We start from the raw sequence: 110,222 nt of genomic DNA, 5'->3' as shown, positions 1-110,222 counted from the left end.
CTGCTGGCCGCGCGGCGAGGCCGGCTGCGCGGACTGCGCCGGCCGGCCGGGCACGGCGCGCGAGCGGCCGCCGTCGCGGGGCTGGACCGGCATCACGCGGGTCTCCTCCGGCCCCGGCTCACGGCCCTGCTTCTTGCCGTAGAGCCAGCCGTACTCCTGGGACCCGTCCTCGGGACCGCCGTTCCGGGGACGATCTGCCATGGGCGGGACGCTACCGTGCGGCCATGGCCGAGAGTGCGCAGCCGAGCCCGTCCGAGGAGCAGCCGCCGCCGGAGCCGCTGCCGCCGTCGTACACCCGGGTCTCGCTCGGCCAGGTCGTCACCAGCCGCGAGGCGAACCTGCTCGGCAACATCCACGGCGGCGAGATCGTCAAGCTCGCCGACTCCGCGGCGGGCATCGTCGCGCAGCGGCACAGCGGCGGCCCGGCCGTCACGGCGGCGCTCGACGAGGTGACCTTCCTCCAGCCGGTGCACGTCGGCGACATCGTCCGCACCTACGCGCAGGTCAACTGGGCCGGCCGCTCCTCGATGGAGGTCGGCGTCCGCATCGAGGCCCAGCCCTGGGACGACCCGACGGTGAGCTCGGTGCACGTCGCGTCGGCGTACTTCGTCTTCGTCGCGATCACCCCCGAGGGCCGGTCCCGGCCGATCCCGCCGCTGCGGCCCGAGACGCCGGACGAGGTACGCCGCCAGCGCGAGGCAGAGATCCGGCGCGCCCACCGCCTGGCCCGCCGCGAGGAGATCGAGTCCGGCCGCCGCTGACCGGCGTCACACCTGCCGCTGGACGGTCCCGGCGCGTCGCACCCGGCTGTGACGGCTGTGACTGGTGATACTGACGGGGCAGCACTGACCTTCCCCTTCAGTACTCACGGCAGTACCCAGCAGAAAGAGGCACCTCGATGCCACCCGTCTCTTCCCCCGGGTTGCTCGATGGCACGGGCCGCGTGCCGCGCACCCCCGCCGAGGAACGCGCGGCGCGCGTCCGCTTCCGGCGTGCGATCGCGCTCATGGTCATGACCCTGGTCGTCCCCGGCTCCGCGCAGCTGGTCGCCGGCAACCGCCGGATCGGCATCATCGCGCTGCGGATCTGGCTCGGCGTGCTCGCCTCCGGCGCCCTGCTCCTGCTCGTCGGCCTGCTGCACCACCAGACGCTGTTCAAGCTGTTCACCGACACCGGCCTGCTGCTGGTCATCCGCCTGGCGCTCACCGTCGGCGCGATCGGCTGGGCCGCGCTGTTCCTCGACGCGTGGCGGATCGGCCAGCCGCTCAGCCTCGGCCTCGCACACCGTCGCGCCGTGGTCGGCGTCAACGGCGTGCTCTGCCTCTCGGTCATCGGCACCCTGCTCTTCGGCGCGCACCTCGTCGGCGTCGCCCGCGACGGCATCCTCACGATGTTCGCGTCGAGCACCGTCACCGGCGCCCACGACGGCCGCTTCAACGTCCTCCTCCTCGGCGGCGACTCCGGCGAGGGCCGCTGGGGACTGCGCCCGGACTCGTTGACCGTCGCCTCCATCGACGCCGAGACCGGACGCACCGTGCTCATCGGCCTGCCGCGCAACATGTCGTCGTTCCCGTTCCGCGAGGGCTCGCCGATGGCGAAGGAGTTCCCCGAGGGCTTCGACTGCGACGACTGCTACCTCAACGGCGTCAGCACCTGGGCCCAGGACCACACCGAGCTCTTCGGCGACGCTGAGAACCCCGGCATCGACGCCACCGTCTCCGCCGTCGAGGGCATCACCGACCTCGACATCAACTACTGGGCGATGGTCAACCTGCAGGGGTTCAAGGACCTCGTCGATGCCGTCGGCGGCGTGACCCTCAACGTCCGCCAGCCGATCCCGGTCGGCCTGCCGCACGAGAAGACGTTCCACTACATCGACGCCGGTGTGCGGAAGCTCGACGGCCACGACACCCTCTGGTACGCCCGTGCTCGCGAAGGCTCCGACGACTACTCCCGCATGGCCCGCCAGAAGTGCGTCATGAACGCCATGCTCCAGCAGATCAGCCCCCAGGCGGCGGTCCGCAACTTCGAAAAGATCGCCCAGGCCTCCGCCGCGATGATCTCCACCAACCTGCCGGCCTCCGAGCTGGACACGTTCATGGACCTCGCGCTCAAGGCCCGCGGCCAGAAGCTCTCGACGCTCTCCCTCGTCCCGCCGATGATCCAGACCGCCGACCCCGACATCGACCTGGTCCACAGCAAGGTCGAGCAGGCGATCGACCGGGCCGAGGGCAAGGCCCCCGCCAAGACCGGCGGCAAGCCCAAGCCCGCCCCCGACGCCGTCACCGGCGGCTCGCTCGGCTCGCTGTCCGAGGGGTACGCCGCCAACCAGGCCGACGACCTCGGCGCCGCCTGCTGATCCCGCCCTACCGCTGGTCGCGGTGTCCGCCTGCGGTCCGGGGCCGCCCGGCTCCCACTTGCTCCCGAGGGGGGCCTTCCCCCGCTTCGCTCCTCCAGGCCGTCGGGGTCGCCTTGACGTTCGCTGGGGCGTCCCGGCCCTCCGGCGCCCGCTTCCGGCCCCGAACCCGCGCGGCGTACCCGGGCCCGTGGCCCGTCCTCCGGCGCGGCGGCGACCCAGGGGGCGGGACGCTCCTCGGGTCGACCGGCCACGCGCCGTACCTGCTCCTCAGCCAGGACCGGTGCCCGCCGAGATCTCCGCGCTCCCGGCCGTGTACTCCTCAGGCGTTGCAACTCCCGAGAGGAGCGGGTTCCGCCGGCCGGGGAGTCCCGCCGCCCCACACAGACAGCCACACCGGCCACATGACTCCCGCCGACGACGGGACTCCTGCAGCGACCCCCGCCCGCCGACACCAGCCCCCCACGCACGTCATGCGCACGAAGCACCCGCTTGCTCCGTCCGCATGACGTCCGGGCCGGGCGGGCTCGTAGGGTGGCGCCCGTGACCGAACCGGCCGTGACCCCTGCCGAGCAGCCGCGGGTGGTGGCGGTGGTGGTGACGTACGACCGGATCGGGCTGCTCCAGCGGCTGGTCGAGCGACTCGACGAGGTGGGGGCCCGCACCGGGAGCCCCCTGGTCGAGGTGCTGGTGGTCGACAACGCCAGCAGCGACGGCACGGGGGAGTGGCTGGCGGGGCTGACGGACCGGGAGATGCCGGACGAGCACGCGAGCACGCCGGTGCTGGGTCGGACGCTGGCGGAGAACGTCGGCGGGGCCGGCGGTTTCCACGCCGGGCTGGCCTGGGCGGTCGAGCGGGGCGCGGACCTGGTGTGGCTGATGGACGACGACGGGCTGCCGGACGTCGACTGCCTGGACGTGCTGCTGGAGCACCGCGGGGCGCTGGACTTCTGGGGGCCGGTGGTCGTCGACGAGGGCGACCCGGGCCGGCTGGTCTTCCCGATCCGGCTGCCCGGCGGCACGAGGGTCGTGCACCGCATGGCCGACGTGGCCGCGGCGGCGGACGGCGAGGGGCTGATCCGCGACGTGGTGATCCCGTTCAACGGGGTGCTCGTGACGCGGGAGCTCGTGGAGCGGATCGGGCTGCCGCGCGAGGAGTTCTTCATCTGGGGCGACGACCACGAGTACCGCCTCCGCGCCGAGCGCGCGGGCGGCCGGGTCGCGACGGTGGTGGGCGCGCGGGTGCTGCACCCGAGCGTCGGCGAGCTGGGCACCCCGATGCTGGGCGGGCGGACGACGTACAACCACAGCCCCAGCGACCTCAAGCACTACTGCATGGCGCGCAACAACCTCCTCAACCTGCGGGAGTACCGCGGCTGGCCGCACGCGCTGGCATTCGTCGCCAAGACGCTGTGGTTCTACGCCGTGACCCGGCCGCAGCCCCGCCGGCTGGTGCTGAGCGCGCGGGCGTGGGGAGCGGCGCTGCGCGGCGACTTCACCGGCCACCGACGGTTCCTGCGATGAGCGGCGGCACGCCGCGCGAGAGCGTCGCCGTCGTGGTGGTGACCTACAACCGCGCCGACCTGCTCGACCGGATGCTCGACGGGCTGGCCGCACTGACGACCCGGCCCGACGTCGTGCTCGTCGTCGACAACGCCAGCTCGGACCACACCTCGCAGGTGCTCGCTGCGCGCACCGAGCCGTGGCTGCGGGTCACCCGCACCGAGGAGAACCTCGGGGGAGCGGGCGGCTTCGCCCTCGGCGTGCGCCTGGCGTACGACGGCGGGTGGGACCGGATCTGGCTGATGGACGACGACGTGGTGCCGGCGCCGGACTGCCTCGACGTGCTGCTCGCGCAGGACGAGGACTGCCTGATGGCCGTCCGCGAGGACCGCTCCGGCCGGCTGTGCGAGAAGGCCGCGACCCGCTTCGACCTCACCCACCCGTGGGTGATCAAGCCGAAGACCAGGATGGTCGAGACCGACTACGGCACCCGGGCGGCGATGCCCGAGCGGGTCGAGCTGGAGAACGTCGCGTTCGAGGGGTTCATGTGCCGCCGGGGCGTCGTGCAGCGGATCGGGCTGCCCGACCCGTCGTACTTCATCTTCTACGACGACGTCGACTTCGCCGTCCGCGCCCGTCGTGCCGGCTTCCGGATCTGGGCGGTGCGCGACGCGGTGCTGGTGCGCCAGCTCGACTTCGACCAGCAGCACGACCTGGCGGGGTGGAAGGGCTACTACATGTACCGCAACCTCTTCGCCGTCCACTTCCGGTACGGCGAGAACGCGCTCGTGCGGGCCAAGCCGTGGCTGGTCGCGCTGGTCGTCGTGCTGCTCAGCCCGCTGCGGGGCGGGCGGGCCGAGGCGCGCAACGTGATCCGGGCCATCGGCGCGGCGCGTGCGATGCGGACCCTCCCGCCGCTCTCCGTAGACTGACCCACCGTGTCCTCCCCTGACCCGGCTCCCTCGACGCCCTCGTCCGCGCCCGACATCGTCGTCGTCGGCTCGGGCTTCTTCGGCCTGACCGTCGCGGAGCGCTGCGCGAGCGAGCTGGGCCTGAAGGTCCTGGTCCTCGAGCGGCGCCACCACCTCGGGGGCAACGCCTACTCCGAGATCGACCCGGAGACCGGGATCGAGGTGCACGTCTACGGCACCCACCTGTTCCACACCTCCAACACGAAGGTGTGGGAGTACGTCAACCGGTTCACGGCCTTCACGAACTACCAGCACCGGGTCTTCGCGAAGTACCAGGGGCAGGTCTACTCCTTCCCGATGAACCTCGGGCTGATCAACCAGTTCTTCGGGAAGTCGCACACCCCCGACGAGGCTCGCGCGCTCATCGCCGAGCAGGCCAGCGAGATCCGCACCGAGGACGCCACCAACCTCGAGGAGAAGGCGATCTCGCTCATCGGCCGCCCGCTCTACGAGGCGTTCGTCAAGGGCTACACCGCCAAGCAGTGGCAGACCGACCCCACGGAGCTGAGCGCGGACATCATCACGCGCCTCCCGGTCCGCTACACCTTCGACAACCGCTACTTCAACGACACCTACGAGGGCCTCCCGGTCGACGGCTACACCGCCTGGCTGGACCGGATGGCCGACCACCCGAACATCGAGGTGCGCCTCGAGACCGACTTCTTGGCGGTCGCGGACGAGTACAAGGGCAAGGTGCCGGTCGTCTACACCGGCCCCGTCGACGAGTACTTCGGGCACTCCGAGGGGCGGCTGTCGTGGCGCACGATCGACCTGGAGCGCGAGACCGTCGACGTCGACGACTACCAGGGCACCGGCGTGGTCAACGCCAACGACGAGGACGTCCCGTGGACGCGGGTGCTGGAGTTCAAGCACCTGCACCCCGAGCGCACCTACCTCCCCGGCAAGTCGATCGTCGTCCACGAGTACAGCCGCTTCGCCGAGGAGGGCGACGAGCCGTACTACCCGGTCAACACCGCCGCCGACCGCGAGAAGCTGCTGAAGTACCGCGAGCTGGCGAAGCAGGAGCCGATGGTGCTCTTCGGCGGCCGGCTCGGCACCTACAAGTACCTCGACATGCACATGGCGATCGGCTCGGCGCTGTCGATGTTCGAGAACAAGCTGCGTCCGCACTTCTCCGACGGTGCGCCGCTCACCAGCGGAGGAGTCGACGCATGAGCACCCCGACCATCCAGGCCACCGCCTCGGCGACCGGCACCGTGACCCGCCTGCTCCAGCGCCAGATCCTGCCGTTGGACCGCGACTCCGACGTGCTCGCGCTGTACGTCGACCCCGAGGACGCCCGGCTCGACGCCGACAAGTACGAGGTCGGCGGCAACGCGTCGGCCAAGGCGCTCAACAACGCCGCCATCCGGCAGTCGACCTCGACCGGCCGCGCGCTCCACCCCGACCAGATCGAGTCGCGGACCGCGCTGCGCGTGAAGTCCGGCGACCGGCTCTCCTTCGGCACCTACTTCAACGCGTTCCCCGCCAGCTACTGGCGGCGCTGGACGGTCGTCACCTCGGTGGCGCTGACCGTCACGGTGCGGGGGAGCGGCGCGACGGTCATCGTCTACAAGTCGATGGCCCGCGGGAACTCCCAGCGCGTCGACGCCGCCGAGACGACGACGTCGGAGCGCAGCTCCTTCACCTTCGACCTGACGCTCAAGCCGTTCGTCGACGGCGGCTGGTACTGGTACGACGTCGTGGCCGGCGACGAGGACGTCGTCGTCGAGTCCGCCGAGTGGACCGCCGAGGTCCCGGCCGACCGGGCCGACCACGGCACGGTCGACGTCGCGATCACCACGATGAACCGGCCCGACTTCTGCGCCGAGCTGCTCGCGCAGATCGGCGAGGACGAGACGCTCCGGCCCTACCTCGACACCGTGATGGTGATGGAGCAGGGCACCGACAAGGTGAGCGGCTCACCGGTGTTCGCGCGGGCGCAGGAGGCCCTCGGCGAGACGCTGCGGGTCATCGAGCAGGGCAACCTCGGCGGCTCCGGCGGCTACGCCCGGGGCCAGCTCGAGTCGGTGCGCAAGGGCACGGCGACGTACACCCTCATGATGGACGACGACGTCGTCTGCGAGCCCGAGGGCATCGTCCGCGCGGTCACGTTCGGCGACCTCGCGCGGCGGCCCACCATCGTCGGCGGCCACATGTTCAACATCTACTCCCGCTCGCGGCTGCACAGCTTCGGCGAGATCGTCCAGCCGTGGCGCTTCTGGTGGCAGTCGGCTCCGGACACGCACACCGACTGGGACTTCGCCGGCCGCAACCTGCGCTCCGCGCGCTGGCTGCACAAGCGGATCGACGTCGACTTCAACGGCTGGTTCATGTGCCTGGTGCCGCGGGTCGTCCTCGACGAGGTCGGCCTCTCGCTGCCGCTCTTCATCAAGTGGGACGACTCGGAGTTCGGGCTGCGCGCCAAGAAGGCCGGCTTCCCGACGGTGACGTTCCCCGGCGCTGCGGTGTGGCACGTCCCGTGGACCGACAAGAACGACGCCCTGGACTGGCAGGCCTACTTCCACCACCGCAACCGGCTCGTCGCCGCGCTGCTCCACTCGGTCTACCCCAAGGGCGGCCGGATGATCCGGGAGAGCCTCAACCACCAGATCGCCCACCTGGTCTCCATGCAGTACTCCACCGCGGAGCTGCGCCTGCTCGCCATGGAGGACGTCCTCGCCGGCCCGCGCGGGCTGCACGACATGCTGCCGACCCGGCTGGCCGAGGTGAACGCGCTGCGCAAGCAGTTCACCGACGCCCAGCTCCAGGTCGACCCCGACGCGTTCCCGCCGGTGCGGCGCAGCAAGCCGCCGCGCAAGGGCCGCGACACCTCCGAGATCCCCGGCCGGCTCTCGACGCTCGTCAGCGCCGGGCTGCAGCCGCTGCGGCAGCTGAAGAAGCCGCGGCAGCTCGCCGAGGAGCACCCCGAGGCCGAGATCCGCGCGATGGACGCCAAGTGGTACCGCCTCGGCACCCTGGACTCCGCGATCGTCTCGATGAACGACGGCACCTCGGCGGCGTTCTACCGCCGCGACCCGGAGAAGTTCCGCGACCTGGTCAAGCGCACCGTCGAGATCCACGAGCGCTACCGCCGCGAGTGGCCGCGGCTCGCGCAGGAGTACCGCGCCGCGCTGGGCGAGATCACCTCACCCGAGAGCTGGGAGCGGACCTTCGAGCCGTGGACGGACGAGACCACCCCGCAGAGGACCGATGACTGAGGCCGGCCGGCACCGGGTGGTCGACGCGCCGCTCGCGCCGCCGGCGCCCACCGCCGGCCTGCTCGACGTCCTCGGGCGTCGCTACCTGCTCAAGCTGCTGGTGCGCCGCGAGATCAGCGCGCGCTACCAGGGTTCGTTCCTCGGGTTCATCTGGTCCTACATCAACCCGCTGAGCCAGCTGTTCATCTTCTGGTTCGTCTTTGGCTACATCATCGGCCGCGGCACCGTCGACAAGTACGCCGTGCACGTCTTCTGCGGACTCATCGTCGTCCACTTCTTCACCGAGACCTTCAACGCCGGCACCCGCTCGATCGTGCGGAACAAGGCGTTGGTGCGGAAGATGGCGATGCCCAAGGAGATGTTCCCGGTCGCCTCGATGCTGGTCTCGCTCTACCACGTGGGCCCGCAGCTGGTGATCCTCACGGTGGTCTGCCTGTTCTGCGGCTGGACGCCCGACCCGCTCGGCATGCTCGCCTTCGCCCTGGCGCTGGCGATCATCGCGGTCCTCGGCACGGCGCTGGCGCTGATGTTCAGCGCCGCCAACGTGTTCTTCCGCGACTTCGCCAGCGCGGTCACGATCCTCACCAACTTCGTCCGCTTCGGCGTGCCGATGATCTACCCCTACACGCTGGTCGACCAGCGCTTCGGCCGGTTCGCCGAGCTCTACCTGTTCAACCCGATCGCCGACGCGGTCCTGCTCGTCCAGCGCGCGTTCTGGGTGGGCTCCACCGACGACCCCGACGCCACGATCGCCGAGCACATCCCCGACGACCTGTTCGTCTACGGCGTCGGCGCGCTGGTCGGCTCCGTCGTGCTGCTCGGGATCGCCCAGCTGGTCTTCACCCGGCTGGAGAACAAGATCCCGGAGCGGCTGTCGTGACCGACCCCGCGGCGTACGACGCCGACACCTCGATCGTGGTCGACCACGTCAGCAAGGACTTCACGCTGCGCTACCACCGCACCGCGAAGCAGATGGCCGTCGCGATGGTGAAGGGCCGCGACATCAGTGACACCTTCTCCGCGCTCGACGACGTCTCGTTCACCGTCAAGCAGGGGGAGTCGATCGGACTGATGGGGCTCAACGGCTCCGGCAAGTCGACCCTGCTCAAGCTGATCAACGGCGTGATGAAGCCCGACTCCGGCACCGTGCTCACCCGCGGCCGGATCGCCGGCCTCATCGCGACCGGCGCCGGCTTCCACCCGCAGCTCACCGGCCGCGAGAACGTCTACCTCAACGCCGCCATCCTCGGCATGACCGAGCCGGAGACCCAGCGGAAGTTCGACTCCATCGTGGAGTTCGCCGACATCGGGCGCTTCCTCGAGACGCCGGTCGGCAACTACTCCTCCGGCATGTTCGCGCGGCTCGGCTTCGCCGTCGCCATCCACGTCGACTCCGACATCTTCCTCGCCGACGAGGTGCTGGCCGTGGGGGACCGGCCGTTCAAGCGCAAGTGCATGGAGAAGATGCAGGAGATCCGCGAGTCCGGCCGGACGCTCGTCTACGTCAGCCACGCCGCCGGCTCCGTGCGGAAGATGTGCGACCGCGTGATCGTGCTCGAGAAGGGCCGGGTCGGCTTCGACGGCCCCGTCGACGAGGGCATCCGCTACGTGAAGTACGACGAGGACTCCACCAAGCCCGAGGACCAGGAGGACGACGAGCTCGGCTCGGACGTCTGACCGGCACGGCTGGTCGAGGAGGTAGCGCCTGCGGCGGGCTGGGTGTCGGCCCCCGCGTCGCTCTGCGCCCGGTCCGCGAAGTGCGGGTGCGCCGGGTGTGGGTCGGGGCCTGCGGCTCCCGCCTGCGGCCCGGGCCGCCCGGCCCACGTGCTCCCGAGAGGGCCTTCCCCCGGCTTCGCTCCTCCAGGCCGTCGGGGTCGCCTTCACGTTCGCCGGGGCGCCCCGGCCCTCCGGCGTGCGCCTCCGGCCCCGACCCGCGCGGCGTACCCCGGTTTGCGATCGTCCTCCGGCGCGGCGGCGGCCGGGGGAGTGGGGACACGGCTCGGCGTGTCGGCCCCCGGACGTGCCCCGCAGCAGGCATCCTCGGCTTGACAAATCTGAAGAACGTCGGCGTGTCGAGTGGAAATTACAGCGTTGTAGTTACTCACGAACTCTTCCGGCCGGCCTGTGACGCGTGTGAAAGTTGCGCCCTGTGTGAACTTCCCCCGCACGAAGAGCAGGTCGTCATGTCCAGGTCGAAGGACCGTTTCGTCACCGGGTGCCAGCAGGTGCTGGCGCTCGGCACGGTGCTTGCCGTGCTCACCCCGGCAGCCCGCGTCCTGACCCTGGACGTCGTGCACGAGGCGCCCAGCGGCGCGCCGGCGCACGGCCTCGGCCTCGGCGAGAGCAACGGCGTCGAGGTCACCGGGCGCCTGTCGGCGTACGCCGCCGAGCTGGACCGGATGTCGGTGGTGCCGGCGGAGGTCGTGGACCCGGTGGTGACCGAGTACGCGCTGACCGCTCCGGCGAGCGCCCGCGTCGCGAAGGGCGCGCTCCACGCCCGCACGCGGGTGGCCGGTCGGACCGCGGAGGTCGTGGCGGAGCCGCAGCCGGTGAGCGGGTACGGCGCGGTCGGCGTCACCTGGCAGCACGGCGAGGCGATCGCGGACGACGAGATCTCCTTCGAGGTGCGGACCGAGACCGACGGCGCGTGGAGCGGCTGGTCGGAGCTGGCGTACCACGACGAGCACGGCCCGGACCCGGACAGCGCCGAGGCGCGGCGAGCCCGGCCGGGCACCGACGAGCTGCTCGTCGGCGAGGTCGACCGGGTGCAGGTGCGGGTCCGTTCCGAGGCCGGTGTCCCCGACGACCTGCGGCTGGCCGTGGTCGACCCCGGCCACGCCGGTGTCGTCACGCGGGAGAAGGCCGAGCTGCGGGCCACCGCCGGGACGGCCGACGCGACCGAGACGGGTGCCACGGACGCGCCGACGGGGCAGGCCGGCGACGCGCTGGCGCTGCGCGCGGCGGCGTACACGCCTCGGCCGACGGTCTACTCGCGTGCCCAGTGGGGCGCGAACGAGAAGCTCCGCGGGAAGACCGCACCGTCCTACTACGAGGTCCACGCGGGCTTCGTGCACCACACGGTCAACGCCAACGACTACACGCGGGCGCAGGTGCCGGGCATCCTGCGCAGCATCTACGCCTACCACACGCAGTCCCGTGGCTGGTCCGACGTGGGCTACAACTTCCTCGTCGACCGGTTCGGCCGGATCTGGGAGGGCCGCGCCGGCGGCATCGACCGGCCCGTGGTCGGCGCCCACACGCTGGGCTACAACGAGAGCTCGTTCGCGATGTCGGCGATCGGCAACTTCGACGTGGCGCAGCCGAGCAGCGCGATGGTGCAGGCGTACGGCGCGCTCTTCGCCTGGAAGCTCTCCCTGCACGGCGTCGACGCCTCCTCCCCGAGCCAGGTCGTCGGCAGGAAGTCGTTCCGCGCCATCAACGGCCACCGCGACGCCGGGTCGACGGCCTGCCCGGGTCGTCACCTCTACGCCAAGGTGCCGCAGATCCGCACCCTCGCCGCCGACGCCCAGCTCGGCTGGTCCGGCCGTGAGCGCGAGTCGGACCTCGTCGGCACGCCGCACCCGGACCTGCTGGTCCGCAACGCGGCCGACGGCAAGGGCTACATCCTCCCGACGGGCGGGCTGACCGGCTTCCGCGCCGCCCGCCCGGTCGTCTCCGGCTGGAGCGCCGCCGACTCCGCCGCGACCGCGGTCGTCTCGCCGGACCTGACCGGTGACGGCCGTCCCGACCTGGTCGTACGCCGCAGCGACGGCAGCGCGCAGGTGCGGGCCGCCGACGGCTCGGGCGCCTTCGCGGCGACCGGCACGACGACCGCGGCCACCGCGGACCACGACCTGCTCACGGCCGCCGGCGACGTCGACGGCGACGGCCGCAACGACCTGGTGGCCCGGGCCGCCAACGGCCGCCTGGACGTCTACCGCGGCAACGGCTCGGGCGGCTTCGCCCGCCAGGCCGGCACGACCGGCTGGGAGGGCTACGACCTGCTCGTCGGGCCCGGCGACGTCGACGGCGACGGGCGCGCGGACCTGCTGGCCCGCGACGCGGCCGGCAAGCTCTCGCTGCACCGTGCCTCGACCGGTCTCGACCCCGCCGCGCGGGAGGCGCTGGCGGGGAGGTGGAAGCAGTTCGGGTCGATCACCGGTGGCGGCGACTACGACCGCGACGGGCGCCCTGACCTCTTCGTCCATCGCGCCGACAACGGCAACAGCTTCCTGCGGCCCGGGCGCGGCGACGGCACCTTCGGCTCCGCGATCGGCCCGGTCAAGCGCACCGCCGGCCTGGCCGGCGTCACCTCCGGCGGCGACCTGGTCGGCGACGCGACGCCCGACCTGGTGGCCCGCCGCGGCGACGCGCTCGTGGTCGTCGAGAACGCCGGCACCTTCGACACCACCGCCCCGGTGCCGACCGGCGTCAACCTCCGCAACGCCGACGTGCTGCTGAGCGTGGGCGACTGGGACCGCGACGGCTTCGGCGACATGGTCACGCGCAACAAGAAGAACGGCGCCCTGTCGCTGCGCCGCGGCGACGGGACCGGCCGGTTCGCCAAGGCGACCCGGCTCGCCAAGGGCTTCGGCGGCGTCCGGCTGCTCGCGGCCGCCGGCGACCTCACCGGCGACGGCTGGCCGGACCTGGTCGGCCAGCCCGACGGCAGCGCGATGCGGGTCTACCCGGGTCGGGGCCTCGACGGTCTCGCGGCGTCGTACGTCATCCGCTCGAAGGTGACCGCCACCCAGCAGGTCCCGGTCGGCCGTTGGGACGCCGACGGGGCGCCGGACGTCCTCTACCGCGTCGGCGACCGGCTCACGCTCTACCCCGGCAACGGCCCCGGCGGGCTGACCACGCCGCGCGCGCTCGGCACCGACGTGGCGGCGTACGACTGGCTCGTCGGCGTCAGCGACGTCCAGCTCACCGGGCACGCCGACGTCATCGCCCGCAGCAAGGCCGACGGCAAGCTGTGGCTGCTGCCCGGCACGACGTCCGGCTTCGGTGCGCGGCGGCTGATCGCTGAGGGAGCGGGGGTCTACGACCTGGTGGGCTGACGGACGTGGTCCTGGTCGGTCATGCGGGGAAGCGGGCGGTCGCGCGCTCGGCGGCGTACGTCGCCTCGAGCCGCTCCCGTCCGGCGCGGACGACCAGGACCAGCGAGCCGCTCCGCGCGAGCGGCTCGGTGAAGGTGGCGAGGCCTGGTGGGGAAGCCGGGTTCGCCTCCGAGAGGAGCCGGCCGCCGTCGGTGAGGAGACTCCCGGCGGCGGCCGCGCTCCAGAGCTGCGCCTGGGTCGTGCCGCTCGTGTCGCCTTCGGCGCCTCCTCCGGCGTCGTGGACCGCGAGGTCGTCGTCCTGCGGCGGGTCCCACGGGATGAACGAGTCCGGTTGCGACCAGACCTCGACGCCGACGTCGTGGACGCCGGCCGGCAGCGGGTCGGCGAAGCGGACGCCGAGGGGGAGCAGCGAGCAGGCGAGGACGGGTACGTCGCCGGCCAGGTCGGCCCAGCGGTCGACCCCGTCGGGGCCGCACACGACCGCGTCCGGCTCCGCGCCGCTGTCGTCCAGGCTGACCGCGAGGCCGGCGTTCCAGGCCGCGCCGAGGAAGACCGGGCCGAGCCAGTGGGCCGGCAGGTCGATCCGGATCGTGTCGCCGCGCTCGAGGTCGTGCTCCTCGACGAGCAGCGAGGAGGCCTTCGCGACCCAGTTGGCGTACGTCGTCACCGACAGCTCCACGCGCTCGCCGGTCGCGTCGTCGTAGAAGGTCACCAACGGGCGGCCGGGCTCGCGGCGCAGCAGGTCGGCCAGGACGGTGGGGAAGGTCGTCACATCCGTCACCCTAGACACGGGGCCGGACGCAGGCCCGGACGCAGGGGGCCGGCCCTAGGCTTCGGGCCCATGAGCTCCGCTGCCGCCGGCCCGTCCGCTCTCGAGGACTTCTGGGCCGTCATCCCCGCCGGCGGTGCCGGCACCCGGCTCTGGCCGCTCTCGCGCCGGACGTCGCCGAAGTTCTTGCGCGACCTCACCGGCAGCGGGCGCTCGCTGCTGCAGGAGACCCACGACCGGCTCGCGCCGCTGGTCGAGGACCGGTTCCTCGTCGTCACCGGGCGCCCGCACCGCGCGGCCGTCGGCGAGCAGCTGGCCGTGCTCGGTGAGGACGCGATCATCGCCGAGCCGTCGGCGCGCGACTCGATGGCGGCGATCGGGTTGGCCGCCGCGGTGCTGGAGCGGCGCGACCCCGACGCGGTGATGGGCTCGTTCGCCGCCGACCACGTGATCGCCGACCCCGAGGCGTTCCGCGCGTGCGTGCGGACGGCGGTCCGGGTCGCCCGGGAGGGGTGGCTGGTGACGCTGGGCATCGAGCCGACGTTCGCGTCGTCGGCCTTCGGCTACGTGAACCTGGGGGAGGAGCTGCCCGGCCACCCGGGGGTGGCGTCGGTGCGGGAGTTCGTCGAGAAGCCGTCGACGGAGGTGGCGGCGGCGTACCTCGCGACCGGGCGCTACCGCTGGAACGCCGGCATGTTCGTCGTACGACCGACGGTGCTGCTCGACCTGCTCGCCACCTGGCACCCGGAGCTCGCCGCCGCGCTGCGGACCATCGCCGCCGAGCCGGAGCGCCTCGACGAGCTGTGGCCGGACCTGCCGAAGATCGCGCTCGACCACGCTGTCGCCGAGCCCGCCGCCGATGCCGGGCGGGTCGTCACCGTGCCCTCGACCTTCGGGTGGGACGACATCGGCGACTTCGACTCGCTCGCGACGCTGTTGGACGCCCTGCGCGAGGAGTCCGGCTCGGTGACGGTGCTCGGCGACGAGGCCTTGGTCCGTGCAGTGGACTCGACCGGCCTGGTCGTCCCGCGATCCGAGCGCGTGGTCGCCGTGGTGGGCCTCGAGGACGTCGTCGTCGTCGACACACCCGACGCCCTGCTCGTCACCACCCGCGCCCGCGCCCAGGACGTCAAGGCCGTCGTCACCGGCCTCACCGCGGACGGCCGGACCGACCTGACGTGAGTGCCGTTGTCGCCGGGAAGCCACGGGTCGGCCTCGGCAGGCGCATACTGGAAGCAATGTCATCCTCGCACCGGGCGCGGCCACGCCATCTCGCCAGCAGTCCCTTCAAGCCCGACCCGGAGCAGGTGATCGAGGAGTACGTCGTCGACGACCGCGTCTCCCACGACGCCCACGGCCTCGGCCGGGTCATCGCGGTCGACTCGCTCGCCGTCACCGTCGACTTCGGCGACCGCAACCTCCGCGTCCCCTCGCCGTTCTCGAAGATGTCCAAGCTCTGACCTGAGCTGCCCTGACCTCGTAGCCTGCCGGATCCTCGGGCTCCGGCGTGTGGCTCCTGGGGCTCGTGTGACTGGTGGGGTTGCTGAGGTCGGCAGGATCCCAAGTTCACCTGGGATGCTGGAGGTTCCCTGCCATTGCGATGGCCGAGAAGCGCGAACATCCCAAGTGAACCTGGGATGTCGCCACCGACCCGCGACAGGAATCACGAACGGGCCGGCCCCTCCAAGGAGGAGCCGGCCCGTTCGGCGTACGACGGGTAGCGCGGGGAGCGCCGAGGTCACATGGCGTTGGGCTCGGGGGAGTCCATGTAGGGGTACTCGATCATGAAGTCCTCGAGCGCCTCGCCGGAGGGCTCGGCGCAGTACTGCCAGACGCCGACCTGGGTGGAGGTGTCGGAGACGTCGTTGCCGGCGCCGCCGATGGACCAGTGGGTGTAGGCGACGTGCTGGCCCTCGGGGAAGGCCTCGCCGTCCTCCTCGGTCCACGGGACGGCCTTGAACTTCAGGCGGAGGTTCGAGGTGCCCTTGAACTTCGTGGCGATGCCGCGGATGTCGTCCATCATCGCGTCGTCGTTGGCGGCGGTCTCGTCGTACCAGAGGATCGTGTAGCCGTGCTCGAGGTTGTGCACGAGCGCCTCGACCTCGGGCCGGTCCTCGGTGGTGTAGAGCTTGCGCTCCATCGGGTCGGGGGCGACGTTCGCCTCGTTCCAGTGGGCGCCGAAGGCCGGCGGCGAGTCCTCGTAGTCGACGCTGGTGCCGGTCGGGACGTGCTCCTGGTTGCCGGTCGCCTCGCGGGTCTTGATCTTCTGGCACGCCGAGGCCGGCGCGCCGATGGAGGCGATGTCGATGTCGTTGAACTTGCGGAGGTCCCACCAGTCCTTGATCGGCTGGTAGGCGGCCGCGCCGATGAGGAGCAGGGCCACCAGCGAGCAGACACCGACGATCGCGAAGCCCCGGCGCTTGTCGGCACCCTTCTGCTTCTTGCGGATCGAGTCGATGACCGCCTGGCGGTCGTTCTTGGCGGGCTTGGCCACGGTTCGGATTTCCTCGCGGTGGGTACGACGGTCGGGGATGCGCGGCAGAGTCTAGGTCGTGGCCGGGCGCAGCCGTGCCATGACGGCCGATCCCGCGTCGGGCGCCGGGCTCTCCAGCCGCCAGCCGTGCGCGAACGCGAGCGCCGCGACCGCGTCCGGCCGGTCGCTCCGGACGTCGACGACGTCGACCCCGTCGTCCTCGAGCACCACCTCGGTCCCCGGGACGAGCCGCAGCACGGCGGCGAGGTCCTCGGCGGGGACGGCCGTGCCGAACGGCGCCTGGTCGGCAGGCTGCCCGAGCACGGCGCGTACGACGGCCTCGCGGGCGCCGTACCCGAACAGGTCGGCGCCCTCGGCGCGCACCAGCGCCCGCGCGCCCGGCCCGTCCTCGCCGGCCGGGAGCACCAGGTCGGCCCGCCCGCGGACGACCGCGAACGGGCGCGCACCGAGCTTCCCGGAGGCGAGCTCCGCGACGCCGGCGATCTCGTCGGCCACCGCGGGTGCCGTGACCACCAGCGGGTTGCCGTGCGCGTCGACGCGCCCGGCGAAGGTCTCGGCGACCAGCACGCCTGCGGCGCCGACCGCGATGTCGGTCTGCCCCTCCCGCCACGCGCGGCCGGCCGTGTCGGTGACGACGACGCCGACGTTGCGGCCGGTCCGCCCGAGCACGTCGGCCCGCAGCCGCCGCGCGGAGGCATCCGGGTCGACCGGCAGCAGCACGACCGAGCCCGCCTCCACGTTGCTGGCGTCGATGCCGGCCGCGGCCATGGTGAGCCCGTGGCGGGTGCGCACGATGGCGGTCGGCCCGCGGCGGGCGACCACGCGGACGGTCTCGCCGGCGAGCGCCTCCTCACGCGTCGTACCGCTCACGACCCGGCCCTCGGCCTTGCTGACCACCTTGCTCGTCACGACGAGGACGTCGCCGTCGGCGAGCTCGACCAGCGGCAGCACCAGCGCCGCGAGGTCGTCGCCGGCGCGGACCTCGCCGACCCCGTCCGGCGCCCAGACCCTGATCTCGGAGGGGCTCACGTGACGAGGTCGATCGCCGCCGCGGCCATGACGGCGGTGGCGTCGTGGTCGGTCATCATCAGGGGTACGGCGCGGCACGCGACGCCGCCGTCGACCACGCGCGCGACCTGGTCGGCGTCGCCCTCGTCGACCAGCCAGCCGTCGAGGACCCCGCCGGTCGACCGGGCGCCGTAGTGCAGCCCGACCGCCGCCGCGCTCACCTCGACGCCGATCGAGGTCAGCATCTGCTCGGCCATGCCGTGCACGTGGCTGGCGCCCACGATGGGGGAGACGCCGACGACGGGGGCCTTCGTCACGCGCAGCACGTCGCGGACGTCCGGGACGCCGAGGATCGTGCCGACCGAGACGACGGGGTTGGACGGCGGCAGGAGCACCAGGTCGGCGCCGGTGATCGCGTCGAGCACGCCGGGCCCGGGCGTCGCCTGGTCCAGACCGACGAAGACGACCGTCTCGGCGGGGACGGCGGCGCGCAGGCGCACCCAGTACTCCTGGAAGTGCACCACCCGCCGGCCGCTCGGGCTCTCGTCGTCGGCGACCGCGACGTGGGTCTCGACCCGGTCGTCGGTCATCGGCAGGAGGCGGACGCGGTCGCCCCACCGCGGCTCGAGCCAGCGCCGGCACAGCGCCGTCGTCACCTGGGAGAGCGGGTAGCCGGCCTCGAGCATCTGCGTGCGCACGAGGTGCGTCGCCACGTCGCGGTCGCCGAGGCCGAACCACGTCGGCTCCACGCCGTACGCCGCCAGCTCGGTCTTCACGCTCCACGTCTCGTCGCGGCGGCCCCAGCGGCGGACCGGGTCGATGCCGTCGCCGAGGGTGTACATCACCGTGTCGAGGTCGGGGCAGACCTTCAGCCCGTGCACCCAGAGGTCGTCGGCGGTGTTGGCGACGACGGTCACGACCGCGTCGGGGGAGACCCCCGGGAGGGCGCCCGTCTCGATGCCGTGCAGCAGGCCCTGGAGGAACCGGGCCCCGCCGGTGCCACCGGCCAGGACGGTGATGTCCCTGATCATGACGCCATCATCCCCGGCGCCCCGGGCCGGTGCCCACGAGGGGTCCGGAGCACCCATATCAGATCCGGGCTTGACCAAGTGGGTACGACAGGCATGTAATTCCCACAGTGTCGTACGTCGGACACGTACAGCATCACCGGGTCGAAAGGGCGAGTGCCGTGAGAGAACTTTTTCTCCTCGACGGGGACGCCGAGGAAGCGGGTTGGCAGGAGCGCGCGCTGTGCGCTCAGACCGACCCCGAGGCGTTCTTCCCCGAAAAGGGTGGATCGACGAGGGAGGCCAAGAAGGTCTGCCTCACCTGCGAGGTGCGGACCGAGTGTCTGGAGTCCGCACTGATGAACGACGAGCGCTTCGGCATCTGGGGCGGTCTCTCCGAGAGGGAGCGCCGCAAGCTGAAGAAGCGAGCAGTCTGAAGCAGGGCAGTCCGAAACCAGGGCTGCTCAGCGGAGCAGTGAGAAGGGAACCCCGGTCGCCAGCGGCCGGGGTCCTTCTCATTTCGCCGGGCTCGTCGGCTGGGTCACTCGCTGGGTTCGGGGAGCCCGGCCAGGCCCCGTAGGGTCTTCCGACGTGTCCGCCCCCGGTCGTGTCGTCGCGCTGCTGGTCAGCCACGACGGCGCGCGCTGGCTGCCCGCGGTGCTCGACGGGCTCCGCAGCCAGACCCGCCCGGTCGACGCGGTCGTCGCGATCGACACCGGCAGCAAGGACGGCAGCGCCGACCTGGTCGAGTCCGCGCTCGGCGACCTGCTGGTCGGCGGCGTCGAGCGGGTCAGCGGCGCGACGTCGTACCCCGACGCCGTCGCGCTCGGTCTCGAGCGCGCCGCCGCGAACGGCACCGCCACGACCGGCACCGGCACCGGCGCGGACTGGATCTGGCTCCTCCACGACGACAGCAACCCCGACCCACGCGCCCTCGAGGCGCTGCTCGCGGCCGCCGCGGAGCAGCCCGACGTCGCGGTGCTCGGCCCGAAGCTGCGCGAGTGGCCCTCGCTGCGCCGGCTGCTCGAGCTCGGCGTCACGATCTCGGGCACCGGGCGGCGCGAGACGGGGCTGGAGCGCGGGGAGTACGACCAGGGCCAGCACGACGCCGTCCGCACCGTCCTCGCGGTCAACACCGCCGGGATGCTCGTGCGCCGCCACGTGCTCGAAGAGCTCGGCGGGTTCGACCGGCAGCTGCCGATCTTCGGCAACGACGTCGACTTCGGCTGGCGCGCCGCGACGGCCGGCCACCGCGCGATCGTCGTGCCGCAGGCGGTCGTCTTCCACGCCGAGGCGGCCCACCGCGGCGTACGCCGCACGCCGCTGACCGGCCGGCACACCCACTACCAGGAGCGCCGCGCCGCGCTCTACACGCTGCTCGCGAACTCCCGCGCCCGCTCGCTGCCCTTCCAGCTGGTGCGCCTGGCGCTCGGGACGGTGCTGCGGGTCATCGGGTTCCTGCTGCTCCGCTCGGTCGGGCAGGCGCTCGACGAGCTCGCCGCGCTGGTCTCGGTCTACTCCAGCCCGCGCGAGGTCCACGCCGCCCGCCGCGAGCGGCAGCAGCGGCAGGTCCGCGAGCCCGCCGACGTGCGCCGCCTCCTCGCGCCGCCGTGGCTGCCCTACCGCCACGGCCTGGACTTCGTCAGCGACCTCGCGGCCGCCGCCACGAACCAGGCCGCCGACGTCGCCGAGCGCCGCCGCGCCGCCAAGGCCGAGCACGACCCGTCCTCGATGGCCGCGCGCCGCCGCGTGCTCGACGAGGACGAGGAGTACGCCGACACCGGCGCCGTCGCGCGCTTCCTCACCAACCCGGTCGCGGTCGCGCTGGCGCTGCTCGTCGTCGCGCTGCTGGTGGCCGGCCGCGAGGCGTACGGCGCGGTCTCCGGCGGCGGGCTCTCCCCGGTGCCCGAGTCGGTCGCGGACTGGTGGCGGCTGCACGTGGAGCACTGGCACCCGCTCGGCCAGGGCACCGGCGTCCCCGCGCCGCCGTACCTCCTCCCGCTCGCCCTGCTGGGCACCGTCCTCGGCACGACGACCGCGGTCAGCGCGGTGCTCGTGCTGTCCGCGCCGGTCGCGCTGTGGGGCGCCTGGCGGCTGCTGCGCGTGGTCGGCCGGTTCGTCTCGCCGCAGGGCGCGCCGCGCTGGCTGCTGCTGTGGGGCTCGGCGACCTGGTCGCTGGTCGCCCTCACCAGCGGCGCGTGGGGCGACGGCCGGCTCGGCCCCGTGGTCGCCGTCGCGGTGCTGCCGTGGCTCGCCCACGCCGCCCTCGGCTTCGCCGACCCCGAGCCCGACCGTCGCTGGCGCGCCGCCTGGCGCACCGGCCTCCTCCTCGCGCTGACCACCGCGTTCGCGCCCGTGGCCTGGCCGTTCGCCGTCGTGCTCGGGTTGGTCGTGCTCGCCGCGTCGTACGCCGTCGTCCGCTCCGCCCTGCGCGACCGCTCGGTCTGGGCGCCGCCGCTGGTGGCGCTGGCCGTGCCGGTGCTGCTGCTCGCGCCCTGGTGGCTGCCGAGCCTGCTCGAGCGCGCGGCCGAGGGACTGCTGCTCGAGCCGGGCCGGCTGCCCGTGCCGACCGTCGCGCCGCTCGACCTGGTCGCCGGGCGGCTGGGTGACCTCGGTGCGCCGGTGTGGCTCGGGGTGGTCGTGGCCGTGCTGGCCGTCGCGGCGCTCGTGCCGCGGGCGACCCGGATCCCGGTGCTGGTGTGCTGGATCGTCGCGCTGGTGGCCGCTGTCGTCGCTGCGCTGCTCGGGACCGTCACGCTGTCACTGGCGTCGGTCGAGACCGCGCCGGCGCTGGCGTTCCTCGTCGTCGCGCTGCAGGGTGCGTTCGTCGTCGCCGCGGTGCTCGGCGGCCAGGGCGCGCCGCGCCGGGTCGCCGCGGCGCTCACGGTGGTGGCGGCCGTGGTGCCGCTGGGCGGGCTGGCGTGGGCCCTCACCGGGGCCGACGCGTCGCTGGACGAGGACCCGCGGTCCGGCATCCCGGCGTACATGGTCCAGGCCGCCACCCGCGGCGAGGACCACGGCATCCTCGTCGTCCGCGGGTCTGTCGAGGAGGGCCTGAGCTGGGTCGTGCGTCGCGGCGACGGCGTCACGCTCGGTGAGGACGAGGTGCTCGCGCTCGCGCCCGAGGACGACGTGCTCACCCGCGACGTGCAGCGGCTCGCCTCGCGGCCGACGCCGGCGCTGGTGACCGAGCTCGGCAAGCGGGGGATCGAGTACGTCGTGCTCCCGGCCCCCGCCGACGGCGCCGTCGCCGCGATGCTCGACGCGACCGGCGGGCTCGTGCAGGCCAGCGCCGCCGACCCCGCGACGCGGGCCTGGCAGGTCGACCGGCCGATCTCCGCCGACGCGCTCGACGGGCCCCGGTCGTGGCTGCGGGTCGTCCTGCTCGTCCTCCAGGGCGCGGGGCTCCTCTGGGTGCTCGTGCTCTGCGCGCCCACGACCCAGCGCGCCCTCGAGCGGAGGCGCGGATGAGCACCCCCTCGCGCCGGGCCGCCCGGGCCCGCCCCTCGCGCGTCCTCGACGTGACCGTCGTGCTCGCGGTCCTGCTGCCGCTGCTCACCGGCGGCGCGGTGCTCCTCACTCGCACCGAGACGCCGCCGCTGCCCGACCGGTCACCGGTCGAGGCCGCCCTCGGCGCCGCGTCCGTCGTGTGCCCCGGCCTGGCGTCGCCCGTGCTCGTGACCACGACCTCGGGGGAGTCCGGCACCGTCGTCGCGGGAGCCGGGGTCGACGAGTCGGCGGTCGAGGTCGCCCCCGGCCGCCTGGGCGAGGTCCCCGGTCTCGGCGACCGTCCGGTGGTCGTCCGCGCGGAGGACGCGCTCGCGCCGGGCCTGGTCGCCGGGCGGTACGCCGACGGGCCGCTGCGCGTCGCCGAGTGCGCCGCCCCGGCGCCCGAGCAGTGGTTCACCGGCGTGGGCGCCGGCGCCGGCCACTCCTCCGTGCTCGAGCTGGTCAACCCCGACAACGGCGCCGCCGTCGCCGACGTGGTCGTCACCGGCCGCGCCGGGATCGTCGAGGCGCCGGAGCTCCGCGGCGTGGCCGTGCCGGGGCGCAGCAGCGTGCGGCTCGACCTCGCCGAGCTGCTCCCGCGCCGCGACGAGCTGTCGCTGCGCGTGACCACGCAGCGCGGCCGGGTCTTCTCCGCGGTGCTCGACCGGGTCGACGAGCTCGGCGCCGGCGATGCAGCCGAGGACCACCTCCCGCCGCAGGCCGAGCCCGCGACCTCGCTCACCCTCCTCGGCCTCCCCGTGGGTATCGGCGAACGGACGCTCCTGGTCGCGAACGACGGCGACTCCGAGGTCCGCGCGACCCTGCGGGTGCTCGACGAGCGCTCCGTCTTCGCGCCCGAGGGCATCGAGGACGTCCGCGTCCCGCCGCAGTCCGTCGCCCGGGTGCAGCTGGGGGCCACGCTCGGCGCGCTCGTCGCCGACGGCGCGCTCGGGCTCGTCGTCGACGCCACCGGGCCGGTCACCGCGACGCTGCGGTCGTTCGTCGGCGGCGACCTCGCGCACGCCGTCCCCACGGCCGGCGTGGAGACGGCCACGGTCGCCGCCGTCCCACCCGGCCGCAAGCGCCTCGTGCTCGCCGGGGCCACCTCGACCGGGGTCGTCGAGGTCGTCGCCCGCGACGCGTCCGGCGCCGAGCTGGCCGCCAAGCGGGTCGAGGTGTCGCCGAACCGCGGGTTCGCGGTCGGCCTGCCCGCCCGGGCGGTCCACCTCACGGTCACCCCGCAGCGCACGCCCGTGGTCGCGTCGGTCGTCGCCGCGACCGGCGGCGCCGGCGTCGTACGCCTCCACGAGCTGGTGCGGTCCTCCCTCGTCCCCGACGTCCGCCCCGGCCTCCCCTAGTCCCACCTGCTGGTCGAGCAGGGAGGGCCGCCAGGCCCGACCGTTCTGCGGCTGCCGCCAGGCCCGACCGTGCTGCGGCTGCCGCCGGGAACGGGGCCCGGTCCACGTCGCGCCTGCGGGCCGTCGTCAGACGGGCAGAAGTCGCATCCGGGCGACGTTCCTGCAGGTCGGCGCGTCCGAACGGGAAGTTCTGCCTGTCCGTCGACGAGCCATCCGCCTCCCGCTGACGAGCAGGGAGGGCCGCCGGGCACCGTGACGAGAACCCGTGAGCCGACTGCGGCGGCCGCGAAGCTCAGTCGTCGTCGGCGTCGTACCGCGGGTCGATGACGGAGGGGTCGACGTTGAGCAGGTCGGCGACCTGCTCGACGACGACGGTGAGGACGAGGGCGTCGAGCTCGGAGCGGGTCTCGGCGCGGTGCTCGATGGGACGGCGGAAGACGACGACGCGGGAGGGTTCGCCGCCGGTGCCGCGGACGGCCGAGCCGAGGGGGACGTCGGGGGAGTCCCAGTCGTCGGGGACGTGAGGGGTGTCCTCGACGGCGTACTCGACGGTCCCGAGGCGGTCGGCCCACCGGCCGTCGACCTCCTCGACGACGGCGAGGACCAGGTCGTCGAACCGCTCGCGCCGGGTGCGGGTCTCCGGCCGGCCGGGGGTGCGGGGGAGGACGCCGGGGCCGCGCATGCCGCGGCCGCGACGGTCCCGCCGACGGGGGCCGCGGGGGGTGGCGGGGGCGGGCTCGGTCACGCCGCGAGCCTAAGCCGGGTGGTCGGTGCCGAGGGGTACGGTCTGCTCGTGAGTCCCGCCCGTCGCTGTTCCCGCACCGCGTGCGGCCGTCCTGCGACCAGCACGCTCACCTACGTCTACGCCGACCAGACCGCCGTCCTGGGCCCGCTGGCGACGTACGCCGAGCCGCACGCCTACGACCTGTGCGACACCCACAGCGAGCGCCTGTCCGCGCCGCGGGGCTGGGAGGTGCTCCGTTTGGCGCCGGACCCGGCCGCCCAGGGCCCCTCCACCGACGACCTGCTGGCCCTCGCCGACGCGGTCCGCGAGGCCGCCCGACCGGTGAAGCAGGTGGTGCGCCTGCCACCGGCGGAGGAGAACGTCCGCGAGCGCGGCCGTCGCGGGCACCTCCGCGTGCTCAGCACCGACTGACCTCGTTACTGTCTCGCTCATGGCCGACACCCTCGACCCCGCGAACATCGCCGCGATCTTCAAGGCGTACGACGTCCGCGGCACCGTGCCGGACCAGCTCGACGAGGCGCTGGCGCGCGCGACCGGCCGGGCCTACGTCCAGGTCGTCGGCGCGGAGACCGTCGTGGTCGGCCACGACATGCGGCCCAGCAGCCCGGGCATGGCGCAGGCGTTCGCCGAGGGCGCGACCGCGGCCGGCGCGGACGTGGTGATGATCGGCCTCGCGTCGACCGACCAGCTCTACTTCGCCTCCGGGCACCTCGCGGTGCCGGGCGCGATGTTCACCGCGAGCCACAACCCGGCGCAGTACAACGGCATCAAGATGTGCCGCGCGCACGCCCAGCCGATCGGCATGGAGACCGGCCTGGCCGAGATCCGCGACCTCGTCGCCGGGGGCGCCGCCGCCCAGCAGCCGGACGCCGAGCGGACCGGCACCATCAGCGAGCAGGACGTGCTGGCGGCGTACGCCGACCACCTGCTCTCTCTCGCGCCCGTCCAGGGCCGCCGGCTCACGGTCGTCGTCGACGCCGGCAACGGCATGGCCGGCCACACGGCGCCGGCCGTCTTCGAGCGGCTGGGGGACCGGGTCGAGCTGGTGCCGATGTACTTCGAGCTCGACGGCACCTTCCCCCACCACGAGGCCAACCCGATCGAGGCCGAGAACCTCCGCGACCTCCAGGCGAAGGTGCTCGAGACCGGCGCCGACGTGGGGCTGGCCTTCGACGGCGACGCGGACCGCTGCTTCCTCGTCGACGAGACCGGCCGCAACGTCTCGCCCTCGACCCTCACCGCGCTCATCGCCGCCCGCGAGCTGGCCAAGGAGCCGGGCGCGACGATCATCCACAACCTGATCACCAGCCGCGCGGTGCCCGAGCTGGTCACCGAGCTGGGCGGCACCCCGGTCCGCACCCGCGTGGGCCACTCCTACATCAAGGCCACCATGGCCGAGACCGACGCGATCTTCGGCGGCGAGCACAGCGGCCACTTCTACTTCCGCGACTTCTGGCGCGCCGACTCGGGCATGCTCGCCGCGCTGCACGCCCTCGCGGCGCTAGCCGGGACCGACGTACCCCTCTCGCAGCTGCTCGCCGAGTACGAGCGCTACCCCGTCAGCGGGGAGATCAACTCCACCGTCGCCGATCAGCAGGCCGCGATCGCCCGCATCGAGCAGGAGTACGCCGCCCGCGACGGCGTCACGACCGACTGGCTCGACGGGCTGACGGTCAGCCACGCCGACTGGACCTTCAACGTGCGGCCCTCGAACACCGAGCCGCTGCTCCGCCTCAACGCCGAGGGCCGGGACGAGGCCACCATGGCCGCGATCCGCGACGACGTCCTCGCGACCATCCGCCAGGAGGGCTGATGAACATCGACCAGGGGCTGCTGGACATCATCGTCTGCCCGAACTGCCACGGCGACCTCGTCGCGGCGCCCGACCCGGGCGGCGACGGCGAGCTCGTCTGCCGGGGCGAGTGCGGCTACGCCTACCCCGTCCGCGACGACATCCCCGTCCTGCTCGTCGACGAGGCCCGGAAGCCCTGACCGGCCGATGAGCTGGTTCGACGAGTCACGCCTCGACGACGAGACCGCCATCGGCGCGGCGGACCTGCGGTTCCGCACGCTCGCCGAGTCCGGCTCGCGGGTCCGCCGCGAGTGCATCGACGCCGCGGAGGCGATCCGCGAGGCCGTCGGCCGGCTCCAGGAGCAGGCCCGACCGCGCGCGATCATCGCGGCCGGCCCGGACTCCCGCCTGCTCCGCGCAGTGCTCGAGCCGTGGTGCCCGGTGCCGTTCGTCGCCTGGCCCGGCCCCGCGCTGCCCGGGTGGGCCGGCTCCCTGGACCTCGTCGTGGTGCTCGCCCCGGACGGAGCCGACAGCGGTACGGCGTCGGCGGTCGCCGAGGCGGTCCGCCGTGGCTGCCAGGTGGTCGTCGCGTGCCCGCCGACCTCGATGGTCGCCGACCACGCGGCCGGCCGGTGGAGCACGATCTTCCCGATCGCCACCCAGGACCCGCTCGCCACCGCCGTGGTCGTGCTGTCCTTCCTCGACCAGGTCCGGCTCGGCCCCAGCGCCGACCCCGAGGGCGTCGCCACCGCGCTCGACGACGTCGCGATCTCCTGCTCGCCCTTCCGCGACCTGTCCATCAACCCGGCCAAGATGCTCGCCATCGCGCTGGCGGACGCCAACCCGCTCGTGTGGGGTGGCTCGGTGCTGGCTGCCCGCGCCGCGCGCCGGGTGGCGGAGTCGATCCGTCGCGCCAGCGGCCGGACCGCGATCGCCGGCGACGTCGACCAGGTGCTGCCGGTCATCGAGGCCACCCGGCCCCGCGACGTCTTCGACGACCCGTTCGCCGACGGCGGCGGCGAGCTGCGCCCGACCCTGCTCGTGCTCGACGACGGCAACGAGGACCCCGTCCTCGGCGAGCACCGCCGCCGGCTCGAGGACACGGCCGCCGCCCGCGGCGTACGCGTCGAGATGCTGACCGCGGAGGCGCCGAGCGAGGTCGCGCGCTACGCCTCGCTGCTGCTCCAGGGCACCTGGGCCGCGGAGTACCTCCGCCTCGGCCTCGTCGACGACTGACCGCCACGCTCGCCAGCACGCCCGCCAGCACGCCCGGGACGTGACCGATCGGTCACGTGTAGTCGCCACAGGGCCCGGGCACAGAACCGGGGTGAGCAGGGATCCGTGGTTCGACAACGCCAAGATGGCGCTGGTCACCCTGGTCGTCGTCGGTCACGCCTGGGTGCTGCTGCCTGACACCGCGTTCGTGGGTCACGGCTACGACTTCCTCTACGCCTGGCACGTCCCGGCGTTCGTCTTCGTCACCGGCTACCTCTCGCGCTCGTTCAGCTACACCCGGGCCCGGATGTGGCAGCTGGTGCGCACCGTCGCGGTGCCGTACGTCGTCTTCGAGGCCGGCATCGCGGCGTTCCGCATCCTCGTCGGCGGTGAGGAGCTCCAGGACCTGTGGCGCGACCCCCACTGGCCGATGTGGTACCTCGCCGCGCTGTTCTTCTGGCGACTGCTGACGCCGGTCTTCCGACCCATGTGGGGCGGTCTCGCGGTCGCCGTCGTGATCAGCGTCCTCGCCGGGCTGTACGCCGGTGACACCCTCGACGTCGCCCGCGTGCTCGGCCTGCTGCCGTTCTTCGTCATGGGCCTCAAGGCGACCCCCGAGCGGCTCGAGCGGCTCCGCGCGCCGTGGGTGCAGATGGGTGCGGTCGGGGTGTTCGTCGCGATCTGGCTGCTGACCTCCCGCACCGACGACTGGGCCGCGACCGAGTGGCTCTACTACCGCGCCCGCTACGAGGAGCTCGACGTCAGCGACACCCAGGCCTTCGTCACCCGCGCCTGCCTGCTCGTGATGGGCACGCTCGGGGCGTGGGCCTTCCTCGCCCTCGTACCGCGGGTCGGCGGATGGTTCGCGCGGATGGGCGCCGCGACGCTCGTCGTCTACCTCTTCCACGGCTTCTTCGTGAAGGGCGCGGAGTACGCCGGGTTGCCGGCGTGGGCAGAGGGGCACTACGCGACGTCGATCGTCCTGACGCCGGTGGCGGCCGTCGGGTTGAGTTTGCTGCTCGCCTGGCAGCCGGTCTCGTCGCGGCTGCAGCACCTCGTCGACCCCGTCGGCTTCGCCGAGCGCCGCGTCGACCACGCGCACGACCTCCGGGACGCCACCGTAGAGGCCGACGTGCTGGCCGGGGCAGTGGAGGAGGCCGCCGCGGAGGAGGCGGCCGACGAGCGCGCCGCGCGCGACGCCGGGCACGCCGTGCCCGGCCGCTAGGGTTCCGCCCACGTCGGTCGGGACGTGAGGCCCGACGCCACCAGGAGAGGGATCGCCCGTGAGTGCAGGACTGTTCGGACTTCTCGACGACGTCGCGGCGATCGCGCGCCTGGCCGCGGCCTCGATCGACGACGTCGGTGCCGCCGCCGGCCGGGCGACGACGAAGGCCGCGGGCGTGGTGGTGGACGACACCGCAGTGACCCCGCAGTACGTCCACGGCGTCGCCGCCGACCGCGAGCTGCCGATGATCAAGCGGATCGCGATCGGCTCGATCCGCAACAAGCTGCTGCTGATCCTGCCGGTCGCGCTGCTGCTCAGCGAGTTCGCCGACTTCCTGCTGACCCCGATCCTCATGCTCGGCGGCGCCTACCTCTGCTTCGAGGGCGCCGAGAAGATCTGGGGCAAGATCCGCGGGCACGACGCCCACGCCACCCCGGTCGTGGAGTCCGGCCCGGAGGCGGAGAAGACGATGGTCTCCGGCGCGATCCGCACCGACCTGATCTTGTCGGCCGAGATCATGGTGATCTCGCTCAACGAGGTCGCCGACGAGGGCTTCTGGAGCCGGGCGGCCATCCTGGTCGTCGTCGCGATCGCCATCACCGCCGTGGTGTACGGCGTGGTCGCGCTCATCGTGAAGATGGACGACATCGGTCTGCGCCTGGCCCAGCGGTCCTCGGCGTTCTCCCAGAAGGTCGGCCGTGGCCTCGTCGCCGGCATGCCGAAGCTGCTCGCCGTCATCTCCCTCGTCGGCACCGTCGCCATGCTCTGGGTCGGCGGCCACATCGAGCTGGTCGGCCTCGACGAGCTCGGCTGGCACGCGCCGTACGAGCTGGTGCACCACCTCGAGCAGGACGTCCACGCCGCCACCGGCGCCCTCGGCGGCGTCCTCGGCTGGCTCACCAACACCGCTTGCTCCGCCGTCTTCGGCCTCGCCCTCGGCGCGGTCGTCGTCGCCGTCCTGCACGTCCTGCCGTTCGGCAAGAAGGACGAGCACGCCACCGCTCACTGATCCCGTGCGCTTGCCGAGCCAGCGAGCGCAAGCCGGTGGGTCGAGAAGGGCGCGCTGGGGGCCTGCCTCGAGACGAGCGCCGACGAGGCCCGGTGAGGTGCGCAGGGCGCTGGGGCGTTCGTCCGGCCGGCGGGCGGGTGCGCGGCTATGTCCGCATGTAAAAGGTGACCTGGTTGTCGGGGTGGATGGCGGTCTCGAACCTGGGGTCGGTTTCGAGACAAGCCTGGCGGCCCTCTCAACCAGCCGGAGGCCGGCGACGGCGGGGAACCCACGGCGTACTTCGTCCTCATCGCTGCTCCCACCGCAACCACCCACGGCCCAAAGGCCGAAGGTCGGCTGACAGGGGTCGTCGACGCTCGCCGAGGGCTCGCTGCTCGACCGGCGACGCGGTCTGGACCGGGCCGGGGGCGGGCACGGGTGCGCGACCAACAATGGGGACGGGCGGGTCGTGGATTCCTGCTCGGGTGCGCCTGCGTCCTACGCTCGAGGAGATGTCCACCGCACTCCCAGGAGCACCCATGGACCACAAGGTCGCCGATCTGAGCCTGGCCGACTTCGGCCGCACCGAGATCCAGCTCGCCGAGCACGAGATGCCCGGCCTGATGGCCATGCGTGAGCGGTACGCCGCCGAGCAGCCGCTCGCCGGCGCGCGGATCGCGGGGTCGCTGCACATGACGATCCAGACCGCCGTCCTCATCGAGACGCTCGTCGCGCTCGGTGCCGAGGTCCGCTGGGCCTCCTGCAACATCTTCTCCACCCAGGACCACGCGGCCGCCGCGATCGCGGTCGGCCCGAACGGCACGCCGGAGGACCCCCAGGGCGTCCCGGTCTTCGCCTGGAAGGGCGAGTCGCTGGAGGAGTACTGGTGGTGCACCCAGCAGATCCTGCAGTGGCCCGACGTGGACGGCGAGAAGCGCTTCGCCAACATGATCCTCGACGACGGCGGCGACGCGACCCTGCTGGTCCACCTCGGTGTCGAGGCCGAGAAGAAGGGCGAGGCGCCGGACCCGGCGACCGCCACCAGCACCGAGCAGCGGATCATCTTCGAGGTCCTCAACAAGTCCCTCGGCGAGAGCCAGGACCGCTGGACCCAGATCGCTGCGGAGCTCAAGGGCGTCACCGAGGAGACCACCACCGGTGTGCTCCGCCTCTACGACATGATGCGCGAGGGCTCGCTGCTCTTCCCGGCGATCAACGTCAACGACTCGGTCACCAAGTCGAAGTTCGACAACAAGTACGGCTGCCGCCACTCGCTCATCGACGGCATCAACCGCGCCACCGACGTCCTCATGGGCGGCAAGGTCGCGGTCGTCTGCGGCTACGGCGACGTCGGCAAGGGCTGCGCGGAGTCGCTGCGCGGCCAGGGCGCCCGCGTCATCGTCACCGAGATCGACCCGATCTGCGCGCTGCAGGCGGCCATGGACGGCTACCAGGTCTCGACCCTGGACGACGTCGTCGAGACCGCCGACATCATCATCACGGCGACCGGCAACAAGGACGTCGTCACGATCGACCAGATGCGCCGGATGAAGCAGAACGCGATCCTCGGCAACATCGGCCACTTCGACAACGAGATCGACATGGCCGGCCTGGAGACCTACCCCGGCGTCGTCCGCAAGAACGTCAAGCCGCAGGTCGACGTCTGGACCTTCCCCGAGGGCGAGGGCAACGCGATCATCGTGCTGTCCGAGGGTCGCCTGATGAACCTCGGCAACGCGACCGGCCACCCGTCGTTCGTCATGTCGAACTCCTTCACCAACCAGGTGCTGGCCCAGATCGAGCTGTTCACCAAGCCCGAGGAGTACCCCGTCGGCGTCTACGTGCTCCCCAAGCACCTCGACGAGGAGGTCGCCCGCCTCCACCTCGACGCCCTTGGCGTGAAGCTGACGACGCTCTCGGACTCGCAGGCGGCGTACCTCGGCGTCGACGTCGCGGGCCCGTTCAAGTCCGACCAGTACCGCTACTGATCGAGCGCCTCGGCGCGTAGCCCGCGCCACGCGCAGCAGCCCCGGCTCCGAGGAGTCGGGGGCTGCTGCGTCCGGCTGGCAGGATTGACCCCATGAGCCAGGCCGGGAGCGTGAACGACCTCGCCGCGAAGGGGCGCGTCCTCGTCGTGGACGACGACGCGTCGCTCGCGGAGATGCTCACCATCGTCCTGCGCCAGGAGGGCTTCGACAGCCGGATGGTGACCCGCGGCGACCAGGCCCTGGCGGCGTTCCGGGAGTACCGCCCCGACCTCGTGCTGCTCGACCTGATGCTGCCCGGCAAGGACGGCATCGACGTGTGCAAGGAGATCCGCGGCGAGTCCGGCGTGCCGATCGTGATGCTGACCGCCAAGGGCGACACGGTCGACGTCGTGGTGGGCCTGGAGTCCGGGGCCGACGACTACGTGGTCAAGCCGTTCAAGCCCAAGGAGCTCATCGCCCGCATCCGTGCCCGGGTACGCCGCCTCGACGCGACGTCGCGGGCCGAGACGCTGACCATCGGCGACCTGGTCATCGACGTCGCCGGCCACTCGGTGGCCCGGGGCGGTCGCCCGATCAGCCTGACGCCGCTGGAGTTCGACCTGCTGGTCGCGCTCGCGCGCAAGCCGTGGCAGGTGTTCAGCCGCGAGGTGCTGCTCGAGCAGGTGTGGGGCTACCGGCACGCCGCCGACACCCGGCTGGTCAACGTGCACGTCCAGCGGTTGCGCTCCAAGGTCGAGCACGACCCCGAGAACCCCGAGATCGTGGTGACCGTCCGTGGCGTCGGGTACAAGGCCGGCAACGGCTGAGCGCGGCCCGTCGGCCCGGCGCAGCGTCGCTGCCACCGTCCGGCGCGGCCTGACGTTCTGGCGCCGGTCCATCCAGGCCCGCGTGGTCGCCTCCACGCTGGTGCTCTCCGCGGTCGTGGTGAGCGGCGTCGGCTGGTTCCTGCTCCAGCAGACCCGCGACGGCCTGCTGGAGAACCGCGTCGACGCGGTGGTCGCCGAGGCCGACAACGAGTCCGCAGAGGCCGTCGAGCGGCTCGTCGCCGTGCCGGGGACCGAGACCGACGCGAGCACCCAGGCCTCCGAGCTCGCCACCCCGATCATCGCGCGGGGAGAGACCCGCGGCTTCGACGTCGCGCTGAGCGGTCCGGGCAGCTCGGAGGAGGGCCTGGCCGAGACCGGCAGCATCTACACGCCGGGGCTCGACACGACGAGCGTGCCGCAGTCGCTCGTCGACCACTTCGCGGGGAGCGCCGACACCGCCTGGACCTACGCGTCGATCCGGACCGTGGACGAGCGCGGGCAGGTGACCTCGTCGGAGCCAGGGATCGTCGTGGGCTCCCAGGTGCGGCTCCCGTCGGACGGGCGGGCCTGGACGCTCTACTTCCTCTTCCCGCTGGAGGAGGAGCAGGAGACGCTCGCGCTGGTGACCCGGGCGTTGCTCACCGCCGGCGGCCTCCTGCTCGTCCTCGTCGCGGGCCTCACCTGGCTGGTGACCCGCCAGGTCGTCACGCCGATCGGCATGGCACGCCGGGTAGCCGAGCGCCTGGCCGCGGGCCGGCTCCAGGAGCGGATGCGCGTCTCCGGCGAGGACGACCTCGCGCGGCTGGCGCTGTCGTTCAACCAGATGGCGAGCAACCTCCAGCGCCAGATCCGCCAGCTCGAGGAGCTCAGCCGGGTCCAGCGCCGGTTCGTCTCCGACGTCTCCCACGAGCTGCGCACCCCGCTCACCACCGTGCGGATGGCCGGCGACGTGCTGCACGACGCCCGCGGCGACTTCGACCCGGTCACCGCCCGCGCCGCCGAGCTGCTGCAGACCGAGCTCGACCGCTTCGAGACGCTCCTGGTCGACCTGCTGGAGATCAGCCGGTTCGACGCCGGCGCCGCGGTGCTCGACCTCGACGACGTCAACCTCGTCGACGTCGCCCACCGGGTCGTCGAGCGCAACCGCGCCCTGGCCGAGCAGCGCGGGGTGACCCTCGAGGTCAGCGCGCCGCCGCAGCCGTGCCTCGCGGAGGCCGACGTGCGCCGCGTGGAGCGCATCGTGCGCAACCTGGTCACCAACGCCATCGACCACGCGGGTTCGCCGGAGCGCGGCCGGTCGCGCGTCGTCGTCCACGTCGCGGGCGACGACCACGCGGCCGCCGTCGCCGTGCGGGACTACGGCGTCGGGCTGGCGCCGGGGGAGTCGGCGCTCGTCTTCAACCGGTTCTGGCGCGCCGACCCGGCCCGCGCCCGCACCAGCGGGGGCACCGGCCTGGGCCTGTCGATCTCGCTGGAGGACACCCACCTCCACGGCGGCTGGCTCCAGGCGTGGGGCCGGGTCGACGAGGGCGCGCAGTTCCGCCTGACCCTGCCGCGCCGCGCCGGCACGCCGCTGCGGCAGAGCCCGCTGCCGCTCGTGCCCGCCGACGCCCGCGAGCGCCTGGCTGGAGTGACCCCGTGACCCGCCGACGCCCGACCGCCGCGGCCCTCGGCGTCGTCGTGGCGATGGTCCTCGCCCTGGCCGGCTGCGTCTCGCTGCCCGAGGACGGGCCCGTCATCGAGACCGGCAGCGGCAGCGGCGACGCGCAGGAGGGCGGTCAGTACTACTTCGACCCGCCGCCCCCGCCCGACGGCGCCTCCTCGGCGGAGGTCGTCGACCGGTTCCTCGACGCGATGACGGCGTTCCCGATCACCACGTCCGCGGCGCGGCAGTACCTGACGCCGGAGTTCCGCGAGTCGTGGAGCCCCAAGGACGGGATCATCACCTACGACGACTTCCTGGCCCCGCGCGGCAGCTCCCGCGTGACGGTCACGCTCGTCGGCGCCGAGCGCCTCGACGGCACCGGCCGGTGGCGCGGCCCGCTGCCGACGTACGACGAGACCCTCACGTTCCCCGTCGAGCTGGTCGACGGGCAGAACCGCATCGCCTCCGCGCCCGACGCCCTGGTGGTGCCGCAGTCGTGGTTCGAGCAGCGGTACCAGCGGGTGACGCTCTACTACTTCGACCCGAACGCGCGCGTGCTCGTGCCGGAGCCGGCGTTCGTGCCGCGGGGGGACCAGCTGGTCAGCAACCTGGTCTCCGCCCTGCTCGGCGGGCCGGGACCCCAGCTGTCGCGGGTGGCGACGACGTTCCTGCCGGCGGGCTCGACGGTGGAGCTGTCGGTGCCGGTCGGCGACGTCGTCGACATCGCCATCGACGCCTCCGGCTCGGCGCCCGCCCCCACGGACGAGGCGGTGCGGCTGATCGTCGCGCAGCTGGCCTGGACGCTGCGGCAGGTGCCGACGATCGAGCGCTTCCGGGTGTCGATCGACGGGCGGCCGGTGCAGCTGCCCGGTGGCGTGACCGAGTTCGGCGTCGACGAGGGCGCTCGCTACGACCCGGCCGGCTACCCGACGACCGCCCGGGTCTACGCGCTGCGCGGTGGTGAGCTCCTCGCCGGGACGCCCGACGCGCTCCAGCCGACCGACGGCCCGTTCGGCTCGGCCGAGGCCGGGATCCGCTCGTTCGCCGTCGACGTCTCGGCCACGACGGTCGCGGCCGTGTCGGAAAGCGGCACCACCGTGCTGCGCGGTCCGCTGCGTGGCGCCGAGGAGACGACGGTCCCGGTGGTCAGCGGCGCGACGGACCTCCTGCCGCCGGCGTGGGACGTCAGCGGCCGGCTGTGGCTCGTCGACCGGACGCCGTCCGGAGCCCGCGTCTCGACCGTCGTCGGCGACGAGGACCCGGTCGCCGTGCGGGTGCCCGGGATCAGTGGCTCCGACGTCCGCTCGTTCCTCGTCTCGCGCGACGGGTCACGCGTCGTCGCGGTCGTGCGGACCTCCTCCGGCGACCAGGTGCGGGTCAGCCGGGTCCGCTACGCGCAGAACCGGCTGCTGTCCGCCTCGGCCTCCCGACGCCTGACCTGGGAGGGCGGCGAGGAGGTCCGCATCCGCGACCTCGCCTGGCGCAGCCCCACCTCGGTCGCCGTGCTGCACCGGCTGGCCGACGAGCTCTTCGAGGTGCGCACGCTCTCGGTCGACGGCGCTCCGGCGGGCGCGGAGTACTCCGCCACGACGCTGCGCGGGCGCTACGTCGCCCTCGCCGGCACCCCCGTCCCCGACGACACCCTGTGGGCGGTCACCCGCACCGGCCTCGTCGACGCCTCCTCGCCGACCCGCGACATGGTCGACCTCCCCGAGGGCGCCGGGTCCGTGCAGTACGTCGGCTGACCGCTCCTCCACAGGCACGGGCCGGCCCGGTTGCCCGGAGCCGGCGCGGCGGCGAGGCTCCCCGCATGAGGACGGCCGGGGTGCTCGACGCCGCGGCCGACCTGCTGCTCGGCGGCCGGTGCGCCGGGTGCGAGCGGCCCGGCCGCGTGCTGTGCGAGGCGTGCCGGGCCGGGCTGCCCGACCGGGCGCGGCCGGCGTGGCCGACCCCGACGCCGGCCGGCCTGGTCGAGCCGTGGGCCGCGGCGGCGTACGACGGCGTGGTGCGCAGCCTGGTGCTGGGCCTGAAGGAGCGCCGGCTGCTCGGCCTCCGCGGCCCGCTCGCCGGGCTGCTCGCGACCGCGGCCTCGGCGGCCGTCGTCGCCCAGGTGCCGGTCGGACCGGTCGTGCTGGTGCCGGTGCCGTCGCGGCCCGCGACCGTCCGCGCCCGCGGCCACGACCCGACGTACGCCGTCACCGCGGGCGCCGCCGCCCGGCTGCGCGCCGACGGGGTGGACGCCGTGGCCGCCCGGCTCCTGCGGACGCGGCCCGGCGTCGTCGACCAGGCCGGCCTCGACGCCATCGCCAGGTCCGCCAACCTCGCCGGCTCGATGGCCTGCGCCGACGCCGGCCTGCGACGGCTGCGCCGGCGGCGTGCGTACGCGTCGGTGGTGGTCTGCGACGACGTGCTGACCACCGGCGCGACCGCCCGCGAGGCCCAGCGTGCCCTCGAGGCGGTCGGCCTGCACGTGGCTGCGATCGCCGCCGTCGCGGCGACCCGACGCCGCCATCCTGTCGGTCCGGAGGGCGCGTCGACGGGTGGGTGACCAGATGGGTGGTGGCCCCCCTACCGGTGACTTGGGTCACGGACTAACGTCTGTGTATGGAGTCCGTCCGGGTCCGTGGTTGCACCGTCTCGGTGCGGGTCCCGACGAGGGCCCGGGCCGGTCGGCTAGCCGATGCCAGTCGCAGGCGAAACGGTCCACGTAAGACGCGACCCGGGTCCGCCCGGGTCCGTCGATCACGGTGCGGCTTAGAGGTAAGACCTGCCTCGCCCCGGCCACCAGATGTGGCCGACGGCGGGAGAGGGCCGGTAGTGGCGGAGAAGCTGCGGAAGCCCCAGCAGGCGGTTGTGGGGTCGAAGACCAGGTCGGCCGGACGGACTCCTCCCACTCGTGACACGCCCGGTGCATCCTCGGTGGCGCACCTCCCGGCGTGCATGTCGCGCTGCCCACAGGAGGCCGCGCGAGAGGGCTGAAGCAACCAACTGTCACCAGGAGGTAGACATGGAAGTTGTCGTCACAGGTCGCCACTGCGAGCTGTCCGAGCGGTTCCGTGAGCACGCCGCGGAGAAGCTGTCCCGACTCGAGAAGCACGACCACCGCATCATGCGGGTGCACGTGGAGGTGGACTGCGAGCCCAATCCCCGCCAGCACGACAAGGCCGTCCGCGTCGAGCTGACCGCCTTCTCCAAGGGCCCGGTCGTCCGTGCGGAGGCGGCGGCCGACGAGAAGATGGGTGCCCTCGACCTCGCCCTGGACAAGATGGCCGCCCAGATGCGCCGCGCGGCCGACCGCCGCCGCGTGCACCGCGGCCAGAAGACCCCCGTCTCGGTCGGCCAGGCGCTCGCCGACGTCGACGCGCTCGCCATCCCCGCCGCGGAGGAGCCCGAGCCCGAGGAGTCCCTCGAGCGCAAGGTCGGCCCGATCGCCGTCATGGGCGACGGCCCGCTCGTCGTCCGCGAGAAGACCCACCCCGCCAGCCCGATGACGCTCGACCAGGCGCTCTACGAGATGGAGCTGGTCGGGCACGACTTCTACCTGTTCGTCGACAAGGAGAGCGAGCGGCCCTCGGTGGTCTACCGGCGCCGCGGCTACGACTACGGCGTGATCTCACTGGACCTCGGCCCGGAGGAGTAGACCCGAGGAGCAGCACGCAGCGGCCCGCGGGGCCGCGACACCACACGGCGTACGACGGGGTGGCCCGAACGGGTCACCCCGTCGTCGTGTCCGTGTCCGTCCGGGCCAGGCGTCCACCCCCCGAACGCGTTCCCGGACCGGCTCGCCCGTGCCATGATGCCCCGGTGGCGGAACAGAGCACGGCCGCAGCTCCCGGGGCTGTCGAGCCGATCCGGGTGCTGGTGGTCGACGACCAGGAGCTCTTCCGACGGGGGCTGACGATGCTGCTCACCGTCGAGGAGGGCATCGAGGTCGTCGGCGAGGCCGGCGACGGCATCGAGGGCACCAACCTGGCCGCCACCACCGCCCCCGACGTGGTCCTCCTCGACATCCGGATGCCCAAGCGCACCGGCATCGAGGCCTGCCGGGCCATCAAGGAGGCCGTGCCGTCGGCGAAGATCATCATGCTGACGGTCTCCGACGAGGAGGCCGACCTCTACGAGGCGGTCAAGTCCGGCGCCTCCGGCTACCTGCTCAAGGACTCCTCGATCGAGGAGGTCGCCCAGGCCGTCCGCGTCGTCGCCGACGGCCAGTCCCTCATCAGCCCGTCGATGGCGGTCAAGCTGATCGACGAGTTCAAGCAGATGTCGCGCCCCGAGCGCGAGCACGTCCCCGGCCTGCGCCTCACCGAGCGCGAGCTCGAGGTGCTGCGGCTCGTCGCCAAGGGCATGAACAACCGCGAGATCGCCAAGCAGCTGTTCATCTCCGAGAACACCGTCAAGAACCACGTCCGCAACATCCTGGAGAAGCTCCAGCTGCACTCCCGGATGGAAGCCGTCATGTATGCCGTCAAGGAGAAGCTGCTCGACCTGCCGTAGTCCGTCCGAGGAACGAGGTCGCGACCGGCAGTCGAGACCCGGTGAGACGAACTGCGGCGCCGGGCTGCGGGTACGCCGGAGTTCGGGCCGTGTCCTGCGGTGTCCGCCCGCGGTCCGGGGCCGCCTGGCTCAGTTGCTCCCGAGGGGCCTTCCCCCGCTTCGCTCCTCCAGGCCGTCGGGGTCGCCTTGACGTTCGCCGGGGCGCCCCCGGCCCTCCGGCGGCCGCCTCCGGCCCCGACCCGCGCGGCGTCCCGGTCGTGGTTCCCGTCCGTCGGGCGGCACCTCTAGCCTCGGCCCCGTGACCGAGCACCTCTCCCGCCCGCAGGCCCGCCGGGTGGCGTTGGCGGCGCAGGGGTTCCTGGACCCACGGCACACGACGCCGACGATGCGGACCTTCAGCCGGACCCTCGAGCGCACCGGCGTGCTGCAGGTCGACTCGGTCAACGTGCTCGAGCGGGCGCACCGGATGCCGCTCTACTCGCGGATGGGGCCCTACGACGTCGGGCTGCTGCAGCAGGCGGCCGAGCGGCGGCCGCGGCGGGTGGTGGAGTACTGGGCGCACGTGCAGGCCTTCATGCCGGTGGAGCTGTGGCCGCACATGCAGCACCGGATGGACGAGTACCGCGCGCTGCGGGGCAAGTGGTGGCGCGACGTGCCCGAGGACCTGGTGGCGCAGGTGCTCGCGGAGGTGCGGGCGCGAGGTGCCAGCACCGCGCGGGCGCTCGAGCCGGTGCTCGGCGACGAGGCGCCGCGGAGCAAGGAGCACTGGGGCTGGAACTGGTCGGCGGCCCGCAAGGCGCTCGACCAGCTGTTCATGACCGGTGAGCTGGCGATCGCGGCGCGGACGCCGTCGTTCGAGCCGGTGTACGACGTGCCCGAGCGGGTGCTGCCCGCCGCGGTCCTCGACGCGCCGACCCCGACGCCGCAGGAGGCCGCGCGCGAGCTGGTGCGGCGGGCGGCCAGGTCGCACGGCGTGGCCACGGCGCCCTGCCTGCGCGACTACTACCGGATGGGCGTCGAGGAGACCCGGCGCGCCGTCGCGGAGCTGGTGGAGGCCGGCGAGCTGCTCCCGGCGCGGGTCGAGGGATGGGACCGCCCGGCGTACCTCCACCGCGACGCGCGCCGCCCCCGCCGCGTCGACGCCCGGGCGCTGCTGAGCCCGTTCGACCCGGTGGTGTGGGAGCGCGAGCGCACCGAGCGGATCTTCGGGTTCCGCTACCGCATCGAGATCTACGTGCCGGCCGAGAAGCGGGTGCACGGCTACTACGTGCTGCCGTTCCTGCTGGGGGACCGGCTGGTGGGGCGCGTCGACCTCAAGGCCGACCGCGCGGCCCGCCGGCTCCTGGTCAAGGGCGCGTACGCCGAGCCCGACGCGCCGCCGGAGACGGCGCCGGAGCTGGTGGTCGAGCTCCGCCGGCTGGCCGGTTGGCTGGGCCTGGACGCCGACGACCCGGTGGTCGTGGAGCCGCGGGGGGACCTCGCCGAGGCGCTGGCCCGGTTGCTGCGTTCCGGTTAGGGAGGCCTCGACCCCGTGGGTAGAGTTGCGGCGCCGCCCGTTCGGCTTCCCACCGCTTAGGAGTTGTACCCCCGTGCCCGTGATCCTCGACAAGCTCCTCCGCATCGGCGAGGGCAAGATCCTGCGCCAGCTGGAGACCATCGCCAAGGCCGTCAACGCCATCGAGGACGACTTCGTCGCGATGACCGACGAGCAGCTGCAGGCGATGACCGGCGAGCTGAAGCAGCGCCACGAGAACGGTGAGTCGCTCGACGACCTGATGCCGGAGGCGTTCGCGACCGTCCGCGAGGCCGCCAAGCGCGTGATCGGGCAGCGCCACTACGACGTCCAGATCATGGGTGGCGCGGCGCTGCACCTCGGCAACATCGCCGAGATGAAGACCGGTGAGGGCAAGACCCTGGTCGCGACCCTGCCGTCGTACCTCAACGCCCTGTCGGGCAAGGGCGTCCACGTCGTCACCGTCAACGACTACCTGGCCAAGTACCAGTCCGAGATGATGGGCCGCATCCACCACTTCCTCGGGCTGACGACCGGGGTGATCCTGCCGGAGATGCGCCCGGCCGAGCGCCGCGAGGCGTACGGCTGCGACATCACCTACGGCACCAACAACGAGCTCGGCTTCGACTACCTGCGCGACAACATGGCCTCCGCCCTGGAGGACTGCGTCCAGCGCGGCCACAACTTCGCCGTCGTCGACGAGGTCGACTCGATCCTCATCGACGAGGCGCGGACCCCGCTGATCATCAGCGGTCCGACCCAGGACGAGGTCAAGTGGTACGCCGAGTTCGCGAAGATCGCGCGCAAGCTCGAGAAGGACGTCGACTACGAGGTCGACGAGAAGAAGCGCACCATCTCCGTGCTCGAGCCGGGCATCACCAAGGTGGAGGACCACCTCGGGATCGACAACCTCTACGAGTCGGTCAACACCTCGCTCATCTCCTTCATGAACAACTGCGTGAAGGCCAAGGAGCTCTTCCGGCGCGACAAGGAGTACGTCGTGCAGGACGGCGAGGTGCTCATCGTCGACGAGCACACCGGCCGCATGCTCGCCGGTCGCCGCTACAACGACGGCCTGCACCAGGCGATCGAGGCGAAGGAGGGCGTCGAGGTCCGCGAGGAGTACCAGACGCTCGCGACCGTCACGCTCCAGAACTACTTCCGCCTCTACGACAAGCTCTCCGGCATGACCGGCACGGCGATGACCGAGGCCAGCGAGTTCGACAAGATCTACAAGCTCGGCGTGGTCCCGATCCCGACCAACAAGCCGATGGCCCGCATCGACCAGCCCGACCTCGTCTACCGCACCGAGGAGGCGAAGTACGACGCCGTCGTCGAGGACATCGCCGAGCGGCACGCCTTGGGCCAGCCGATCCTGGTCGGCACCGTCTCGGTCGAGAAGTCCGAGCACCTCTCCGGCAAGCTCAAGCGCCGCGGCATCCCGCACACCGTGCTGAACGCGAAGGTCCACGCCGACGAGGCGAAGATCGTCGCGATGGCCGGTCACAAGGGCGCCGTCACCGTCGCCACCAACATGGCCGGTCGAGGCACCGACATCATGCTCGGTGGCTCGGTGGAGTTCCTCGCCGACGCCGAGCTGCGCAAGCGCGGGCTGGAGCCGGCCGGGGAGACCGCGGACGAGTACGACGCCGCCTGGCCCGAGACCGTCGAGCGGATCAAGCGCCAGGTCGCCACCGAGCACGACGAGGTCAAGGAGCTCGGCGGCCTCTACGTCATCGGCACCGAGCGCCACGAGTCGCGCCGCATCGACAACCAGCTGCGCGGTCGTTCCGGCCGTCAGGGCGACCCGGGCGAGTCCCGGTTCTACCTGTCGCTGCAGGACGAGCTGATGCGGCTGTTCAAGTCCGAGTGGGTCGACCGGGTGCTCCAGGTCCTCAAGATCCCCGACGACGTCCCGATCGAGAACAAGCGGGTCACGAACGCGATCGCCAACGCCCAGGGCCAGGTCGAGTCGCAGAACTTCGAGTCCCGCAAGAACGTCCTCAAGTACGACGACGTCATGGACCGCCAGCGCAAGGTGATCTACACCGAGCGCCGCGAGGTCCTCGAGGGCGCCGACCTGCAGCAGCAGATCCGCACCTTCATCGACGACGTGATCGAGGGGTACGTCGCCGGGTCGCTCGCCGATTTCGCCGAGGAGTGGGACCTCGAGCAGCTGTGGACCGACCTCGGTCAGCTGTGGCCGATCTCGGTCGACCACGAGAAGCTCGTCGCCGACGCCGGTGGCAAGGCCGTGCTCGACCGCGACGACCTGGTCAAGGTGCTCCGCGAGGACGCGCACGCGGCGTACGACCGTCGCGAGCAGGAGAACGGCGCGGAGGTCATGCGCGAGCTCGAGCGGCGCGTGCTCCTCTCGGTCCTCGACCGCAAGTGGCGCGAGCACCTCTACGAGATGGACTACCTGCGCGAGGGCATCTACCTGCGGGCCTACTCCCAGCGCGACCCGCTCGTGGAGTACCAGCGCGAGGGCTTCGACATGTTCGCCGCGATGATGGACGGCATCAAGGAGGAGGCCGTCGGCTTCCTCTTCAACCTCGAGGTCCAGGTCGAGGAGGAGCCGGCGCCGACGCTGTCGGTCGCCGAGGGCCTGCAGTCGCCGGTCGGCCAGGGCGCCGGCGGCGCTGCGGCCGAGCAGGCGCCGCAGATCCGCGCCAAGGGCCTCGACGCCCCGTCGCGGCCGCAGCAGCTGGCCTACTCCGCCCCCACCGTCGACGGCGAGGCCGAGGTGGCCACCCGCGTCGAGCAGGAGGAGGACGAGTTCGCCGGCACCGGTCGCAACGACCGCTGCCCCTGCGGCTCGGGCAAGAAGTTCAAGCAGTGCCACGGCGCTCCCGGCGGCCCCACCGGCCACGCCGCCCGCGTCAACGGCTGACCTCCCTCAGCCCCGGAACGCCGGCTCGGTCCCTCGGGACCGGGCCGGCGTTCTGCGTTGGTCGAACGACCGCCGCGCGCCCGTCGCTGGGTCTCGACCTGGCCGTCACGCAAAGTCGAGTGCGGTGCAGACCCAGCGGAGCGGGCCGTCCTTGGCGGGGCGCTCCTCGAAGCGGGCGGCGACGGCGCGGGACCGCGCGCCGTACCGCACGTGGATGCTGGTCTCGACGGCATCCGCGGTGACGAAGCAGCTGTGCACGCTGAGCACCTTCGGGCGCACCGGCTGGACCCGGCCGAGGCCGGGACGGTGGGCGCCGGCGCGGGCGACGAGGCAGGCGCGGCGCTCGAGGTCGGCGTAGACCTCCGGTGAGGTCCAGCGCAGCAGCTGGGTGATCGGCCGGTCGCCGCCGACGATCTCGACCGCGGCCTGGGCGAAGCGCCGCGACCACTGCTCGAGGGCGCGTCGGCGCCGCAGGTCCACCGGGCTCACCCCGGCCGTGCCGCTGCTCTCGCGCCCGTGCGCGGGCGGCGGGTCCAGGCGGGGGCTGAGGTCGAGGGCGAGGGTGCCCTGGACGGTGGCAGGGAGGACGGGGCGCGGGAAGGTGAGGACGTTCTCGCGGCGGTCGTCGGTCGTCGAAGCGGTCATGACTGGTCTCCTCGGTGCGCGGCGGGCGGCAGGTGCAGCCGCTGGCCGGGGTGGATGAGGTCCGGGTCGTCCCCGATGACGGCCCGGTTGAGCTGGTGGAGGCGGTGCCAGCGACGCGTCACGTCAGCTGCGTCCGCGGCGGGGGAGAGGTCGGCCGCGGCGAGGGACCACAGCGTGTCGCCGGTGCGTACGACGTGGGTGCGCCCGGCGCGCTCCGGTGCGGCGTCGTCGGGGTCCGCCGGGGCGGCAGCCGACCGGAGCACCGCGGCACCCCAGGCCGAGGTCGACATGGCCCGGTCGGGCATCGGCAACCCGTGCAGCGCCTGCGAGGGGTGCGACGGTTCGGCAGCGGACGCGGCACCGACCGGGACGACGAGCGCGACGCCGCAGGCGGCGAGCACCGCCGCGCGGAGCACTCGCGGCACGCCGCGCACCCAGCGCACGCCGTGCCCGGCGGCCCGGTCAGCGCGACCGGAGAGGGCCTCGCCGACCACGACGGTCGTCACCAGCCACAGCCAGGTGCCCGCGACGAGCGCGGCGACGGCACAGCCGCCGACCAGCACGGCGTCGAACGCGGCGCTCCGAGCCGGGACGACAGCGCCGGCGGCCGGCGCGGCGAGCGCCCACAGCCCGACCAGCGCTGCGCTGGCGATCACCTCGACGAGGAGGCACCGGCCGGTCGAGCCGCGCGTGAGGTCGTCCATCCCGAGAGCCGTTTCTGTGCTGGTCCGATGCTGAACCATGCGTTTGCGTCCGTTTGCTTCCCTACGACCAGAAAACGACTCTTTCGTGACGACGTCAACCCGTCCTCCACAGCCGACGGGCAGCGTGTCCGCCCGCAACCGTTGACAACCCGCGGGCGAGGGAGTGAGGTCGGATGCCCACACCCTTCGCGATTCGAGGCTCAGTCGTGGTCCACAGCCCTTCGACCGTCGACGACGACGTGGCCGGTGAGGACGGTGGCCTCAAGAGGTCCATCACCGGCGGGCAGCTCTTCTTCTACACGCTCGGCGACGTGCTGGGCTCGGGGATCTACGTGCTCATCGGCCTGGTCGCCGCCGCCGTGGGCGGGGCGTTCTGGTTGGCGTTCGCCGTGGGCGTCTCCGTCGCGGCGATCACCGGTTCGGCCTACGCGGAGCTCGTGACGAAGTACCCCCAAGCCGCGGGGTCCTCGCTGTACGTCCAGAAGGCCTTCGGCAACCGGGCGCTCACCTTCCTGGTGACCGTCTCGTTCCTCTCGGCCAGCTTCGCCGCCAGCGGCTCGCTCGCGGCCGGCTTCGCGTCGTACTTCAGCGAGCTGTGGGCCGCGCCGCCGGCGTTGCTGGTGTCGCTGGTCTTCGTCGCCGTCCTCGTGCTCGTCAACTACATCGGCATCACCGAGTCGGTGGTGATGAACATGCTGATGACCTTCGTCGAGCTCAGCGGGTTGCTCATCGTGATCGGGATCGCGATCTACTTCGTCGCCCAGGGTGACGCCGACTTCGGGACGCTCACCGACATCAGCGTCGCGGGCAACCCTGCGCTGGCGATCCTCGCCGGGGTCGCGCTTTCCTTCTTCGCCATGACGGGCTTCGAGAACACCGCCAACGTGGCCGAGGAGACCATCGACCCGTACACGTCGTTCCCGCGATCGCTGATCGGCGGCATGCTCGTGGCCGGCGTCGTCTACGTGCTGGTCTCGATGGCGGCGGCGCTGACCGTGCCGACCGACCAGCTCGCCGGCTCCGACGTGGCCCTGCTCGAGGTCGTGAAGCAGGGCATCCTGCCGTTCTCCACCGACGTCATGACGACCGTCTTCACGATCATCGCCCTGGTCGCGATCACCAACACCACGCTGGTCACCCTCGTCACGCAGCCGCGCATCCTCTACGGCATGGCCCGCGAGGACGTGGTCCCTGGGGTCTTCGCCAAGGTGCACCCGACCCGGCGCAGCCCGTGGTTCGGCCTGCTCTTCAGCGGCCTGGTCGTCGGCGCCCTGCTCGTCACCGGCACGCTCGTCCTCGAGGCCGGCGGCAACCTCGACCTCGTCAACCGACTGGCCCTCGTGACGGTGGTCTTCCTCCTCGCGATCTACGCGCTCGTCATCGGGACCTGCCTGAAGCTGCGCGGCCGCGACGAGGACGAGCGCGCGTTCCGCGCCAACACCCCGCTGCTCGTGCTGGGCCTGCTCGGCAACCTCGCGATCCTCTACTACGTCATCGACGACGACCCGGCGTCGCTGCTCTGGTGCGCGGCGCTGCTCGCCGTGGGTGGTGTGCTGTACGTGGTGGAGCTCGCCTTCGGCACCAGGTCCAGGTCCAGGTCCGCCGGGTCCCCCGGCTCGACCGATTCCTCCGACAGGTTGGGGAACCACTGATGCACGTCATCGTCGCCACCGACGGGTCCAAGCAGTCCCTGGCCGCCGCGCGGCACCTCAAGTCCTTCGCGGACCCGGCACGGATCACCGACGTGTCGGTCGTGGCCGTCGTCCGTCCGTTGGCCGCTGTCGCCTTCGCCGACGAGCTCTCCGACAGCAAGCAGCGGGCGTCCTGGGACACGCAGTCCTTCCGCGCCGCGGCCGAGAGCGCCGTCGAGACCGTCGCCGCGGAGTTCGACGGGTGGGGGCCGAAGGTGCACAAGCGGGTGCGGTCCGGTTCGCCGGCCAACGAGATCATCAAGGCGGCCAAGCAGTACGACGCCGGGCTGGTGGTCGTCGCCTCCGGCGGCCGGGGGATCAGCGAGAGCGTGCTCGTCGGCAGCACCGCGCAGCGGGTGCAGCACTACGCGCCGTGCCCGGTCCTGGTCGTCCGCCCGCGGCCGCGGAAGCCGCAGAAGGCGGCCAGGAAGACCGCTCGTACCTGAGGGCGGCCCCTGCGCGACCCGGACGGAACCCCGGAGGCCCGCGCAGCGTCGTACGACCGTGCGCCCGGCCCTCCTCGCCCTCGTCCTGCTCGCGACCGTCCTGGTGGGGTGCGGTGAGCGGGAGGGGGAGGGTCGGGCGCCGTCCGGCGCAGGGGCCGGGGCCTGGGAGCGGGTGGGACGGGCGCCGCTGTCGCCCCGCGAGGGCGCGGTCGTGGCGCACGTCGGCGACGAGGTGGTCCTGGTCGGCGGCTACGCGGGGCAGCCCTGCCCACCGACGGCCGACTGCGCCTACGCGCAGGAGCCCGAGCGGGACGGCGCGGCGTACGACCTCGCCTCGGGCACCTGGCGGCCCATCCAGGACGCACCGCGCCCGGTGCTGCCGTCGTCCTCGCGGGTCGTGGTGGGCGAGGACCTGTACGTCCTGGTCGACGGCGACCTGCTCGTCTGGCACTCCGCCGACGACACCTGGGACGAGGTGTCCGTGCCCGGGCGGAACGACTGGGCCGCCCTCGCGACGGACGCGGATCGGCTGCTCGTCGTGTCCGGCAGCGACGAGGGGGGCCGGGTCCCCGACCGCGTCCTGGACACGCGGACCGGGAGGTGGTCCGAGCTGCCGGAGGACCCGCTCGTGCCCGCCTTCGACCGCACGATCGTGCCGACCGACGCGGGCCTGGTGCTCACGGCCAAGCGGATCGGGCCGGACGGGCAGCCGGCGAACCCGGCGCTCGTCCAGGCCGCGCTCCTCGAGCCCGGCGCCGCGACCTGGCGGACGCTGCCGGGTTCCGACCAGCTCGGCGGGTGGCACTGGTCCTGGTCGGGGACCCGTCTGGTGGACGCGACGCTCGGCGGGGCCGACGGCGGCGAGGTGAACGCCTTCGGCCGGACCATCCCGTACGGCGGTCGACTCGAACCCGCCACCGGCCGCTGGTCACCGCTGCCCGACGCGCCGCCGGAGGACTGGACGGACGACTCGGCGTGGCGGGTCAGCGCGGTCGGCGGCCGGCTGGTCGCCTCCGGCGGTTGGGTGTACGACGACGCGCGGGAGACCTGGACCCGGCTGTCCCGGCCGGCCGGCGCGCCCGCCGAGCCCGGTCCGGCCGTCTGGGCCGGCGACGTGCTGGTCGTCCACGGCGGCACCGACTGGGGAGACGATCCCTCGCCGGGTCAGCGGTCGGCGGCGGACGTGTGGTCGACCGACGTCTGGGTGTACCGGCACGGCTGAGGCCCTGCGGCGCACCCCTGGGGGCCTGCCGTGCGGGACCGGTGGGTCAGTCGAGCGGCTTGACCCGGACGGTGTCGGTGGCGACCGCCTTGGCGGCGCGGGCGGTGGGCTGGAAGACGGCGCGGACGCGGTGGGTGCCCGGCTTCAGCCCCCGGACCAGCTGCTCGGCGCGGCCGTCGCGGAGCGTCATGGTGACCGTCGTGCCGGCGATCTTCACGACGACCTCGCCGTCGGGGTGACCCGAGGGGAGCCCGGGCGCCGCGGCGACGACGGTGACGAGCGCGCGTCCCTTGCGGCCCGAGGCACGGACCCGGAGGTCGACGCCGGCGCGGCCGGGCATGGGCCAGGCGACGGTCTGCGACGCGGTGGCGGCGCCGTCCGCAGCCACCTCGACGCGGACGGAGATCCGGGAGCCGACGTCGGCCCGGCGGACGTTGTACTCCGAGCCCCGAGCGCCGCCGATCGGCTCGCCGTCGCGCAGCCAGGTGTAGGTGGGGGTCGCCTCGGGCGGTGTCCACGTCCCGGGCCGCACGCTGATCCTCTTCCCGAAGACGACCCGGCCGGCCGCGGTGAACGGTGCGGTGATCGCGACCGCGACCTCGCGGGTGCGGAAGTTGTCGATGCGCTTCCTGGTCTTCTGCCGGATCGCCGGCAGCGCGGCGTACAGGTTCGAGCCCGGGCAGGAGGTGTCGTTGGTGTCGCGGTGCCCGTCGATGACCGGCAGCGTCACCGAGCGGCCGGAGCGGAACTTGTCGCTGCCCTCGCTGGTGATGGTGACCTTGCCGAGCGGGTCGCGTCCGTACTGGTCGAGCTTCCACGCCGCCACCCGCGCGATCGCGGCGATCACGGCGGAGGTCGGCTTGACCTGGTCGAAGTTGCCGATGACCGAGACGCCGGCGGAGTTGTGGTTGAAGCCGAGGGTGTGGGCGCCGCGGACGTTCTTCGCGGCGCCGCCGGCCCGGCCCGTCCAGATCCGGCCGAAGCGGTCGACGAGGAAGTTGTAGCCGAGGTCGGACCAGCCCAGCGACTGCGTGTGGTACGCGTACATCCCGCGGATCAGCGCGGGCACCTCCTCGCGCGAGTAGGTGTTGCTGTTGACCGTGTGGTGGACGTGCACCTGCTGGATGGTGCTGATGTACGACGGCGGCTTGTCGCGCAGGTTCTCGTTGGCGCCCCAGGCCTGCCGGTTGCGGATGGTCGGCCGCGGCACCGCGGTGCCGGCGGCCTTGGCGACCGCCCGTCCGGAGGGATCGACCGGCAGCACCTCGGAGTCGTCGGCGTCGTCGAGCGTGTCGCGGTCCGAGGGCAGGGGAGTGGGGTGAAGCAGCACCAGCGCGAGGTCGGCCGGGCGCTCGCCGACGACGCGGACGCGGACGCCGTCGGTGGGGCCCACCCAGACCAGGTCGCTGCCGGTCGTCGCGCCGATGGCATTAGCGGCGGGGTCGGGCGACTCGTGGGCGTGCGGCGCGCGCTGCCACGGCTCCCAGGTCGCGTCGCGGCGCACGCTGAGCTCGAGGACGGGCTCGACGTCGCCGCGGGTCCAGGTGAAGCCGACCATGGAGTACGTCGTGGTCGCGAGCTTGCCGGTGCCGCGGCGGGCCGCGGGTCCACCGGCTGCGGGCGAGCCCTCGACGAGGACCTGGTCGTCCAGCGGCAGGGTCAGGGACTCCACGCCCATGTCGCCGGCGCTGAGCTGCAGGCGACCGCCGCCGCGTCCGTCGTCCGCGCCGCCGATCAGTCCGGTGCGGGCTGCCGTGCCGATGCCGGCGACGGCTGCGGTCCCTCCGGCCAGGGCCAGGAGGAGCGGGCGGCGTCGGGTCGTCGTCACCGACACATCATCCGTCACACCACCCCCAGAAATCACGTCCGCGGATTGCTCGGCCTGTCGCCCGATGGTCCTAGCACCTACTTTGTGAATACTTTCACAAACCCTCGGATACGGCTTCCGACCGGCCTACCGTCGATCGCATGGTGCCCATCGACGTGCTCCTGTCCTCGACCGCTGCCCTCGCGCCGGACGTCCTCGCGGCTGCGACCTGCGCGGCCGCCGACGCCGAGCCGGCCGGCCTCCTGCCCGCCCGCCAGCAGATGGCGCTCTCGCTCGGCTGGCACATCGTCCTGGCCTGCTTCGGCGTCGCCTTCCCGGCGATCATCTTCACGATGCACCTCATCGGCCTGCGCCGGGGCAGCGAGCACGCCCTGACGCTGGCCCAGCGCTGGGCGAAGGTGTCCGCGGTGCTCTTCGCGATCGGCGCGGTCTCGGGCACGGTGCTCAGCTTCGAGATGGGGCTGCTCTGGCCCGGCCTGATGGGCACCTTCGGCGACGTCCTCGGCCTCCCGTTCGCCTTCGAGGGCCTCGCGTTCTTCCTCGAGGCGATCTTCCTCGGCATCTACCTGTACGGCTGGGGCCGGATGCCCCCCAAGCAGCACCTGCTGATGGTGGTGCCGATGGCTATCACCGGCGTGGTCGGCACCTACTGCGTCATCGCGGTCAACGCCTGGATGAACGTCCCCACCGGCTTCCGCGTCGTCGACGGCGAGGTCACCGACATCGAGCCGTGGGCGGTGCTGTTCAACCCCGCGGCGTTCTGGCAGTTCCTGCACATGTGGCTGGCGGCGTACATGGTCGCCGGCTTCGCCATCGCCGCCGTGTACGCCGTCGGCATGCTGCGCGGTCGGCGCGACGCCCGCCACCGGCTCGGCTTCACCGTGGCGATGGCGTTCGCGAGCGTCTCGGCCGTGATCCAGCCGTTCGTGGGCCACCTGCTCGGCGGGCGGCTGGCGGAGTGGCAGCCGGCCAAGCTGGCGGCGTTCGAGCTGGCGACCGAGACCGAGAGCCCTTCGCCGCTGCGGCTCGGCGGCGTGCTGATCGACGGGGAGGTGCGCTACGCGCTCGACATCCCCTACCTCGGGTCGCTGATCGCGCGGAACTCCTTCACCGAGCCGGTCATCGGCCTCGACGAGTTCCCCGCCGACACCCACCCGCCGGTCAACATCACCCACCTGTCCTTCCAGGTGATGGTCGCGATCGGCACGCTGCTCGCGCTCGTCGCCGTCGTCTACTGGGTCATGCGCTGGCGCGGTCGTGAGCTGACCGACCACCGGTGGTTCCTGCGGTTCATGGCCACCGGCGGCGTGCTGTCGATCGTCGCGATGGAGGCGGGCTGGATCGCCACCGAGGTCGGCCGCCAGCCGTGGATCGTCCAGGACGTCATGCGCACGCCCGAGGCGGCCGGCGACAACCCGGGGCTGTGGTGGCTGCTCGGCGCGACCAGCGTCGTCTACACGGCGATGACCATCGGAGCGGTCGTCGTGCTGCGGTCGATGGCGCGGCGCTGGCGGGCCGGCGAGGCCGACCTGCCGAGCCCGTACGCACCCGACCCCGCCGGCTCCGAGGACACCGGCACCACCTCCATGGGGACGGTGCGCTGATGCTCGAGACGGCGGTGGCGGCCGCGCTGTTCGTCGGCGTGCTGGCGTACTCGCTCTTCGGCGGCGCCGACTTCGGCTCCGGCTTCTACGACCTCACCGCGGGCGGCAGCCGCAGGGGCGCCGAGCTGCGCACGCTGGTCGACCACAGCATCGGGCCGGTGTGGGAGGCCAACCACGTCTGGCTGGTCTACGTGCTGGTGACGTGGTGGACGGCGTTCCCGGAGTCGTTCGCCTCAGCGATGTCGACGCTCATCCTGCCGCTGCTGCTCGCGCTGCTCGGGATCGTGCTGCGCGGGGCCAGCTTCGCCTTCCGCAAGTACGCCGCGTCGCTGGCGCAGGCCCGCCTGTTCGGCGCGGTCTTCGCGACCTCGTCGGTGGTGACGCCGTTCTTCTTCGGGACCGTGGCCGGCGCGATCGCCTCGGGGCGGGTGCCGGCTGAGGGCCGCGGCGACCTGTGGACGTCCTGGCTGAACCCGACCTCGGCGTTCGGCGGGGTGATCGCGGTCGGAACGTGCGCGTTCCTCGCGGGCTGCTTCCTCACCGCCGACGCGGCCCGCGGCGGGCAGGAGCGGCTCGCGGGGCAGCTGCGCCGCCGCACGATCGGGGTGGGGCTGGTGACCGGCGGGATCGTGCTCGCGGCGCTGGTGCCGCTCGAGCTGGACGCCCCGACGCTGGCCGACGGGCTGGAGACGCAGGCGGCGCCGCTGGTGGTGGCCTCGGCGGTCGCCGGGGTCGCGACGCTGGTGCTGCTGTGGCGGCGGTGGTTCGGCCTGGCGCGGCTGACGGCGGTGGCCGCGGTCGCAGCGGTGGTGTCGGGCTGGGGCGTGGGGCAGTACCCGTGGCTGCTCGTCGACGAGGTGACCATCGCCGACGCGGCCGGCGCGGAGGCGACCCTGCAGGCGCTGCTCGTGGCCGTGGGCATCGCGGCGGTGGTCGTGCTGCCGGCGCTGGCCTACCTCTACCGCCTCACGCAGACGGAGGCGTGGTCGCGATCCGAGCACTGACCCCGGAGGGCCGTGCCAGGCGCGACCACGCCTCCGGCGTGGTGCTGGGTGCCGAGCGTCAGCGGTGCGCGCTCCGGCGGGCGCCGGTGTTGCGACCGGTGAGCGTCGAGGCGAGGACCACGAGGACCGCGGCGATCGCGATCGAGACGATCCAGCGGACCCAGTCGATGCCGTTGGTGTCGCTGCCGCCGAAGGCCTGGTAGACGACCATGCCGAGCAGCACGCCGCCGACACCGCAGAGCAGCGTGAGCCAGATCGGGGTGTTGTCCTTGTCGCCCGGCGCGACCAGCTTGCCGAGCAGGCCGATGATCAGACCGGCGATGATGATGCCCACGATCTCCATGGGGGTTCTCCTTACGGATGCGGGGAATTCACTGCAGGGGATGGCGCGTCTCCGCGCCGTTGACCCCGGTACCCACCATCCGCGCAGGTCAGCCCTGTGTCGGCGGTGACGTCAGCCCTCCGAGCCGCTCCAGCGCCGCGGAGGCGGCCGGCAGCAGGAGGATCCCGCCCACCACCAGCGGGTGGCTGACCAGCGCGCCCGCGCCGTCGAGGTGCAGCTCGATCCCGAGGCCCACCACCAGCGCCGCCACGGCGAGGCTCACGCCCCAGAGCACCTGCACCACCGTCGTCGTCATGACTCCATGGTCACCGCGGGTGCGCGTCCGTGTCCGGGGTTTCGCCCACCGGACGGCGCTGGGGGCGGCCAGGGGCTAACGTGCGCCGACATGGGCTGGGAGCGCGAGCTGTTCGGCGTCCTCGACGACCTCGAGCAGCAGGCCGAGGCGGCGTACGGCCTCGAGCGCGCGGCGGAGCTGGCCGACCGCAGCCGGGCGGAGTACCAACAGGTCACGCTCGCCTCCCGCCTCGTCGCGTCGGTCGGGACGGACGTGGGTCTGGAGGTGCGCGGCGCGGGCCTGCTCGCCGGGACGCTCGAGCAGGTCGGCACGGGGTGGTGCCACCTGCGCGGACCCGGTCAGGAGTGGGTCGTGCACCTGCCGGCGGTGGCGGCCGTCCACGACGCCTCGCCCCGGTCGGTGCCCGAGGTGGCCTGGCCCGCCACGTCCCGGCTCACCGTCGGCTCGTCGCTCCGCCGGCTCGCCGATGCCGGCGAGCGGTGCGTCGTGCGCACCGCGGACGGAGGCGCCCACGACGGCACGCTGGCCCGCGTCGGCGCCGACTTCGTCGAGGTCCGCACCGGCTCCGCCGGCCGCCTCGTCCTCGTCGCCTTCACCGCCCTCGCCGCGGTCCAGTCCCGCGACACCTGAGCCACTCCGGCCGGGAGGGGGCGGGGAGGGATCAGGTGGCGTCGACGTCGTACGGCGGGACCTCGCCGTCGGCGAGCGGGCGCAGGCCGCGGCGCTTGGGGCGGGCGGCCTCCTCCTCGGCGTCCGACATCGCCTCCATCACGTGCTTGCGCACGATCGTGCGGGGGTCGAGGTCGCGCAGCTCGAGGTCGGCGTACTCGGGACCGAGCTCGTTGCGCAGCTCGTCCCGCGCGGAGTTGGCGAACTGCTTGGCCTTGCGCAGGAACTGACCGGCCTGCTTGGCCAGCTCGGGGAGCTTGTCGGGGCCGAAGACGAGCACCGCGACGAACGCGATGACAGCGAACTCCGGCAGCCCGACCCCGAACACGGGTCAGAACCTAGCGGCAGGCGTCAGCCCCAGCTGCATGCCGGCCAGTCCGCGACCGCGGCCGGACAGGGTGGAGGCCACCTGGTGCAGCACCCGGGCGGCCGGAGCGGTCGGGTCCGCCTCGACGATCGGCTTGCCGGCGTCGCCGCCCTCGCGCAGCGAGATGTCGAGCGGGATCTGCCCGAGGACAGGCACGTCGTACCCGAACCGCGACGACAGCGTCTGCGCCACCCGCTCGCCACCGCCGGCGCCGAACACCTCGAGGCGGTGCTCCTTGCCCTCGGGCGTGCAGTGCGGGCAGGGGAGGTAGCTCATGTTCTCGACGACGCCCACGACGCGCTGGTGCATCATCGAGGCCATCGTGCCGGCGCGCTCGGCGACCTCGGCGGCGGCCTCCTGCGGGGTGGTGACGACGACGACCTCGGCGCCGGGCAGGTGCTGGCCCAGCGAGATCGCGACGTCGCCGGTGCCCGGGGGCAGGTCGAGGAGGAGGACGTCGAGGTCGCCCCAGTAGACGTCGGCGAGCATCTGCACGAGCGCCCGGTCGAGCATCGGGCCGCGCCAGGCGACGACCTGGTCGCGGCGCGGCTTGAGCATGCCGATCGAGATGACCGAGACGCCGCTGGCCGTCGGCACGGGCATGATCAGGTCGTCGACCTGGGTGGGACGCGAGTCGGCGACGCCAAGCATGGCGGGGACCGAGTGGCCGTAGATGTCGGCGTCCACGATGCCGACCTTCAGCCCCTGGCCGGCCATGGCCAGCGCGAGGTTGACGGTGACCGAGGACTTGCCGACGCCGCCCTTGCCGGAGGCGATCGCGAAGACCTTGGTGAGGTTGCCGGGCTGCGCGAAGGGGATCTCGCGCTGCGCCTGGCCGCCGCTGAGGACGTCCTTGAGGCCGGCCCGCTGCTCGGCGGTCATCACGCCCAGCGACAGGTCCACGCCGGTGATCCCGGGGACCTGGCCGACCGCGGCGGTGACGTCGCGGTTGATGGTGTCCTTCAGCGGACAGCCCGCGACCGTCAGCAGGACGTGGACCTTGGCGATGCCGGCGCCGTCGACCTCGACGGAGTCGACCATGCCCAGGTCGGTGATGGGCCGCTTGATCTCGGGGTCGTTGACCGTCGCGAGAGCTGCGTTGACCTTGTCGACAAGCCCGGTGCTCATGATGTCCGAGTCTAGGTCGCGGGGGTGTCCGACCCCTCATCCGCAGCAGGGGTGGGACGAGGCTCACGCGCCTGGCGCCGGTCGGCGTGCTCGTCGGCGCGGTCCAGCGCCCCCGCCTCGGCCCGCTCGTCGAGCTCGCCGAGCAGCGCGCGCAGCTCGGAGCGGAGGAAGTCGCGGGTCGCCATCTCGCCGACCGACATCCGCAGCGAGGCGACCTCGCGGGCGAGGAACTCCATGTCGGCGTGGGCCCGGGCGTTGGCCTGGCGGTCCTGCTCGGCGATCACCTTGTCGCGCTGCTCCTGGCGGTTCTGCGCGAGCAGGATCAGCGGCGCGGCGTACGACGCCTGGAGGCTGAGCATGAGGGTGAGGAAGATGAACGGGTAGTCGTCGAAGCGGCTCTCGCCCGGCACGGTGGCGTTCCACAGCACCCACAGCACGACGAAGCCGGTCATGTAGAGCAGGAACCGCGCGGTGCCCATGAACCGCGCGAACTGCTCGGCGAAGATGCCGAACGTGTCGGCGTCGTACGACGGCCGGCGGGTGAAGATCGTGCGGCGGCGCGCCTCGCGCGGGGTGTCGAGGCGGGCGCGGGCCGAGCGCGGCTCAGCCACGGCGCACCGTCCGGTCGCGCCAGCCCTCGGGGAGCATGTGGTCGAGCAGGTCGTCGACGGTCACGGCGCCGAGCAGGTGGCCGTTCTCGTCGACGACGGGTGCCGCGACGAGGTTGTACGTCGCCAGGTGGGCCGCGACCTGGTCGATCGTCGCCTCGGGCTTGAGGTTCTCCATCGAGTCGTCGAGCGCGCCGGCGACCAGGGTCGAGGGGGGCTCGCGCAGCAGCCGCTGGATGTGGGCGACGCCGAGCAGCCGACCGGTGGGGGTCTCCAGCGGCGGGCGGCAGACGTAGACGAGCGCGGCCAGCGCGGGCGTCAGCTCCGGGTTGCGCACGTGGGCGAGCGCGTCGGCGATGGTCGCGTCCGGCCCGAGGATCACCGGCTCGGGCGTCATCATCGCGCCGGCGGTGTTCTCGACGTACGACATCAGCCGCCGCACGTCCTCGGCCTCCGCCGGTTCCATCAGGTCCAGCAGTACCTCGGCGGTCTCGGGGGAGAGGTCGGCGATGAGGTCGGCGGCGTCGTCGGCCGACATCTCCTCCAGCACGTCCGCGGCACGCTCGGTGTCGAGGTGGCTGAGGATGTCGACCTGGTCCTCCTCGGGCAGCTCCTCGAGGACGTCGGCGAGGCGCTCGTCGTCGAGCGCGGCGACCACCGCGGTACGCCGCTCCCGCGGGAGGTCGTGGATCATGCTCGCCGCGTCGGCCGGGCGCATCTCGTTGAGCGCGTGGACCAGGTGGGTGGCCCCCTGGGTCTCCTCGCGGCGGGTCAGCCCGTCGACGTCGCGCCACTCCACGACGTGGGTCTGGCCGCGGCGGCGCAGCCCCTTGGCGGGCTCCTGCACGGCGACCCGGCTCAGCACCCAGTCGCGGTTGCGCGCCTGCTCCATGGCGACGTCGTAGACGGTGCCGCGCACGCCGCTGGAGGGGATCGACACCTCGCGGTCGAGCATCTCGCCGATGACGAGGGTCTCGGTGGAGCGCTGCTCGAAGCGGCGCATGTTGAGCAGCCCGGTCGTGTAGACCGAGCCCGCGTCGATGTGGGTCACCCGCGTCATCGGCACGAAGATCCGGCGCCGGCCGAAGACCTCGGCCACCATGCCGAGCACGCGCGGCTGGCTGACCTCGGAGCGGACGGCCGCCACGAGGTCGCGCACCTTGGCCACCTGGTCCCCCTGCGGGTCGAAGATCGGCAGGCCGACCAGTCGGGCCGCGTAGACGCGCGCAGGGGTGGTGCTCACGAGAGGTGAGGCTAGCGGCCCGGGCCGCCCGGCCGGGCCCGACGCAGGCGGACCGGTGCGGGCGGACCGGTGCGAGGATGTCGGCCGTGCGCGTCGTCCTCCACGTCGGGCTGCCCAAGACGGGCACGACGTACCTCCAGTCGCTGATGGCGACGCACCGCGACGCGCTGCGCGCCGGTGGGGTGCTGCACCCGTTCCTGCGGCCCGGGGCGATGTTCCACGCGGCGGTCGAGCTGCGCGGGTCGGCCGCGAAGTTCGGGCTCGCGGACTCCGACGTCGCCGGGACCTGGGCAGCGCTGTGCGAGCGGGCGCGCGCGCACGACGGGCCGGTGCTGCTCGGGCACGAGGTGCTCGCCGGCGCGACCCCCGAGCAGGTCGCGGCCATCCTCGCGCCGCTGGCCGACGTCGAGGTCGACGTGGTCGTCACCGCACGCGACCTCGGCCGCCAGGCCACCGCGCACTGGCAGGAGGAGGTCAAACTCGGCGACACCCGCTCGTTCGCCGCCTTCGAGGCCGGCGAGCTGCGCGCGGACAGCGGCCGCGACGCCGGGCCCGAGGCGGGTGGCGTGCGGCCGCACTACTGGCACGCGCAGGACTGGTCGTGGGCGCTGCAGCGTTGGTCGACGGCCGTGCCCGCCTCGCGGGTGCACCTCGTGGTCTGCCCGGGGCCGGGGCGGGAGCCCGCGGAGCTGTGGCGCCGGTTCGCCGCCGCCGCGCGGATCGACCCGGGTCTCGTCGACGCGGACACGGTCGCGCCGGCCAACCCGTCGCTCGGCCGGTCCGAGGTCGCCCTGCTCCGAGCGGTCAACGCCGAGCTGGTCGAGGGCCGGGCCGGACGGCTCGACCGCGACGCCTACCTGCGGGTCGTCAAGCGGGAGTACGCCGAGGGCGAGCTCGCCGCGCGCGGGTCCGAGGGGACCGTCGGCGCCGCGTCGGACCGGCCGCGGGCGCCGTACCGCCTCGCCGACGTGCTCGGCGACGCGACCGACCGCTGGCTGGCCGAGCTCGCCGCCTCCGACCACCCCGTCCGCGGCGACCTCGCCGAGCTCCGCCCGGTGCTCGGCGGGCCGGACGGCCCTGACCCCGACGCCCCGGTGCCGCCGGGGCAGGACCCGGCCCGGATCGCCGCGGGGCTCGTCGCCCGGGCCGCCGCCGGTGCTGCCGCCGGACCCGAGGACGCTCGTCGTCCCCGCCGCGGAGGCCTGTTCCGGCGTAGGCTGCGGGGATGAAGCGCTCCCGGACCGCTGCCCTGATCGCGCCGCTGGTGCTGAGCGCCGGCCTGCTCGCCGGATGTGGCGGGGACGGCGGCGACGAGGTCGCCAGCGACCGCGCAGCCACCTCGTCCGCGTCGTCGGAGGCCACTCCCTCGGGCGACGCGAGCGCCACCGCTTCCTCCTCGCCCTCGGCCGGCGCCGGGGGACCGGACTGCGCGGAGGTCTGGGTCGCGGGCGGGACGCTGCCGGGCGGCTACCAGGAGTGCTACGAGGACGGCGAGCGGGTGAAGGCGAACGGCCGCTACTGCGAGTTCGGCAAGCCGCTCATCACCTACGGCGACCGGTTCTGGGCCGTGCCCGGCGGCCGGATCGGCGAGTCCCGCGGCGCGCTGCTGGACGACGCGGCGTACGAGGATGCTCTTCGCAAGTGCAGCGGCTGACGGTCCCGGCGGGTAGCCTGCCGAGGCGGGACGGTCAACGTCAGCCAAAGCGTCACCACCCGTGGTCCGTCCCACCGATTCCTCGGAGTGTGAACCCGCGTGCGTCGTCTCTCCGCCGCGACCGTCCTCGCGACCAGCCTGGTGCTGCTCGCGGGCCTGCTCGGTGCCCTGCCCCTGTCCGCCACCGCCGCCGACACCAACGCCTCGGCGTCGGTCCGCACCGCTCCGCTCGCGGAGCGCGCGGTCGCCAAGCCGAAGCCCGCGCCGCTGAACTACACGCCGCCCCAGGGCGTGCGCGTCAACAACCCGCTCGGTGACCGCGAGGCGCGGCGCCGGATCATCGGCCACCTGCTCCGCACCATCCAGAGCGTCCCGGGCCGGGAGAAGATCCGGATCGCGAGCTGGAACATCCGCAGCGACGACATCGTCGACGCGCTGATCGCCGCGCACCGCCGCGGGGTCTCCGTGCGGGTGATCCTCGACCGGCTCAACGCCAACAAGGACAACCGCAACGACGGCATCAACCGGCTCCAGGCGGTGCTCAAGACCAAGGAGCACAACCGCAAGGCCTCGATGAAGAGCGACGTGCGCAAGTGCGTGAGCTCCTGCCGCAACCGCGGCGGCATCGCCCACACGAAGTTCTTCCTCTTCAGCAAGGCCGGCAAGGCGAACAACGTCGTCATCTACGGGTCCAACAACGCCACCGACCTCGCCGCGCACGGCCAGTGGAACGACGTCTTCACCATCACCGGCAAGGCCAAGATCTACGCCGAGTTCGAGCACGTCTTCGACCAGATGCGCAAGGACAAGCCGGTCAAGCAGGCCTACGAGTCCTACGAGCACGGCAAGTACACGTCGTACTTCTACCCCTACCGCGGCGACGGCACCGAGGCCGACCCGCTCCTGCGCGACCTCAACGACATCGTCTGCGCGGGCGCGACCGGCGGCACCGGCACCAACGGCAAGACCAAGATCCGCATCGCCCAGACCTCCATGCACGGCGAGCGCGGCAAGCGGATCGCGGAGCGGCTGCGCACCATGTGGCAGCGCGGGTGCGACATCAAGATCGTCTACGCCGTCTTCGGCAACAACGTGCTGAAGATCCTGCGCAACACCAGCCGCGGCCCGGTGCCGATGCGCCACATCGCCCAGGACTTCAACCTCGACGGCGTCTACGACCGCTACCTGCACATGAAGTACATGGCTGTCAGCGGCCGCTACAAGGGCGCCACCGACGTCGAGGTCACCTGGAACGGCTCGGCCAACTGGACCAGCGTCGCGCTGGCCAGCGACGAGATCGTCATGCGGATCTTCGACCCCCGCGTCCGCAAGACGTACGCCGACTGGGTCGACCACCTCTACGCCAACCCGCCGAGGTACAGCCGCAACCCCCGCGTCCAGGAGCAGCTGTCCCTCCGCGCCGCCTCCGCCCGACGCTCGCTCGTCGCCCGCGGCGGCAACCCGTACGCCGGCATCCAGGTCAACTGAGCCCCCGGTGAGCGTCAGGATCCCAAGTTAACTTGGGATCCTGACGCTTCGCGGCCATTGCATTGGCAGGGGAGCTTCAGCATCCCAAGTAAACTTGGGATGCTGCGCGCCCCACCTGCCCCATCAGTCACGCCAGCCACACGCGGGCAGGAGACGGGCGCGGCGCCGCCGGGAGCAACGGGCCGAGCCCTACGGTGACCCCGTGCGACGACGGGGCAGGCAGGCCCTCCTGCTGGTGGCGGCCGCCCTGACGTCGGTGGCGGTGGTGGCAGCGTTCCTCCACGCCGGGTCGCAGCCGGGGCCGACCGAGGAGCGCGGCCGGGCGGTGCTGGGTGCCGGCACCGCCGCGACGGTCGAGCAGTGCGCGGACCTGCTGCTGCTCGGGGTCGACGGCGCGGGCGAGGCACCGAGCGGGGGCACGACCTTCGGCCGCACGGTCGGCGTGCTGGCGCGGGCGCTCACCCGCCAGGCGCTGGCGGCGGACCGCACGGTCGAGCAGGTGCGCGTGCCGATGGCCACCCGGCCGACGGCCGCGCTCGTGGGCAGGCGCCCCCACCCGCGAAAGGCGCTGCGCAGCGTCACCAAGGACCGCGCCCGCACCTGGATGCGACCGGTGCCCGCGGCCACCCGCCGGCTGCTCGCGCTGGTCGACCGGCACGCGTTCGGCTGTCCCGACCAGCAGCTCGTCCTCGTCGGCCACGCCCAGGGCGCTGCGGTCGTCCACCGCGGCCTGACGGCGTTGTCGGCCCGCCGCGACGGCCTGACCGACGTCGTCGGCGCCGCGCTGGTGGCCGATCCGGACCGCCGCCCCCGGACCCGTGCGACGTCCCTGGGTGCGCCCGCAGCCGCCCGGGCCGGGCGCGGCATCGCGGCCCGCCGCCTGGGCGCGGTCGCCGACGTGCCGGCTCGCACGGCGACGTACGCCGCCTGGAGCGTGTGCACCACCGGCGACCTGGTCTGCGACCCGAGGAACATCCGCACGGCCAAGGCCCTGCAGCGCAACCGCTCCTACGCCTACGGCGCCGGCGCGGCCGCCCTGCGCACCGCCGCCCGCGGGCTCGTCGAGCGGGCCCGCCTGCGCCCGGTGCCGCGCCCCGAGGTGCAGGTCGCGACGGCGCCGCTCGACCGGCCCTTCGAGCTCCGGCTCGCCGCCTCGACCTCGGCCACCGGCGGCGTGACCTGGGGCGAGCCGCGCAACCTCCCGCCGGGCCTGGCCCTGGACGCCACCGGCCTGCTCGCCGGGACGCCGACCGAGCCCGGCACCTGGAACGTGTCGTACGTCGTCCGCGGCACGCGGCCGGCGACGGCCGGCACGACGGGGGTCGTGGTGGTGACCGTGCCCGCGGGACCGGCCGCCGTGAGCGCCGGCGGTGAGACCTCCTGCGTCGTGCGCGAGGGCGGCAGCGCGTGGTGCTGGGGCCGCAACGGCTTCGGCCAGGTCGGCGACGGCACCACCGCCACGCGCACCCGGCCGGTCGAGGTGGTCGGGGGCGAGACGTGGCGGACGATCAGCACCTCGGGTGCGACCACCTGCGGCGTCCGCGACAACGGGACGCTGTGGTGCTGGGGACTGAACAACCACCGCCAGCTCGGCATCGGCAAGGGCGCGGCCCGCTCGACGCCGGTGCAGGTCGGGACGAGCGCGGCGTGGACCTCGGTCAGCGCGAGCTGGTTCCACACCTGCGGCACGCGCAGCAACGGCAGCCTCTGGTGCTGGGGGTCGAACCTCCGCGGCCAGCTCGGCGACGGCACCTTCGCCCACCGCGGACGCCCGAAGCGGGTCGGCCGGGCCGCGGACTGGGCGAGCGTGACGGCGGGCGGCTGGTCCACCTGCGCCACGAGGACCGACGGCAGCGCCTGGTGCTGGGGGCAGAACACCTTCGGCCAGCTCGGCAGCCCGGCCGGCGAGCCGGTGCCCTCGCCGGCGCTGCTCGGCACGAGCGCCACCTGGGCGAGCCTGGACGCCGGCTGGTCGCACGTCTGCGGCACGACGGTCGAGGGCGCGGCGCTGTGCTGGGGCCTCAACGACCGCGGCCAGCTCGGCGACGCGACCCGGAAGCAGCGGGCCGCGCCAGAACCGGTCGCGGGGGACCACATCTGGACTAGCATCAGCGCCGGCGACGCCACCACGTGCGGAGTCGACAACGCAGGCAGTGCCTGGTGCTGGGGGAGCGGCCGCTACGGCCAGCTGGGCGACGGGTCCCGCAGCACCAGGACGGTGCCGACCCTCGTCGTGAGCGAGCGGCCCTGGCTCTCGATCGACGCGGGCTGGTTCCACGCCTGCGGCGGGCTCGACACCGGTGTCACCGCCTGCTGGGGCAACAACGAGCTGGGCCAGGTCGGCAACGGCTCCACCACCGACCGACCGCTGCCGGAGGGAGTCTCGTGAGCGGACCTCCCGAGCGGCCCGACCGTCCTCGCACTCCCGACCGGGACGACCAGCGCGACCAGGAGCAGGGCAGCGAACGCCGCGCCGCGCTCGCCACGGTCGGCGCGGTGCTGGCGATCGTGCTGGTCGTCGTCGGCGCCAACCTGCTGACCCGCGGCGAGGGCGGGACCACGCCCGCCGGCCCGGCCCCCTCGGCGACCCCGAGCCGCACCAGCGCGGCCGAGCTCGCGCAGATGTCGCCGCAGGAGATCGCCGAGGCCGCGCTGCTCGACCGCGGCGCGGTCGCGGCCCCGCAGGCGGTGCCGAGCGGCGCGGACGAGCTGCGCAACAAGGTGCAGGACCTGGTGACCGAGCAGCCCTACTCGTTCACGCTGACCACGTTCAACATCCTCGGCAGCCAGCACACCGCGCCGGGCGGAGCGGCCGCGGAGTACGCCCCGGGCCGCGTCCGCACCGAGTGGGCGGCACGGCTCGTGGCGTCGTACGGCTCGAGCATCGTGGGGCTCCAGGAGATCCAGTCCGACCAGCTCAGCGCGCTGGCGCGGGCGACCGACGGCCGGTTCGCGTTCTGGCCGGGCTCGGCGCTCGGCGGCAAGGGCGTGCCGCAGTCGGTCATGTGGGACACCTCGGTGTGGGCGGCGACCTACCAGGACTCGATCACCGTGCCGTTCATGGGCGGCACCCGCCCGCAGCCCGTCGTGCGGCTCCAGCACGTCGAGACCGGCCGCGAGGTCTACGTCATCAACATCCACAACTCGCCCAAGGACCGCCAGGGCCGCGAGGACGAGCGGGAGAAGGCCGAGCAGATCGAGGTCGCCGCGGTCAACACGCTGAAGAAGGACGGGATCCCGGTCTTCATCATCGGCGACTTCAACGAGCACGAGGACGCCTTCTGCCGCTTCACCGGCGAGGCCGGGCTGGTCGCAGCGAACGGCGGGTCGAACGCCGGCGCGTGCCGCCCGCCGCGGCCGATGCGGGTCGACTGGATCTTCGGCACGCCGGACGTGCAGTTCTCCGGCTTCCGCATGGACACGAGTCCGGCGGTGCGGCGCATCACCGACCACGCGGTCATCACGACGCGGGTCACGGTGCCGTAGCCTCACGCCTCGTGGTGGACGAGGCGGGGACCGACGTGCGCCCGCGTGTCGACGACGCCGGGCTCCACCTCCCCGACGGTTTCGAGGGCTCCGGCGACGTGCTCTTCGACGGCCACCACGCGTGGTCGTTCACCGCCGAGCCCGGCTCGCCGTTCGTCCCGTGGCCCAAGCGGATGACCCGCTGGCTCGACGGCGTCTCGCAGGTGCGCGTGGTCTCCGGCGGCCGCGAGGTGTACGCCGGCGAGGTGTGCTTCGGCAGCGGCGAGGGCCGGGTCCGCTTCGTCGACAAGGACGGCATCCCCGTCATGATCGACAAGTGGGGCCTGCTCCAGCGGCCCTTCTCCGGCCGCGACACCCGGGTCATCGAGCAGATGGTCGAGATGACCGAGCGGATCCTCGAGGTCATGGAGGCCGAGTGCGGCGTCCGCGGCTGGATCGCCTTCGGCACCCTGCTCGGCGCCGCCCGTGAGGGCGCCGTCATCGGCCACGACTCCGACGTGGACCTGGCCTACCTCTCCGACAAGGCGACCCCGGCCGAGATGGCGGTCGAGCTGTGGGACGTCGCCCGCGCCCTGCGCCGCCACGGCATGCGCGTGCTCAACAAGTCGGCCGCCTTCATCACCGTGCTGTTCACCTCGCCCGACGGCGGCATGTCGAGCATCGACATCTACACCTGCTTCTACGTCGGCGACCTGCTCCACGAGACCGCGACCGTGCGCCAGGAGGTGCCGCGCAGCGCGATCCTGCCGCTGACCGAGCTGTCCTTCGAGGGCCGGATGCTGCCGGCGCCCGCCGATCCCGACACGATGCTGACGGTGTCGTACGGCGCCGGGTGGCGCGTCCCGGACCCGTCGTTCCGCCACGAGCCGGGCCCGGAGATCACCGACCGGTTCGAGGGCTGGTTCTCCTCCCTCATGCGGCAGCGCCGCGACTGGGAGCGCTACCTGGCCGACCTCGCGCAGGAGGAGGGCCACGGTCCCTCGGAGACGGCGGACTGGGTCGCCGACCGGCTGACCGAGCGGATGGCCGAGCGGATGGCCGAGCGGGTGGCCGAGGCCGGCGCGGACGACCTCCGCGTCGTGGAGCTCGGCGCCGGCACCGGCGAGGACGCGCTCCGCCTGGCCGAGCGCGGCTTCCGCGTGCTCGCACTCGACTACGCCCGCCAGAGCCTGCGGGCCCCGGCTCGCCGCGCCCGGCGCGAGGACCTGCCGGCCGACTTCGACCACCTCAACCTCTACGACCTGCGTGACGTGCTCACCCGCGGCGCGCTCGTCGCGCGCGACAAGGCCGACCAGGTGCTCTACGCCCGGGACCTGCTCGAGACCCTCGAGCCGGACGGCCTCGAGAACTTCTGGCGGTTCGCCTCGATGACGCTGCGCGGCGGCGGCACGGCGTACCTCGAGGGCCAGGCGCTCTCCCGCGCCGATGCCGCCGAGCAGCGCGCCGAGCGCGGCGGCGGGCGGCTGCACCCGGTCGACCCACGCGTGCTCGAGGGCCGGGCCGTGCGGGCCGGTGGCCGGGTGGTGCACCGGGAGGGCTTCCTCGACGCGGCGGCCGCCGTGTCCGGGGGCGCCCCCGCGCGCTGGAGGATGATCGTCGAGTGGCCCGCCGGGCCCACCAGGGAGGACCAGTGACCGAGCGCGTCTACCTGCACGTCGGAGCGCCGAAGTCGGGCACGACGTACCTCCAGCGGATCCTGGAGGCCAACCGCGGCCCGCTGGCCGACGCCGGCGTGCTGATCGTGGGGGAGACCCACCTCGACCGGATCCACGCCGCGATGGTCGTCCGCGAGGACCCCCGCCTGGACTCGCTGCCTGAGCGGGCGTCGACCGCGTGGGACCGCCTCGTCGACCAGGTCCGCGGCTGGCGCGGGCCGGTCGCGATCCTGTCCTACGAGCTCTTCGCGGGCGCCTCGGCCGAGCAGGCCGCCCGCGTGCTGCGCGACCTCGACGGCATCGAGGTTCACGTCGTCATCACCGCCCGCGACCTCGGCCGGGCGGTGCCCTCGGCGTGGCAGGAGCGGCTGAAGTTCGCCCTCACCACGCCGCTGGAGAAGTGGCGCCCCCGCCCCGAGTCCGCCGGCGTCCGGGCCGAGTGGGGCTGGCGCACGATGGACCCCGCCGGCGTCGCCGCCCGCTGGGGTGCGGAGCTGCCGCCGGAGCGGGTGCACGTCGTCACCGTGCCGACGACGCCCGGCGACGAGCACGAGCTGTGGCGCCGGTTCGCCGCCGCCTGCGCCATCGACCCGCCGGGGCTGCGGCTCGACGTCGAGCGGGTCAACGAGTCGCTCGGCCTGCCCGCCGCCGAGCTGTTGCGCCGGGTCAACAGCGCGATCCGCGAGCCGATCACCGGCAACCGCGAGCAGGCGCTGTGGCTGCGCGACACGCTCGCCCACGGCATCCTCGCGAAGCTGGGGCGCGAGCCGATCGGCCTGACCGACAAGCAGTACGCCGACGCGACCTCCCGCGCCGACGCCGCGGTCGGCGCGATCGCCGAGGCCGGGTACGCCGTGCACGGCGACCTCGAGGACCTCCGCGCCACTCGCCCCGACGCGCGCACGCCGGGCGACGCCACCGACGCCGAGCTGCTCGAGGTCGCGGTCGAGACGATCGTGCGGCTGCTCGTGCTGGTCCGGGAGCGCACCCACGAGCGCGACGCCGCCCGTCGCACGATCGCCCGTGACCCCGACGAGCCGCGGGTCGTGGCGCTCGGCAAGGGCGTCGTGCGCCGGATCACCGCGCCTCGCGTCGAGGGCCGCGCCGAGGACCTCCGCGCCCGGATCGCCGAGCTCGAGGCGGAGGTCACCCGCAGCCGCGAGCTGCAGCTGCGCGTCGCGGAGCTCTCCGACGTCGTCACCGAGCTGCTGCTCCCGCCGCGCTCCACCGACGGCCGGGTGACCGCCAAGGCGCTCAACACCTACCGCGGGCAGTCCCTGTGAGCGCCCCGATGAGCGCCCGTGCGGGGGTCGAGCGGTGAGACGGCTGGTGCGCTCCTCCGGCGTGCTGCGGCGGGTCGCCGCGGGCACGGGCGTCGAGGAGGTCCTGGCGCTGGAGAAGCAGGTCGACCAGCTGGCGGAGGCGATCGAGGAGAACGCCGCACTCGAGGTCCCGCTGACCGCGATGGTCGCCGAGCTCGAGCAGGCGCTCGTCGGTCCGCTCGAGCACCGCATGCGCTTCATCGCCGAGCGATCCGGGCACCAGTGACCCTGGTCGCCGGGCTCGGAGCGACCGGTGTGAGCCGGGGCATACCCCCGCTTCCTACCGAGCGGTAACCTCGCGGCAGATCAGCCGAACCGTCCCACCACATCGAGGAGCAGTCCATGGGCCGCCTGTGCGAGACCGAGGGTCTCACCGAGGAGCAGACCGAGATCATCAAGGCGGTCCGCACCTTCGTCGACGAGAAGATCCTGCCGGTCGCCACCGAGCTGGAGCACGCCGACGAGTACCCGCAGGAGATCGTCGACGGGCTCAAGGAGCTCGGCATCTTCGGCCTGATGATCCCCGAGGAGTACGACGGCCTCGGCGAGTCGCTGCTGACCTACGCGCTGTGCGTCGAGGAGATCGCGCGTGGCTGGATGAGCGTCTCCGGCGTCATCAACACCCACTTCATCGTGGCCTACATGCTGATGAAGCACGGCACCGAGGAGCAGAAGAAGAAGTACCTGCCGAAGATGGCCACCGGCGAGATCCGGGGGTCGTTCTCGATGTCGGAGCCGGGCCTGGGCTCGGACGTCTCGGCGATCAAGACCAAGGCCGTCAAGAACGATGACGGTGGCTACACCATCGACGGCCAGAAGATGTGGCTGACCAACGGCGGCACGTCGAACCTCATCGCGGTGCTGGTCAAGACCGACGAGGGCGCCGACTCGGTCTACCGCAACATGACGACCTTCCTGGTGGAGAAGGAGTCCGGCTTCGGCGAGACCGCTCAGGGCCTGACCATCCCCGGCAAGATCGACAAGATGGGCTACAAGGGCGTCGACACCACCGAGGCGGTCTTCGAGGGCCACCAGGTCTCGGCCGAGCAGGTCCTCGGCGGGGAGCCGGGCAAGGGCTTCTACCAGATGATGGACGGCGTCGAGGTCGGCCGCGTCAACGTCGCTGCGCGCGCCTGCGGCATCGCGCTGCGCGCCTTCGAGCTGGCCATCGCCTACGCCCAGCAGCGCGAGACCTTCGGCAAGCAGATCGCCGACCACCAGGCGATCCTCTTCCGCCTCGCGGAGATGGCGACCAAGGTCGAGGCCTCCCACGCGATGATGGTCAAGGCCGCCCGCCTCAAGGACTCCGGCAAGCGGATGGACGTCGAGGCCGGCATGGCCAAGATGCTCGCCGCGGAGTACTGCAACGAGGTCGTCCAGGACTCCTTCCGCATCCACGGCGGCTACGGCTACTCCAAGGAGTACGAGATCGAGCGCCTCTACCGCGAGGCCGCGTTCATGCTCATCGGCGAGGGCACCTCCGACATCCAGAAGATGATCATCGGCCGCTCGCTGCTCAAGGACTACAAGCTCAAGGCCTGACGCACCGCCCCCGCGCGGGGCACCCGCACCGCCTCGGACCACCCGGTCCGCCACGGAGCGCCTCCCCTGATTACGGTGGGCGCGTGGCGAGCCGGGTGGTCCTGCACGTGGGGCTGATGAAGTCCGGCACGTCCTACCTCCAGCAGCGGCTCGGCGCGAACCGCGCGCTCCTGCGCGATCGGGGCGTGCTCTTCCCCGGGGAGACGTGGCGCGACCAGGTGCTGGCGGTCTCCGACGTGCTCGGTCGCAAGCAGGCCGGCCCGGCCGCCCGCGGCCGGTGGGCCGCCCTGGTCGCCGAGGCGGCGGCGTACGACGGGGTCGTCGTGGTCAGCATGGAGTTCCTCGGCCCCGCCCCGCCCGAGCGCATCGCCGAGGTCGTCGGGTCGTTCGGCGACGTGCCGGTCGAGGTCGTCCTGACGCTGCGCGACCTCGGCCGCGGCGTACCCGCGATGTGGCAGGAGAGCCTCCAGAACGGCGGCACCACCGACTGGACGACGTACGTCGCCGGGCTGGACGGCAGGCGGAAGCCGGCCCGCTCCTTCTGGCGGCAGCAGGGGATGGGCCGCATCGTCGGCAACTGGGCCGCGGCCGTCGGTCCGGAGCGGACCAGCGTCGTCACCGTGCCGCCGCGGGGTGCGCCCTCGAGCCTGCTGTGGGAGCGCTTCTGCGCCGCGACCGACCTCGACGCCGCCGGTGCGGCGCCGGTCGACCCGGCCAACACCTCGCTCGACGCCGCCTCCGCGCTCGTGCTGCTCGACCTCAACCGCCGGCTGGAGACCGCGGAGCTGAGCGCGTCGGACTACCACACCCTCGTGAAGTTCGGCCTCGGCAAGCGGGTCCTGGCCGGCCGCGGCGGCCCGGCGATCGGCTTCGCCCCGCCCGCCTGGCTGGTGGCGCGGTCCGCGGACGTCGTGGCGCGGGTCGCGGCCACCGGCGCGCGCGTCGTCGGCGACCTCGCCGACCTCGACCCGGTCGTCGTGCCGGGCGTCGACCCGTCGACGGTGCCGGCCGAGGAGCGGTACGCCGCCGCCGTCGACGTGCTCGCGGCGCTGACCCTGCAGCGGGCCGAGCAGCGCGCCGGGCAGCGGCGCGGCGACCAGCGACGCACGGGCGGCGGAGCCGCTACGGTGCGGACATGAAGACGCGACTCACCTGCCCCTGCGGCGAGGTCGTCAAGGGCGCCGACGAGGACGAGCTCGTCGAGAAGGCCCAGGCCCACCTCGCCGACCAGCACCCCGGCCGGGAGTACGAGCGGGAGATGATCCTGTTCATGGCCACCTAGCGGCCTCCCCGCCCGGCCCTCCCGCGGACGTCACACGGAGCGTGCACCCGCTTGCTCCGTCCGCATGACGTCCCCGACCCCCGCCGATGAGCCGGCGGATTAACCGGTCGACACCGTCGAGCAGGACTGGGACGGTGGAGGCCCGGAAGCAATCTCGGGAGGAACCCATGACGGCGACGAACGCGAACGACGACCTCAAGGCGCGGATGAAGGCGGCGCTGGAGCGCAAGCAGGCCAACGACCGCGGGGTGCCGAAGGACCGGCCGGCCAAGGAGAAGGCGCACGGGCCGGAGGTGGTCGGTGGTGCGCCGAAGATGCACCGCCGCAAGGCCGGCGGGGGCGGCTCGTGAACCTACCGTGAGGTAACCCACGGCGCGCAGCAGTGACGACGGGGACGGAGCCCGGGCAGGATGACCGGGTCCGTCCCCGAGTCGTTGAAGGAGCCCCCGTGCAGTTCGGTCGCAGCTATGAGGAGTTCGAGGTCGGTGCGACGTACAAGCACTGGCCCGGCAAGACGGTCACCGAGTTCGACGACCACATGTTCTGCCTGCTGACGATGAACCACCACCCGCTCCACCTGGACGTGAACTACGCCGAGGAGACCACGCAGTTCGGCAAGAACGTCGTGGTGGGCAACTACGTCTACTCGATCCTGCTGGGCATGTCGGTGCCGGACATCTCCGGCAAGGCGATCGCGAACCTCGAGATCGAGTCGCTGCGCCACGTCGCGCCGACGTTCCACGGCGACACGCTCTACGGCGAGACCCGCGTGCTGGACAAGTGGGAGTCGAAGTCCAAGGACGACCGCGGCGTCGTCCACGTGGAGACCGTCGGCTACAACCAGGACGGCAAGGTCGTGTGCATCTTCCGCCGCAAGGTGATGGTGCCGAAGAACAGCTACCTCGAGGCGCGCGGCGGCGAGCAGCCCGGCCGCCCGGTGCCGCAGCCGGACAAGAACTGGCCCGGCCCCGACGCCACTGAGTGACCCTCAGACGGACGCCTGCGACGGTCGGCGCCCGGCGGTCCTCACGACCGCCGGGTGCCCGGCCCCGCCCGCCCCGCCGGTGAGGCGACCGGACCGGACCCGGCCGCGAACGTCCGGGCGAGCGGCACCAGTGCGAGCACGAGCACCATCGGCACCGCGAAGCCGACCCGCAGTGAGCCCGCGCCCGCCAGCCCGGTCAGCACCGACCCGAGCAGCCCGCCGACGTAGTTGAACTGGTTGAACCGCGCCACCACCGCGTCCACCCGCGCCTGGTCGCCGCCGGCGATCCGGGCCGCCGCGGAGAAGCTGAGCGGGGCGATCACGGCCACACCCGCCCCGAGGAGCGTGAACCCGACCACCGCGACCGGCCAGGTCGGTGCCGCGACGACCACCGCGAGCGCCAGCGCGGCGACGACGGCACCGACGCGGAGCACCGGCACGGCGCCGTACGTCGCCACCAGCCGGTCGCCGGCCAGCCGCACGACCAGGCTGGCCAGCAGGTAGGGGAAGGTCGCCAACGCGACCAGCCGCTCGGGCGCCGCGACGACGTCCTCGAGGTAGAGCGGTCCCCAGGCGGCCGAGGCGCTGTCGACCATGTAGAAGACGACCATCGCCGCGCCGACCAGCACGATCGGTCGCCACGGCACCGCCGCCGCCTCGAGCACGACATCGGGGTCGGGCGGGGTGTGGACGCGCGGCAGGTACGGCGCCGCCGCGGCCGTGACCGGCACGACGGCGAGCGCCGCGGTCGCGCCGAGCGGCAGGGTCGCGGTCGCGAGGGTGATGCCGGCGCCGACGAGTCCGCCGAGCGTCCAGCAGCCGTGGAGCGAGGGCAGCAGCGGGCGGCCGTAGCGGTGCTCGACCGCGACGCCCTGCATGTTCGTCGCGGCGTCGACCAGCCCGAGCGCGAACCCGTAGCCGACGATCCCGGCCACGAACACCGCCTGGGTCCCCGCCAGGACCAGCGTCGGCAATGCCACCGCCATCACCAGCAGCCCGGTCCGCAGCAGCGTCGCGCTGTCGCGACGGGCCGCCACCTTCTCGGCGATCACCGAGCCGACGCCCGCGACCAGCACGAGCACCAGCAGCAGTCCCGACAGCGCCACCTCCGAGAGGTCCCACCGGTCCGCGAAGTCCGGCAGCCTTGTCGTCAGGCTGATGAACACCAGCCCCTGGGTCGCGAAAGCCGCTGCTGTCGCCGCTCGGGCCCGGGTCGGGAGCACGCGCCGACTCTGGCACGGGGACCGGGGCGGGCGAGGCCGAACGCAAGACAGATCCACCGGTCCGCGTGCGGGACGAGTGAGGGCGGTCCGTCCTGGCAACCTGCGCGGCATGAGCGAGCTGTGGCTGGTCCGGCACGGGCAGACCGAGTGGAGCCGGGACCACCGGCACACGTCGGTGACCGACCTGCCCCTCCTGCCCGAGGGCGAGGAGGTGGCGCGGTCGTTGGCCGAGCGGCTGGACCCGGCGGAGTTCGCAGCGGTGCGCACCAGCCCGCGGCAGCGGGCGAGGCACACCGCGGAGCTCGCGGGGTTCCCCGACGCCGAGGTCGACGAGGACCTCGTTGAGTGGGCGTACGGGGACTACGAGGGCATCACCACCGAGGAGATCCGCGAGACCGTGCCGGGGTGGACGGTGTGGACCCACGCGAGCCCGGGTGGCGAGTCCGCCGAGGAGGTCTCGGCCCGCCTCGACCGGGTGGTCGAGCGCGCGCGGGCCGTCGAGGGCCGCACGCTGGTCTTCGCGCACGGGCACTGCCTGCGGGCGCTGGCCGCCCGGTGGCTGGGCCTGCCGGTCGCCGACGGCCGGCACCTCAAGCTGGGCACGGCGACGGTGTCGGTGCTCGCCTGGGAGCGGGAGGAGCCGGTGGTCGAGCGCTGGAACGCTTGACGGGCCCGCGCTGATCGGCGCATATGGGTGGCATGTCGCTCTCGGCCGGCTGCCCGCGCTGTCCCACTCCCGTGGCTGAGTCCGCCGTCGACGGCTGGTCGTGCCCCGACCACGGGACGATCGAGCCGTTGTGGCGGACCGAGGAGGCGTCGTACGACGGGTTCGTCGACCACCTCCGGGCAGCGGGGTCGTTCCCGACGTTCCTGCCGTGGCCGATGAGCCCCGGCTGGTCGGTCACCGACTTCGGCGTGGTCGGCAGCCACCCGGACCGGACGAGGGCCACCATGACGTGCTGCTCGGGCACCAGTGAGCTCGACGGGCCGGTCGACGTGCTGGTCGTCGCCGAGGAGGCCGGCACCGGCCTGGGCGCGCGGTGCGCCGGCACGACGTACCTCGATCCCGGCCCCGAGGTCGGCGAGGGCCCGCCGTCGGTCAAGGTCCGACTGGACAACCAGTCCGTGGGTCTGTGGCCGGTCTCGACCTGCGCGGCGACGGGGGAGTGGGACCGCTCGGTGGTGGCCGGCGAGGCGCACGGGCGGTGGCTGTGGATCGTGATGCGGCCGGCCTCGGCGATGCTGCTGCTGCGCGACGACTGGATCCTGCGCGACGTGTCCGGCCTGGGGCCGCCGCTGGTGGAGATGTCGTTCGGGGGGCCGCGCCCGTCCTGGTGAGCCCGTCCTGGTGAGGGGTGGGTACCTGCCCGGCGTGTACCAGGACAACCGACCCTGCGACGTCTGCGGCTCCGAGGTGCGCCTGCGCGCCCACGAGGCGACCGAGGACCCCGCGGAGGCCACCGTGCGCGACGACAATGACAGCACCATCGACGAGCGGGTGTGCATTAACGCCGGCTGCCCGACCAACGCCGGCGGCGCGGACGCGCCCCGCCCTTGAGCCGGGCGTCGGCGACGCGCCCTACGGTGGGACCCGTGCGCATCGACCTCCACACCCACTCGCGCGCCAGCGACGGCACGCAGCCGCCGGGTGACCTGGTCCGGGCCGCGGCGGCCGCGGGGCTCGACGTCCTGGCGATCACCGACCACGACACGGCCGACGGCTGGGCCGAGGCGGAGGCCGCGGCGCACGAGGTCGGCATCGAGCTGGTCCGCGGCATGGAGGTCAGCACCCGCCACCACGGCCGCGGGGTGCACCTGCTCGCCTACCTGCCCGACCCGACGTACCCGCCGCTCGTCGAGCAGCTCTCCCGCGTCCTCGAAGGACGGCAGGCCCGCGTGCCCGACATGCTCGAACGGCTGCACGCCCTCGGCATCGAGATCACCGATGCCGACGTCGCCCGCGCCGCCGACGGAACCGCCGCCACCGGCCGGCCCCACGTCGCCGACGCGCTCGTCGCGGTCGGTGCCGTCGGCGACCGGACCGAGGCGTTCGACCGCTACCTCGGCGCGGGGAGGCCGGCGTACGTCGACCGGTACGCCGCGCCGCTCGCCGAGACGATCCGCCTCGTCACGGAGGCCGGCGGGGTGACCGTCGTCGCCCACCCGTGGGGCCGCTCGCAGCGGGAGTGGCCGGGCGAGCCGGAGCTGGCCGAGCTGCAGGCGGCCGGGCTGAGCGGCATCGAGGTCGAGCACGAGGACCACACGCGGACCAGCCGCGACAAGCTGCGGGCGATCGCGCGCAACCTCGACCTCGTCGTCACCGGCTCCAGCGACCACCACGGCACCGGCAAGATCGACCACGAGCTGGGCTGCAACACCACCGACCCGGAGCAGTACGCGCGGCTGGTCGACGCCGCCGCCCGCGCCGCCGAGGCCGCGCGGGCCCGGGGGCGCACGCCGCCCGACGTCGTCCGCCCCTGAGCGCTTCGGACGGCCTGCCGCTACTTGCGACCCATCGACTGGAAGCGCTGCAGGACGCCGCTCGGCACGGCGCGGGCCAGCGTGGCGATGGCCTTGTAACGGGCGCTGGGGATCGAGAAGACCTTGCCGGCATCGTGGTCGGCCAGGGCCGTGCGCACCAGCTCGTCGGCGTCGAGCCAGAGGAACGACGGCGCTGACTGCTGGCTGACGTCCATCCGCTCGTGGAACTCGGTGCGCGTGAAGCCGGGGAGGAGGGCGGTGATGGTGACGCCCTGGGGGCGGTACTCGTTCGCGGCCCACTCCGAGAAGCTGTTGACCCACGCCTTGGCGGCGGAGTAGGTGCCGCGCGGGAGGTACGACGCCACGCTGGAGACGTTGATGACGCCGCCGCGGCCGCGCTCGGTCATCGGGCCGAGCGCCGCGTGGGTCAGCCGCAGCACGGCGGTGACGAGCACGTCGAGCATCGCGGTCTCGGTGTCGGCGGAGTTGTCCAGGAACCGCTCCTTGAGGCCGAACCCGGCGTTGTTGACCAGCAGGTCGACCGGCCGGTCGCGGTCGGCGAGCCGGGCCTCGACCAGCGCCATCCCCGCCCGGTCGGCCAGGTCGGCGGGAAGGACCTCGACCGCGACGCCGTGCGCGGCCGTCAGCTCCTTCGCCACGGCGTCGAGGCGGGCGGTGTCGCGGGCGACGAGCACGAGGTCGTCCCCGCGCGCGGCGAGCTGCTGGGCGAAGGAGTGGCCGATGCCGGCGGTCGCGCCGGTCACGAGAGCGGTGGGCATGGGGGTCAGTGAAACAGCCACGCGCAACAGCGGTGTCGACCCGTTCCGGAGCGCGGTCTCGGGCATGATGAGGGGCGATGACCACGACACTCGCGATCGCCAACCAGAAGGGCGGCGTCGCCAAGACGACCACCGTCGCCTCGCTGGGCGCGGCGCTCGCGGAGCTCGGGCACTCCGTGCTGCTGGTCGACCTCGACCCGCAGGCGTGCCTGACGTTCTCCCTCGGCATCGACCCCGAGGACCTCGAGGTCTCGGTGCACCAGGTGCTCACCCGGGGCACCGACCCGACCGAGGTCATCCTCACGACCGAGGACGGCGTCGACCTGCTGCCGGCCACGATCGAGCTGGCCCGCGCGGAGGCCGACCTGCTCACGCGCACCGGCCGTGAGCACGTGGTCAAGGGCGTCGTCGAGGACCTGGACGGCGCCTACGACTGGGTGCTGCTCGACTGCCCGCCCTCGCTCGGCGTCCTCACCGTCGCCGCGCTGACCGCCGCGAATGGCGTACTCGTCCCGTTGCAGTGCGAGACGCTGTCCCACCGCGGCGTCGGCCAGCTGCTCGACACCGTCCACGACGTGCGCCGCTACACCAACAAGCGGCTCGAGGTCTGGGGCGTGCTGCCGACGTTGTTCGACGGTCGCACGAACCACTCGCGCACGGTGCTCGAGACCATCGCCGAGACCTACTCGCTCGACGTGGTCGAGCCGCCGATCCCGAAGACGATCAAGTTCGCCGAGGCGCCGGCCGCCGGACGGTCGATCCTCGCCACCAGCCGCAGCAGCAAGGGCGCGCAGGCCTACCGCGAGGTGGCCGCCAACCTCGTCGAGCGCGCCGCCCGGCCGCGCCGCACGCGCGGGAAGGCCGCCGCCGCCGCCGGCGCCGGGGACCAGGGCTGACGTGGGCCGCCACCGCGCCACGCCGGTCCGGCCGCGGTACGGCCGGATCGCCACCCTGGCCGCCTCCCTCGCCGTGACCACCGTCGCCGTTCTCGGCGGCACCGGCGTCCTGCCCGACTCCGAGTCCGTCGCCGACCCGGTGGCCATCGAGGTGGCGCGCGATCCGGAAGCGACCGCGCCGCCGGCTGCTGACGAGGCGCCGTCGTCCGCCCGCGCCGGTGCGTCCGGCGCGGCGGAGACCGAGGCGGGTGCCGAGGCCGAGGCCGAGGCGCGTCTCGTCGACCCGCGCGAGGACACCACGCTCCCGCCCGGCAGTGGCCGCGGCAAGCGGGTCGTCTTCAGCGAGAGCCGCCAGCGGGTGTGGCTGGTCGAGGGCCGGAAGAAGGTCGTCCGCACCTACCTGGTCTCCGGCAGCGTCGAGGACAACCTCGACCCCGGCACGTACGCCGTGTACTCGCGGTCCGAGCAGGCCTACGGCATCGACGATTCCGGCACGATGAAGTACTTCGTCCGGTTCACGCACGGCGAGCGCGCCGCGATCGGCTTCCACGACATCCCGATCGACGACGGCAAGAAGGTGCAGACCGTCGCGCAGCTCGGCACCCCGCTGTCCCACGGCTGCATCCGGCAGCGCCGGGTCGACGCCATCGCGCTGTGGGAGTTCGCCCCCCTCGGCACCACCGTCGTCGTCACCGCCTGACCCCTGCTGCCTCCCCGCTGGTCGAGCAGGCGAGCGGCGTGCCTTCGCGGCTGGTTGCGGAGCGCGCGCTGGCGCGCGTCTCGAAAACTCGCCGGCCTATGTCCGCATGTGGAAGGTGACCTGGTTGTCGGGGTGGATGGTGGTCTCGAACCGTGGGTCGTGGATGCGGGCGTGGTGCCGGGGACACAGCAGCCGGCCCTTGTCCAGGTCGGTGCGGCCGCCGGAGAGCCAGCTGTCGTCGTGGTGGGCGTGGCAGAGGTGGGCGGGCCAGTCACACCCGAGGGCGGTGCAGACCCGCTGGGTGATGACCATCCCTAGACGTTGGGCGCCGTTGAACAGGCGGGCGGTGCGGCCCAGGTCCAGCAGCTCCGAGCGGCTGCCCAGGACGGCGGGGATGAGTCCTGCTTCGCAGGCCATCCGTCGGGCGAGGGAGGCGGAGATGGGTTCGCCGGTCTCGAGGACCGCGCGGCCGACGTCGCTCTTCAGGCCGGTGAAGTCGAGGAGCACGATGATCGAGGCGTTGAGCCCGCCGACCTTCGGGAGCTTGTGGGCCGGGAGGCGTTCGATGAGCTCGCAGAACGCGTCGCCCATGCGTTCCGGTGAGGGCCGTCGCTCGACCTGATCCTGCTCCGCGTCGCCGTCCTTGGTGGCGGCTTGGTGCTTGGGTGCGGCGAACGCGAGCAGCATCTTGCGCAGCATCGCGCCCTGCATGGTCGGGATGGAGAACTTCCCGCGATAGCTGCCCTTCCCGTCCGGCGCCATCGTCAGCCACGCGTTTGCCCGTGCTTCGCGCTCTTCGCGTTCGAGGGCTCGGGCGTCGCGTTCCTCGCCGATCTCGGGGGCGACGACGGTGAGGACGTGCTTGGCGAGGATCGCCAGCGACTTCGGGTCACAGTCGAGCGCCTCGTTCAGCAGGTGCTTCTCGGCCCGCTCCGGGATCGAGGCGTCGTCGAGGTCGTCGGGCAGCCGGTCAACACACTCGGTGATCACCTTCGCGTGGTCAACGCTGATGACTCCGTGGGCCAACGCCGCTGCGGTCGAGGCGTGGCGGTCGAGGGACTCGGCGAGCCGCATCCGGCGCTTGGCAGCTGGCCGGTCCTGCTTCGTCTCGTGGCCCCACCACGAGGTGGTGTCCGTGGCACCGACCTTGTCGCCGACCGCCCGGCGGTCCGCTTCGGCTGCCAGCTTGAGCTCGAGGGCCTCGACCTGCGCACGGAGGCGCGTGGTCTCCAGGAGGGTCTCGGCGATCTCGTCGTCGGACATCGTCCAGAGCTGCGATCCGGCTGCAGAACGGGTCTTCTTGCGGGACTTCGCGACCACGCGGCACACCGGGTGTGCGCTGTGTCGGGAGTCCCTGGCCATGGGTCTACTCAAGCAGCGACCACCGACAGTGCGGCCGCTGTTTCCCCAGATCAGACCAGTATGCGGACACCGACCTGGAGAGTTTCTCGGCGGGTTTCGAGACGGGCCTAGCGGCCCTCCTCAACCAGCCGAGAGCGCGAGCCGGAAAGCAGCCGCCACCCACGGCATACCTCCCTTATGGCTGCCTCCACCGCGACCACCCACGGGTCTGAGGCCGACGGCCGGTTGGCAGGGGGCAGGAGGCCAGGAGGCCAGGGGGTCTTCCTCAACCAGCCGAGAAGCCAACCGAGCACCCCGTCCGACCACCCGCCCCCTGCACCGATACCGTTGTTGCAAATGATGTGCAACAAGGGGAGGCGTCGGTGAGCGTGGGGGTGGTCGACCTGCACGCCGCCGAGCGGGCGCAGGCCGCCCGGACGACGGCGTGGGTCGTCGGGCTGACGGCGCTCCTGGTGGCGACGGTGGTCGTCGGCGTTGGTGCCGGTGCGGTCGGCGTACCTCCCGGCACCGTGGCGCAGGTCCTCGGCCACCACCTCGTCGGGATGCCGGGGGAGGTGACCTGGAGCCTGCCGCAGGACGCGATCGTCTGGCAGGTGCGACTGCCGCGCGTCGTCCTCGGCGTGCTGGTCGGGGCGGGCTTGGCGGTCTGCGGCGTCGCGCTGCAGGCGATGGTCCGCAACGTGCTCGCCGACCCCTACCTGCTCGGCGTGAACTCCGGCGCCTCCAGCGGCGCGGCCGCCGCGATCCTCTTCGGCTTCGGCTCGGGCTTCGGGGAGCACGCGCTGCCGGCCAGCGCCTTCCTGGGGGCGCTCGCGGCGTCGCTGCTCGTGCTCGCCGTCGCGCGCTCGGCCGGGCGGGTCACCTCTGTGCGGCTGCTGCTCGCCGGGGTCGCGGTCGGCTACGCGCTCTACGCCACGACCAGCTTCCTCGTCTTCGCCTCCGGCTCGGCCGAGGGCGCGCGGTCGGTGATGTTCTGGCTGCTCGGGTCGCTCGGCCTGGCGCAGTGGGACCTGCCGCTCGCGATCGTCGCCGTGGTCGTCCTCGCCACCGCGATGCTGCTCACCGGCTGGGGGCGCCGCCTCGACCTCCTGGCGCTCGGCGACGAGACCGCGCACGCGCTCGGCACCTCGCCCGACCGGTTCCGCATCGTCCTGCTGGTCGTCGTCGCCCTGTGCGTCGGTGTGCTCGTCTCCGCGTCCGGGAGCATCGGGTTCGTCGGCCTCGTCGTGCCGCACCTGGCCCGTCGCGCCGTCGGCGGCCGCCACGTCCGCGTCGTGCCCGTCGCCGCCCTCATGGGCGCCGTGCTGCTGGTCTGGGCCGACGTCGTGGCCCGGGTGCTCCTCGCGCCGCAGGAAATCCCGATCGGGATCATCACCAGCCTCGTCGGCGCACCGTTCCTGCTGCTGCTCGTCCGTCGTCTCCACGCCACCACCGCCTGAAGGGGCCCTGCATGCGCACGCCAACACTCGCCCTCGCGACCACCGCCGCCCTCGCGGCGCTGCTCGCCGGCTGCGGGAGCGACACCGACGGGGCGCCCACCGCCGCCGGGAACGCCGAGGCCGGGGCCTACCCGGTGACGGTCGAGAACTGCGGCGCCGAGGTCACCTTCACCACCCAGCCCGAGCGGGTCGTCCTGCTCAAGAGTGCGTCGGTGCCGTTCCTCCGCGAGCTCGGGGTGCTGGACCGGGTGACGGCGCGGGCGGGGGAGTACCCCGCCGGCTACTACGACGACGCGACCCTCGCCGAGCTCGACGAGATCCCGCTGCTCACCGACCGCACCGACAGCAGCGGCCACCTGCTGATCTCCCGCGAGACCGTCATCGGCCAGGAGCCGGACCTGGTCATCGGCGAGGTCGACAACCTCTCCCGCGACTCGCTGGACGCCGTCGGCATCCCGCTCATCGAGGAGCCCGGCCTGTGCGACGAGGGCCTGGCCGACCCCGGCTTCGACGACGTCGAGGACCAGATGCGCACCTACGGGACGGTCTTCGGCCGCACCGAGGAGGCCGAGGCCGCGGTCGCGGACCTCCAGGAGCGGCTCGCGTCCGTCGAGGAGCAGGTCGGGGAGGGGACCGGCCTGACCGCGGCCGTGCTCTACCCGACCGTCGGCGGCGGCACGACGTACGCCTACGGCACCCGCAGCATGGCCCAGCCCCAGCTCGAGGCCGCCGGCTTGGAGAACGTCTTCGACGACGTCGAGGAGCGGGTCTTCGAGGTGACGCTCGAGGAGCTGCTGGGCCGCGACCCCGACGTCCTCGTCCTCCTCCACGGCGACGGCGACCCGGCCGAGGTGGAGCAGGCCGTCACCGAGCTCCCCGGGGCCGGGCGGCTGACCGCCGTGCGCGAGGACCGGATGATCACCCAGCTGTTCAACTTCACCGAGCCGCCCACCCCGCTGTCGGTGACCGGGCTCGAGCGGATGGTCGAGCGCGTGCAGGAGATGGAGCGATGATCACCGCCGCCGACGTCTCCTGGTCGTACGCCGCCGGGCCGGTCGTCGCAGGCGTCCACGTCCGCACCGAGCCGGGCCGCGTGCTCGGCCTGGTCGGCCCCAACGGCAGCGGCAAGACCACCCTCCTCCGGCTGCTGCACGGGGCGCTGCGGACCCCGACCGGCCGCATCGAGGTGGACGGCGACGACCTCGCCGCGCTCGGCCCGCGGGAGACCGCACGCCGGGTCGCAGTGGTCGTCCAGGAACCCGCGGGGGAGTCCACGATGAGCGTCGCAGAGATGGTGCTCCTCGGCCGCAGCCCCCGGCTCGGCACCTTCGAGCGGACCGGCGCTCGTGACCGCGACGTCGCCGCCGCGAGCCTGGACCGGGTCGGCGCCGCCCACCTCGCCGCCCGCCCCTACGCCGCGCTCTCCGGGGGCGAGCGGCAGCGGGTGCTCATCGCCCGGGCCCTGGCCCAGGAGGCCACCCACCTGCTGCTCGACGAGCCGACCAACCACCTCGATGTGCGCTACCAGCACGAGGTGCTCGCGCTGGTCCAGGACCTCGCCCGGACCTCGGGCACCTGCGTGGTCGTCGTGCTGCACGACCTCAACCTCGCCGCGCGCTACTGCGACGACCTGCTGCTGCTCGGCGGCCCCGCGTCGGGCGGGCGGGTCGTCGCCGGCGGCCCGGCCGAGGACGTGCTCGACCCCGCGCTGCTCGAGCCGGTCTACGGCATCGGCGTGCGCCCGGTGCGCCTCGAGGGCCGGCTGCACCTGCTGTTCGAACCCCTGGCCCGACCCGCGTCCCACCAACCCGTGAGCCAGCCCCACCTGATGGAGGAGACCGCATGAGCGCCCCGACCACGACCGGCGCCGTCCAGGACCGCATCGACGCCTACTGGACCGGCCGCGCGCCGGCGTACGACGACCACCAGCAGCGCCCCGAGCGCCGCGACCTCGACCGCAGCGCCTGGGCGGAGGTGTGGTCCGACGCGCTCCCGTCGACGCCCGCGGACGTGCTCGACGTCGGCACCGGCAGCGGTCACGTCGCCTGCGTGGTGGCCGGGCTCGGCCACCGCGTCGTCGGCATCGACCTCGCCGAGGGGATGCTCGAGCGCGCCCGGCAGCACGCCGCGACGCTGGACGCGCCGGCCGGGCCGCCGCGGTTCCTCCGCGGCGACGCGGTCGCCCCCGACCTCCCGGCGGGCTCCTTCGACGCGGTCGTCGGGCGGTACGTCATGTGGACGCTGCGGGAGCCCGTCGACGCGGTCCGGCGCTGGACGCGGCTGCTGCGGCCCGGCGGCGTCGTCGCGGTCGTCGACAGCACGTGGTTCCCCGAGGGCATCGGTGCGGGCGCCGAGACCGGCATCGACGCCTTCGCCACGGCGTACGACGAGGAGGTGCGCGCCGCGCTCCCGCTCGCCCAGGCCGGCTCGATCGAGGCGACCGCCGACGTGCTCCGCGAGGCCGGGCTGGTCGACGTGACCGTCACCCCGCTGGAGGCGCTGCTCGAGCTCGACCGTCGGCACGGCGTCGCGCCGGGCCACGAGGTCCGTCTGCAGCACCTGGTCCGGGGCCGGGTCGCCGGCTGACTCGCACCTCGCCCAGCAGACGCCACGAGGGCCGCCCGATCGGATCGGGCGGCCCTCGTCGTACGTCGTGCTGGTGCGGAGGTCAGTCCTCGGCGCCGGCGGCGGCCGGCTGGCCCTCGCCGGCGGAGCTGCCGCCCGAGCCACCGCGACGGCGACGGCGCCGGTTGCGGCTGGGGGCCGAGCCCTCGCCCGTGCCGTTCGCGCTGCTCGCGTCCGCGGTGGAGGCCTCCGGGCCGGTGCCCTCGCCGGCGACGGTCTCGCCGCTGCGGGTGCGCGTCCGGCTGCGGTTGCGGCTGCGCGCCGGGCGGTCGCCCCCACGCTCGCCACCGCGGTCACCGCGCTCGCCACCGCTGCTGCGGCCACCACGCCCGCCGCGGTCCCCGCGGTCGGAGCGCTCCTTCTTCTCGACCGGCGCCGGGTCGACGATGCGGCCCTTGGTGCCCGGGGCGATGCCCTGGTCGGTGAAGAGGTGATCGGAGGTGGAGTAGGTCTCCTGCGGCTCGTCGAAGGGCAGGTCGAGCGCCTTGTTGATGAGCTTCCAGCGGTGCAGGTCGGCCCAGTCGACGAACGTGATCGCCGTGCCCGTCGCGCCCGCGCGGCCGGTGCGGCCGATGCGGTGGACGTAGGTCTTGTCGTCCTCGGGGCAGGTGTAGTTGATGACGTGCGAGACGCCGCGGACGTCGATGCCGCGGGCGGCCACGTCGGTGGCGACCAGGACGCGGATCTTGTCCTCGCGGAACTTCGCGAGCGCCTTCTCGCGCGCCACCTGCGCCATGTCGCCGTGCAGCGGGCTGGCGCTGAAGCCGCGCTCGGCCAGGTCGTCGGCCACGCGCTGGGACTGCCGCTTGGTGCGGGTGAAGACGATGATCTTCTCGGCGTCCTCGGCCTGGAGGATGCGGCCGATGATCTCCGGCTTGTCCAGGTCGTGGGCCTGGTAGATGAACTGCGCGGTCGCCGGGACCATCGTGGTGTCGTACGACGACTCCGCGCGGATGTTCATCGGGTGCCGCATGTGGGTGCGCGCCAGGGCCACGATCGCCGAGGGCATCGTGGCCGAGAACAGCATCGTCTGCCGGGTCTCGGGCGTCATCTTGAGGATGCGCTCGACGTCGGGCAGGAAGCCCAGGTCCAGCATCTCGTCGGCCTCGTCGAGCACGAGCGCGTGCACGTGGGAGAGGTCGAGCGACTTGCGGTTGGCCAGGTCGATGAGGCGGCCCGGCGTGCCGACGACGATGTCGACGCCGGCCTCGAGCGCGTCGAGCTGGGTGTCGTAGCCGACGCCGCCGTAGACGGTCAGCACGCGCAGGCCGGTGTCGGCGCTGGCGATGTGGAGGTCGTTGGAGACCTGGAGCGCGAGCTCGCGGGTCGGCGCGACGATGAGGGCCTGGGGCTTGCCCTGCGGCAGGTCGGCGTACGCCGGGTCCTTCGGCGACACGCTGCGCTGGAGCACCGGGATCCCGAACGCGAGGGTCTTGCCGGTGCCCGTGCGGGCCTGGCCGATCAGGTCGGTGCCGAGGAGGGCGACGGAGAGGGTCATCTCCTGGATGGCGAACGGGGTGGTGATGCCGTGGCGCTCGAGGGCGTCGCAGATCTCGGGCAGCACCCCGAGCTCTCGGAAGGTCGTGGATGTCAGGGTCTTGATCGCTTTCGTGAGTTCCGGCCGGTTCGACCGAAGGTGTCCAGGTGCGGCGGACTCACGGGGTCCGGTAGGACCGCTGGGGATGTCAGCCGCGCACATACGTGCGGGCCGCCGGCGAGCGCTCGGATCCGAGCGGACGGGCGCCGAGGGCGGCCACGTGCACCTTCACCTTATCGGTAGGGTGCGCACGTGACGGCATCGACGGGCGGTCCCGACGGCTCCGCGGAGCAGGCAGCAGACCAGGCGGCCGACCAGGACGTGCCGCTGGCGCTCCAGGACGCGGCGTACCGGGAGGCCGTCGTCGACCTCCTCGGCGCGATCGCCTACGGCGAGCTCTCCGCCTTCGAGCGGCTCGTCGAGGACGGCAAGCTCGCGCCCTCCCTGGAGGACAAGGTCGAGATCGCCGCCATGGCCGCGGCGGAGTTCGGCAAGGTCGCGGGCATCCACGCCCGGATCTCCGAGCTCGGCACCGACCCGTTCGTCGCGATGGCGCCGTTCCGCGAGGCGATCGACCGCTTCCACGCGCACACGGCGCCCTCGGACTGGTACGAGGGCCTGATCAAGGCGTACGTCGGCGACGGCCTCGCCGACGACTTCTACCGCGAGATCGCGGCGTACCTCGACGCCACCACCCGCGACCTGGTCGTCTCCTCGCTGGAGGACAGCGGGCACGCGGCCTTCGTGGTCGACCGGGTCCGCACGGCCATCGCCGCCGACCCGCGCCTCGGCGGGCGGCTGGCCCTGTGGGGCCGCCGGCTGATGGGAGAGGCGCTGACCCAGGCCCAGCGGGTCGCCGCCGAGCGGGACGCGCTCTCGGCGCTGCTTGCCGGCGGTGTGGACCGCCCGGGCCTGGACCTGGCCGCCATCGGGCGGATGTTCGCGCGGCTCACCGAGCGGCACGCCGAGCGGATGGCCGAGCTCGGCCTCGCGCACTGAGCGGAGACACGTCCGCCTCGTGCTGCCGAGCGTGCGCCGGAGCGCACGCCTGGCCGCACGAGGCGGGTCGTGACGGAGCCGGGGACGAGCCGCTAGCTGCGGAAGCCCACCTGGCCGACCACGCCGCCGCCGATCTCGACGTAGGCGATCTTGGCGGCGGGGACGACGAGCTTGCGGCCCTTGCTGTCGGTCAGCGTGAGGACCGTGCCGGCGCCGACGGCCTCGGCGACGAGCTGCTGGACGGCGTCCGCGGACTCGTCGGTGTCGACGACGAGCTCACGGGGGGCGTGCTGGACACCGATCTTGACCTCCACGAGGTCCTCCTTCAGGTCGATCCCGCGACGCTGCGCGGGCACGGGTGGGACAGAGGGTGGGTCAGTGGTCGAGCGGGTACCCGCCGATGCCGCGCCAGGCCAGGCCGGAGACCAGCGCCGCGGCGTCGGAGCGGCTGATGCCACCGCCCTCGGAGAGCCAGAACCGCGAGCTGACCTGGGCCATTCCCACCAGGGAGACCGCGAGCAGCCGGGCGGCGGCGTCGGGGAGGCCGGTGTCGGCCTGGATGACCTCGGCGATCATCGCGGCGCACTCGGTGGTGACGCGGTCGACGTGCTCGCGCACGGCCGGCTCGTTGGTGAGGTCGGACTCGAAGACGAGGCGGAACGCGCCGGACTCCTGGGCGACGTACTCGTAGAACGCGTCGACGGCGGCCGCGACGCGCAGCTTGTTGTCCTGGGTCGAGGCGAGCGCCTGGCGGCAGCTGTCGATGATCGCGTCGCAGGAGCGGTCCAGCAGCGCGAGGTAGAGGTCGAGCTTGCCGGGGAAGTGCTGGTAGAGCACCGGCTTCGAGACGCCCGCGCGGTCGGCGATGTCGTCCATGGCGGCCGCGTGGTAGCCCTGGGCGACGAAGACCTCGAGCGCGGACTCGAGGAGCTGGGCGCGCCGCTCGCGACGCGGCATCCGGCCGCCGCGGGGTCGAGGGCCGTCGGCGTCGTACTGCCCTGCGCTCACGATGGCTCCTCCCGTCTCCCGGTGCACCCACCGGCGGGACCGGCGCTGCGTGCCGGGACTCTACCGGTCGGTCACCCCGGTCCGGATGACGGGACGCCGCGCCGGCGGTGCCCTCGGGCGGGGAGACCATGGAGGGAACATCGAGGGGTGCGCGGATGTTGACCCGGCACTGATCGACGAACCGCTACGAGGAGCGTGACGTGAGCTTTCCCCCGCTGGTCGAGCCGGCCGACGAGCTGAGCATCGACGAGGTCCGGCGCTACAGCCGCCACCTGATCATCCCCGACGTCGGGATGTCCGGCCAGAAGCGGCTGAAGAACGCCAAGGTGCTCGTCATCGGCGCCGGCGGCCTCGGCAGCCCCGCGCTGCTCTACCTGGCCGCCGCGGGCGTCGGCACGCTCGGTATCGCCGAGTTCGACGAGGTCGACGAGTCGAACCTGCAGCGCCAGATCATCCACGGCCAGTCCGACATCGGGAAGTCCAAGGCGGTCTCCGCGAAGGAGTCGATCGCCGAGGCCAACCCGTACGTCGAGGTGGTGCTGCACGAGGAGCGCCTCGACAACGACAACGTCATGGACGTCTTCCGCGGCTACGACCTGATCGTCGACGGCACCGACAACTTCGCCACGCGCTACATGGTCAACGACGCGGCGTACTTCCTCGGGATCCCCTACGTGTGGGGCTCGATCTACCGCTTCGACGGCCAGGCCTCGGTCTTCGCGCCGACCATGGCCGACGACGCGCCGTGCTACCGCTGCCTCTACCCCGAGCCCCCGCCGCCGGGCATGGTCCCCAGCTGCGCCGAGGGCGGCGTGCTGGGCGTGCTGTGCGCGGCCATCGGCTCGATCCAGGTCAACGAGGCGATCAAGGTCCTCACCGGCATCGGTGACCCTGCCATCGGCAAGCTCGTCATCTACGACGCCCTCGAGCTGGAGTGGCGCAAGCTCAAGGTCCGCAAGGACCCCAACTGCGCGTTGTGCGGCGAGAACCCGACCGTCACCGGCCTCATCGACTACGACGCCTTCTGCGGTGCGATCTCCGACGAGGCCGCCGACGCCGCCGCCGGGTCGACCATCTCGGTGACCCAGCTCGAGCACATGCTCAAGGAGCGTGAGGAGGGCAGCCGCGACTTCGTCCTCGTCGACGTGCGCGAGCCCAACGAGTTCGAGATCAACCGGATCCCCGGCTCGGTGCTGATCCCCAAGGGCGACTTCCTCAACGGCTCGGCCCTGGAGAAGCTGCCCCCGGTCGACGCGGGCAGGCAGGTCGTCATGCACTGCAAGTCCGGCGTGCGGTCGGCGGAGACGTTGGCGATCGTCAAGGGCGCGGGGTACGCCGACGCGGTGCACGTCGGCGGCGGCGTGGTCGCCTGGGTCAACCAGATCGACCCGAGCCAGCCGGCGTACTGACCCTCCCGGCAGCAACCCAGCTGCACCCGCTCCACCTGCTCCTCCCGGACGGCCCGAGGTAAAACCTCGGGCCGTCCGTGCGTCCGGGGCCGTCGACGACGTAACCCGGCGGCGTGCACCGCCGTTGTGCCTGGCGTCACACCGGTGGCCCGTGCCGCCGGTTCCGTCTCGGAAAGGCAGAGCTCGCATGCACGCACGTCCCTCCCCCTCCCGGTCCGCTCGCAGGTCCGCTGGTCGCGTCACCGGCGCGCTCGCCGTGCTGGCCAGCGCGGTCCTCGGCAGCGCGATGATCACCTCCGTCCCGGCCTCCGCCGCGCCGCAGTGGGCGCCCGCGGGCTCGGCGACGATCCACCCGGGCGTGCAGATGTACACCGAGGGCGGCCAGTGCACCGGCAACTTCGTCTTCACCGACGCCTCGAGCAACGTCTACGTCGGGTACGCCGCGCACTGCGCCGGCACCGGCGCGGCCACCGACACCGACGGCTGCCTGTCCGACTCGCTCCCGCTCGGCACCCGCGTCTCGTTCACCGAGGGCGGCAGCCTGCTGTCCGAGGGCACGAAGGTCGGCGGCGGCACGCTCGTCTACTCCTCCTGGGCCACGATGGACGAGGTCGGCACCAAGGACGCGAACACCTGCGCCTACAACGACTTCGCGCTGGTGAAGGTGGATGCCGCCGACGTCGGCAAGGTGAACCCGTCGATCCCGTTCTGGGGCGGCCCGACCGGCATCGACACCGACGGCACCACCGCGGGCGAGCAGGTCTACTCCTACGGCAACTCCAGCCTCCGCTTCGGCATCGAGCTTCTCTCGCCGAAGACCGGCATCAGCCTCGGCGACGCCGCGGCCGACGGCGGGTGGAGCCACCCGCTCTACACGCTGACCCCCGGCGTCCCCGGTGACTCCGGCTCGGCGTTCGTCGACAAGCAGGGCGAGGCGGTCGGCACGCTGTCCACGCTCGGCCTGGCGCCGCTCCCGCTGTCGAACAACATCGGCGACCTCGCCAAGGAGCTCGCCTTCGCCCAGCAGCACTCCGGCATCGCCGGGCTCGAGCTGGTCGAGGGCACGGAGCCGTTCGACCCGATCCTCTAGCAACTCCGGCCAACCCCGGCCAACCCCGGCCAACCCCGGCCAACCCTGGCCACCTCCGGCGGGGGGAGCAGTCACGGGCCCGACGCGCGGCCGACCAGCCGCTAGCGTCGGGCCCGTGCGGCATCCCGAGGACTACGTCGAGGCGGTGCTCGCCTGCGTGGAGTCGGTGCCGCCCGGCCGGGTCACGACGTACGGCGCGATCGCCGACGCCGTCGGCCGGTTCGGCCCCCGCCGGGTCGGGAACGTGATGTCCCAGCACGGCGGCGCCGTCCCGTGGTGGCGGGTCGTCCGCGCCGACGGCTCGCCGCCCGCCTGCCACGAGGGCACGGCCACCCGGCACCACCGTGCCGAGGGCACCCCGCTGCGCCCCTCGGGGAAGGTCGACCTGGTCGCCGCGTTCTTCCAGCCGCCCGCCGTCGACCTCTGAGCAGGCTCGGTCGTGGCGGGCGTCGACGATCGTTCAATTGCGCGGGAGTATCGGTGCGCAAGCGCTTGCACAGGTCCACAACCGCGCAATTGAACGGAAATGGCCGGGCCCGCGCCGGCCGGCCGGCGGCTCAGCGCAGCCGGCCGACGTAGGCCTGGGCGCGGCGCAGCTCGCCGAGCCGGCGCTCCCAGGTGACGCCGACGACGGTGAGCGCGGTGCCGGCGACGCCGATGAGGATCCACTGCGGGGTGGCGGCGGCGTACGGCGCGAGCTCGCGCAGCACCAGCAGGGCACCGACGACCCAGCCCACGGAGACCGGCGCGCTCCAGCGCAGCGACGTCCCGCCGAGCACGAGGGCGAGGCACGCCGCGCCGAGCAGCGCGGCCCGGAGGGAGACGGGGTCGACCGCCAGCACCCAGAGCAGCGTGGGGACCGTCGCCAGGAGCAGGCCCGGGGTGAGCACCGGTCCGGTGGGGGCTTCCGGGTGGCGGCGAAGGTGCGCGAGGCCGACGAGCAGCAGCGCGGTCGCGGAGGGCAGCGTGTAGGCCTCCGGCGCGGTCACGCCGAGGTCGGCCAGGCGCACCCAGGTGGCCGCGGCCAGCAGCAGGCCCCCGAGCCAGCCGAGCGCGCGGCGGTCTGCGACGAGCAGCGCGTGGGTGGTGACGAGCGCGCCGGCGACGGTCAGGTGCAGCGCCAGCGAGGTCGGCCCGGTGACGGCGAGGAGGGCGGCGACCGCGCCCGCGCCGGCGGCGACCACCTCGAGCTCCGGCCGGGGCCGGAGCAGCGCGACCGCCGCGAGGACGAGCAGCACCGGCACGCCCCGGTGCGCGGTGTCGACGTCGAGCACGGCCAGGGCGCTCCAGACGAACGCCGCGGCCGCAGCCGGCAGCACAGCGGCGGCGACGGCGCGGTCCAGGACCAGCACGCAGCCCGCCACGAGCGCGGCGAGCGCCCCGGTAGTGAGCACCTCGCTGGGCAGTGCCACGACGTCGGCCGCGAGCAGCAGCAGCCCGGCGACGAGGTGGGTGCGCACAGCGGCGAGACCGGCACCGGCCAGGAGCGCCACGACGACGGCGAGCGGCACCGGCAGCAGCGCGAAAGTGGTGGTCGCGCCGAGGACTCCGGCGGCCAGCCAGACGGACAGCGGCAGCGGCCGCGCCGACCCGACGGCGTACGCCGCGGCGAGGGCGAGCGCGGCCACGATCGCGAGGGCCGGGGCGGACGCGGCCGGCTCGGCCGGGAGGCGCACGGCGACGCCGGCGGTGGCGGGCGGCGCGAGGAGCAGCAGCCGCGCCGTCGCCTCGACCGAGAGGACGACGAGCAGGAGGCCGGCGCCGACGGCTGACACGGCGAGCGGGAGGCGCACCGCGACGGAGGTGCCGACCCGGCTCACCAGGCCGACGACGGTCCACGCCACGAGCGCGGCCAGGACGGCGGAGCCGGCCGGCGTACCGCCCCCGTCCAGCGCCGGCAGCACGGCCAGGAGCGTCAGCAGGGTCGTGGTCCCGGCGAGCGCGGGACGCCAGCCGGTGGCCGAGGCGGCGAGCAGCGCGGCCGCGGTGGCGAGGGGCAGGGCGTGGCGGTCGAGCCAGAGGCCGGCGAGCGAGGGGTACGCCGCAGCCTCGACCAGCCCGCCGAGCGCGAGCCAGCCCCAGCACAGCGCCGCTGCGGAGCCGGCCGTCCACGGCAGCAGCCGGGCGCCGACTAGAACGCCCAGACCGGCCACCGCGGCGAGGACGACGGTCGCGGCGGCGGGCACGAGGTGCGGGTGGCCGATGGCGTCGACGGCGGCGAGCGCGGCCACCCCGAGGGCGAGCGGCGCGACGACCTGCGGGGCGGCCAGGCCGGTGGGGAGCCAGGCGAGCGCGGCCGCGGCGAGGACGACGCCGGCGACGCAGACCAGGCCGGAGCCGGAGGCGTCCCCGAGCCAGCCAGCGGCGGCGGCGCCGACCACGTCGAGCACGAGCAGGCCGAGAGACACCGTCGACAGCGCCTCGGCGGCGACCCGCAGCCCCCGGCGGGCGAGCACCACGCCGAGCCCGGCGGTCGCCCCCGTCAGTCCGACGAGCACCGCGGTGCGGCCGCCGATGCCGAGCGCCGACCAGGCGACCGCCAGGAACGCGACCGCCGCGACCAGCAGGCACAGCGCGCCGAGCCCGAGCAGCAGCGCCGGGACCGACGGCGTGGGCAGGCCGCGACGGGGACGGGGCGACCCGGGGGCAGCGGTCGGGGCCGGGACGGGGTAGGCCGGGAGGGGCGCGTGCGGCCCGGCGGGAGCAGCCGAGGGAGCCGGGGGAGCGGGCGGGTGCGGCAGGCGCGCGGCGGGCACGTGCGACCCGCAGGTCGGGCAGGTGGCGAGGGCGGTCGGGCTCATGCTGACCATCGCACCGCGACAGGTGGTGTCGGCGGATCGGGGCGACGGCTCAACCCGGCTGAGTACCCGTGCTCAGCCGCCCGGCGCCGATACGGCGGACCCGTGGGTAACCAGCATGCTGGCGGACATGCCCAGCGCACCGTCGGTGTACGGCGTCCTCGCCTCGGTCGTGCCGCCCCTGGCACGCGCCGTGTGGCGGCCGACCGTCACGGGGCTGCACCACGTGCCGCCGACCGGGCCGGTGATCCTCGCCAGCAACCACCTCAGCTTCGCCGACTCGGTCGTGATCCCGGTCGTCGTGCCGCGGAAGGTGGTCTTCCTCGCGAAGTCCGACTACTTCACCGGCACGGGCGTGCGCGGTCGGTTGCAGCGTGCGTGGTTCGAGGGGCTCGGGATGCTGCCGGTCGACCGGGACGACACCCGCGCCGCGATGGCCAGCCTCGACACCGCGCTGGACGTCCTGGCCCGGGGCGAGGCGTTCGGGATCTACCCCGAGGGCACACGCTCCCGCGACGGCCGGCTCCACCGGGGCCGCACCGGCGTCGCCCACCTCGCGCTGACCGCCGGCGCCCCGGTCGTGCCGGTGGGGCTGCGCGGCACCGAGCGCCTGCAGCCGGTCGGCGCCCGCCTGCCCCGGCTGGCCCACGTGGACGTGGCGTTCGGCGAGCCGATCGACCCGCGCGGGCGGTACGACGGCGTACCCCTCGGGCGCGCGCGGCGGCTCCTCACCGACGAGGTGATGGCCGCCGTCCAGCGGCTGAGCGGCCAGGAGGTCGCCGAGGGCTACAACGAGCGTCCCGCCGACGCCTGACCCGCTCCACCGGACGCAGGCGTGGAATCGGTCACGTCGGTCCGTTCCGCCCCGGTGAGAGCGGTCCCTGGGCCAGGATGGTGCCGCTCAGCGGCGACGGGCCCCGGTGCGGGACCCGCCGGGAGCCCCCTCGTCCGTGCTTCCTGGAGGTCCTGTGCGTCGCCGCCGCCTGCTCGCTGCCGCCCTCGCCCTGGTCGCCTCGTCGACCCTCGCGGTCGGCGGGCCGAGCCACGCCGACCCGGCCTCGGTCGGCATCCAGTGGGCGGAAGCAGCGCCGTCGGTCCGGGTCGGTGACCCGGTGGCCGCCGTGCTGGAGGTCGACGGCGGGTCCGACACCGCGGTCGTGGAGCTGAGCGCGAGGGGTGCGCGGTTCACGTCGCTGCCGGCGGGCTGCACGCCCAGCTCGGTCATCCACGAGCGCTCGAGCATCAGCGCCGACGGCGACGGGCTGCGCTGCCTGGTCCAGCCGCGCGACCTCCGGCTGAGCGTCCCGCTGGTCGTGACGGCCGCCTCCGGCGAGCAGGTCGCGGTCGAGGCGACGGCGGGGCGGGCCGGCGCGGTGACGACGGGGCTGTCCTCGCTCGGCGGCCGCACCGAGCGGGCGGCGTACCGCTTCCTCTCCAGCCCGGACTTCCTCAACGCCGACGTCGGCGACCTGCGCCGCGGGCCCACCTCGTGGAGCCCGAGCCGGTCGGAGAACTCCACCAACGAGGCCTACCGCACGGCGCTTGACCGCGTCCTCGACGCGTTCGAGGCGGAGCGGCCGGGGTCGGTGCTGGTCGCCGGCGACCTGGTCGAGGGGCACTGGCAGACCGACAAGACCGGCGCGCGGGTCTTCGGCCCGGTCGCCACGCACCGCGAGCGCAAGCAGGCGATCCGGCGGGCGGCGGCGACGTACTACCCGCAGTGGTTGCAGCGGTTCCGCTCCCGAGGGCTGTCCGTGCTGCCCGCCATCGGCGACCACGAGCTCGGCGACAACCCGTGGCGCAAGCGCGACCGCGCGCTGGTGCCGGCGTTCGAGCAGGCGTGGGCGCGGTGGTTCGCCCGGCGGCCCGACGGCTCGCCGCGGTGGAAGGACCGCCCGCGCGGTTCGCGGCACGAGATGCTCGCGTACGCCGTCCGGCCGGTGCCCGAGCTCCAGCTGGTCACGCTCGACGTCCTCGACATCACCACCCGCCGGGCGCGGGTCCAGGTCGACCGGGCCCAGCTGGCCTGGCTGCGCGGCGTCCTCGAGCGCGCCCGGCGCGACGGCGTCCCGTGGGTCGTCGTCCAGGGCCACGCGCCCGTCCTCGCGGTGCCGCGGTCCCGCGGCTCGAGCGGCCTGACGGTGGAGGGCGGGCACCGGTCGGCGCTGTGGCGGACGTTCCGTGAGTACGGCGTCGACCTCTACCTCGCCGGCGAGGTCCACGACGTCTCCGCCGCCACCCGCGACGGGGTGGTGCAGGTGACGCACGGCGGGATGTTCCAGTACGGCCTGACCAACTACCTCCGCGCCGACGTCCACGCCGACCGGCTCGAGCTGCAGCTGCGCGACTTCGACGTCACCTGGGCCGACGCCCCCGACGGGTCGCGGCTGTGGCAGACGCGGCCGAGCGGCATCCCGAAGGTGGTGCGCGTGCGCCCCGAACCGTTCACCATCGGCACGATGACCCTCGACGCCGACGGCCTGCGCGAGTCCAGCGGGGTGCTGCGGCCGATCGGCTGATCGGGCTGCCGGGCGGGATCGCTGCGGCGGGCCGTCAGGTTCATCGGGTGGCCGATGGACTTGACGGTGCCCCGATGGAACTTCATCGGGTACCCGACAGGTTCATCGGGGCCCCGACGGACCTCACGGCCCGGCGATGCCCCAGCGCTCCTCGAACTCCTCGACCGGGCACCCGGCGAGCTGCTCCTCGAGCGCCTGCAGGGTGAGCGCGGCCTCCTCGGCGGCCCCGGCCTCGACCCGGAACGCCTTGGTGCCGTCCGAGCGGCGGCGCACGACGCACTGGCCCACCGAGGGGCCGTCGAGGTATCCGAGCGTCGCGGCGCTCGCCAGCGCCCAGGCCGACACCACGGCACGACGCAGCCGACGCCGCTCGTGGGCCTCGAGGGCCACGACGTACACCTCGCCCGCGGTCGTCATGACCGGTCAACGACCGGCGCGACACGGGAGTTCCGCAGCGGCGTCCGGCGCGCGAGGATGCTGCTCGTGGACGACGTGGACGACGTGGACGACGTGGACGACACCCGGGCCGACCGGCCCCGCACCCTGGTCACGGGCGGCACGCGCGGCATCGGCGCGGCGGTCGCGCGGCGGCTGGCGCGCGACGGGCACGACCTGGTGCTGGCCTACCGGTCCGACGAGGAGGCCGCGACCCGCACCCGCGCCGAGGTCGAGGGGCTCGGCGCCGCGTGCGACCTGGTGCGCGCCGACGTGGTCGACCCGGGCGAGGTCGAGCGGCTGTTCGCGGCGGCCGGTCCGCTGACCGGCGTGGTGTCGAACGCCGGCGCCACCCTGCACGTCGGTCCGCTCGCCGACACCCCGGTCGAGGTGGTCGCGCGGACCGTCGAGCTCAACCTCACCTCCGCGCTGTACGTCGCCCGCGCGGCCGTCCGCGCGCTGTCGACCAGCCGGGGCGGCTCCGGCGGGGTGCTCGTGACGATCTCCTCGGTGGCGGCGACGACCGGGTCGCCGGGGGAGTACGTCCAGTACGCCGCCGCGAAGGCCGGCGTCGACGCGATGACCCTCGGGCTGGCGCAGGAGGTGGCCCGCGACGGGGTGCGGGTCGTCGCCGTGGCGCCCGGGATCGTCGACACCACCATCCACGCCGACGCCGGTGAGCCCGGACGGCTCGCCCGGGTCGGCCCGACCGTGCCGCTCGGCCGGGCCGGCGACCCGCGGGAGGTCGCGGACGCGGTCGGCTGGTTGATGTCCGACGAGGCGTCGTACGTCACCGGCACGACGCTGCGGGTGGGCGGCGGCCGCTGACCGGAGCCCGGGGTAGTAACGGACGGAAACGTCCGTCAGGAGTCCCGGACGGACGTTCGTGACCGTTACTACCCCGACGGCCGGCCGCCCCCAGCCGGGATCACGGCTCGACGAGCCCGGCGCGGATGGCGTAGCGGGTGAGCTGGGTGCGGTCGTTCATGCCGAGCTTGGCGAGGATGTTCGCGCGGTGCCGCTCGACGGTCTTGGGGCTGATCGTCAGCAGGCGTGCGATCTCGCGGGTGGAGGCGCCCTCGGCGACGAGCTTGAGCACCTGGTCCTCGCGGGCGGTGAGCACGGTCTCGGGCACGCGCTCGCCGCGCCGCAGCCGCTCCAGGTAGTCGCGCACCAGCGTGCCCATCGCGCCGGGGTAGACGAACGCCTCGCCGCGCACCGCGGCCCGGCACGCGCCGACGAGGTCCTCGTCGGCGACCGACTTCAGGACGTAGCCGCTGGCGCCGGCCTTGAGCGCCTCGAAGAAGTACTGCTCGTTGTCGTGCATCGACAGCATCAGCATCTTGGGCGGGTGCGGGCGACGGCTGATCTCGCGGGCCGCCTGGAGGCCGGTCATCCGCGGCATCGCGATGTCGAGCACCACGAGGTCGACCTCGGTCTCCCGCAGCGCCGCGACCGCCTCGGCGCCGTCGCCGGCCTCGGCGACGACCTCGAGGTCGGGCTCGGCGTCGAGGATGAGGCGTACGCCGCGGCGCACCAGCGTGTGGTCGTCGGCGAGCAGGATCCGAGTGGCCCGAGTGGCCCGAGTGGCCCGGGTGGTCCGGGCAGCGCCGCTCACACCGGCACCGCCAGCCGGACGGTCGTGCCCTGGCCGGGCGTGCTGTCGATGGTGAGCGTCCCGCCGACGAGCACGGCCCGCTCGCGCATGCCGAGCACCCCGGACCCGGCCGTCGGGAAGGGCCGCCCGTGGCCGTCGTCGCGGACCTCCAGCGCCACGGCATCGCCGACGCGGGTCAGCGACAGCCCGACCTCGGTCGCGCCGGCGTGCCGGGCGACGTTGGTCAGCGCCTCCTGCGCGACGCGGTAGACCACCAGCTCGGCCTCCGGCGACAGCGGCGGCAGACCGGGGCTGGTGGTGCGGGTCAGGTGCCCGCGGCCGAGCGCGGTGAAGTCGTTGGCCAGCGCGGCGAGCGCGCTCAGCAGGCCGAGGTCCTCCAGGACGCCGGGCCGCAGCCGGCGCGCCACGCGGCGTACGTCGTCGAGGCCGGCGCGGGCGCTCTCGCGCACGAGCGCGAGGTCCTCGGCGACCTCGGTCAGCTCGGGCGGCACGCGGTCCTCGGCGCGCTTCAGCCCGAGCAGGACGACGGTGAGGCTCTGCCCGACCTCGTCGTGGAGGTCCTGGGCGATCCGGTGCCGCTCGGCCTCCTGGGCCGCCAGCGCCTTCGCCGCGCCGGCGGCGCGCTCGGCCTCGAGCCGGTCGAGGAGCGCGTTCCAGCCGGTGACGAGCGCGGCGCCCGGCCCGGCGGGCGGCTGGTCGAGGCGGCGCTCGGGCCGCACGAGGTCGACGGTCGCCATCTCGCGGATCACCCGGTCGACCGGGCGGAGCGTCGAGCGCAGGAGGACGGCGTTGAGGACCACCATCACGGTCAGCCCGACGGCGAGCACGACCGCCTCGGAGGCCAGCACGTCCTCGGAGACCCGGGCGGGAGTGAGGGCGAGCGCCAGCGTCCCGGCGAGGAACACCGCGCCGTTGGTCAGGACGACCTTCGAGTAGAGGCTGAGCCGGCGCACGGGGCCAGCCTCCCAGAACCAGCCGCCCGGGACCGGCCGCCGAGGACGGGTGCCAAGGATGGGTGGCAGCACCCATGCGGTTCGCGCCGCGGACCGGTCACGCTGGAAGCGTGACCACCCCTGTCGGCCTCGTCCTCGCCCTGGCCGTGGTGGGCCTGCTGGCGTGGGCGTCGGTCGCGTGGGCCGGCGCCGGCCGCGGCGTCGCCGTGCTGCGCCGGGGACGCGTCGTCCGTGTGGGCGACTGCGGCCCCGTGCCGCACGTGCCGGGCCTGGAGGAGGTGCGCGACTGGCCGACCGGCGAGGTCGTGCTGCCGCTGCTGACGCACGCGACGACGCGCGACGGGGCCGACGTGCGGGTCCTGGCCGAGCTGCGCACCGAGCTGGTCGCGCCCGCGCCGGGGACGGCGTACGACGACCCGGTCGCCGTCGCCGAGGCGCGTGCGGAGCGGCTCGTGGTCGCCGCCGTCGCCGAGCGGGACGCGGACCTGCTGTTCGACGAGGTCGACGGCCTGTCCTCCGCGCTGCCTGCGGAGGTCGAGCTGGTGGAGGTGGACGCCGTGCTGGGGCGGGGGCACGCGCGTGGGACTGGCTGACCTCGGGGGGTTCGACGGCCGCTTCGAGGCGGCCGACCTGGACACCGTCGTGCTGGTCGCCGCGCTCGTCGTCCTCGCCGCCGCCGCGGCGGTGCGGCTGGCCTCCCGGGCCGGGCTGCCGAGCCTGCTGCTCTACCTCGGCATCGGCCTGGCGCTGGGGGAGTCGGGGCTGGGGCTGCGGTTCGAGGACGCCGAGCTGACCCAGGTGCTCGGCAACCTCGCGCTCGCGGTGATCCTGGCCGACGGCGGGTTCACGACCCGCTGGGCGACGGTGCGGCCGGTGGCGCCGATGGCGGCGGTGCTCGCCACGGCCGGCGTCTTCGTGAGCGTGGCCGTGACGACCGGGCTCGTGCTGCTCGTCCTCGACGTCGACCTGCGCACCGCGATCGTGCTGGGCGCCGTCGCGTCCTCGACCGACGCGGCCGCGGTCTTCTCGGTGCTGCGCGCGATGCCGGTGCGAGGGCGGCTGCGGTCGCTCCTCGAGGCGGAGTCGGGGTTCAACGACCCACCGGTGATCGTGCTGGTCACGGTGGTCACCAGCGACGCCTGGGCGGGGTCGGGGGCGCTGAGCATCGCCGGGCAGATCGGCTACCAGCTCGTCGTCGGGCTCGTCGCCGGCGCCGCGGTCGCGCTGGCCGGGGTGTGGCTGCTGCGCCGCAGCGCGCTGCCGGCCAGCGGCCTCTACCCGCTCGCGACGCTCGCGATCGCCTTCCTCGCCTTCGCCGTCTCCGGCCTGGTCGGCGCGAGCCCGATCATGGCGATCTACGTCGCCGGGCTGGTGCTGGGCAACGCCGACCTGCCGCACCGCAGCACCACCGAGGGCTTCGTCGAGGGCATGGCCTGGCTCGCCCAGATCGGCCTCTTCGTCCTGCTCGGCCTGCTCGCGAGCCCGGGCCGCCTGCTCGAGGCGCTGCCGTGGGCCCTCGTCGTGGGGGCGTCGCTGACGCTGGTCGCGCGCCCGGTCTCGGTGCTGACCTGCCTGCTGCCGTTCCGGGTGCCCTGGCGCGACCAGGTCTTCATCAGCTGGGCCGGCCTGCGCGGCGCCGTGCCGATCGTGCTCGCCACCATCCCGATGAGCGTCGGGCTGCCCGGGGCGGAGCGGATCTTCGACGTCGTCTTCCTGCTCGTCGTCGTCTTCACGCTGGTCCAGGGGCCGACGCTGCCGTGGGTCGCGCGCCGCACCGGCGCGGCCGCCGCGGAGAACCCCCGCGCGGTCGCCATCGAGTCCGCGCCGCTGGAGGAGATCGACGCGACGCTGCTGCAGTTCACGGTCGCGCCCGAGTCCCGGCTCGCCGGCGTGGAGGTGGCCGAGCTGCGGCTGCCGCCGGGCGCCGTCGTCACCCTGCTGCTGCGCGAGGGGCAGCTCTTCGTGCCCACGCCGGCGACCGCGCTGCGCGTCGGCGACCACGCGCTGGTCGCCACCGCCCGCACCCACGTCGCCGACATCGAGGAGCGGCTGCGGCAGGTGAGCCACGAGGGCCGGCTCGCCGGGTGGTACGCCGGGCTGCCCGGGCGGCCCGGCCCGGCCGCCGAGGCGGCTACGGCCAGAGCCACTCCATCTCGGCCACGGTGACCTCGCGGGCGGCCGAGCCGGCCAGCCGCTCGACGACCTCCAGCGCGAGGTCGACGCCGGCCGAGACGCCGGCCGACGTCCACAGACGCTCGGCGCTGTGGACGAACCGCGGGCCGCGCTCGACGACCACGCTCGGGTCGAGGGCGGCCAGCTCGTCGTACGCCGTGTGGTGGGTGGTCGCCGGCAGCCCCGCGAGCAGGCCCGCCCGCGCGAGCAGCATCGAACCGGTGCACACCGACATGAGCAGCTCGACGGCGTCGTACCGCTCGCGCAGGAAGGTGAGCAGCTCCTCGTGGTCCACGAGCGCCCGCGTGCCGGCGCCGCCGGGGACCACGAGCACGTCGACCGGCGGGCAGTCGGCGAGCCGGTGGTCGGGCAGGACGGTGAAGCCGCCGCGGCCGATCGCGGGCTCGCCGGTCAGGCCGACGGTGACGACCTCGAACGGCCGGCCCTCGCCGAGCTCGCCGGCGACGTTGAAGACCTCGTAGGGGCCCGCGAAGTCGAGGACCTCCATGTCGTCGAAGGCCAGGATGGCGACGGTGCGCGTGCTCACGGCCGCCATCCTGGCAGGTCTGCCACGCACTGTCGGTGCGCGATGTTGTGATGGGTCCATGACCGCCACCGCCGCCGCACCAGCCGTGAGGACCCCCGGTACGACGTACCGCCTCGCGCGCCGTCCGGTGGCCGGTGCCGTCCCGACCCTCGACGAGCACCAGCAGCGCGTCGTCGACCACGCCGGGGGGCCGCTGCTCGTGCTCGCCGGGCCGGGCACGGGCAAGACGACGACGCTGGTCGAGGCGATCGTGCGCCGGATCGAGGAGGGCGCGCGGCCCGACCAGGTGCTGGCGCTGACCTTCTCCCGCAAGGCCGCCGAGCAGCTGCGCGACCGGGTGACCGCGCGGCTGGGCCGCACGATGGCGACCGGCTTGTCCTCGACGTTCCACTCCTTCGCCTACGCGCTGGTGCGGCGCTACGCGCCGGCCGAGCTGTACGCCGCGCCCCTGCGCCTGCTGTCGGCCCCCGAGCAGGACGTGGTGCTGCAGGAGCTGCTCACCGACGCGCCGGAGTCCGTGCGCTGGCCCGACCACCTGCGTGCCGCCGTCGGCACGCGCGGCTTCGCGCGCGAGGTGCACGCGGTGCTGGCCCGGGCCCGCGAGCGCGGCCTGGACCCGGCCGACCTGGCGGCGCTGGGCCGGGCCGAGGGCGTGCCGGAGCTGGAGGCGGCCGGGCTGTTCCTCGAGCAGTACCTCGACGTCCTGGGCGACCAGTCCGCGATCGACTACCCCGACCTGGTCGCGCGGGCCGTCATCGAGGCGCAGGTGCACCGCGAGGAGCTGCGGTCGCAGGTGCGGCACGTCTTCGTCGACGAGTACCAGGACACCGACCCCAGCCAGGTCGCGCTGCTGCGGGCCATCGCCGGCGACGGGCGCGACCTGACCGTCGTCGGCGACCCGGACCAGTCGATCTACGGGTTCCGCGGGGCCGACGTGCGCGGGATCCTCGACTTCCCTCGCGAGTTCACCACCCGGGAGGGCGAGCCGGCGCCGGTGGTCGCGCTCGGCACGACCCGCCGGTTCGGGTCGCGGCTGCTGCGCGCCTCGCGCACGATCGCCGCGTCGATCGGCGTCACCGGCTCCATCCCGCTCGAGCAGTACACCGCGTTCCGCAACCCGGTCCCGGCCGACAACGCCCACGGCCCGGGCAGCGTCGAGGTGCTCACCTTCGACACCCACCGCGCCGAGACCGAGCACACCGCCGACCTGCTGCGCCGCGCCCACCTCGAGGACGGCGTCCCGTGGTCGGAGATGGCGGTGCTGGTGCGCTCCGGCCGGGCCTCGATCCCGGGCCTGCGGCGCTCGCTCGCCGCGGCCGGCGTGCCCGTCGAGGTCGCCGCCGACGAGACACCGCTGGTGCGCGAACCCGCGGTGCTGCCGCTGCTCGGCGCGCTCGGCGTGGTGGTCGACGCGGAGGTCGAGGACCCGGCCGACGAGGACTTCGTCGGCGCTGACCGGGCCGAGGCGCTGCTGACCTCGCCGCTGGGCGGCCTGGACGCGACCGACGTGCGGGCGCTGACCCGCGCGCTGCGCGCCGCCTCGCCCGGCACCCCGGCGCGCGAGCTGGTCCGTCGCGCGGTGCTCGACCCCGCCGCGCTCGCCGGCCTCGACGGCGAGCCGGCCCGCCGGGCGCTGCGCCTGGCGGACCTGCTCACCCGGGCCCGGCAGGCGCTGGCAGAGGGCGCCACCGCGGAGGAGGTGCTCTGGCTGCTGTGGGACGGCACCGACTGGGGTCGCCGCCTGCGGCACGCGACGGCCGCGGGCGGGCAGGCCGCTCGCCTGGCCCACCGTGACCTCGACGCGCTGTGCGCGCTCTTCGAGGTGGCCGCGCGCACCGAGGAGCAGCAGGGGCACCGCAGCGTCCGCAGCTTCCTCGAGACGCTGCGCGCCCAGGAGATCCCGGCCGACACCCTCGCCGACCGCGGCGTGCGCGGGGAAGCTGTCCGGCTGCTCACGGCGCACCGTTCCAAGGGCCTGGAGTGGCGGCTGGTCGTCGTCGCCCATGTGCAGGAGGGCGCCTGGCCCGACCTCCGCCGCCGCGACTCCCTGCTCCAGGCCGACCGGATCGGCACCGACGGCCTGCTGCCGCCGCTGACCCGCGGCGCGATGCTCGCCGAGGAGCGGCGGCTGTTCTACGTCGCGGCCACCCGGGCCAAGCAGCGCCTGGTCGTCACCGCGGTCAAGTCGCCCGACGACGAGGGCGAGCAGCCCTCGCGCTTCCTCACCGAGCTCGGCCGCGAGCCGGTCCACCGGGTCGGCCGCCCGCGGCGCCCGCTGTCGATGGCGGGCCTGGTCTCGGAGCTGCGCCGCACCGTCGCCGACCCGGGTGAGCCCGAGGTCCTCCGCCGGGCCGCCGCCCGCCGGCTGCGGCTGCTCTCCGAGCTCGACGTCCACGGTCGCCCCGTCGCCCCGCAGGCGGAGCCCGCGACCTGGTGGGGGCTGCGCGCGCCGAGCAGGTCCGAGCGCCCGGTGCGCCCGGCCGAGGAGCCACTGACGCTCTCGGCTAGCGCGCTCGACGGCCTGCTGACCTGCCCCGCGCAGTGGTTCCTCCAGCGCGAGGCCGGCGGCGAGGTCGTCAGCTCCAGCGGCCAGGGCTTCGGCAAGGTCGTCCACGCGGTCGCGGAGCGGCTCGCCAACGGCTCCCTCGGGGTCGCGGCCGAGGACGTCGACGTCGAGCGCGACCTGATGCCGCTGGTCGACGAGGTGTGGGGACGGATGGAGTTCCGCACCCCCTGGTCCCGCGCCCGTGAGCGCGAGGCGGTCGCCGCCGCGCTCGAGCGCTTCCTCACCTGGCACCGGCGGCCGGGAGCCCGCACGGTGCTGGCGGTCGAGCCCAAGATCCGGGCCGAGGTGACCCTGCCGGACGGCCAGGTCGTCCGGCTGCACGGGTACGCCGACCGGCTCGAGCTCGACGAGGACGGCCGCGTCGTCGTGGTCGACCTCAAGACGGGCAAGTACGCCCCGACCGGGCCGGAGGTGCAGCGGCACTCCCAGCTCGGGCTCTACCAGCTCGCCGTCGACGCCGGTGCGGCCGACGAGCACCTCCGGGCGGCCGGCGTGGAGGGCCCCGGCACCTCCGGCGGCGCCGAGCTCGTCCAGCTCCGGCTGGGGGAGGAGCTGCCCAAGGTGCAGCACCAGCCGCCGGCCGACGGCGACGGTCCGCGCCTCGTCGAGGAGCAGCTCGCCGCCGCGGCGGCTGCGCTCCGGGCCGAGGAGTTCGTCGCCCGCCCCGGCGGGCACTGCGACCGCTGCGCCTTCACCGCGATCTGCCCCACCAAGGCCTCAGGGACGGTGCTCTCGTGACCTCGACCATGCCCGACCGGACCCCCGCCACCGGCGCGCCGGACATCACGACGCCCGAGCAGCTGCGCGACCTCATGGGCGTGCGGTGGACGTTCAGCGAGCAGCAGTTCGCCGCGGTCACCGCGCCCCTGGAGCCGGCGGTCGTCATCGCGGGCGCCGGCTCGGGCAAGACGACCGTGATGGCCGCCCGCGTGGTCTGGCTGGTCGCGACCGGCCGGGTCGCCCCCGGCGAGATCCTCGGCCTCACCTTCACCACCAAGGCGACCGCGGAGCTCCAGACCCGGATCCGCGACAGCCTGCGCCAGGCGGGGCTCCTGCCCGAGCGCGGCACCCGCGCACCCGGCCCGGACGGCGAGGAGCAGGAGGTCGAGGAGCCGACGGTCGCGACGTACCACTCCTACGCCTCCGCGTTGCTCTCCGAGCACGGCCTGCGCATCGGCCACGAGCCCGACACCCGGCTGATCGCCGACGCCAGCCGCTACCAGCTCGCCGCGCGTGCGGTGCAGCGGTACGCCACGCCGGTCGAGCAGCTGACCGACTCCCCGCGCCACGTCGTGCAGTACCTCCTCTCCCTCGACGGCGAGATGAGCGAGCACCTCGTCGGCCCCGCCGAGGTCCGCGCCCACGACGAGCGGCTGCGCCCGCTGCTGCTCGAGGGCATGGCCACCGAGCACCGCAAGACCTACCGCGCGCTCAACGAGAAGGCGGTCGCGGCGATCGACAAGCGGGCCGAGCTGCTCGGCCTGGTCGAGGCCTACCGCGCCCTCAAGCGGCACCACGGGCTGATGGACTTCTCCGACCAGATCGCGCTCGCCGCTCGGCTGGCCGAGCAGTGCCCGGAGGTCGGCGAGGCGGAGCGGTCGAAGTTCAAGGTCGTGCTGCTCGACGAGTACCAGGACACCTCGGTGGCCCAGGCTCTGATGCTGCGCCGGCTCTTCTCCGGTCCCGACCCGGACTCCGGCCTGGGCCACCCGGTGATGGCTGTCGGCGACCCCAACCAGGCGATCTACGGCTGGCGCGGGGCGTCGGTGTCGAACATCCTCGAGTTCACCCGCGAGTTCCCGGCCGCCGACGGCGCGCCGGGCACGACGTACCCGCTCACGGTCAACCGGCGCTCGGACGAGCGGATCCTGGCCACCGCCAACCACCTGGCCGCCGAGCTGTACGCCAGCCGGCCGGACCTGCGGCCCCTCGAGGCCGCGCCGGACGCCTCGCCGGGCGAGGTGCGCGCGGTCGTGCACGAGACCTGGGACGACGAGCTGGCCTGGCTCGGCGACCGGGTGCTGGAGACCCACGCGGCGCTCTCGGCGACCAAGGACGGCCCGTGCTGGCGCGAGATCGGCGTGCTCACCCGCGACAACGCGCACGCCGCGGCCGTCTTCGACGCGCTGAGCGAGCGGGAGATCCCGGTGGAGATCGTCGGCCTCAAGGGCTTGCTGCGGCTGCCGGAGGTCTCCGAGGTCGTCGCGACACTGACGCTGGTCCAGGACGTCACCGCCAACGCCGCGCTGCTCACGCTGCTAGCCGGGCCGCGCTGGGCGATCGGCCCGCGCGACCTCGCGCTGCTCGGCCGGCGGGCGCGGGAGCTGGCCGGCGACACCTCAGGGTCGACCGCCTTCGCCGACGTTCGTGCCCAGCTGGCCGCCGCCGTCGAGGGGGCCGACCCGACCGAGATCGCCTCGCTGTGCGACGCGCTGGAGGACCCGGGCGACCTGGCGTACTCACCCGAGGCGCGTGAGCGGTTCGCGCTGCTGGCCGCCGAGCTGCGGCGGCTGCGCCAGGCGGTCGGGGAGCCGATCCTCGACCTGGTCCGGCGCATCGTCGACACCACCGGCATCGACGTCGAGCTGGCCTCCTCGGTCAGCCCCGCGGCGGCCGCCCGACGCGACAACCTCGACCTGTTCGTCCAGGCGGTCGCGGAGTTCCAGGCCGTCGACGGCCAGGTGACGCTGCCGGCGCTGCTGGCGTGGCTGGAGGCCGAGGACGAGTTCGGCCAGGGGCTCGACGTCGCGACCCCGTCGGAGGCCGACTCGGTCAAGCTGCTGACCGTCCACCGGGCCAAGGGCCTGGAGTGGGACGCGGTCTTCCTCGTCGGCGTGACCGAGCGGAAGTTCCCGACCAACCGCACCCGGTCGAGCTGGCTGACCGTCCCGTTCGTCATGCCGACCGCGCTGCGCGGCGACGCCCGGGACCTGCCCCAGCTGGCGGGCCACTCACCTGAGGACATCAAGGCCCTGGCGGGGGCGGTCAAGGAGCACGAGGCGCTCGAGGAGCTGCGGCTGGGGTATGTCGCGTGGACCCGCGCCCGGCACTCCCTCTGGGTCTCGGCCTGGCGCTTCGCGCCGCACCTGAAGAGCGGCCTCGGCCCCTCGGCGTACCTCTGCGCGACGCGGGACGCGATGGCGGCCTGGGGCGCCGAGCCGGACCGCTGGGCCGACTGTGCGGTCAAGGGCGAGGAGAGCCCGTACGCCGACCGCTCGCCCGACCTGCCCTGGCCGATCTCGCACCGCACCGCCGAGGTCGAGCGGCGCATCGAGGCCGCCCGGCGGGTGCGCGATGCCGACCCGGTCACCGACGCCGAGCTGGCCGGCGGCATCGAGGACGGGATCGAGGACGTCCTCGAGCTCGAGCGGGTCCGACAGTGGGACGAGGAGATCGCCCGGCTGCTCGACGAGGCCCGGCGCGACCGGTCGCCGCACGTCGAGGTGGAGCTGCCGAGCAGCCTGTCGGCGACCTCGTTGGCCCGGCTGCGCGACGACCCCGACGAGCTCGCGCGCGACCTGGCCCGGCCGATGCCGCGGAAGCCGTCGTCGGCGGCCCGCTTCGGCACCCGGTTCCACGCGTGGGTCGAGGCGCGGTTCGGCCAGCAGCTGCTGCTGGACCCCGACGAGCTGCCGGGCCGCGCGGACGTCGACATCGACGACGACGCCGACCTCCAGGCGCTGATCGCGCTCTTCGAGGAGGGCCCGTTCGCCGAGCGCGTCCCGCACGCGGTCGAGCCGTCGTTCGCGCTGGTGGTCGACGGCCAGGTGGTCCGGGGCCGGATCGACGCGGTCTACCGCGAGGACACCGAGGACGGGGAGGGCTACCTCGTCGTCGACTGGAAGACCGGTCGCTCGGGGGAGGCCGACCCGCTCCAGCTGGCGATCTACCGCCAGGCGTGGGCCGAGCTCCACGACCTCCCGGTCGATCGGGTCCGGGCGGCGTTCTACTTCGTGCGCAGCGGGCGGGTCGTCGAGCCGGCGGACCTGCCGGGGCGTCAGGAGCTGGCGGCCCTGCTGCGGGTGGCGGACGCGCCGGAGAGGTAGCGCCGTACGGCCGTCGCCGCCGTCCGCCCGGCCCGGTTCGCGCCGATGGTGCTGGCCGAGGGGCCGTAGCCGACCAGCTGCACCCGCGGGTCGGCCACGGCGGTCGTGCCGTCGAGCTGGATGCCGCCCAGGTCCGAGCGCAGCCGCAGCGGCGCCAGGTGGGTGACGGCGGGCCGGAACCCGGTCGCCCAGAGGATCGCGTCGGCCCGCTCGAGCGAGCCGTCGGGCATCCGCACGCCGCCGGGCTCGACCGCGGTGAACATCGGGTGCCGGTCGTAGGCTCCGAGCCGGGCCGCCTCCTGCTCCTGCGGCCGCAGGGCCAGCCCGGTCACGCCGACCACGCTGGCGGGCGGAAGCCCGCGGCGTACCCGCTCCTCGACCAGCGCGACCGCCTCCCGACCCCGGTCGGGGGTGAAGTCGTCGGTGCGCCACACCGGCGGGCGACGGGTGACCCACAGCGTGTCGGCGACGAGCGCCAGCTCGCCGAGGTGCTGGACGGCCGACGCGCCGCCGCCCACGACCACGACACGCCGGCCCCGGAAGTGCTCGGAGCCGGGGAAGGCGACGGTGTGCCACTGCTCGCCCCGGAACGACTCGACCCCGGGGTAGTGGGGCACGAACGGCCGCCGCCAGGTGCCGGTCGCGTTGACCAGCGTGCGGGTGGTCCAGCTGCTGTCGCCGGCGTGCACGACGAGCAGGCCGTCCGGCCCGTCCTCGACGCGGCCGACCTCGACCGGGCGGACGACGGGGAGGTCGTGGGTCCGCTCGTAGTCGGCGAAGTACGCCGGCACGACGACGTTGGCCCGGCCCTGGCCCCGGGCGTGCTGGTCGGCCGGCGGGTCGGCGTCGGGGAGCGCGGCGACGCCGTGGACGTCGTGCATGGTCAGCGAGTCCCAGCGGTGCTGCCAGGCACCGCCGGGCGCGCGGTCGGCGTCGAGGACGACGTGGTCGAGGCCGAGGCGGCGCAGGTGGTACGACGCGGAGAGGCCGGCCTGGCCGGCGCCGACCACCACCGCGTCGTACGTCCTCATGTCGTCCTCAACGCCGGGGCGACGAGGGTTAGTCCGTCGGGCCGCTCATCCCGCAGTCGCGACGACCTCGTCCGGGGTGTGCGGCAGCCGGTGGGTGTCCACGACCTCGCCGGAGCCGAGGTCGACGACGTGCAGCCGGTCGCGGGCGGGCTCGGTGACGTACGCCGTGTCCCCGACGACCTGCACGGTCGGCCGCGGCTGCTGCCAGTCCGTCGGCTCGCGCCACGGCTCGACCACCGGGAGCGAGCGGCTGACCTCGGCGCGCCGGACGTCGACCACGTGCAGCGCGCCGTCGGTGCCGAGGACCAGGCCGTCGCCGTCCGCGGTCCGGGCCAGGGACCGGAAGGAGTAGCTGGCCGGCAGGTCGACCAGCCGCAGGGTCGCGTCGCGGGTGTCGACGACCGCGACCCGGGTCGGCCGCTCGAGCTCGGCGTCCGGGTCGCTCTTGTAGTCGCCGAGGACGAACGGCGAGCTCTCGTGCCCGGCCTGGTTGCCGATCCGGCCGTACGCATCGGGGCTGTCGACCTTGGTGATCGTTCGCCCGTCGACGACGAGCAGGCCGTCCTCGCAGCCGACGACGGCGACGTCGCCGGCGAAGGCCTCGCCGTGCACGCCGGGGCACTCGTCGCTCGCAGCCAGCTCGGCGCCGGCGGCGGTGACCACGCGGACGCCCGAGCGGGACTCGGCGTCGCCGACGGTGTGCAGGAGGGTGCCGACGGCGCTGCGGACCGCGACGCCGTGGTGCGGCTCGGGCAGCGTGGTCGTCTCGACGACTGGGTCCTCGCCCTCCGCGATGCGGAACGGGTCGACCACCGTGACGACGCCGGTCCCGTCGTCGAACAGGGTGGTGAGCCCGTCGTGGGCGACCGCGTGCCCGGGCTCCTCGGCCGCCACGGAGAAGGACGTCAGCGCCGGCTCGGTGCTCCAGGAGTGGCCGTGGTCGCCGTGCGCCTCGGTCCAGGAGCCGAGGTCGAGCGCGGTGAACGCGCCGGCGGCGGAGACGAACGCGTGCCGGCCGTCGCCGGCCGGGTTGAGCCGGACGTAGCCGTCGAGCGGCTCCTCGAGCAGCACCTCGCCCGACTCCGGGTCGAGCACGAGCACGCCGCCGTCGTACGACACCGCGACGCGCGGCTGAGGTCCGGCCTCCTCGACCGCCGCCGGCCCCGCTTGGGACGTCGCCGAGCCGTCGGCCGGGCTCGGTGCGCTCGTGGGAGAGGAGGACTCGCCGCAGGCGAGGAGGGAGGCCGACACGAGGGTCAGCAGGGGTGGCAGGAGCAGCGCTCGCTTCATCGTCATGAGAATGATTCTCAGAGCAAGTGAGAATGGTTGTCAACTGGGGCCGGTGTCGGGCGGCGCGGGTCAGGGCTGCCGGTCTAGCCTCCGGACGTGATCGCCCCGCACCTCAAGCTGGCCCAGGACCCGCACGACCGCGTGGCGGTCCACCGCAAGGACGACGCCTGGCTCGCCGAGAGGTGGGCCGACGAGGACACCCGCGTGCTGGTGGTGTCCGGGACCCGCGTGCGCCCGGCGGACGGGCGCGTCGCGTGGGTGCCGCCGTCGCAGGCGCCCGACGGGCTGCGGGTCCTGCTGGGGGAGCGCGAGGGGCGGGTGTGGTTCGCCGTCGTCACCGGTCCGGAGGAGGCGAAGGGGGACGCGTCCTGGTTGCCGCTGCGCGGCCTGCTGCCGTCGCTGTCGGACGACAACCTCGCAGTCGCGCCGCTGGTCCTCCATGCGCTCGGCCTGGCCGAGTGGCACTTCGCGACGCGCTTCTGCCCGCGCTGCGGCGGTCGCCTCGATGCGACCGCGGCGGGTCACGAGCTGGTGTGCACGCAGTGCGGGAAGTCGCAGTTCCCGCGCAGCGACCCCGCGGTGATCATGGTCGTCACCTCGGGCGAGCCGGGCGCCGAGGACGAGCGGTGCCTGTTGGGGCGCCAGGCGGTGTGGCCGGAGGGGCGCTACTCCACGCTGGCCGGCTTCTGCGAGCCCGGCGAGACGCTGGAGGACGCCGTGCGTCGCGAGGTGGCCGAGGAGACCGGCGTGGTCGTCGGCGAGGTGGAGTACTTCAGCAGCCAGCCGTGGCCGCTGCCCGCCAGCCTGATGGTCGGCTTCGTCGCCCGCGCCACCTCCACCGAGATCACGGTCGACGAGGTGGAGATCGAGGACGCCCGCTGGTTCACCCGCGCCGAGATGCGCGACCAGGCCACCTCCGGCGAGCTGGTGCTCCCCGGCGGCGTCTCGATCAGCCGCTCGCTCATCGAGCACTGGTACGGCGGCGAGCTGCCCGGCCAGTGGTGACCTCCCCGCGCCGCCGGGGCGGGCGGCGTACGCGCATGTAACGACAGGTTCGCCGCTCTATCTGCACGTTGCAGCGTGCAGGTAGAGCGGCGAACGTCGCGTTACAAGGGCGACGCGGTCGCGCCGAGCCCGGGCCCGGGTCTGGGCCTGGGCCGGGGATCAGGCGATCGCGGCCAGCTTCTCCTTGACCTGCGCGAGGGAGGGGTTGGTCTGGGCGGTTCCGTCGGGGTAGACGAGCGTGGGGACGGTCTGGTTGCCGTTGTTGGCGGACTCGACGATCTTCGCGGCCTCGGGCGCCTGCTCGATGTCGACGACGTCGTAGGTGATGCCCTCGCGGTCGAGCTGGCTCTTGAGCCGGTGGCAGTAGCCGCACCACGGGGTCGTGTACATCGTGAACTGGCCGCTCATCTGGACTGTCGCCTCCGGCGTCTAGGGTCTGGAACACCTGATCAAACCACCGTCCCTCAGGAGTTGTTCCCTTCCATGACCGGCCCCGACGACCTGCTCGCCGCGCTCGACCCGGAGCAGCGTCGGGTCGCCGAGGCGCTGCGGGGGCCGGTCCGCGTGCTGGCCGGTGCGGGCACCGGCAAGACCCGCGCGATCACGCACCGCATCGCGTACGGCGTCGCGACGGGTGTCTACGCGCCGACCGAGGTCCTGGCGGTCACCTTCACCACCCGCGCGGCCGGCGAGATGCGGGGGCGGCTGCGCACGCTGGGGGCCGGCGGCGTGCAGGCGCGCACGTTCCACTCCGCGGCGCTGCGCCAGCTGCGGTACTTCTGGCCGCACGTGCACGGCACCGAGCTGCCCCAGCTCATCGAGTCCAAGATCGGCCTGCTCGCGACGGCCGCCCGCCGGCAGCGGATCTCCGCGGACCAGGCGCTGCTGCGCGACCTCGCCTCGGAGGTCGAGTGGGCGAAGGTGAGCAACGTCCAGCCCGACGACTACCCGCGGGTGGCGGCGGCGCGCGGGCGCAGCGTCACCAACCTCGACCACCACGCCGTCGGCCGGGTGTTCAGCAGCTACGAGGACGCCAAGCGTGAGTCGGGCCGGATGGACATGGAGGACGTCCTGCTGCTGACCGCCGGCATGCTCGCCGAGGACGAGCGGGTCGCGGCGCAGGTGCGCCGGCAGTACAAGTTCTTCGTCGTCGACGAGTTCCAGGACGTCTCGCCGCTCCAGTCCGCCCTGCTCGACCTGTGGCTCGGTGGCCGCGACGAGCTCTGCGTCGTCGGCGACCCGGCGCAGACGATCTACTCCTTCGCCGGCGCGAACGCCGACTACCTGCGCGACTTCCCCAAGCGCTACCCGGGCACCACCTCGGTCGAGCTGGTCCGCAACTACCGCTCCACGCCGCAGGTCGTCGACGCGGCCAACACGCTGCTCGCGGGGACGCCGAGCCAGGGCGTCGACCTGCGCGCGCAGCGTCCGTCCGGCCCGCCGGTCACCTACTCCGCGCGCCCCGACGAGGTCGCCGAGGCCGAGGACGTCGCCGCGCGCATCCTCAAGCTCCGCGACGCCGGCCGCCCGCTCGGCGAGGTGGCGATCCTGTTCCGCATCAACGCGCAGTCCGAGGCGTTCGAGGAGGCGCTCGCCGCCCGGCGGATCCCGTACGTCGTCCGTGGCGCCGCCCGATTCTTCGACCGCCCCGAGGTGCGCGAGGCGGTGACGCGCATCCGCGGCGCCGCCCGATCCGGGGAGGGCGTCGGCGTCGTCGGCACCGTCACCGCGACGCTGGCCGGCATGGGGTGGACGCCCGAGGCGCCGGCGGCCCGCGGCCAGACCCGCGACCGATGGGAGTCCTGGCAGGCGCTGGTCGACCAGGCGAGCGAGTTCGAGGCCGGCGGGGGAGACCTCGAGGCGTTCGTGGCCGACCTCGACCGCCGCGCCGCCGAGCAGCACGCGCCGGTCGCCGACGGCGTCACGCTGGCGACCTTCCA

99 protein-coding genes and 1 pseudogene (1 of these 100 cut by a window edge) are annotated in these 110,222 nt (G+C 73.8%); 71 read left to right on the top strand and 29 right to left on the bottom strand.

Annotated features, from left to right (window positions below):
* A pseudogene (locus H7344_RS11670) lies at positions 1 to 201 on the bottom strand (LCP family protein); the annotation flags it as partial.
* Positions 202 to 224: 23 nt separating this feature from the next.
* Between H7344_RS11670 and H7344_RS11665 the strand changes: the two are divergent.
* The 9 genes from H7344_RS11665 (at position 225) to H7344_RS11625 (ending at position 13,111) form a co-directional block, all read left to right on the top strand.
* The gene (locus tag H7344_RS11665; protein ID WP_186346177.1) at positions 225 to 761 is read left to right on the top strand and encodes an acyl-CoA thioesterase; all 537 of its coding nucleotides are present in this window, start codon (positions 225 to 227) and stop codon (positions 759 to 761) included.
* 137 nt (positions 762 to 898) lie between these two features.
* Complete coding sequence (locus tag H7344_RS11660) at positions 899 to 2,359, top strand: LCP family protein (RefSeq protein ID WP_186346176.1); 1,461 nt, start codon at positions 899 to 901, stop codon at positions 2,357 to 2,359.
* A gap of 540 nt (positions 2,360 to 2,899) precedes the next feature.
* Entirely contained in the window at positions 2,900 to 3,880 is a 981-nt protein-coding gene (locus H7344_RS11655) for a glycosyltransferase family 2 protein (RefSeq protein ID WP_229707161.1), read from the top strand.
* Positions 3,877 to 4,791 carry a glycosyltransferase gene (locus H7344_RS11650; RefSeq protein ID WP_186346175.1) on the top strand — a complete coding sequence of 305 codons (915 nt, stop codon included), beginning with the start codon at positions 3,877 to 3,879 and terminating at the stop codon, positions 4,789 to 4,791. Before H7344_RS11655 ends, H7344_RS11650 begins: the two co-directional genes overlap by 4 nt.
* Positions 4,792 to 4,797: 6 nt before the next feature.
* Positions 4,798 to 6,006, top strand: coding sequence for a UDP-galactopyranose mutase (gene glf, locus H7344_RS11645; RefSeq protein WP_186346174.1), 1,209 nt, complete (start codon positions 4,798 to 4,800; stop codon positions 6,004 to 6,006).
* Entirely contained in the window at positions 6,003 to 8,051 is a 2,049-nt protein-coding gene (locus tag H7344_RS11640) for a glycosyltransferase (protein ID WP_186346173.1), read from the top strand. Before glf ends, H7344_RS11640 begins: the two co-directional genes overlap by 4 nt.
* The gene (locus tag H7344_RS11635) at positions 8,044 to 8,931 is read left to right on the top strand and encodes an ABC transporter permease (protein WP_186346172.1); all 888 of its coding nucleotides are present in this window, start codon (positions 8,044 to 8,046) and stop codon (positions 8,929 to 8,931) included. The genes H7344_RS11640 and H7344_RS11635 overlap by 8 nt, the downstream gene beginning before the upstream one ends.
* Positions 8,928 to 9,728 carry an ABC transporter ATP-binding protein gene (locus H7344_RS11630; protein ID WP_229707160.1) on the top strand — a complete coding sequence of 267 codons (801 nt, stop codon included), beginning with the start codon at positions 8,928 to 8,930 and terminating at the stop codon, positions 9,726 to 9,728. Before H7344_RS11635 ends, H7344_RS11630 begins: the two co-directional genes overlap by 4 nt.
* A gap of 506 nt (positions 9,729 to 10,234) precedes the next feature.
* Complete coding sequence (locus H7344_RS11625) at positions 10,235 to 13,111, top strand: FG-GAP-like repeat-containing protein (protein ID WP_186346171.1); 2,877 nt, start codon at positions 10,235 to 10,237, stop codon at positions 13,109 to 13,111.
* 19 nt (positions 13,112 to 13,130) lie between these two features.
* Here H7344_RS11625 and H7344_RS11620 read toward each other — a convergent pair whose 3' ends face one another.
* The gene (locus H7344_RS11620; protein WP_186346170.1) at positions 13,131 to 13,883 is read right to left on the bottom strand and encodes a TIGR03089 family protein; all 753 of its coding nucleotides are present in this window, start codon (positions 13,881 to 13,883) and stop codon (positions 13,131 to 13,133) included.
* 69 nt (positions 13,884 to 13,952) lie between these two features.
* Between H7344_RS11620 and H7344_RS11615 the strand changes: the two genes are divergently transcribed.
* Entirely contained in the window at positions 13,953 to 15,062 is a 1,110-nt protein-coding gene (locus H7344_RS11615) for a mannose-1-phosphate guanylyltransferase (RefSeq protein WP_186346169.1), read from the top strand.
* Between the two features lie 56 nt (positions 15,063 to 15,118).
* Positions 15,119 to 15,340 (top strand): hypothetical protein, encoded by a 222-nt coding sequence (locus H7344_RS11610; RefSeq protein WP_166192467.1) that lies wholly within the window; start codon positions 15,119 to 15,121, stop codon positions 15,338 to 15,340.
* Positions 15,341 to 15,618: 278 nt separating this feature from the next.
* Here the strand turns inward: H7344_RS11610 and H7344_RS11605 are convergent, their stop codons facing one another.
* From H7344_RS11605 to cofD, 3 genes are read right to left on the bottom strand one after another with little or no spacing between them, the layout of a single operon-like run.
* Positions 15,619 to 16,374: a DUF3105 domain-containing protein gene (locus H7344_RS11605; RefSeq protein ID WP_186346168.1), complete on the bottom strand. Its 756-nt coding sequence runs from the start codon at positions 16,372 to 16,374 to the stop codon at positions 15,619 to 15,621.
* Between the two features lie 51 nt (positions 16,375 to 16,425).
* A complete protein-coding gene (gene cofE / locus H7344_RS11600) occupies positions 16,426 to 17,403 on the bottom strand; it encodes a coenzyme F420-0:L-glutamate ligase (protein WP_186346167.1) in 978 nt (325 codons plus the stop codon).
* Complete coding sequence (cofD, locus tag H7344_RS11595; RefSeq protein ID WP_186346166.1) at positions 17,400 to 18,413, bottom strand: 2-phospho-L-lactate transferase; 1,014 nt, start codon at positions 18,411 to 18,413, stop codon at positions 17,400 to 17,402. Before cofD ends, cofE begins: the two co-directional genes overlap by 4 nt.
* A gap of 158 nt (positions 18,414 to 18,571) precedes the next feature.
* Here cofD and H7344_RS11590 point away from each other — a divergent pair, with 158 nt between their 5' ends.
* From H7344_RS11590 to H7344_RS11580, 3 genes are all read left to right on the top strand, one after another.
* Positions 18,572 to 18,826 (top strand): WhiB family transcriptional regulator, encoded by a 255-nt coding sequence (locus H7344_RS11590; protein ID WP_166192530.1) that lies wholly within the window; start codon positions 18,572 to 18,574, stop codon positions 18,824 to 18,826.
* Between the two features lie 154 nt (positions 18,827 to 18,980).
* A complete protein-coding gene (locus H7344_RS11585) occupies positions 18,981 to 21,860 on the top strand; it encodes a glycosyltransferase family 2 protein (RefSeq protein WP_186346165.1) in 2,880 nt (959 codons plus the stop codon).
* Positions 21,857 to 23,236: a DUF5719 family protein gene (locus H7344_RS11580; RefSeq protein ID WP_186346164.1), complete on the top strand. Its 1,380-nt coding sequence runs from the start codon at positions 21,857 to 21,859 to the stop codon at positions 23,234 to 23,236. The genes H7344_RS11585 and H7344_RS11580 overlap by 4 nt, the downstream gene beginning before the upstream one ends.
* Before the next feature lie 292 nt (positions 23,237 to 23,528).
* Here H7344_RS11580 and H7344_RS11575 read toward each other — a convergent pair whose 3' ends face one another.
* Positions 23,529 to 23,981 (bottom strand): metallopeptidase family protein, encoded by a 453-nt coding sequence (locus tag H7344_RS11575; protein WP_229707159.1) that lies wholly within the window; start codon positions 23,979 to 23,981, stop codon positions 23,529 to 23,531.
* A 48-nt stretch (positions 23,982 to 24,029) separates the two neighbouring features.
* Between H7344_RS11575 and H7344_RS11570 the strand changes: the two genes are divergently transcribed.
* From H7344_RS11570 to secA, 15 genes are all read left to right on the top strand, one after another.
* On the top strand, positions 24,030 to 24,392 hold the full coding sequence (locus H7344_RS11570; RefSeq protein ID WP_186346163.1) for a DUF3499 domain-containing protein: 363 nt from the start codon (positions 24,030 to 24,032) through the stop codon (positions 24,390 to 24,392).
* 19 nt (positions 24,393 to 24,411) lie between these two features.
* Entirely contained in the window at positions 24,412 to 25,794 is a 1,383-nt protein-coding gene (locus H7344_RS11565; protein ID WP_186346162.1) for a phosphomannomutase/phosphoglucomutase, read from the top strand.
* Positions 25,794 to 25,973 (top strand): Trm112 family protein, encoded by a 180-nt coding sequence (locus H7344_RS11560; RefSeq protein ID WP_166196562.1) that lies wholly within the window; start codon positions 25,794 to 25,796, stop codon positions 25,971 to 25,973. Before H7344_RS11565 ends, H7344_RS11560 begins: the two co-directional genes overlap by 1 nt.
* Positions 25,974 to 25,980: 7 nt before the next feature.
* Complete coding sequence (locus tag H7344_RS11555) at positions 25,981 to 27,009, top strand: SIS domain-containing protein (protein WP_186346161.1); 1,029 nt, start codon at positions 25,981 to 25,983, stop codon at positions 27,007 to 27,009.
* 91 nt (positions 27,010 to 27,100) lie between these two features.
* Positions 27,101 to 28,213, top strand: coding sequence for an acyltransferase family protein (locus H7344_RS11550; protein ID WP_186346160.1), 1,113 nt, complete (start codon positions 27,101 to 27,103; stop codon positions 28,211 to 28,213).
* A 58-nt stretch (positions 28,214 to 28,271) separates the two neighbouring features.
* Positions 28,272 to 29,222, top strand: a complete 951-nt coding sequence (locus tag H7344_RS11545) for a DUF808 domain-containing protein (RefSeq protein ID WP_186346159.1) — start codon at positions 28,272 to 28,274, stop codon at positions 29,220 to 29,222.
* Positions 29,223 to 29,740: 518 nt separating this feature from the next.
* Positions 29,741 to 31,189: an adenosylhomocysteinase gene (gene ahcY, locus H7344_RS11540; protein WP_186346203.1), complete on the top strand. Its 1,449-nt coding sequence runs from the start codon at positions 29,741 to 29,743 to the stop codon at positions 31,187 to 31,189.
* A gap of 92 nt (positions 31,190 to 31,281) precedes the next feature.
* Positions 31,282 to 31,995, top strand: coding sequence for an MtrAB system response regulator MtrA (mtrA, locus tag H7344_RS11535; RefSeq protein ID WP_186346158.1), 714 nt, complete (start codon positions 31,282 to 31,284; stop codon positions 31,993 to 31,995).
* The gene (gene mtrB / locus H7344_RS11530; protein WP_186346157.1) at positions 31,964 to 33,637 is read left to right on the top strand and encodes an MtrAB system histidine kinase MtrB; all 1,674 of its coding nucleotides are present in this window, start codon (positions 31,964 to 31,966) and stop codon (positions 33,635 to 33,637) included. The genes mtrA and mtrB overlap by 32 nt, the downstream gene beginning before the upstream one ends.
* The gene (locus tag H7344_RS11525) at positions 33,634 to 35,385 is read left to right on the top strand and encodes an LpqB family beta-propeller domain-containing protein (protein ID WP_186346156.1); all 1,752 of its coding nucleotides are present in this window, start codon (positions 33,634 to 33,636) and stop codon (positions 35,383 to 35,385) included. Before mtrB ends, H7344_RS11525 begins: the two co-directional genes overlap by 4 nt.
* 65 nt (positions 35,386 to 35,450) lie before the next feature.
* Positions 35,451 to 36,188 carry a ComF family protein gene (locus H7344_RS11520; RefSeq protein ID WP_186346155.1) on the top strand — a complete coding sequence of 246 codons (738 nt, stop codon included), beginning with the start codon at positions 35,451 to 35,453 and terminating at the stop codon, positions 36,186 to 36,188.
* Positions 36,189 to 36,647: 459 nt separating this feature from the next.
* On the top strand, positions 36,648 to 37,280 hold the full coding sequence (gene hpf, locus H7344_RS11515; RefSeq protein WP_186346154.1) for a ribosome hibernation-promoting factor, HPF/YfiA family: 633 nt from the start codon (positions 36,648 to 36,650) through the stop codon (positions 37,278 to 37,280).
* A 164-nt stretch (positions 37,281 to 37,444) separates the two neighbouring features.
* Entirely contained in the window at positions 37,445 to 38,137 is a 693-nt protein-coding gene (locus H7344_RS11510) for a response regulator (protein ID WP_229707157.1), read from the top strand.
* Between the two features lie 298 nt (positions 38,138 to 38,435).
* The gene (locus H7344_RS11505) at positions 38,436 to 39,653 is read left to right on the top strand and encodes a winged helix-turn-helix domain-containing protein (RefSeq protein WP_229707156.1); all 1,218 of its coding nucleotides are present in this window, start codon (positions 38,436 to 38,438) and stop codon (positions 39,651 to 39,653) included.
* Positions 39,654 to 39,726: 73 nt separating this feature from the next.
* Entirely contained in the window at positions 39,727 to 42,543 is a 2,817-nt protein-coding gene (secA, locus tag H7344_RS11500) for a preprotein translocase subunit SecA (RefSeq protein WP_186346153.1), read from the top strand.
* A gap of 105 nt (positions 42,544 to 42,648) precedes the next feature.
* Here secA and H7344_RS11495 read toward each other — a convergent pair whose 3' ends face one another.
* Positions 42,649 to 43,188, bottom strand: coding sequence for an Rv3235 family protein (locus tag H7344_RS11495; protein WP_186346152.1), 540 nt, complete (start codon positions 43,186 to 43,188; stop codon positions 42,649 to 42,651).
* On the bottom strand, positions 43,185 to 43,892 hold the full coding sequence (locus H7344_RS11490; protein WP_186346151.1) for a LysM peptidoglycan-binding domain-containing protein: 708 nt from the start codon (positions 43,890 to 43,892) through the stop codon (positions 43,185 to 43,187). The genes H7344_RS11495 and H7344_RS11490 overlap by 4 nt, the downstream gene beginning before the upstream one ends.
* 206 nt (positions 43,893 to 44,098) lie before the next feature.
* On the opposite strand from H7344_RS11490, the gene H7344_RS11485 reads away from it, so the two are divergent.
* The 3 genes from H7344_RS11485 to H7344_RS11475 are packed head-to-tail and all read left to right on the top strand — an operon-like array spanning position 44,099 to position 47,251.
* Positions 44,099 to 45,544: an APC family permease gene (locus H7344_RS11485; protein WP_222130528.1), complete on the top strand. Its 1,446-nt coding sequence runs from the start codon at positions 44,099 to 44,101 to the stop codon at positions 45,542 to 45,544.
* On the top strand, positions 45,544 to 46,029 hold the full coding sequence (locus tag H7344_RS11480) for a universal stress protein (protein WP_186346149.1): 486 nt from the start codon (positions 45,544 to 45,546) through the stop codon (positions 46,027 to 46,029). The genes H7344_RS11485 and H7344_RS11480 overlap by 1 nt, the downstream gene beginning before the upstream one ends.
* 58 nt (positions 46,030 to 46,087) lie before the next feature.
* Entirely contained in the window at positions 46,088 to 47,251 is a 1,164-nt protein-coding gene (locus H7344_RS11475) for a flagellar biosynthetic protein FliO (RefSeq protein ID WP_186346148.1), read from the top strand.
* A 46-nt stretch (positions 47,252 to 47,297) separates the two neighbouring features.
* Here H7344_RS11475 and H7344_RS11470 read toward each other — a convergent pair whose 3' ends face one another.
* Positions 47,298 to 49,079 carry an N-acetylmuramoyl-L-alanine amidase gene (locus H7344_RS11470; protein ID WP_186346147.1) on the bottom strand — a complete coding sequence of 594 codons (1,782 nt, stop codon included), beginning with the start codon at positions 49,077 to 49,079 and terminating at the stop codon, positions 47,298 to 47,300.
* Between the two features lie 140 nt (positions 49,080 to 49,219).
* On the opposite strand from H7344_RS11470, the gene H7344_RS11465 reads away from it, so the two are divergent.
* Together H7344_RS11465 and H7344_RS11460 are read left to right on the top strand one after the other, a co-directional pair.
* The gene (locus tag H7344_RS11465; protein ID WP_222130527.1) at positions 49,220 to 50,683 is read left to right on the top strand and encodes a cytochrome ubiquinol oxidase subunit I; all 1,464 of its coding nucleotides are present in this window, start codon (positions 49,220 to 49,222) and stop codon (positions 50,681 to 50,683) included.
* Positions 50,683 to 51,687, top strand: a complete 1,005-nt coding sequence (locus H7344_RS11460; protein WP_186346146.1) for a cytochrome d ubiquinol oxidase subunit II — start codon at positions 50,683 to 50,685, stop codon at positions 51,685 to 51,687. Before H7344_RS11465 ends, H7344_RS11460 begins: the two co-directional genes overlap by 1 nt.
* Positions 51,688 to 51,745: 58 nt before the next feature.
* Here the strand turns inward: H7344_RS11460 and H7344_RS11455 are convergent, their stop codons facing one another.
* Positions 51,746 to 52,030 (bottom strand): GlsB/YeaQ/YmgE family stress response membrane protein, encoded by a 285-nt coding sequence (locus tag H7344_RS11455; RefSeq protein ID WP_186346145.1) that lies wholly within the window; start codon positions 52,028 to 52,030, stop codon positions 51,746 to 51,748.
* A gap of 88 nt (positions 52,031 to 52,118) precedes the next feature.
* Positions 52,119 to 52,325, bottom strand: a complete 207-nt coding sequence (locus tag H7344_RS11450) for a hypothetical protein (RefSeq protein ID WP_186346144.1) — start codon at positions 52,323 to 52,325, stop codon at positions 52,119 to 52,121.
* Positions 52,326 to 52,415: 90 nt separating this feature from the next.
* Between H7344_RS11450 and H7344_RS11445 the strand changes: the two genes are divergently transcribed.
* Entirely contained in the window at positions 52,416 to 52,955 is a 540-nt protein-coding gene (locus H7344_RS11445) for a hypothetical protein (protein ID WP_186346143.1), read from the top strand.
* Between the two features lie 31 nt (positions 52,956 to 52,986).
* On the opposite strand, the gene H7344_RS11440 is transcribed toward H7344_RS11445, so the two are convergent.
* The 4 genes from H7344_RS11440 to H7344_RS20255 are packed head-to-tail and all read right to left on the bottom strand — an operon-like array spanning position 52,987 to position 56,340.
* On the bottom strand, positions 52,987 to 53,322 hold the full coding sequence (locus H7344_RS11440; protein ID WP_186346142.1) for a sec-independent translocase: 336 nt from the start codon (positions 53,320 to 53,322) through the stop codon (positions 52,987 to 52,989).
* Between the two features lie 3 nt (positions 53,323 to 53,325).
* Positions 53,326 to 54,489 carry an Mrp/NBP35 family ATP-binding protein gene (locus tag H7344_RS11435; RefSeq protein WP_186346141.1) on the bottom strand — a complete coding sequence of 388 codons (1,164 nt, stop codon included), beginning with the start codon at positions 54,487 to 54,489 and terminating at the stop codon, positions 53,326 to 53,328.
* Between the two features lie 11 nt (positions 54,490 to 54,500).
* Complete coding sequence (locus H7344_RS11430; protein WP_186346140.1) at positions 54,501 to 55,100, bottom strand: DUF1003 domain-containing protein; 600 nt, start codon at positions 55,098 to 55,100, stop codon at positions 54,501 to 54,503.
* Positions 55,093 to 56,340 (bottom strand): magnesium transporter MgtE N-terminal domain-containing protein, encoded by a 1,248-nt coding sequence (locus tag H7344_RS20255; protein WP_188834891.1) that lies wholly within the window; start codon positions 56,338 to 56,340, stop codon positions 55,093 to 55,095. Before H7344_RS20255 ends, H7344_RS11430 begins: the two co-directional genes overlap by 8 nt.
* 86 nt (positions 56,341 to 56,426) lie before the next feature.
* Between H7344_RS20255 and H7344_RS11415 the strand changes: the two genes are divergently transcribed.
* From H7344_RS11415 to H7344_RS11355, 13 genes are all read left to right on the top strand, one after another.
* A complete protein-coding gene (locus H7344_RS11415) occupies positions 56,427 to 57,569 on the top strand; it encodes a hypothetical protein (RefSeq protein WP_186346137.1) in 1,143 nt (380 codons plus the stop codon).
* A complete protein-coding gene (locus tag H7344_RS11410; protein WP_186346136.1) occupies positions 57,566 to 57,994 on the top strand; it encodes a hypothetical protein in 429 nt (142 codons plus the stop codon). The genes H7344_RS11415 and H7344_RS11410 overlap by 4 nt, the downstream gene beginning before the upstream one ends.
* A gap of 99 nt (positions 57,995 to 58,093) precedes the next feature.
* Positions 58,094 to 59,482 (top strand): phospholipase D-like domain-containing protein, encoded by a 1,389-nt coding sequence (locus tag H7344_RS11405; protein ID WP_186346135.1) that lies wholly within the window; start codon positions 58,094 to 58,096, stop codon positions 59,480 to 59,482.
* A gap of 202 nt (positions 59,483 to 59,684) precedes the next feature.
* Entirely contained in the window at positions 59,685 to 61,871 is a 2,187-nt protein-coding gene (locus tag H7344_RS11400; RefSeq protein WP_186346134.1) for a cutinase family protein, read from the top strand.
* Complete coding sequence (locus tag H7344_RS11395) at positions 61,868 to 62,968, top strand: endonuclease/exonuclease/phosphatase family protein (RefSeq protein WP_186346133.1); 1,101 nt, start codon at positions 61,868 to 61,870, stop codon at positions 62,966 to 62,968. The genes H7344_RS11400 and H7344_RS11395 overlap by 4 nt, the downstream gene beginning before the upstream one ends.
* An 11-nt stretch (positions 62,969 to 62,979) precedes the next feature.
* On the top strand, positions 62,980 to 64,602 hold the full coding sequence (locus H7344_RS11390; protein WP_186346132.1) for a class I SAM-dependent methyltransferase: 1,623 nt from the start codon (positions 62,980 to 62,982) through the stop codon (positions 64,600 to 64,602).
* Positions 64,599 to 65,906, top strand: a complete 1,308-nt coding sequence (locus H7344_RS11385) for a DUF6752 domain-containing protein (protein ID WP_186346131.1) — start codon at positions 64,599 to 64,601, stop codon at positions 65,904 to 65,906. Before H7344_RS11390 ends, H7344_RS11385 begins: the two co-directional genes overlap by 4 nt.
* 34 nt (positions 65,907 to 65,940) lie before the next feature.
* Positions 65,941 to 66,171 (top strand): hypothetical protein, encoded by a 231-nt coding sequence (locus H7344_RS11380; protein WP_186346130.1) that lies wholly within the window; start codon positions 65,941 to 65,943, stop codon positions 66,169 to 66,171.
* A 116-nt stretch (positions 66,172 to 66,287) separates the two neighbouring features.
* The gene (locus H7344_RS11375) at positions 66,288 to 67,487 is read left to right on the top strand and encodes an acyl-CoA dehydrogenase family protein (protein ID WP_186346129.1); all 1,200 of its coding nucleotides are present in this window, start codon (positions 66,288 to 66,290) and stop codon (positions 67,485 to 67,487) included.
* A gap of 83 nt (positions 67,488 to 67,570) precedes the next feature.
* On the top strand, positions 67,571 to 68,626 hold the full coding sequence (locus H7344_RS11370) for a hypothetical protein (RefSeq protein WP_186346128.1): 1,056 nt from the start codon (positions 67,571 to 67,573) through the stop codon (positions 68,624 to 68,626).
* The gene (locus tag H7344_RS11365; RefSeq protein WP_166195053.1) at positions 68,623 to 68,769 is read left to right on the top strand and encodes a DUF1059 domain-containing protein; all 147 of its coding nucleotides are present in this window, start codon (positions 68,623 to 68,625) and stop codon (positions 68,767 to 68,769) included. The genes H7344_RS11370 and H7344_RS11365 overlap by 4 nt, the downstream gene beginning before the upstream one ends.
* 167 nt (positions 68,770 to 68,936) lie before the next feature.
* Entirely contained in the window at positions 68,937 to 69,119 is a 183-nt protein-coding gene (locus tag H7344_RS11360; RefSeq protein WP_166195050.1) for a DUF5302 domain-containing protein, read from the top strand.
* A gap of 98 nt (positions 69,120 to 69,217) precedes the next feature.
* The gene (locus tag H7344_RS11355; protein ID WP_186346127.1) at positions 69,218 to 69,754 is read left to right on the top strand and encodes a MaoC family dehydratase; all 537 of its coding nucleotides are present in this window, start codon (positions 69,218 to 69,220) and stop codon (positions 69,752 to 69,754) included.
* 41 nt (positions 69,755 to 69,795) lie between these two features.
* Here the strand turns inward: H7344_RS11355 and H7344_RS11350 are convergent, their stop codons facing one another.
* Entirely contained in the window at positions 69,796 to 70,977 is a 1,182-nt protein-coding gene (locus H7344_RS11350; protein WP_186346126.1) for an MFS transporter, read from the bottom strand.
* Between the two features lie 109 nt (positions 70,978 to 71,086).
* Between H7344_RS11350 and H7344_RS11345 the strand changes: the two genes are divergently transcribed.
* From H7344_RS11345 to H7344_RS11330, 4 genes are read left to right on the top strand one after another with little or no spacing between them, the layout of a single operon-like run.
* Positions 71,087 to 71,644, top strand: a complete 558-nt coding sequence (locus H7344_RS11345) for a histidine phosphatase family protein (RefSeq protein ID WP_186346125.1) — start codon at positions 71,087 to 71,089, stop codon at positions 71,642 to 71,644.
* Between the two features lie 23 nt (positions 71,645 to 71,667).
* Positions 71,668 to 72,315 carry a DUF6758 family protein gene (locus tag H7344_RS11340; RefSeq protein WP_308423360.1) on the top strand — a complete coding sequence of 216 codons (648 nt, stop codon included), beginning with the start codon at positions 71,668 to 71,670 and terminating at the stop codon, positions 72,313 to 72,315.
* A gap of 34 nt (positions 72,316 to 72,349) precedes the next feature.
* Complete coding sequence (locus H7344_RS11335; protein ID WP_186346123.1) at positions 72,350 to 72,535, top strand: hypothetical protein; 186 nt, start codon at positions 72,350 to 72,352, stop codon at positions 72,533 to 72,535.
* A 35-nt stretch (positions 72,536 to 72,570) separates the two neighbouring features.
* Positions 72,571 to 73,458 (top strand): PHP domain-containing protein, encoded by an 888-nt coding sequence (locus H7344_RS11330; RefSeq protein ID WP_186346122.1) that lies wholly within the window; start codon positions 72,571 to 72,573, stop codon positions 73,456 to 73,458.
* Between the two features lie 20 nt (positions 73,459 to 73,478).
* Here the strand turns inward: H7344_RS11330 and H7344_RS11325 are convergent, their stop codons facing one another.
* Complete coding sequence (locus tag H7344_RS11325; RefSeq protein WP_186346121.1) at positions 73,479 to 74,237, bottom strand: SDR family NAD(P)-dependent oxidoreductase; 759 nt, start codon at positions 74,235 to 74,237, stop codon at positions 73,479 to 73,481.
* A gap of 77 nt (positions 74,238 to 74,314) precedes the next feature.
* Between H7344_RS11325 and H7344_RS11320 the strand changes: the two genes are divergently transcribed.
* Complete coding sequence (locus H7344_RS11320; RefSeq protein WP_186346120.1) at positions 74,315 to 75,133, top strand: ParA family protein; 819 nt, start codon at positions 74,315 to 74,317, stop codon at positions 75,131 to 75,133.
* Between the two features lies 1 nt (position 75,134).
* Positions 75,135 to 75,833 (top strand): L,D-transpeptidase, encoded by a 699-nt coding sequence (locus H7344_RS11315; RefSeq protein ID WP_186346119.1) that lies wholly within the window; start codon positions 75,135 to 75,137, stop codon positions 75,831 to 75,833.
* Between the two features lie 96 nt (positions 75,834 to 75,929).
* Here the strand turns inward: H7344_RS11315 and H7344_RS11310 are convergent, their stop codons facing one another.
* Positions 75,930 to 77,195, bottom strand: a complete 1,266-nt coding sequence (locus H7344_RS11310; RefSeq protein WP_186346118.1) for an HNH endonuclease signature motif containing protein — start codon at positions 77,193 to 77,195, stop codon at positions 75,930 to 75,932.
* A gap of 362 nt (positions 77,196 to 77,557) precedes the next feature.
* Between H7344_RS11310 and H7344_RS11305 the strand changes: the two genes are divergently transcribed.
* From H7344_RS11305 to H7344_RS11290, 4 genes are read left to right on the top strand one after another with little or no spacing between them, the layout of a single operon-like run.
* On the top strand, positions 77,558 to 78,634 hold the full coding sequence (locus H7344_RS11305) for a FecCD family ABC transporter permease (protein WP_229707154.1): 1,077 nt from the start codon (positions 77,558 to 77,560) through the stop codon (positions 78,632 to 78,634).
* Positions 78,635 to 78,645: 11 nt separating this feature from the next.
* Complete coding sequence (locus tag H7344_RS11300) at positions 78,646 to 79,647, top strand: ABC transporter substrate-binding protein (RefSeq protein ID WP_186346116.1); 1,002 nt, start codon at positions 78,646 to 78,648, stop codon at positions 79,645 to 79,647.
* The gene (locus H7344_RS11295) at positions 79,644 to 80,480 is read left to right on the top strand and encodes an ABC transporter ATP-binding protein (RefSeq protein WP_186346115.1); all 837 of its coding nucleotides are present in this window, start codon (positions 79,644 to 79,646) and stop codon (positions 80,478 to 80,480) included. The genes H7344_RS11300 and H7344_RS11295 overlap by 4 nt, the downstream gene beginning before the upstream one ends.
* Positions 80,477 to 81,220, top strand: coding sequence for a class I SAM-dependent methyltransferase (locus tag H7344_RS11290; RefSeq protein ID WP_186346114.1), 744 nt, complete (start codon positions 80,477 to 80,479; stop codon positions 81,218 to 81,220). The genes H7344_RS11295 and H7344_RS11290 overlap by 4 nt, the downstream gene beginning before the upstream one ends.
* Before the next feature lie 82 nt (positions 81,221 to 81,302).
* On the opposite strand, the gene H7344_RS11285 is transcribed toward H7344_RS11290, so the two are convergent.
* Entirely contained in the window at positions 81,303 to 82,823 is a 1,521-nt protein-coding gene (locus tag H7344_RS11285) for a DEAD/DEAH box helicase (protein ID WP_229707153.1), read from the bottom strand.
* 294 nt (positions 82,824 to 83,117) lie between these two features.
* On the opposite strand from H7344_RS11285, the gene H7344_RS11280 reads away from it, so the two are divergent.
* Positions 83,118 to 83,795, top strand: a complete 678-nt coding sequence (locus H7344_RS11280; RefSeq protein ID WP_229707171.1) for a ferritin-like fold-containing protein — start codon at positions 83,118 to 83,120, stop codon at positions 83,793 to 83,795.
* A 92-nt stretch (positions 83,796 to 83,887) separates the two neighbouring features.
* On the opposite strand, the gene H7344_RS11275 is transcribed toward H7344_RS11280, so the two are convergent.
* The gene (locus H7344_RS11275; protein ID WP_444544116.1) at positions 83,888 to 84,151 is read right to left on the bottom strand and encodes a DUF3107 domain-containing protein; all 264 of its coding nucleotides are present in this window, start codon (positions 84,149 to 84,151) and stop codon (positions 83,888 to 83,890) included.
* Between the two features lie 19 nt (positions 84,152 to 84,170).
* The gene (locus tag H7344_RS11270) at positions 84,171 to 84,752 is read right to left on the bottom strand and encodes a TetR/AcrR family transcriptional regulator (protein WP_166195118.1); all 582 of its coding nucleotides are present in this window, start codon (positions 84,750 to 84,752) and stop codon (positions 84,171 to 84,173) included.
* Positions 84,753 to 85,003: 251 nt separating this feature from the next.
* On the opposite strand from H7344_RS11270, the gene moeZ reads away from it, so the two are divergent.
* The 3 genes from moeZ to H7344_RS11255 all read left to right on the top strand — a co-directional run bounded on the left by moeZ (position 85,004) and on the right by H7344_RS11255 (position 87,729).
* Complete coding sequence (gene moeZ / locus H7344_RS11265; protein ID WP_186346111.1) at positions 85,004 to 86,212, top strand: adenylyltransferase/sulfurtransferase MoeZ; 1,209 nt, start codon at positions 85,004 to 85,006, stop codon at positions 86,210 to 86,212.
* Between the two features lie 187 nt (positions 86,213 to 86,399).
* Entirely contained in the window at positions 86,400 to 87,302 is a 903-nt protein-coding gene (locus H7344_RS11260; protein ID WP_186346110.1) for a hypothetical protein, read from the top strand.
* A 115-nt stretch (positions 87,303 to 87,417) separates the two neighbouring features.
* Positions 87,418 to 87,729 carry an MGMT family protein gene (locus tag H7344_RS11255; protein WP_186346109.1) on the top strand — a complete coding sequence of 104 codons (312 nt, stop codon included), beginning with the start codon at positions 87,418 to 87,420 and terminating at the stop codon, positions 87,727 to 87,729.
* Between the two features lie 130 nt (positions 87,730 to 87,859).
* Here the strand turns inward: H7344_RS11255 and H7344_RS11250 are convergent, their stop codons facing one another.
* A complete protein-coding gene (locus tag H7344_RS11250; protein ID WP_186346108.1) occupies positions 87,860 to 90,103 on the bottom strand; it encodes an SCO7613 C-terminal domain-containing membrane protein in 2,244 nt (747 codons plus the stop codon).
* Positions 90,104 to 90,230: 127 nt separating this feature from the next.
* Between H7344_RS11250 and H7344_RS11245 the strand changes: the two genes are divergently transcribed.
* Both H7344_RS11245 and H7344_RS11240 read left to right on the top strand, forming a co-directional pair.
* Complete coding sequence (locus tag H7344_RS11245; protein WP_186346107.1) at positions 90,231 to 90,914, top strand: lysophospholipid acyltransferase family protein; 684 nt, start codon at positions 90,231 to 90,233, stop codon at positions 90,912 to 90,914.
* 154 nt (positions 90,915 to 91,068) lie between these two features.
* Positions 91,069 to 92,619 carry a metallophosphoesterase family protein gene (locus tag H7344_RS11240; RefSeq protein WP_186346106.1) on the top strand — a complete coding sequence of 517 codons (1,551 nt, stop codon included), beginning with the start codon at positions 91,069 to 91,071 and terminating at the stop codon, positions 92,617 to 92,619.
* A 123-nt stretch (positions 92,620 to 92,742) separates the two neighbouring features.
* Here the strand turns inward: H7344_RS11240 and H7344_RS11235 are convergent, their stop codons facing one another.
* A complete protein-coding gene (locus H7344_RS11235; protein WP_186346105.1) occupies positions 92,743 to 93,036 on the bottom strand; it encodes a hypothetical protein in 294 nt (97 codons plus the stop codon).
* Between the two features lie 66 nt (positions 93,037 to 93,102).
* Here H7344_RS11235 and H7344_RS11230 point away from each other — a divergent pair, with 66 nt between their 5' ends.
* The gene (locus H7344_RS11230) at positions 93,103 to 93,882 is read left to right on the top strand and encodes an SDR family NAD(P)-dependent oxidoreductase (RefSeq protein ID WP_229707152.1); all 780 of its coding nucleotides are present in this window, start codon (positions 93,103 to 93,105) and stop codon (positions 93,880 to 93,882) included.
* 100 nt (positions 93,883 to 93,982) lie between these two features.
* On the opposite strand, the gene H7344_RS11225 is transcribed toward H7344_RS11230, so the two are convergent.
* Together H7344_RS11225 and H7344_RS11220 are read right to left on the bottom strand one after the other, a co-directional pair.
* Complete coding sequence (locus H7344_RS11225; RefSeq protein WP_186346103.1) at positions 93,983 to 94,672, bottom strand: response regulator; 690 nt, start codon at positions 94,670 to 94,672, stop codon at positions 93,983 to 93,985.
* Entirely contained in the window at positions 94,669 to 95,625 is a 957-nt protein-coding gene (locus H7344_RS11220) for a sensor histidine kinase (RefSeq protein WP_186346102.1), read from the bottom strand. The genes H7344_RS11225 and H7344_RS11220 overlap by 4 nt, the downstream gene beginning before the upstream one ends.
* Before the next feature lie 110 nt (positions 95,626 to 95,735).
* Between H7344_RS11220 and H7344_RS11215 the strand changes: the two genes are divergently transcribed.
* A complete protein-coding gene (locus H7344_RS11215) occupies positions 95,736 to 96,218 on the top strand; it encodes a hypothetical protein (RefSeq protein WP_186346101.1) in 483 nt (160 codons plus the stop codon).
* Positions 96,205 to 97,791, top strand: coding sequence for a potassium/proton antiporter (locus H7344_RS11210; protein ID WP_229707151.1), 1,587 nt, complete (start codon positions 96,205 to 96,207; stop codon positions 97,789 to 97,791). Before H7344_RS11215 ends, H7344_RS11210 begins: the two co-directional genes overlap by 14 nt.
* Here H7344_RS11210 and H7344_RS11205 read toward each other — a convergent pair.
* A complete protein-coding gene (locus H7344_RS11205; protein WP_186346100.1) occupies positions 97,757 to 98,353 on the bottom strand; it encodes a DJ-1/PfpI family protein in 597 nt (198 codons plus the stop codon). The genes H7344_RS11210 and H7344_RS11205 overlap by 35 nt on opposite strands.
* 49 nt (positions 98,354 to 98,402) lie before the next feature.
* Here H7344_RS11205 and H7344_RS11200 point away from each other — a divergent pair, with 49 nt between their 5' ends.
* Together H7344_RS11200 and H7344_RS11195 are read left to right on the top strand one after the other, a co-directional pair.
* Entirely contained in the window at positions 98,403 to 101,648 is a 3,246-nt protein-coding gene (locus H7344_RS11200) for an ATP-dependent helicase (protein WP_186346099.1), read from the top strand.
* Complete coding sequence (locus H7344_RS11195; protein ID WP_229707149.1) at positions 101,645 to 104,956, top strand: ATP-dependent DNA helicase; 3,312 nt, start codon at positions 101,645 to 101,647, stop codon at positions 104,954 to 104,956. The genes H7344_RS11200 and H7344_RS11195 overlap by 4 nt, the downstream gene beginning before the upstream one ends.
* Here the strand turns inward: H7344_RS11195 and H7344_RS11190 are convergent.
* Together H7344_RS11190 and aztD are read right to left on the bottom strand one after the other, a co-directional pair.
* The gene (locus H7344_RS11190; protein WP_186346098.1) at positions 104,908 to 105,987 is read right to left on the bottom strand and encodes an NAD(P)-binding domain-containing protein; all 1,080 of its coding nucleotides are present in this window, start codon (positions 105,985 to 105,987) and stop codon (positions 104,908 to 104,910) included. The two genes, H7344_RS11195 and H7344_RS11190, sit on opposite strands and share 49 nt — an antisense overlap.
* A 45-nt stretch (positions 105,988 to 106,032) precedes the next feature.
* The gene (aztD, locus tag H7344_RS11185; protein WP_186346097.1) at positions 106,033 to 107,283 is read right to left on the bottom strand and encodes a zinc metallochaperone AztD; all 1,251 of its coding nucleotides are present in this window, start codon (positions 107,281 to 107,283) and stop codon (positions 106,033 to 106,035) included.
* 90 nt (positions 107,284 to 107,373) lie between these two features.
* Here aztD and nudC point away from each other — a divergent pair, with 90 nt between their 5' ends.
* A complete protein-coding gene (gene nudC, locus H7344_RS11180; protein ID WP_186346096.1) occupies positions 107,374 to 108,282 on the top strand; it encodes an NAD(+) diphosphatase in 909 nt (302 codons plus the stop codon).
* A 159-nt stretch (positions 108,283 to 108,441) separates the two neighbouring features.
* Here the strand turns inward: nudC and H7344_RS11175 are convergent, their stop codons facing one another.
* Positions 108,442 to 108,690, bottom strand: coding sequence for a mycoredoxin (locus H7344_RS11175; protein ID WP_186346095.1), 249 nt, complete (start codon positions 108,688 to 108,690; stop codon positions 108,442 to 108,444).
* Positions 108,691 to 108,765: 75 nt separating this feature from the next.
* Here H7344_RS11175 and H7344_RS11170 point away from each other — a divergent pair, with 75 nt between their 5' ends.
* Positions 108,766 to 110,222, top strand: partial view of an ATP-dependent DNA helicase UvrD2 gene (locus tag H7344_RS11170; protein WP_186346094.1) — the 5' portion only. 565 nt of this gene lie beyond the right edge of the window; the window shows 1,457 of its 2,022 coding nt (coding positions 1-1,457); it begins with the start codon at positions 108,766 to 108,768; its stop codon lies beyond the right edge, outside the window.

The organism is Nocardioides deserti (genome assembly GCF_014266025.1).
Lineage (GTDB): Bacteria > Actinomycetota > Actinomycetes > Propionibacteriales > Nocardioidaceae > Nocardioides > Nocardioides deserti.
The sequence above is the reverse complement of the archived record's forward strand: the minus strand, read 5'-3'. Positions and strand labels throughout refer to the sequence as shown.

What these genes read in the sequence shown, in the direction of transcription:
- H7344_RS11665 (WP_186346177.1), top strand. Translation starts at nt 225, where the DNA reads ATGGCCGAGAGTGCGCAGCCGAGCCCGTCCGAGGAGCAGCCGCCGCCG.
- H7344_RS11660 (WP_186346176.1), top strand. Translation starts at nt 899, where the DNA reads ATGCCACCCGTCTCTTCCCCCGGGTTGCTCGATGGCACGGGCCGCGTG.
- H7344_RS11650 (WP_186346175.1), top strand. Translation starts at nt 3,877, where the DNA reads ATGAGCGGCGGCACGCCGCGCGAGAGCGTCGCCGTCGTGGTGGTGACC.
- H7344_RS11640 (WP_186346173.1), top strand. Translation starts at nt 6,003, where the DNA reads ATGAGCACCCCGACCATCCAGGCCACCGCCTCGGCGACCGGCACCGTG.
- H7344_RS11635 (WP_186346172.1), top strand. Translation starts at nt 8,044, where the DNA reads ATGACTGAGGCCGGCCGGCACCGGGTGGTCGACGCGCCGCTCGCGCCG.
- H7344_RS11625 (WP_186346171.1), top strand. Translation starts at nt 10,235, where the DNA reads ATGTCCAGGTCGAAGGACCGTTTCGTCACCGGGTGCCAGCAGGTGCTG.
- H7344_RS11615 (WP_186346169.1), top strand. Translation starts at nt 13,953, where the DNA reads ATGAGCTCCGCTGCCGCCGGCCCGTCCGCTCTCGAGGACTTCTGGGCC.
- H7344_RS11610 (WP_166192467.1), top strand. Translation starts at nt 15,119, where the DNA reads ATGTCATCCTCGCACCGGGCGCGGCCACGCCATCTCGCCAGCAGTCCC.
- cofD (WP_186346166.1), bottom strand. Translation starts at nt 18,413, where the DNA reads ATGATCAGGGACATCACCGTCCTGGCCGGTGGCACCGGCGGGGCCCGG.
- H7344_RS11580 (WP_186346164.1), top strand. Translation starts at nt 21,857, where the DNA reads ATGAGCACCCCCTCGCGCCGGGCCGCCCGGGCCCGCCCCTCGCGCGTC.
- H7344_RS11565 (WP_186346162.1), top strand. Translation starts at nt 24,412, where the DNA reads ATGGCCGACACCCTCGACCCCGCGAACATCGCCGCGATCTTCAAGGCG.
- H7344_RS11560 (WP_166196562.1), top strand. Translation starts at nt 25,794, where the DNA reads ATGAACATCGACCAGGGGCTGCTGGACATCATCGTCTGCCCGAACTGC.
- H7344_RS11555 (WP_186346161.1), top strand. Translation starts at nt 25,981, where the DNA reads ATGAGCTGGTTCGACGAGTCACGCCTCGACGACGAGACCGCCATCGGC.
- ahcY (WP_186346203.1), top strand. Translation starts at nt 29,741, where the DNA reads ATGGACCACAAGGTCGCCGATCTGAGCCTGGCCGACTTCGGCCGCACC.
- mtrA (WP_186346158.1), top strand. Translation starts at nt 31,282, where the DNA reads ATGAGCCAGGCCGGGAGCGTGAACGACCTCGCCGCGAAGGGGCGCGTC.
- H7344_RS11520 (WP_186346155.1), top strand. Translation starts at nt 35,451, where the DNA reads ATGAGGACGGCCGGGGTGCTCGACGCCGCGGCCGACCTGCTGCTCGGC.
- hpf (WP_186346154.1), top strand. Translation starts at nt 36,648, where the DNA reads ATGGAAGTTGTCGTCACAGGTCGCCACTGCGAGCTGTCCGAGCGGTTC.
- H7344_RS11495 (WP_186346152.1), bottom strand. Translation starts at nt 43,188, where the DNA reads ATGACCGCTTCGACGACCGACGACCGCCGCGAGAACGTCCTCACCTTC.
- H7344_RS11490 (WP_186346151.1), bottom strand. Translation starts at nt 43,892, where the DNA reads ATGGACGACCTCACGCGCGGCTCGACCGGCCGGTGCCTCCTCGTCGAG.
- H7344_RS11480 (WP_186346149.1), top strand. Translation starts at nt 45,544, where the DNA reads ATGCACGTCATCGTCGCCACCGACGGGTCCAAGCAGTCCCTGGCCGCC.
- H7344_RS11465 (WP_222130527.1), top strand. Translation starts at nt 49,220, where the DNA reads ATGGTGCCCATCGACGTGCTCCTGTCCTCGACCGCTGCCCTCGCGCCG.
- H7344_RS11460 (WP_186346146.1), top strand. Translation starts at nt 50,683, where the DNA reads ATGCTCGAGACGGCGGTGGCGGCCGCGCTGTTCGTCGGCGTGCTGGCG.
- H7344_RS11455 (WP_186346145.1), bottom strand. Translation starts at nt 52,030, where the DNA reads ATGGAGATCGTGGGCATCATCATCGCCGGTCTGATCATCGGCCTGCTC.
- H7344_RS11450 (WP_186346144.1), bottom strand. Translation starts at nt 52,325, where the DNA reads ATGACGACGACGGTGGTGCAGGTGCTCTGGGGCGTGAGCCTCGCCGTG.
- H7344_RS11445 (WP_186346143.1), top strand. Translation starts at nt 52,416, where the DNA reads ATGGGCTGGGAGCGCGAGCTGTTCGGCGTCCTCGACGACCTCGAGCAG.
- H7344_RS11435 (WP_186346141.1), bottom strand. Translation starts at nt 54,489, where the DNA reads ATGAGCACCGGGCTTGTCGACAAGGTCAACGCAGCTCTCGCGACGGTC.
- H7344_RS11410 (WP_186346136.1), top strand. Translation starts at nt 57,566, where the DNA reads ATGAAGCGCTCCCGGACCGCTGCCCTGATCGCGCCGCTGGTGCTGAGC.
- H7344_RS11375 (WP_186346129.1), top strand. Translation starts at nt 66,288, where the DNA reads ATGGGCCGCCTGTGCGAGACCGAGGGTCTCACCGAGGAGCAGACCGAG.
- H7344_RS11365 (WP_166195053.1), top strand. Translation starts at nt 68,623, where the DNA reads ATGAAGACGCGACTCACCTGCCCCTGCGGCGAGGTCGTCAAGGGCGCC.
- H7344_RS11360 (WP_166195050.1), top strand. Translation starts at nt 68,937, where the DNA reads ATGACGGCGACGAACGCGAACGACGACCTCAAGGCGCGGATGAAGGCG.
- H7344_RS11345 (WP_186346125.1), top strand. Translation starts at nt 71,087, where the DNA reads ATGAGCGAGCTGTGGCTGGTCCGGCACGGGCAGACCGAGTGGAGCCGG.
- H7344_RS11340 (WP_308423360.1), top strand. Translation starts at nt 71,668, where the DNA reads ATGGGTGGCATGTCGCTCTCGGCCGGCTGCCCGCGCTGTCCCACTCCC.
- H7344_RS11325 (WP_186346121.1), bottom strand. Translation starts at nt 74,237, where the DNA reads ATGCCCACCGCTCTCGTGACCGGCGCGACCGCCGGCATCGGCCACTCC.
- H7344_RS11320 (WP_186346120.1), top strand. Translation starts at nt 74,315, where the DNA reads ATGACCACGACACTCGCGATCGCCAACCAGAAGGGCGGCGTCGCCAAG.
- H7344_RS11310 (WP_186346118.1), bottom strand. Translation starts at nt 77,195, where the DNA reads ATGGCCAGGGACTCCCGACACAGCGCACACCCGGTGTGCCGCGTGGTC.
- H7344_RS11300 (WP_186346116.1), top strand. Translation starts at nt 78,646, where the DNA reads ATGCGCACGCCAACACTCGCCCTCGCGACCACCGCCGCCCTCGCGGCG.
- H7344_RS11295 (WP_186346115.1), top strand. Translation starts at nt 79,644, where the DNA reads ATGATCACCGCCGCCGACGTCTCCTGGTCGTACGCCGCCGGGCCGGTC.
- H7344_RS11290 (WP_186346114.1), top strand. Translation starts at nt 80,477, where the DNA reads ATGAGCGCCCCGACCACGACCGGCGCCGTCCAGGACCGCATCGACGCC.
- H7344_RS11270 (WP_166195118.1), bottom strand. Translation starts at nt 84,752, where the DNA reads ATGCCGCGTCGCGAGCGGCGCGCCCAGCTCCTCGAGTCCGCGCTCGAG.
- H7344_RS11260 (WP_186346110.1), top strand. Translation starts at nt 86,400, where the DNA reads ATGCACGCACGTCCCTCCCCCTCCCGGTCCGCTCGCAGGTCCGCTGGT.
- H7344_RS11250 (WP_186346108.1), bottom strand. Translation starts at nt 90,103, where the DNA reads ATGAGCCCGACCGCCCTCGCCACCTGCCCGACCTGCGGGTCGCACGTG.
- H7344_RS11245 (WP_186346107.1), top strand. Translation starts at nt 90,231, where the DNA reads ATGCCCAGCGCACCGTCGGTGTACGGCGTCCTCGCCTCGGTCGTGCCG.
- H7344_RS11235 (WP_186346105.1), bottom strand. Translation starts at nt 93,036, where the DNA reads ATGACGACCGCGGGCGAGGTGTACGTCGTGGCCCTCGAGGCCCACGAG.
- H7344_RS11205 (WP_186346100.1), bottom strand. Translation starts at nt 98,353, where the DNA reads ATGGCGGCCGTGAGCACGCGCACCGTCGCCATCCTGGCCTTCGACGAC.
- H7344_RS11200 (WP_186346099.1), top strand. Translation starts at nt 98,403, where the DNA reads ATGACCGCCACCGCCGCCGCACCAGCCGTGAGGACCCCCGGTACGACG.
- H7344_RS11190 (WP_186346098.1), bottom strand. Translation starts at nt 105,987, where the DNA reads ATGAGGACGTACGACGCGGTGGTGGTCGGCGCCGGCCAGGCCGGCCTC.
- aztD (WP_186346097.1), bottom strand. Translation starts at nt 107,283, where the DNA reads ATGACGATGAAGCGAGCGCTGCTCCTGCCACCCCTGCTGACCCTCGTG.
- H7344_RS11175 (WP_186346095.1), bottom strand. Translation starts at nt 108,690, where the DNA reads ATGAGCGGCCAGTTCACGATGTACACGACCCCGTGGTGCGGCTACTGC.